Annotated in this window: 79 protein-coding genes and 1 pseudogene (1 of these 80 cut by a window edge); 43 read left to right on the forward strand and 37 right to left on the reverse strand. The window is 67.6% G+C overall.

Annotated elements, in window-relative coordinates; translation table 11 throughout:
• Window positions 1-615, reverse strand: partial view of an AraC family transcriptional regulator gene (locus AC1RWI_RS05880; RefSeq protein WP_043357270.1) — the 5' portion only. The gene continues 186 nt to the left of window position 1, outside the view; 615 of the gene's 801 nt are visible here — the first part of the coding sequence; its start codon is at window positions 613-615; its stop codon lies off the left edge, out of view.
• Window positions 616-750: 135 nt separating this feature from the next.
• On the opposite strand from AC1RWI_RS05880, the gene AC1RWI_RS05885 reads away from it, so the two are divergent.
• The 4 genes from AC1RWI_RS05885 to AC1RWI_RS05900 all read left to right on the forward strand — a co-directional run bounded on the left by AC1RWI_RS05885 (window position 751) and on the right by AC1RWI_RS05900 (window position 6,494).
• Window positions 751-2,232, forward strand: coding sequence for an SLC13 family permease (locus AC1RWI_RS05885; RefSeq protein ID WP_492865150.1), 1,482 nt, complete (start codon window positions 751-753; stop codon window positions 2,230-2,232).
• Window positions 2,233-2,723: 491 nt separating this feature from the next.
• Entirely contained in the window at window positions 2,724-3,776 is a 1,053-nt protein-coding gene (locus AC1RWI_RS05890; RefSeq protein ID WP_236702134.1) for a VirK/YbjX family protein, read from the forward strand.
• Window positions 3,777-4,000: 224 nt separating this feature from the next.
• A complete protein-coding gene (locus tag AC1RWI_RS05895; RefSeq protein ID WP_492865152.1) occupies window positions 4,001-4,831 on the forward strand; it encodes a GntR family transcriptional regulator in 831 nt (276 codons plus the stop codon).
• A 124-nt stretch (window positions 4,832-4,955) separates the two neighbouring features.
• Window positions 4,956-6,494, forward strand: a complete 1,539-nt coding sequence (locus AC1RWI_RS05900; protein WP_492865247.1) for an acetolactate synthase large subunit — start codon at window positions 4,956-4,958, stop codon at window positions 6,492-6,494.
• Between the two features lie 483 nt (window positions 6,495-6,977).
• On the opposite strand, the gene AC1RWI_RS05905 is transcribed toward AC1RWI_RS05900, so the two are convergent.
• Entirely contained in the window at window positions 6,978-8,105 is a 1,128-nt protein-coding gene (locus AC1RWI_RS05905; RefSeq protein ID WP_492865154.1) for an acyl-CoA dehydrogenase family protein, read from the reverse strand.
• Window positions 8,106-8,130: 25 nt separating this feature from the next.
• Window positions 8,131-9,339, reverse strand: a complete 1,209-nt coding sequence (locus tag AC1RWI_RS05910) for an acyl-CoA dehydrogenase family protein (RefSeq protein WP_492865156.1) — start codon at window positions 9,337-9,339, stop codon at window positions 8,131-8,133.
• Window positions 9,340-9,618: 279 nt separating this feature from the next.
• Between AC1RWI_RS05910 and AC1RWI_RS05915 the strand changes: the two genes are divergently transcribed.
• The 3 genes from AC1RWI_RS05915 (at window position 9,619) to AC1RWI_RS05925 (ending at window position 13,332) form a co-directional block, all read left to right on the forward strand.
• A complete protein-coding gene (locus AC1RWI_RS05915) occupies window positions 9,619-10,599 on the forward strand; it encodes a tripartite tricarboxylate transporter substrate binding protein (RefSeq protein WP_043357257.1) in 981 nt (326 codons plus the stop codon).
• Window positions 10,600-10,699: 100 nt separating this feature from the next.
• Window positions 10,700-12,244 (forward strand): class I adenylate-forming enzyme family protein, encoded by a 1,545-nt coding sequence (locus AC1RWI_RS05920; RefSeq protein ID WP_492865158.1) that lies wholly within the window; start codon window positions 10,700-10,702, stop codon window positions 12,242-12,244.
• 125 nt (window positions 12,245-12,369) lie between these two features.
• Window positions 12,370-13,332 carry a Bug family tripartite tricarboxylate transporter substrate binding protein gene (locus tag AC1RWI_RS05925; RefSeq protein WP_492865160.1) on the forward strand — a complete coding sequence of 321 codons (963 nt, stop codon included), beginning with the start codon at window positions 12,370-12,372 and terminating at the stop codon, window positions 13,330-13,332.
• A 70-nt stretch (window positions 13,333-13,402) separates the two neighbouring features.
• On the opposite strand, the gene AC1RWI_RS05930 is transcribed toward AC1RWI_RS05925, so the two are convergent.
• From AC1RWI_RS05930 to AC1RWI_RS05960, 7 genes are all read right to left on the reverse strand, one after another.
• Window positions 13,403-13,918: a MaoC family dehydratase gene (locus AC1RWI_RS05930; protein WP_492865162.1), complete on the reverse strand. Its 516-nt coding sequence runs from the start codon at window positions 13,916-13,918 to the stop codon at window positions 13,403-13,405.
• A gap of 106 nt (window positions 13,919-14,024) precedes the next feature.
• On the reverse strand, window positions 14,025-14,999 hold the full coding sequence (locus tag AC1RWI_RS05935; RefSeq protein WP_492865164.1) for a tripartite tricarboxylate transporter substrate binding protein: 975 nt from the start codon (window positions 14,997-14,999) through the stop codon (window positions 14,025-14,027).
• Between the two features lie 85 nt (window positions 15,000-15,084).
• A complete protein-coding gene (locus AC1RWI_RS05940) occupies window positions 15,085-15,939 on the reverse strand; it encodes an HTD2 family dehydratase (protein ID WP_492865166.1) in 855 nt (284 codons plus the stop codon).
• Entirely contained in the window at window positions 15,936-16,814 is an 879-nt protein-coding gene (locus AC1RWI_RS05945; RefSeq protein WP_492865168.1) for an HpcH/HpaI aldolase/citrate lyase family protein, read from the reverse strand. The genes AC1RWI_RS05940 and AC1RWI_RS05945 overlap by 4 nt, the downstream gene beginning before the upstream one ends.
• 28 nt (window positions 16,815-16,842) lie before the next feature.
• Complete coding sequence (locus tag AC1RWI_RS05950) at window positions 16,843-18,225, reverse strand: MmgE/PrpD family protein (RefSeq protein WP_043357242.1); 1,383 nt, start codon at window positions 18,223-18,225, stop codon at window positions 16,843-16,845.
• A 145-nt stretch (window positions 18,226-18,370) separates the two neighbouring features.
• Complete coding sequence (locus AC1RWI_RS05955) at window positions 18,371-19,570, reverse strand: CaiB/BaiF CoA transferase family protein (protein WP_043357240.1); 1,200 nt, start codon at window positions 19,568-19,570, stop codon at window positions 18,371-18,373.
• A gap of 11 nt (window positions 19,571-19,581) precedes the next feature.
• Entirely contained in the window at window positions 19,582-20,751 is a 1,170-nt protein-coding gene (locus tag AC1RWI_RS05960; RefSeq protein ID WP_043357238.1) for an acyl-CoA dehydrogenase family protein, read from the reverse strand.
• 452 nt (window positions 20,752-21,203) lie between these two features.
• Between AC1RWI_RS05960 and AC1RWI_RS05965 the strand changes: the two genes are divergently transcribed.
• The 3 genes from AC1RWI_RS05965 to AC1RWI_RS05975 all read left to right on the forward strand — a co-directional run bounded on the left by AC1RWI_RS05965 (window position 21,204) and on the right by AC1RWI_RS05975 (window position 25,065).
• Entirely contained in the window at window positions 21,204-22,175 is a 972-nt protein-coding gene (locus AC1RWI_RS05965; protein WP_052495334.1) for a tripartite tricarboxylate transporter substrate-binding protein, read from the forward strand.
• Window positions 22,176-22,303: 128 nt separating this feature from the next.
• Entirely contained in the window at window positions 22,304-23,737 is a 1,434-nt protein-coding gene (locus AC1RWI_RS05970; protein WP_492865171.1) for a TldD/PmbA family protein, read from the forward strand.
• Window positions 23,737-25,065 (forward strand): TldD/PmbA family protein, encoded by a 1,329-nt coding sequence (locus AC1RWI_RS05975; protein ID WP_492865173.1) that lies wholly within the window; start codon window positions 23,737-23,739, stop codon window positions 25,063-25,065. The genes AC1RWI_RS05970 and AC1RWI_RS05975 overlap by 1 nt, the downstream gene beginning before the upstream one ends.
• Before the next feature lie 72 nt (window positions 25,066-25,137).
• Here AC1RWI_RS05975 and AC1RWI_RS05980 read toward each other — a convergent pair whose 3' ends face one another.
• The 3 genes from AC1RWI_RS05980 to AC1RWI_RS05990 all read right to left on the reverse strand — a co-directional run bounded on the left by AC1RWI_RS05980 (window position 25,138) and on the right by AC1RWI_RS05990 (window position 26,744).
• Entirely contained in the window at window positions 25,138-25,464 is a 327-nt protein-coding gene (locus tag AC1RWI_RS05980) for a type II toxin-antitoxin system RelE/ParE family toxin (RefSeq protein WP_492865175.1), read from the reverse strand.
• Entirely contained in the window at window positions 25,461-25,739 is a 279-nt protein-coding gene (locus AC1RWI_RS05985) for a type II toxin-antitoxin system Phd/YefM family antitoxin (RefSeq protein ID WP_043357233.1), read from the reverse strand. Before AC1RWI_RS05985 ends, AC1RWI_RS05980 begins: the two co-directional genes overlap by 4 nt.
• Before the next feature lie 102 nt (window positions 25,740-25,841).
• Complete coding sequence (locus AC1RWI_RS05990) at window positions 25,842-26,744, reverse strand: LysR family transcriptional regulator (RefSeq protein ID WP_043357232.1); 903 nt, start codon at window positions 26,742-26,744, stop codon at window positions 25,842-25,844.
• A 193-nt stretch (window positions 26,745-26,937) separates the two neighbouring features.
• On the opposite strand from AC1RWI_RS05990, the gene AC1RWI_RS05995 reads away from it, so the two are divergent.
• From AC1RWI_RS05995 to AC1RWI_RS06020, 6 genes are all read left to right on the forward strand, one after another.
• Window positions 26,938-27,930 (forward strand): Bug family tripartite tricarboxylate transporter substrate binding protein, encoded by a 993-nt coding sequence (locus AC1RWI_RS05995; RefSeq protein ID WP_492865178.1) that lies wholly within the window; start codon window positions 26,938-26,940, stop codon window positions 27,928-27,930.
• 61 nt (window positions 27,931-27,991) lie between these two features.
• The gene (locus AC1RWI_RS06000) at window positions 27,992-28,993 is read left to right on the forward strand and encodes a tripartite tricarboxylate transporter substrate binding protein (RefSeq protein ID WP_492865180.1); all 1,002 of its coding nucleotides are present in this window, start codon (window positions 27,992-27,994) and stop codon (window positions 28,991-28,993) included.
• A gap of 187 nt (window positions 28,994-29,180) precedes the next feature.
• Complete coding sequence (locus AC1RWI_RS06005) at window positions 29,181-30,095, forward strand: SDR family NAD(P)-dependent oxidoreductase (protein ID WP_043357229.1); 915 nt, start codon at window positions 29,181-29,183, stop codon at window positions 30,093-30,095.
• Between the two features lie 4 nt (window positions 30,096-30,099).
• Window positions 30,100-30,963 carry a MaoC/PaaZ C-terminal domain-containing protein gene (locus tag AC1RWI_RS06010; protein ID WP_492865182.1) on the forward strand — a complete coding sequence of 288 codons (864 nt, stop codon included), beginning with the start codon at window positions 30,100-30,102 and terminating at the stop codon, window positions 30,961-30,963.
• Window positions 30,960-32,204: a CaiB/BaiF CoA transferase family protein gene (locus AC1RWI_RS06015; RefSeq protein ID WP_492865184.1), complete on the forward strand. Its 1,245-nt coding sequence runs from the start codon at window positions 30,960-30,962 to the stop codon at window positions 32,202-32,204. Before AC1RWI_RS06010 ends, AC1RWI_RS06015 begins: the two co-directional genes overlap by 4 nt.
• Window positions 32,205-32,390: 186 nt before the next feature.
• Entirely contained in the window at window positions 32,391-33,065 is a 675-nt protein-coding gene (locus AC1RWI_RS06020; RefSeq protein WP_492865186.1) for a YidX family protein, read from the forward strand.
• A 158-nt stretch (window positions 33,066-33,223) separates the two neighbouring features.
• Here the strand turns inward: AC1RWI_RS06020 and AC1RWI_RS06025 are convergent, their stop codons facing one another.
• Window positions 33,224-33,538 carry a hypothetical protein gene (locus AC1RWI_RS06025; protein WP_492865188.1) on the reverse strand — a complete coding sequence of 105 codons (315 nt, stop codon included), beginning with the start codon at window positions 33,536-33,538 and terminating at the stop codon, window positions 33,224-33,226.
• Window positions 33,535-33,987, reverse strand: a complete 453-nt coding sequence (locus AC1RWI_RS06030) for a helix-turn-helix domain-containing protein (RefSeq protein ID WP_492865190.1) — start codon at window positions 33,985-33,987, stop codon at window positions 33,535-33,537. The genes AC1RWI_RS06025 and AC1RWI_RS06030 overlap by 4 nt, the downstream gene beginning before the upstream one ends.
• Before the next feature lie 387 nt (window positions 33,988-34,374).
• On the opposite strand from AC1RWI_RS06030, the gene AC1RWI_RS06035 reads away from it, so the two are divergent.
• Both AC1RWI_RS06035 and AC1RWI_RS06040 read left to right on the forward strand, forming a co-directional pair.
• Window positions 34,375-34,593: an HP1242/YdcH family protein gene (locus AC1RWI_RS06035; RefSeq protein ID WP_043357222.1), complete on the forward strand. Its 219-nt coding sequence runs from the start codon at window positions 34,375-34,377 to the stop codon at window positions 34,591-34,593.
• 36 nt (window positions 34,594-34,629) lie between these two features.
• Window positions 34,630-35,064, forward strand: a complete 435-nt coding sequence (locus AC1RWI_RS06040; protein ID WP_043357221.1) for a universal stress protein — start codon at window positions 34,630-34,632, stop codon at window positions 35,062-35,064.
• 146 nt (window positions 35,065-35,210) lie between these two features.
• On the opposite strand, the gene AC1RWI_RS06045 is transcribed toward AC1RWI_RS06040, so the two are convergent.
• Window positions 35,211-36,347, reverse strand: a complete 1,137-nt coding sequence (locus AC1RWI_RS06045) for an AraC family transcriptional regulator (RefSeq protein ID WP_043357220.1) — start codon at window positions 36,345-36,347, stop codon at window positions 35,211-35,213.
• Between the two features lie 315 nt (window positions 36,348-36,662).
• Between AC1RWI_RS06045 and AC1RWI_RS06050 the strand changes: the two genes are divergently transcribed.
• The 9 genes from AC1RWI_RS06050 (at window position 36,663) to AC1RWI_RS06090 (ending at window position 49,090) form a co-directional block, all read left to right on the forward strand.
• Window positions 36,663-37,667, forward strand: coding sequence for a Bug family tripartite tricarboxylate transporter substrate binding protein (locus AC1RWI_RS06050; protein WP_043357219.1), 1,005 nt, complete (start codon window positions 36,663-36,665; stop codon window positions 37,665-37,667).
• A 55-nt stretch (window positions 37,668-37,722) separates the two neighbouring features.
• A complete protein-coding gene (locus AC1RWI_RS06055; protein ID WP_492865193.1) occupies window positions 37,723-38,715 on the forward strand; it encodes a Bug family tripartite tricarboxylate transporter substrate binding protein in 993 nt (330 codons plus the stop codon).
• A 190-nt stretch (window positions 38,716-38,905) separates the two neighbouring features.
• A complete protein-coding gene (locus AC1RWI_RS06060; RefSeq protein ID WP_043357216.1) occupies window positions 38,906-40,648 on the forward strand; it encodes a long-chain fatty acid--CoA ligase in 1,743 nt (580 codons plus the stop codon).
• 48 nt (window positions 40,649-40,696) lie between these two features.
• On the forward strand, window positions 40,697-41,683 hold the full coding sequence (locus AC1RWI_RS06065) for a Bug family tripartite tricarboxylate transporter substrate binding protein (protein WP_492865195.1): 987 nt from the start codon (window positions 40,697-40,699) through the stop codon (window positions 41,681-41,683).
• 60 nt (window positions 41,684-41,743) lie between these two features.
• Complete coding sequence (locus tag AC1RWI_RS06070) at window positions 41,744-42,523, forward strand: enoyl-CoA hydratase/isomerase family protein (RefSeq protein WP_492865197.1); 780 nt, start codon at window positions 41,744-41,746, stop codon at window positions 42,521-42,523.
• 91 nt (window positions 42,524-42,614) lie between these two features.
• Window positions 42,615-43,802, forward strand: coding sequence for an acyl-CoA dehydrogenase family protein (locus tag AC1RWI_RS06075; RefSeq protein WP_492865199.1), 1,188 nt, complete (start codon window positions 42,615-42,617; stop codon window positions 43,800-43,802).
• Window positions 43,803-44,234: 432 nt separating this feature from the next.
• Window positions 44,235-46,157 carry a PrkA family serine protein kinase gene (locus tag AC1RWI_RS06080; protein ID WP_043357211.1) on the forward strand — a complete coding sequence of 641 codons (1,923 nt, stop codon included), beginning with the start codon at window positions 44,235-44,237 and terminating at the stop codon, window positions 46,155-46,157.
• 37 nt (window positions 46,158-46,194) lie between these two features.
• Complete coding sequence (locus AC1RWI_RS06085; RefSeq protein WP_043357209.1) at window positions 46,195-47,472, forward strand: YeaH/YhbH family protein; 1,278 nt, start codon at window positions 46,195-46,197, stop codon at window positions 47,470-47,472.
• Window positions 47,473-47,563: 91 nt separating this feature from the next.
• On the forward strand, window positions 47,564-49,090 hold the full coding sequence (locus tag AC1RWI_RS06090; protein WP_043357207.1) for a SpoVR family protein: 1,527 nt from the start codon (window positions 47,564-47,566) through the stop codon (window positions 49,088-49,090).
• 15 nt (window positions 49,091-49,105) lie between these two features.
• Here the strand turns inward: AC1RWI_RS06090 and AC1RWI_RS06095 are convergent, their stop codons facing one another.
• On the reverse strand, window positions 49,106-50,485 hold the full coding sequence (locus AC1RWI_RS06095) for a protoporphyrinogen/coproporphyrinogen oxidase (RefSeq protein ID WP_492865201.1): 1,380 nt from the start codon (window positions 50,483-50,485) through the stop codon (window positions 49,106-49,108).
• Between the two features lie 204 nt (window positions 50,486-50,689).
• On the opposite strand from AC1RWI_RS06095, the gene AC1RWI_RS06100 reads away from it, so the two are divergent.
• Complete coding sequence (locus tag AC1RWI_RS06100) at window positions 50,690-51,364, forward strand: TetR/AcrR family transcriptional regulator (RefSeq protein WP_043357204.1); 675 nt, start codon at window positions 50,690-50,692, stop codon at window positions 51,362-51,364.
• 30 nt (window positions 51,365-51,394) lie between these two features.
• Here AC1RWI_RS06100 and AC1RWI_RS06105 read toward each other — a convergent pair whose 3' ends face one another.
• From AC1RWI_RS06105 to AC1RWI_RS06120, 4 genes are all read right to left on the reverse strand, one after another.
• Window positions 51,395-52,396, reverse strand: a complete 1,002-nt coding sequence (locus AC1RWI_RS06105; protein ID WP_492865204.1) for an acyl-CoA dehydrogenase family protein — start codon at window positions 52,394-52,396, stop codon at window positions 51,395-51,397.
• Window positions 52,397-52,409: 13 nt separating this feature from the next.
• Window positions 52,410-53,570, reverse strand: a complete 1,161-nt coding sequence (locus AC1RWI_RS06110) for an acyl-CoA dehydrogenase family protein (protein ID WP_043357201.1) — start codon at window positions 53,568-53,570, stop codon at window positions 52,410-52,412.
• Window positions 53,571-53,589: 19 nt separating this feature from the next.
• Window positions 53,590-54,051: a MaoC family dehydratase gene (locus AC1RWI_RS06115; protein ID WP_043357200.1), complete on the reverse strand. Its 462-nt coding sequence runs from the start codon at window positions 54,049-54,051 to the stop codon at window positions 53,590-53,592.
• Between the two features lie 69 nt (window positions 54,052-54,120).
• Window positions 54,121-55,329 carry a CaiB/BaiF CoA transferase family protein gene (locus AC1RWI_RS06120; RefSeq protein WP_492865207.1) on the reverse strand — a complete coding sequence of 403 codons (1,209 nt, stop codon included), beginning with the start codon at window positions 55,327-55,329 and terminating at the stop codon, window positions 54,121-54,123.
• A 156-nt stretch (window positions 55,330-55,485) separates the two neighbouring features.
• Here AC1RWI_RS06120 and AC1RWI_RS06125 point away from each other — a divergent pair, with 156 nt between their 5' ends.
• Window positions 55,486-56,376: a LysR substrate-binding domain-containing protein gene (locus AC1RWI_RS06125; protein WP_043357197.1), complete on the forward strand. Its 891-nt coding sequence runs from the start codon at window positions 55,486-55,488 to the stop codon at window positions 56,374-56,376.
• Window positions 56,377-56,385: 9 nt separating this feature from the next.
• Here the strand turns inward: AC1RWI_RS06125 and AC1RWI_RS06130 are convergent, their stop codons facing one another.
• A complete protein-coding gene (locus AC1RWI_RS06130; protein WP_043357196.1) occupies window positions 56,386-57,546 on the reverse strand; it encodes a helix-turn-helix transcriptional regulator in 1,161 nt (386 codons plus the stop codon).
• 321 nt (window positions 57,547-57,867) lie between these two features.
• Window positions 57,868-60,192: a mechanosensitive ion channel family protein gene (locus tag AC1RWI_RS06135; RefSeq protein WP_082055244.1), complete on the reverse strand. Its 2,325-nt coding sequence runs from the start codon at window positions 60,190-60,192 to the stop codon at window positions 57,868-57,870.
• A gap of 330 nt (window positions 60,193-60,522) precedes the next feature.
• On the opposite strand from AC1RWI_RS06135, the gene AC1RWI_RS06140 reads away from it, so the two are divergent.
• The 6 genes from AC1RWI_RS06140 (at window position 60,523) to AC1RWI_RS06165 (ending at window position 65,553) form a co-directional block, all read left to right on the forward strand.
• A complete protein-coding gene (locus AC1RWI_RS06140; protein ID WP_492865210.1) occupies window positions 60,523-60,948 on the forward strand; it encodes a signal protein in 426 nt (141 codons plus the stop codon).
• A 31-nt stretch (window positions 60,949-60,979) separates the two neighbouring features.
• Window positions 60,980-61,225 (forward strand): GlsB/YeaQ/YmgE family stress response membrane protein, encoded by a 246-nt coding sequence (locus AC1RWI_RS06145; RefSeq protein ID WP_492865212.1) that lies wholly within the window; start codon window positions 60,980-60,982, stop codon window positions 61,223-61,225.
• A gap of 329 nt (window positions 61,226-61,554) precedes the next feature.
• Complete coding sequence (locus tag AC1RWI_RS06150) at window positions 61,555-62,337, forward strand: SDR family NAD(P)-dependent oxidoreductase (RefSeq protein ID WP_043357193.1); 783 nt, start codon at window positions 61,555-61,557, stop codon at window positions 62,335-62,337.
• Between the two features lie 65 nt (window positions 62,338-62,402).
• Window positions 62,403-63,980 (forward strand): fatty acid--CoA ligase, encoded by a 1,578-nt coding sequence (locus AC1RWI_RS06155; protein WP_492865249.1) that lies wholly within the window; start codon window positions 62,403-62,405, stop codon window positions 63,978-63,980.
• 436 nt (window positions 63,981-64,416) lie between these two features.
• Window positions 64,417-65,127: a helix-turn-helix transcriptional regulator gene (locus AC1RWI_RS06160; protein ID WP_492865214.1), complete on the forward strand. Its 711-nt coding sequence runs from the start codon at window positions 64,417-64,419 to the stop codon at window positions 65,125-65,127.
• A gap of 27 nt (window positions 65,128-65,154) precedes the next feature.
• Window positions 65,155-65,553 carry a DUF7696 family protein gene (locus AC1RWI_RS06165; RefSeq protein ID WP_492865216.1) on the forward strand — a complete coding sequence of 133 codons (399 nt, stop codon included), beginning with the start codon at window positions 65,155-65,157 and terminating at the stop codon, window positions 65,551-65,553.
• A 6-nt stretch (window positions 65,554-65,559) separates the two neighbouring features.
• Here the strand turns inward: AC1RWI_RS06165 and AC1RWI_RS06170 are convergent, their stop codons facing one another.
• Both AC1RWI_RS06170 and AC1RWI_RS06175 read right to left on the reverse strand, forming a co-directional pair.
• Complete coding sequence (locus AC1RWI_RS06170) at window positions 65,560-66,795, reverse strand: acyl-CoA dehydrogenase family protein (protein WP_492865219.1); 1,236 nt, start codon at window positions 66,793-66,795, stop codon at window positions 65,560-65,562.
• A 47-nt stretch (window positions 66,796-66,842) separates the two neighbouring features.
• On the reverse strand, window positions 66,843-67,988 hold the full coding sequence (locus tag AC1RWI_RS06175) for an acyl-CoA dehydrogenase family protein (protein ID WP_492865221.1): 1,146 nt from the start codon (window positions 67,986-67,988) through the stop codon (window positions 66,843-66,845).
• Between the two features lie 292 nt (window positions 67,989-68,280).
• Here AC1RWI_RS06175 and AC1RWI_RS06180 point away from each other — a divergent pair, with 292 nt between their 5' ends.
• Both AC1RWI_RS06180 and AC1RWI_RS06185 read left to right on the forward strand, forming a co-directional pair.
• On the forward strand, window positions 68,281-69,825 hold the full coding sequence (locus AC1RWI_RS06180) for an AMP-binding protein (protein WP_043357183.1): 1,545 nt from the start codon (window positions 68,281-68,283) through the stop codon (window positions 69,823-69,825).
• A gap of 205 nt (window positions 69,826-70,030) precedes the next feature.
• Entirely contained in the window at window positions 70,031-72,802 is a 2,772-nt protein-coding gene (locus AC1RWI_RS06185; protein ID WP_492865223.1) for a winged helix-turn-helix domain-containing protein, read from the forward strand.
• Window positions 72,803-72,995: 193 nt separating this feature from the next.
• On the opposite strand, the pseudogene AC1RWI_RS06190 reads toward AC1RWI_RS06185, so the two are convergent.
• The 9 genes and pseudogenes from AC1RWI_RS06190 to AC1RWI_RS06230 form a co-directional block, all read right to left on the reverse strand.
• Window positions 72,996-74,560, reverse strand: a pseudogene (locus AC1RWI_RS06190) (APC family permease).
• 102 nt (window positions 74,561-74,662) lie between these two features.
• Window positions 74,663-75,589: a dihydrodipicolinate synthase family protein gene (locus AC1RWI_RS06195; RefSeq protein ID WP_043357176.1), complete on the reverse strand. Its 927-nt coding sequence runs from the start codon at window positions 75,587-75,589 to the stop codon at window positions 74,663-74,665.
• Between the two features lie 205 nt (window positions 75,590-75,794).
• The gene (locus AC1RWI_RS06200) at window positions 75,795-76,670 is read right to left on the reverse strand and encodes an AraC family transcriptional regulator (protein WP_144410054.1); all 876 of its coding nucleotides are present in this window, start codon (window positions 76,668-76,670) and stop codon (window positions 75,795-75,797) included.
• 140 nt (window positions 76,671-76,810) lie between these two features.
• Window positions 76,811-78,112 carry an NAD(P)/FAD-dependent oxidoreductase gene (locus AC1RWI_RS06205; RefSeq protein ID WP_052495204.1) on the reverse strand — a complete coding sequence of 434 codons (1,302 nt, stop codon included), beginning with the start codon at window positions 78,110-78,112 and terminating at the stop codon, window positions 76,811-76,813.
• On the reverse strand, window positions 78,109-78,372 hold the full coding sequence (locus tag AC1RWI_RS06210; protein WP_201777379.1) for a 2Fe-2S iron-sulfur cluster-binding protein: 264 nt from the start codon (window positions 78,370-78,372) through the stop codon (window positions 78,109-78,111). Before AC1RWI_RS06210 ends, AC1RWI_RS06205 begins: the two co-directional genes overlap by 4 nt.
• A complete protein-coding gene (locus tag AC1RWI_RS06215; RefSeq protein WP_492865226.1) occupies window positions 78,350-79,519 on the reverse strand; it encodes an NAD(P)/FAD-dependent oxidoreductase in 1,170 nt (389 codons plus the stop codon). Before AC1RWI_RS06215 ends, AC1RWI_RS06210 begins: the two co-directional genes overlap by 23 nt.
• On the reverse strand, window positions 79,516-80,550 hold the full coding sequence (locus AC1RWI_RS06220; RefSeq protein ID WP_492865228.1) for a 4-hydroxyproline epimerase: 1,035 nt from the start codon (window positions 80,548-80,550) through the stop codon (window positions 79,516-79,518). The genes AC1RWI_RS06215 and AC1RWI_RS06220 overlap by 4 nt, the downstream gene beginning before the upstream one ends.
• A 152-nt stretch (window positions 80,551-80,702) precedes the next feature.
• Window positions 80,703-81,374, reverse strand: coding sequence for a nitroreductase (locus tag AC1RWI_RS06225; protein ID WP_492865230.1), 672 nt, complete (start codon window positions 81,372-81,374; stop codon window positions 80,703-80,705).
• Window positions 81,375-81,391: 17 nt separating this feature from the next.
• Window positions 81,392-82,279 (reverse strand): crotonase/enoyl-CoA hydratase family protein, encoded by an 888-nt coding sequence (locus tag AC1RWI_RS06230; RefSeq protein ID WP_492865232.1) that lies wholly within the window; start codon window positions 82,277-82,279, stop codon window positions 81,392-81,394.
• Window positions 82,280-82,464: 185 nt separating this feature from the next.
• Here AC1RWI_RS06230 and AC1RWI_RS06235 point away from each other — a divergent pair, with 185 nt between their 5' ends.
• From AC1RWI_RS06235 to AC1RWI_RS06245, 3 genes are all read left to right on the forward strand, one after another.
• A complete protein-coding gene (locus AC1RWI_RS06235; protein ID WP_043357169.1) occupies window positions 82,465-83,439 on the forward strand; it encodes an NAD(P)H-dependent flavin oxidoreductase in 975 nt (324 codons plus the stop codon).
• 12 nt (window positions 83,440-83,451) lie between these two features.
• Complete coding sequence (locus tag AC1RWI_RS06240; protein WP_043357166.1) at window positions 83,452-83,916, forward strand: PaaI family thioesterase; 465 nt, start codon at window positions 83,452-83,454, stop codon at window positions 83,914-83,916.
• Between the two features lie 173 nt (window positions 83,917-84,089).
• Window positions 84,090-85,268, forward strand: coding sequence for an acetyl-CoA C-acetyltransferase (locus tag AC1RWI_RS06245; RefSeq protein WP_043357164.1), 1,179 nt, complete (start codon window positions 84,090-84,092; stop codon window positions 85,266-85,268).
• An 86-nt stretch (window positions 85,269-85,354) separates the two neighbouring features.
• On the opposite strand, the gene AC1RWI_RS06250 is transcribed toward AC1RWI_RS06245, so the two are convergent.
• From AC1RWI_RS06250 to AC1RWI_RS06260, 3 genes are all read right to left on the reverse strand, one after another.
• Window positions 85,355-86,041 (reverse strand): histidine phosphatase family protein, encoded by a 687-nt coding sequence (locus AC1RWI_RS06250; protein ID WP_043357162.1) that lies wholly within the window; start codon window positions 86,039-86,041, stop codon window positions 85,355-85,357.
• A 215-nt stretch (window positions 86,042-86,256) separates the two neighbouring features.
• On the reverse strand, window positions 86,257-87,255 hold the full coding sequence (locus AC1RWI_RS06255) for a Bug family tripartite tricarboxylate transporter substrate binding protein (RefSeq protein WP_043357160.1): 999 nt from the start codon (window positions 87,253-87,255) through the stop codon (window positions 86,257-86,259).
• Between the two features lie 151 nt (window positions 87,256-87,406).
• Window positions 87,407-88,099, reverse strand: coding sequence for a TetR/AcrR family transcriptional regulator (locus AC1RWI_RS06260; protein WP_043357158.1), 693 nt, complete (start codon window positions 88,097-88,099; stop codon window positions 87,407-87,409).
• 156 nt (window positions 88,100-88,255) lie between these two features.
• Between AC1RWI_RS06260 and AC1RWI_RS06265 the strand changes: the two genes are divergently transcribed.
• From AC1RWI_RS06265 to AC1RWI_RS06275, 3 genes are all read left to right on the forward strand, one after another.
• Entirely contained in the window at window positions 88,256-89,062 is an 807-nt protein-coding gene (locus AC1RWI_RS06265) for an IclR family transcriptional regulator (protein WP_492865236.1), read from the forward strand.
• Between the two features lie 114 nt (window positions 89,063-89,176).
• Window positions 89,177-91,333 (forward strand): acetate--CoA ligase family protein, encoded by a 2,157-nt coding sequence (locus AC1RWI_RS06270; RefSeq protein ID WP_492865238.1) that lies wholly within the window; start codon window positions 89,177-89,179, stop codon window positions 91,331-91,333.
• Between the two features lie 98 nt (window positions 91,334-91,431).
• The gene (locus tag AC1RWI_RS06275) at window positions 91,432-92,451 is read left to right on the forward strand and encodes a Bug family tripartite tricarboxylate transporter substrate binding protein (RefSeq protein ID WP_492865240.1); all 1,020 of its coding nucleotides are present in this window, start codon (window positions 91,432-91,434) and stop codon (window positions 92,449-92,451) included.
• Window positions 92,452-92,498 lie beyond the last annotated feature (47 nt).

A 92,498-nucleotide genomic window follows, 5' to 3' on the forward strand; every position in this document is an offset into this window, starting at 1 on the left:
CCAGGCGGCAAAGCTGGTGTGCAGCTCGGTGCGGAACAGCCGCGCCAGGGTGCGCTCGCTGGCGCCCGTCAGCTCGGCCCATTGGGCCAGGCTCAGCGCCGACCCTGGCTGCTCCATCAAGGCATCGCACAACGCTTTAAGGCGGCGGTCGGTGGGCAAGGCCAGCCCCGGCCAAAGCGTGGGCGCGGTGCGCAACTCCTCGATCAGCAGGGCCGCGCTTAGCTGGCGCCGTGGCGCGGACAGGCTGGCCGCGTCGGCCAGCGCCACCATCAGGTTGCGCATCAACGCCGACACTTCCACGACCGCGCAGGCGGTGAGCGACAGCGGCGCCGCCTGCGGCAGCACATAGCAGGCGTGCAGCGCTGCGTCGCCCAGCGTGACCACCTCGTGTTCCACATCCGGCGGAATCCACACCGCGCGCATGGTCGGGACCACCCAGGTGGTGCCTGCCGCGGTCACCCGCATGCTGCCGCGCAGGGGGCACGAGATCTGCCCCCACGCATGCCGATGGCGGCGAATGATGGCGTTGGGCGGCGGCAGGCGCAGATGCACGATGACCGGCTGCTCGGCGGTGGGCTGGGTCAGCGGGACGGGCTGGTAGGTGGTGCGTGGCATCTGGCTCGGCGCGGCTTTGGCGCAGGGTTTCGGGTGTGGCTGGTATTCGTAAGAAATTGCCCGAGAAGTGTAACCCGGCCAGATTGGCGCGTCCTACGATGGCGCTCATCGCATGGCACCACGGAGTTCCCTCGCATGAGCAATACCAGTCAGCCCGGCTTGCCGCCCCCGGCCAGCCTTCCCGGCAATCCCGCCGCTTCCAAGGCGCAATCCGCCGCAGGCCCCGCGAGCGCGGGCAAGCTGTCGGACAGCGCGCGCGCCGCTATTGTCATCGCCCTGTGCGTGGCGGTGGTATGGCTGGTGGGCCGCGCCACCGGCGCGCCCGGCGGCCTGGTGCTGGCGGCGGCGCTGGTGGCGTCCACCGTTTGCTGTTGGGCGCTGGGCGCGTTGCCCGAGCCGGCTACGACGTTGCTGTTCTTCCTGTGTGCCGTCGTGCTGCACGTGGCGCCGGCGCCCGTGGTGTTCTCGGGCTTTGCTTCTACCGCGTGGTGGCTCATGTTCGGCGGCGCGGTAACCGGCGTGGCCTTGCGCCAGACCGGGCTGGCGCAGCGCCTGGCGGCCATCATCTTCCGGGGCCGGGTGGGCAGCTATCGCCAGGTGATCGGCACCGTGGCGGTGAGCGCCGTGGGGCTGGCATTCCTGATGCCGTCGACCACCGGGCGCGTGCTGCTGCTGATGCCGATCGTGCTGGCGCTGGCCGACCGGCTTGGCTTCGCACCGGGTTCCAACGGCCGCATCGGCATGGTGCTGACCGTGGCAGCCGCCAGCTATATGCCGCCCACCACCATCCTGCCGGCCAATATCCCCAACAGCGTGTTGCTCGGCGCGGCCAGCTCCCTATATGGCGTCAACCTGAGCTATGGCAGCTATATCCTGCTGCATTTCCCCATCCTCGGCTTGCTCAAGACCGTGATACTGGTCTGGCTGGTTTGCCGGCTGTTCCCCGAGCGTGGGCCGATCGCGGCACTCCCGCGCGAGCAAGCGAGCGCGCCGAGCCGGCAGGAAAAGCTGCTGGCCGTGATCCTGGTGCTGGCCGTGGCAGGGTTTGCCACCGATACGCTGCACGGCGTCTCGTCGGCCTGGATCTCGCTGGCGGCATGCATCGTCTGCCTGTTGCCGGGCGTGGGCCTGGTTTCCTCGCGCATGCTGGCCGAGCAGGTGCACCTCACGCCTCTGATCTATGTGGCCGGCTTTCTCGGCCTGGGCGCCGTGGTGGAGTCCACCGGGCTGGGGACCGCCATCAGCACGGCACTGCTGCGCTGGTTGCCCCTTGCGCCGGGGCATACCGCCGCCAATGTGGCCGCGCTTGGCGCGGTCGGGGCGAGCCTGGGCCTCATGACGACGCTGCCCGGCTTGCCTGCCGTGCTGACACCGCTGGCCAAACAACTGGCGCAGGCCACGGGTTTGTCGCTGGAAGCCGTGCTGATGCTGCAGGTTCCCGTGTTCTCCACGGTGTTCTTCCCTTACCAGTCGCCACCCATCGTGATCGCCATGCAGCTCGGTGGCGTGGGGCTGCGCGACGGAACCCGCATGTGCCTGGCGCTGGCCGCGCTGACCTTGCTGGTGCTGCTGCCGCTGGATTACTTCTGGTGGCGCTCGCTGGGCTACCTGCCTTGAGCGCGCTGCCAGGGAGCTTGCGTCAACTCACGCATGATCTCGGCCTTAGACCTCTACCTCTGGCTAACGCCAGCCCCGGGTAGGCGGCCAGGGCCGGCCTGCACTTCGCTGCGGAACCACAACCCGCAGGCGCGCGGCGTTGCTCCTGAGTCACCCCGGGGACAGAGAGCGCATCCTGCGCTCATTTGTCGCGGGGCGGCGCCCTGTTCTATTGACACTCCTCCGTGCCCGCCAGTTTTTTTTCGCGTTCCAGGGGCAATGACTGCATTTAATGTCAACCGGACGTATTACTATTCGTTACGAAATATTACGGAGCGGAAACACTCGGCCCGCTGGCCCCCCACGCCGCCGGCCGCGCTCCGTGATCCAGGCAATGCCTGGCCGTCTACCCTGCCACCATCATGGCGGGCGCGGCGGTGTTGAATCGTTAGCGCAGCACCACAAGACCGGGTACCGGCTTTGCTGCATCGGGAACAGGGGAGCATCAAGTGGTGCAAGGACCAATCTCGAGCCTTCAATGGCTGTCGGGGCTGAATGCCAGGGGATTTTTTCACGATCTCGGGCCTTTTTTCTATTTTCGCTATCTGGCGGCGCTTACTGCGTTGTCGGCGTTTTGCCACCCGCCGGGTGGCAAGAAGTGGGTTTTCAAGCGTCTCAAGCTAATCTGCCGGTCCGCATTCCGCTTTGCCGCGGTGCGCAGCTGGTTGCAGGCGGTCGACTCCTGCGCGCTGATGCAGCGCGTGGCCATGGCCAAGCCCTCGCTGCTCGAGCGCCCGTATCGCCCGCTTGGCGCATTCGGGCTGAGCTTTCGCGAGCGCATGCGTACGGTGCTGGATCACTACCGTGCGATGAGCACGCTGGTGCCGCCGGCGCTGAGCGAACGCGTCTACGTGGGCGGTGGGCTCGAATGGGCGATGGGCGATGGCCGCTATAGGCTGCGCCTGGCCGATTCCGGGCCGAACCCCAAGGAAGGCGAACTGGCCTTTTATTGGCTGGACACGGCCAGCGGCGTGTGCCTGAGCCAGCTCAGCTTCTACCTGGCGCAGCGCAAGGACGGCACGGAGATCTTCGTCGGGGGCCTGCAAGGCCCCATGGGCGAGAGCAGCCGCGACCTGATCCGCGAATCCACCAAGGCATGCGAAGGCCTGCGTCCCAAGGATGCGGTCATGGAAGCGCTGCTCGGCTTTGCCGCCGTGCTCGGGGTGCAGCGCATCGTGGGCGTCAGCAAGAAAAATCACGTGGGCCGCCAGCGCCATACCCCGCGCGAGATCCGCTGCGACTACGAGGGCTTCTGGATGGAGTCCGCGGGCCAGCCAATGCCTTGCGGCAATGTCGAGGTGCCGGTCAACCAGCCGCGCCGCGATGTGATGGAGCTGCCGTCCAAGAAGCGCTCGGCGTACCGGCGCAAGCTGGCGCAGGTAGAGGCCATCCACGCGGCCGTGCATGGCTGGTTCGCGGCGCCCGCCGTGCCGCAGGCAACCACCCCGGCGCCCACCCTGACGCAGGTCATTGCGCCGGGCAGCGCGCAGCCGCTTGCAGCGTGAGGCAGGGCGGTGACAAGCCGCGATGGACACACACAGAAAAGCGCGGGCTTCGGCCTGCGTTTTTTTTGCGCAGTGACGGGACTACAGTAAACCCTAGTAGTCTAGGTTTATAGACCTTATTAAAGTAAGCCACTTCCGTCAGCCACCTACGTAAGCCACTTCCGGCCGGCGCTAACACGCTGGCGCCCATGGCTTTCGCAGTCGCTGCGTTGCTCCCGCTATTGATGCCGAATCCAGCTTTCACCGCCTTGCCTGCCTCCAGCGACCTCTTGTCCCGCAGCCGCCAGCCGGTCTACCTCCAGCTCGCCACGATCTTCCGCCGCCATATCGAGAGTGGCGAATGGCGCCAAGGCGAGCGCATTCCGTCGCTCGAGCAGCTTTGCCGCGAGTTCGGCGTGGCGCGCATGACCATGCATCACGCGCTCTCCCTGCTTGACGAAGAAGGCCTGCTGACCCGCGAGCGCGGGCGCGGCACGTTCGTCAAGGCAAGCTGCCGCGAGCGCCGCGCGATGAGGCTGCCGGTGAGCTGGGACCAGGTGGTGGCCGTCGGCGAGCAGCTTGACACCGAGGCGCTGTCCGAGTCCGACGGCACCGTCACCTTGCCGGACGAACTGGGCATGCCTTGCGCCGCCACGCGTGCGCCGGGCTATCACTTCCTGCGCCGCCTGCACCGGATCGAGCAGCGCCCGTTTGCGCTGGGCGAGGTCTTTATCGAGGCCAGCGTGTTTGCGCGGGAGCCCGAAGCGTTCCGCCACGGCGCTTCGGTGCCGGTGCTCGACCGTTTCCCCCAGTTGAAGGTCACTGCCGCCAGGCAGCGCCTGTCGATCATTGCGGCGGGCGCGGAATCGGCCGCCAGGCTGGCCTTGCCCGTTGGCGCGCCGGTGGCCGAGTTGCGGCGCTATGCGTGCGTGGACGGCGTGATCGTCTATTACGCGCGCATCGAATTCCCGAGTGAGTTCGTCTGCCTGGATTTCGACCTGCTCGCGACCGGCGCGGGCGCCGCCCCCGTTTATGTCCCACCGCGCCCGGCCGCCACGCCAGCGGCGCAGTCCTGATGCTTGTCCACCAATCCATTCCCTGATCCATTCCCCAATCCGCCAACCGGAAATGAACGAGATGCCGAATACCGACCGCAACCAAGGTAGCCACGCAACCCAGGGCAACAACGGGCAGAGCGAGATGAACGGCGCCGAGAGCCTGGTCAAGACGCTGCTGGCTTGCGGCGTGGACACCTGCTTTGCCAATCCCGGCACCAGCGAAATGCACTTCGTGGCCGCGCTCGACCGCATTCCCGGCATGCGTTGCGTGCTCGGCCTGTTCGAGGGCGTGGTGACCGGCGCGGCCGATGGCTACGCGCGCATGGCCGACAAGCCGGCCGCCACGCTGCTGCACTGCGGCCCGGGCCTGGCCAATGGCCTGGCCAACCTGCATAACGCGCGCCGCGCGCAGACACCGGTGATCAACATCGTGGGCGACCAGGCCACCTATCACCGTCCGTTCGACGCGCCGCTGACGGCCGATACCGAAGGCTGGGCGCGCCCCGTCTCGGTCTGGACCCGTACCGCCACGGATGCCGCATCGGTCGGCGCCGATGCCGCCACGGCCGTGCAGGCCGCGTGCGCCGCCCCCGGTGGGGTCGCCAGCCTGATCCTGCCCTCGGATGTCTGCTGGGATGCCGGCGGCAAGGTAGGCGTGCCGCTGGCGCCGTTGCCGGTGCCCAAGGTCTCGCCCGACGCCGTCCAGCAAGCTGCACGCCTGCTGCGCTCGGGCCAGCCCACGCTGATCGTGCTGGCCGGCACCGCGCTGCGCGAGGTGCCGCTGGCCGATGCGCACCGCATCGCCGCTGCCACCGATGCGCGCCTGATCACGCCGATGTCCAACGCCCGCGTGTCGCGCGGCCGAGGTCGTTTCAACGTGGATCGCGTGCCCTATTCCGGCGACGTGGCGCGGGACAAGCTGGCGGGCATCCGCAACGTCATCCTGGTGGGCGCGCCGCCGCCAGTGACGTTCTTCGCCTATCCGGGCAAGTCGCCGCGCCCCTATCCGGAAGACGCTGAGATCCATGTGCTGGCACGTCCGGAACAAGATCTGGCCGAAGCGCTGGCGCGTCTTGCCGACGAGCTTGGCGCCCCCTCGGTGTCGGTGCCGGCTTCGGTCGCGCCGCGTGGAATCGCCAAGGGCGAGGTGACCTCCGAGGCGGTCGCGCAAACGCTGACGGCGCTGCTGCCGGAGCAGGCCATCGTGGTGGAAGAGAGCGTGAGCTTTGGGCGTGCGTTTTATCCGGGGACCGTGCATGCCGCGCCGCATGACTGGCTGCAACTGACTGGCGGTGCTATCGGCGATGGGCTGCCGCTGGCCACTGGCGCCGCGGTTGCCGCGCCAGGGCGCCGGGTGGTTGCGCTGCAGGCCGATGGCTCGGGGATGTACACGCTGCAATCGCTGTGGACGATGGCGCGCGAGAAGCTTGATGTCACCGTGGTGATTCTGGCTAATCGCAAGTACGCGATCTTGCTGGGCGAGCTGGCTGGGGTCGGGGCCAATCCGGGCAAGACTGCGCTTGATATGCTGGATATCGGCAATCCGGATCTTGACTGGGTGCAGCTGGCCAATGGGATGGGGGTGGAGGCTGCGCGGGCTGAGGATATGGAGCGGTTTGCTGAGTTGTTTGGGATGGCTAATGGTCGGCGGGGGCCGTTTGTTATTGAGTTGGTGATTTGAGGTGGGGGGGGTAGGTTAGTGGTCCCAACTGCAGCTGCAACTGCAACTGCAACTGCTTAACGTCAAGGGCAACTTCAACTGCAGTTTCACCACCCCTGCGGGGCGGCGACCTACTTTCTTGTCTTGCCAAGAAAGTAGGCAAAGAAGGCGCGCCGGATGGGGCGACTACCCCCCGGGATCCCACGAAAAGAGCGGCCGGGACCCAAACTCGCATCGCCTTAAGGCGATACTCAGACATGGGTCCCTCTTTTCCGCTCTTTTCGCCGAATCCCGAGGCGCCCCATACGGCCTTGGCACACCTTCACGGCTCGCTTCGCATCGCGCTTGGGTGTTTCCCGCCTGACTGGCGGGAGACACGGCTACACCGAATCGAGGTTCTGACTCTCCCGCTGGTTGGCGCCCCTCTCCCACTTGTGTGAGAGGGGCCGGGGGAGAGGGCGGGCGCTCGCAGTGTCGCGCTCGCTCGTATGCCCGGCCCGGGCTTTACGCGGCCATCACCTCGCCATACCGCTGCACATGGAAATCGCTGTCGCCCAGCAACGGGTCGATCATCGTCAGCCGCTTGAAGTAATCCCCAACCTCCAGTTCGTCCGTCATGCCCATGCCGCCGTGCAGCTGCACGGCTTGCTGGCCGACGAGGCGGCCGGCCTTGGCGACCGTGACCTTGGCGGCGCTGAGCATGCGGCGGCGTTGGGCGGGGTCGGTTTCGTCCAGGGCTTGCGCTGCCACGTAGGCCATCGACAACGCCAGTTCCTTTTGCACGAGCATATCGGCCATGCGGTGCTGCAGCGCCTGGAACACCGCTAGTGGCTTGCCGAACTGCTGCCGCGTGCGCAGGTACTCGGCGGTGATCTCGATCAGTTTTTCCATGGCGCCGGCGGCTTCGGCGCATAGCGCGGCAATGCCGTGGTCGATGCCGTGGAGCAGGGCGGGCAGGCCGTCGGCTGCGTTTCCGATCATGGTGCCGGCGTCCACGGTGACGTTCTGCAGGGCGAGGTCGGCGGCGCGCAGGCTGTCCATGGTGGGATAGCCGCGCACGGTGAGGCCGGCGGCATTGCCGGGTACCAGGAACAGGGCCAGCTCGTTACTGTCGGCGACGCGCGCGGTGAGCAGGAAGGCGTCGGCGGCTTCGCCGTGCCAGGCCAGGCTCTTGTGGCCGTTCAGGACGTAGCCGTCGCCCTTGCGCTCGGCGCTGGCGCTTGCGGTCTCGGGGCGGTAGCGCGTGGTGGGTTCCAGGTAGGCGAGGGTGACCACGCGTTCGCCGGCGGCGATGGCGGGCAGCCAATCGTTTTTCTGGGCGTCGCTGCCGTAGGCGCTGAGCACGGCGGTGGCCATCACCGCGGTGGGCGTGACCGGTTCCAGCACCAGGCCACGGCCCAGTTCGCGCTGCACCACCAGCTGGCTGGCGGCGCTTTCGCCGAAGCCGCCGTATTCGCCGGGCACGGTCAGGCCGAGCACGCCCATTTCGGCTAGCTGCGCCCAGGTGGCGCGGTTGAGGCTGCCGCCGCCGCGGGCGCTCTTGCGGCGTTTATCGAAGGTGTATTCGGTATCGATGAAGCGGCGCAGGCTGTCCGCCAGCATCTGCTGTTCTTCGCTGTAGTTGAAGTCCATGACTGTGCTTGTTCCGTCTGTGCTCTCAGAAACCGAGGATCATCTTGGAGATGATGTTCTTCTGTACTTCGGTAGTGCCGCCGTAGATCGATGTCTTGCGCATGTCGAAATACGTGGACGCGGCGGGCGCGGCCCAGGCCGGGGCGTGCAGCGGTGCGTCGGCGGGCGGCGCTTCGCCGGCTTCGAGCCAGCGCGGGGAGTATGGCCAGGCACTGGGGCCGGCCACTTCCATCTGCAGCATGGCGAGGTCCTGCTGGATCTCGGAGCCACGGATCTTGACGATGGAGGCTTCCGGGCCGGGGCCGCGGCCGGCGTCTTGCGTGGCTACGCGCAGCAGCAGCATTTCCAGCGCCATGATGTCCATCTCGATGCGCGCGATCTTGTCGCGCATGCGCACGTCGTCGATCAGCGGGCGGCCCGCGCCGTCGGTGGCTTGCGCGGCGTAGTGCTTGAGCTGGCGCAGCTCGCGGTTGCAGTGGCCGATGCCGGCAATGCCGGTGCGCTCGTGGCCGAGCAGGTACTTGGCATAGGTCCAGCCGCGGTTTTCTTCTCCCAGCAGGTTGCCCGCTGGCACTTCCACATCCTCGAACCACACCTCGTTGACGTCGTGGCCGCCGTCCAGCGTGACGATGGGGCGCACGGTCACGCCCGGCGTCTTCATGTCGATCAGCAGCATCGAGATGCCTTCCTGCGGCTTGGACTCGCTGTCGGTGCGCACCAGGCAGAAGATCCAGTTGGCGAAGTGCGCCATCGTCGTCCAGGTCTTCTGGCCGTTGACGATATAGCGGTCGCCCTGGCGCACAGCGCGCGTCTTGAGCGAGGCCAGGTCGGAGCCGGAGCCGGGCTCGGAGTAGCCCTGGCACCAGAAGTCCTCCACCGTGGGGATGCGCGGCAGGAAGCGTTCCTTGTGCTCCTGGCTGGCGTACTTCATCAGCACCGGGCCGATCATGGTCAGGCCGAAGGGCAGCAGGCGCGGCGCGCCCGCACGGAATGCCTCGATCTCGAAGATCAGGCGCTGCAGCGCGTTCCAGCCCGTGCCGCCCCATTCCTTGGGCCAGGTCGGTGCGCCCCAGCCCCGCGCATGCAGGATACGGTGCCAGCGCACATAGTCATCCTTCTCCACGCGCTGGTGAGCCAGCACCTTGTCGCGGATATCCGCGGGCAGGCTGGCCTGCACGAAACTCCGAACTTCTTCGCGGAACGCTTGTTCCGCCGCGCTGAAACGCAGGTCCATCTGTTTGTCCCCTCGGTTGGGAAGGCGGGCCGCCACCGGCCGCCGTTTTGAGTCGTTGCCGGGATTTTATGGGTGGCGGGGCGTTCGGTTCTTCCGCAATGGCAAAGCCGTCCTTCCGCGCTTGCGAACCGATGGCCAGCGCAAGCCAGCCGCCTGCAAGCGCCCATGCCAAGCAGAACACGGCCTTAGCCAAATCCAAATGGCATGCGGCCGACGCCTGCCGCACACTGGCGCAGTGCCGTCGCAGCACAAGAACAATTCACGCCGAGGAGACAGGCGATGCACCGCTGGACCATACGTTGCACCCGATGGCTTGCCCTATGCGGCTGGCTGGCGGCCACGGCGAGCGCATTCGCCGCTTATCCCGACAAGCCCGTCCGGCTGGTGGTGCCTTTCCCGCCGGGCGGCGCCACCGACCTGCTCGCGCGTGAAGTCAGCCATGCACTTTCCGTGCGGCTCGGCCAGTCGGTAGTGATCGAGAACCGGCCCGGCGCGGGCGGCAACATCGCCGCCGTGGCGGTGGCGCGCGCGCCGGCCGATGGCTATACCTTGCTGTTCGGCACCTTTGGCTCGCTGGCCGTCAACAAGAGCCTGTACGACAAGCCGGGCTACGACCCGCTCAAGGATTTCGCGCCGGTGGCCTCCGTGGCCTACCTGCCCAACGTGCTGGTGGTCCATCCCTCCGTCCCGGCCCGCAACGTGGCCGAGCTGCTGGCGCTTGCACGGCGCGAGCCCGGCAAGCTGACCTACGGCTCCTTTGGCAACGGCTCGTCGTCGCACCTGGCCGGCGAGCTCTTCACCCACATGGCGGGCGTGCGCATCGACCACGTGCCGTACAAGGGCAGCGCCCCGGCCATGACGGACCTGATCGGCGGGCGCCTGACCATGATGTTCGACAGCATCTCCACCGCCTTGCCATACGTGCGGGATGGCCGCGTGCGCGCGCTGGCGGTGACCACCGCCAAGCCGTCCGAGCAGCTGCCCGGCGTGCCGACGCTGGCCGCTGCCGGTGTGCCCGGCTATGAACTCACCGCGTGGTTCGGCGTAGTGGCGCCGGCCAATACCCCGGCCGCCATTGTCGATCGCCTCAATGCCGAGATCGTGGCGTCGCTCGCGCAGCCCGAGCTGGCGGCGCGGCTGGCCAGCCAGGGCACGGTGCCCTTTCCTTCGACGCCGGCGCAGTTCGGCACCTATATGCGCACCCAGTACCAGAAGTGGGACGGCCTGATCAAGTCAGCGAACATCCATCTGGATCAGTGAGTTCGCCGTTTCAGCCATTCCCAGTCATTCCAAGCCATTCCAAGCCATTCCCAGGCGTCGCAACAGCCAGTCCGGTTCCAACCTAATCATCACTTGCACCATGTCCTCTTTCCGCCCCGAGTTCATCCACGACATCCCCCGGCACTGGGCCGAGCAATCGCCCCATGCGCCTTGCCTGCATGAGGCCAGCGGGGTGCTTAGCTACGGCACGCTGTGGCAGCGCATCACCGCCACGCGCGACTGGCTTGCCGCGCAGGGCGTGGGGCAGGGCGACCGCGTGATGGTGGTGGGCGAGAACTGCGCCGAGATGGTGGTGATGCTGTTTGCATGCAGTGCGCTGCACGCGTGGCCGATCCAGGTCAACGCACGGCTCTCGCCGCGCGAGATCGATGGCATCCGCGAGCATGCGCAGCCGTTGTTGACGTTCTTTACCGGTCATGTCTCCGATGTGGCGGCGGCGCATGCCAGGCGGCTCGGCGCACAGCCCACCGATTGCGTGGCGCTCGATCCCGGCCTCGCCAGCCTGCGTGCCGCGGAGGCGCCGCCGCGCGTGAGCGCCGCCGAGGCGCGAGACGTGGCCACGCTGATCTATACCTCCGGCACCACCGGCGCGCCCAAGGGCGTGATGGTGCCGCACGCCGGCCTGACCATCTTCGCGCGGATCTCGGCGACCTCGCGCCATCTCGGTCCCGACGACATTGCCTACGGCGCGCTGCCGCTGTCGCATATCTTCGGCATTGCCACCGTGCTGATGGCCACGCTGTACGCGGGCGCCAGCCTGGTGATGCGCCCGCGCTTCGATGCGGCGGACGTGTTCGCCGCGCTGGAGTCCCCCGGCGTCACCATGCTGCAAGGCGTGCCCACCATGTTTACGCGCATCATGGCGGTGGCGCGGGAGTCGTCGCTGGAGAGCGGCGCCGCTGCGTTTCCCCGCCTGCGTTATCTCTATACCGGCGGCGCGCCGCTGGACCCGACCCTCAAGCGCGACACCGAGGCATGGTTCGGCCAGCCGCTGCATCACGGCTACGGCATCACCGAATATGCCGGTTCGCTGTTCATCACCCGCATGGACGCGCCACGCGCCGATTGCTCCGCCGGCTACATCGTCGAAGGCGTGGAGATCAACATCACCAACGAACAGGGCGAGCCGATGCCCGCGGGCGAACGCGGCCAGATCCGCGTGCGCGGACCAGGCGTGATGCGCGGCTATTTCCGCAACGCGGAGCAGACCGCCGAGGCGCTGCTGCCGGGCGGCTGGCTCAACACGGGAGATCTCGGCTTGCTTGGTGAAGACGGCGCACTGTTTATCGTGGGCCGCTCCAAGGACCTGATCATCCGCTCGGGGTTCAACGTCTACCCGATCGAGGTGGAATCCGTCATCAACGCCTTCCCCGGCGTGCGCCAGTCCGCCGTGGTCGGGCGCGCTGCCGCCGATGGCAACGAAGAAGTCGTGGCCTTTATCGAAACGCAGCCGGGCGCGAAGCTGGACACCGCTGCCCTGGAGGCCTACCTGCGGGAGAGCCTGGCGCCGTACAAGCGGCCCGCGCAGATTCGCGTGATCGAGACCATTCCCACCACCGCCAGCGGCAAGCTCTTGAAGCAGCCGCTGCGCGCCATGCTGGACGGCACTGCCGTAGCGGCATGACCCCCGGCGGCGGCTGATTCCATGAACTCGCCGCCGCCAGCGCTTCGCCGCGGGTCGAAGCGCTCTCGCCGCCAGCGCGCCCGCACGCCGGGGCACTGGCAAGACGCACAATCAGGAGGAGACAGATGAAACGATGGATGATGGCCGGCATGCTGCTGGCCTTGGCGCAAGGCGCCGCAATGGCGGACAACTATCCGGCGCGCCCGGTGAAGCTGATCGTGGGCTATGCCCCGGGCGGCCCGGTCGATACCGCCGCGCGCATCTACGCCGACTACCTGGGCCGCACGCTCAAGCAGCCGGTGGTGGTGGACAACCGCGCCGGCGCCAGCGGCGCCATTGCCGCGGACCTGACGGCAAAGGCAACGCCGGACGGCTACACGCTGTATTTCGTGGCCAGCCCCACCATGACCATGACGCCGCTGATCCAGAAGTCGGTGAACTTCAATCCCACCAAGGATTTCACCTATATCGGCCTGATCACCGATTACACCAACGTGTTGCTGATCAACAAGGATTTCCCCGCCAAGGATGTCACCGAGCTGGTCGAGTACGCGCGCAAGCATCCGGAAGGCGTCAGCTTCGGCTCGGCCGGCGTGGGCGCGTCCAACCATTTGTCCGCCGAGCTGCTCGCGCAGATGGGCGGGGTGAAGATGCTGCACGTACCCTACAAGGGCAACTCGCCGGCGATGGCCGATGTGATCGGTGGCAAGGTGACCTTCATGTTCGACATCACCGGCACTGCCATCGGCCATATCCAGGGGGGCAAGGTGCGCGCGCTGGCGGTGACGTCGAAGACGCGCAACGCGGCGCTGCCGACCGTGCCGACCATGATCGAGTCCGGCATGAAGAACTATGACCTGACCGGCTGGTACGCGCTGATCGGCCCGCAGAAACTGCCCGCCGATGTGGTGGACAAGCTGGTCAAGGCGCAGAAGTCGATCGGCGACGATCCTGCCTTCAAGCAGCGCATGACGCAGGGCGGCTACGATCTCGATATCACTGGCCCGAAACCGCTGGGCGAGCGCATTCAGCGCGAATTGAAGCTGTGGGGCGGGGTGGTGAAGACGGCGAATATCCAGGTGGATTGAGGCCGGATGGCTCCCCCTCTCCAATTTGTGAGAGAGGGGGCGCGGCTTATGCGTTTGCGCGCAGCGCCGTTCAGGCGCCCGGTGCGCGCCTGCGCAGCAGGTAACGCTGCAAGCCGTCGAGCACCAGCACGCCGTGCTGGTTATGCACCGTCGAGCGCAAGGTCAGCACGCCGGTGGTGCGGTTCGGCGCGAGTTCGCTGACTTCCAGCGTGCTGTACAGCGTATCGCCCACGTAGACCGGATGCAGGAAACGGCTGCTCTGGTCGAGAAACCCCTTCAGCGATTCCTCCACCATATGCGGAAACAGGCCGGCGCCCGCCGCCGTCTGGATCAGCACCTGGTAGCCGTGCGCCAGCATGTGCGGCATGCCGTGGGCGCGGCAGTACTCTGCGTCGTAATGCACCGGGTGGTTGTCGCCGCTGGCCAGCTGGAAGGCGGCGAACAGTGCCTCGGTCATGGTGCGCGAGGGCGGCACGAAGCGCTCACCGGGCACAAAATCTTCGAAATAACGTTGTTCGCACATGCGGTGGCCGCGCGGGTCGAAGCGGGTCGCTTCGGGGTTCGCTGTGGATGGCTGGATGGTCATCGGTGGGTGTGGGGGTTGGTGGCGCGAGGCAGCGCGCCGGCAGAACAAACCACGCTGCGTCATGGCCTGGCGCAGCGCGGGTGCAGGGCCAATCCGGTCAATCCGGTCAATCCGGCTTGATGCCCAGCCGCTCCACCAGCGCCTTCTCCTGCGTGATCTGCTGCAGGGCAAAGCGGGTGTAGCCGGCGCTGTCCAGGTACATCAGGTCCTGGTCCTGCTGCTTGAGCGCGGCCAGATGCTGGGGATCTTCCGCGGCGCGCCGCAGCGCAGCCTCCAGGATGCTGACCACCTTGGGGTCCATGCCCTTTGGCCCGGCCACGCCGTAGGGCGAGTTCGAGACGATGTCATAGCCGAGCTCGCGCAGCGTGGGCGCGTCGGGCCAGCGCGGCGAGCGCTGCGCCGTCCACAGATTCAGCCAGCGCAACTTGCCCGCATCGACCAGCGTGCCGGCCGCGCTGCCGGCGGCGCAGAGCTGCACATGGTTGCCCATCAGCGAGTTCAGGCAGTCGGCATCGCCCTTGAAGGGCACGTGGTTGACGGTGAGGTTCTCCCTGGTCACCAGCTCGATCATGGTGATGTGCGGCGAGCTGTACTGGCCCGGCGAGCCGTAGCTTACGGTGCCCGGCCGGGCGCGCGCGTCGCGCAGGAAATCGCTCCAGGTCTTCCACGGGGAATTGGCCGGCACCACTACGCCAAAGGTATAGCCAGTGATGCGCGAGAGGTAGGTGAAGTCACGTGCCGGGTCAAAGGCGGTCTTCTGGATGAAGGGCTGGCGGAACACGGTGACCGGCATCATCGACAGCGTGTAGCCATCGGGTTTCGCTTGCCGCAGGGCAAGCGCGCCCATGGTGCCGGCCACGCCCGGCTTGTTGTCCACCACCACGGTTTGCCCAAGGGACCTCTGCAAGGCCACGGCAAACTGACGGACTACCACGTCGGTGGTGCCGCCCGGCGCATAGGGCACGATCAGCGTGACCGGGCGGGTGGGATAGGTGGGAGCGGACTGCGCCTGGACAAGCGTGGCGCAGCCTAGAACGATAGCGGCGCCAGCTACGCGCCATGGATTGCGGACTGCATGCATCGGAAGTCTCCTCTTGTTGTCGTTCCCTTCGTTCCCGATGTTGTCGTTGTGATCGTCGTGATCGTCGTTGCTGTCCTTGCGCGGGTCAGTTCTCAACCACGGCCCATGCGTCCATCGCCTGGCCCCCGGCATCATCGCCGGTCCACAAGATGATCTTGCCTGGCGTGCTGGCATCGGCCGCGCCGCCCACTGTCACCGTGTCGTGATCGAATATCGGGGCCAGCCCGCGGAACCCGAAACGGCGTACCGTGGCGCCGGGCATCTCGCGCGCCAGCAGGTCCAGCGTGAGCATCGCCTGCAGCGGGCCGTGCACGACCAGGCCGGGGTAGCCTTCCACGTCGCGCACGTAGTCGTGGTCGTAGTGGATGCGGTGGCCATTGAAGGTGAGCGCGGAGAAACGGAACAGCATCACAGGGTCGGCGCGCAATTGGCGCTGCCATTGCGCCTGGTGCGCCAGGCGCGCACGCGCGGGCAGTGGCTGCCCCGGCTCCGGCATGGCGCGATAGACCAGGTCGTGGCGCTCGGTCAGCACGACCTCGCCCTTGACGGTGAGCACATGCTCCACGGTGACAAACCACAGTTCTCCACTGCGCCCGCTCTTGTGCTCGACATTGCGGATGGTGGATGTGCGCGTCACCGTATCCCCCACGCGCAGCGGCTTGTGGAAATCCAGTTCGCCGCCGGCCCACATGCGGCGCGGCAGCGGCACCGGCGGCATGAAGCCGCCCAGCGCCGGGTGGCCGTCCTGGCCAAGCTCGCGCTGGGGCGCGCGCGGCAGGAAGTAGAGCCAATGCCACAGCGGCGGCAGCGGGCCGCGCGCCAGCGCGTCGCCGTCGAGGTCGAGCGTGGCCGCGAGGCCGATCACGGGTTCCGGGGCGAGCGTCTCGGTGCGGCTTTCACTGCGGCCGATCCAGGTGCGCAGGGTTTCGAGTTGGGTCATGGCTGGGCGATTGCGGGTTCGGCGCCGGTTGGCGCGGCCAGCGCGAGCATGCGCCGGGCTTGTTCGATGACGGGGCGGTCGACCATCTTGCCGTCGACCTGCACGGCGTGGCTGCCGCTGGCGGTGGCGTCCAGCACGCGCTGCGCCCAGTCCAGCTGCTCGGCCGTGGGCAGGAAGCCCGCGCGCACCGCGGCAAGCTGGGCCGGATGAATGCACAGCTTGGCGGCAAAGCCGAGGGCGCGCGCGTGCGCGACATCGTCGGCCAGCACGGCTTCGTCCTTGAGCGCGGTGGTGACGCCATCCACGGGCGGCGGCAGGCCGGCCACGCGTGAAGCCAGCACAATGCGCGAGCGCGCCATCAGCAACGCTTCGCGGGTATGGGCGCAACCCAGGTCCACGGCGAAGTCCAGCGAGCCAAAGGCCAGCCGCGACACGCCTTGCGCGGTGGCGACCGCATCGATGCCGTGCAGGCCGCACGCGCTCTCGATGATCGCTACCAGGCGGCCCTGCGGGTTGGCCTGCGCCAGCGCCAGGGCGATCTCGCCAAGCGCGGCCGGGTCTTCTGCCTTGGGCACCAGCAAGCCGGCCAGCGGCGCGCCGGGCGGCAGGGCGCGCAGCCATGCCATGTCGGCGGCAAAGGCCGGCGAGCTGGCGTCGTTGATGCGCACATAGGCCCGCGTCTGCGTGCCGCGTTCCAGCAGCCACGCGGCAATGGCCGTGCGCGCGGCCGGCTTGGCGTGCGGATGCACGGCGTCCTCGAGATCGAGGATCAGCGCATCGGGCGCGGCGGCTGCGGCTTTGTCGAAGCGTTCGGGCCGGTCGCCCGGCACGAACAGATAGGTAATGGCGGTGGTGGCGGTGGTGACGTCGGACATGAAGCGAGTCTCGGTAAGATTGGCCGCGTTATTTCGCGACGGGCAGCCAGTCGTTGACGCTCGCCTGCTTCTCCAGCGCCCACACGCGGGCAATGATGGCGCGCATCTCGGCCTCGCTTGCGCCGTGGCGAAACGCGCCCAGCTGCAGCGCCTTGGCCTCGAGCTCCGGGCGCGACAGCGTATTGCCCGGATCGCCCTTGGGCACGTCCACGCGGCCCGCCAGCGTGCGGCCGTCGGTGGTCCTGACCGTGACGCGGCCGATCCACTGGCGCGGATACGCGGCATTGATCTCGTCGTCCAGCTCCATCTCCACCTTGTCGCGCAAGGCGGCCACCTTCGCGTCTTGCAGCGCGTGGTCCTCGAATTCGCCCAGGCCGGCGTGCGCATGCACGGCGACCAGGCCCAGCACGGTGCCCATGGAGAACTTGGCCTGGTGGATGGTCTTGGGATCGGTCACGGGGCCGAGCACATCGATGGCGCCCTGGTGCACGTGCGCGGTCACGCTGGCGATCTGGTCCGCGCTGATCTTCTCGCGCAGCATCAGGTCCTTGAGCGCATCAGCCGCCGGGTGCGTGTGACGGCACGAGGCGAAGAACTTGAACGAGGTCTCGGCGGTGGCCCAGCGCTTGCCCAGGCCGTCGGTCAGGGCGGCGGGGTTGGCGTCGCTGGACATGCCGGCGGCCATGCCCTGCGGGCCTTCGAGGATGCGCTTCGCGCCGGTAAAGCCAGCGCGTGCGATCCAGGCGGACATCAGGCCGTCGGCAGCTGCCTTGGCGGTGTGCAGTTGCTTGGAGTCCGCGGCGTCGCGCAGGAATTCCCACAGGCCCGCGGCCTGCGTGCCGGCCGAGCCGAGCGCCTGGTTGATGCCCTCAGCGTCCATGCCATACAGCTTGGCGACAGCGGCCGCTGCCGCCAGCGTGCCGACGGTGCCGGTGGTGTGGAACACGCGATAGTGCGAGCGGCCCATGAATTCGCCGATGCGGATGCCCGCCTCGTAACCGGCGATGGACGCCAGCAGTACTTCGGCGCCGCTCTTGCCTTCGGCCTGCGCGGCAGCGATCACGGCGGGGAACACCACGGCGGCGGGGTGCAGCACCGAGCCGTTATGCACGTCGTCCTGCTCCACCACGTGCGAGGAAGCGCCGTTGATCAGCGCGGCAAAGTACGGCGAGGTGCGGCGGCGATCGACCAGGACTTCCGCGGGACCCTGCTGCGGGCCCATGGCGGCGGCGAACTCCTGCAGCTTGCGCACGGCGGGCGCATCCTTGCCGGCAATGGCGGAGGCAATCCAGTCGAGGAACAGGTCCTTGGTGCGCTCCACCACGTCGGCGGGCACGTCGGCCAGCGTGAAGCGGGCCAGGAATTCGCACAGCTGGCGGGTGGGGTAGGTGTGGTCAGTGGCTTGGCTCATGCCGGCTCCGGGCGGTGTTCTGGGGTGGTGGTCTGTCTTTCTGTTCCTGCCCCTCTCCCGCAAGCGGGAGAGGGGAGCCACGTCTGCGCGACATTGTGCGCAGGCGCTACGCCTGCGCGTTGGCGTCATGGCTTCGCGCGGTCGTTCAAATCGTCTTGCTGTGCGTCATCCTGGCAATCTCGTCCGCGCCGTAGCCCAGCTCCGCCAGGATGGCCGCGCTATGCGCACCCAGCGCCGGGACGTCGCCCATCACCGGTTCCACGCCCGACAGGTTGGCCGGCGGCAGCAACGCCCCGATGGGGCCGCCGGGGCTGGCCACTTCGCGCCAGCGTCCGCGTGCAGCCAGTTGCGGGTGGTTCCACACGGCCTCGATATCGTTCATGGGCGCGTTGGCGATCTGCGCGTCGTCCAGCAGCGCTTCGACCTGCGTCACCGTCATCGGCGCGAAACGCGCTTCGATCAGCGCGGTCAGCTCGGTGCGGTTCTTGACGCGCCCCGAGTTGGAGGCGAAGCGCTCGTCCTTGAGCAGCTCTGGCTGCGCCAGCACCTTGTTGCAGAAGGCCTGCCATTCACGCTCGTTCTGCAGCCCGAAGATCACGCTGCCGCCGTCGCCGGTACGGTGCACGCCATACGGCGCGATGGCCGGGTGCGACGCGCCGAATCGCGCTGGCGCGTTGCCGCCGTAGTGGCCGAAGTACAGCGCGTAGTTCATCCACTCGGTCAGCGCCTCCAGCATGGTCACCTCCACGCGCAGGCCCTGGCCGGTGCGGCCGCGCTGCAGCAGCGCGGATAGGATGCCGCTATAGGCATACATGCCGGCCGCGATGTCGGCGATGGAGATCCCCGCGCGCGATGGCTCATCCGCGCTGCCGGTGATGCCGATCAGGCCTGCGGCCGCCTGGATCAGCAGGTCGTACGCCTTCTTGTCGCGATAGGGGCCGGCGTCTCCGTAGCCAGAAATATCGCAGACGATCAGCTTGCCGTAGCGCGGGTGCAGCGTGTCGAAATCCAGCCCCATGCGTGCAGCCGCGCCGGGCGCGAGGTTCTGCACCAGCACGTCCGCATCGGCCAGCAGGCGGTGCAGCACGGCTTGCGCCTCGTCCTGCTTGAGATCGAGCGTCAGGCTCTCCTTGCCGCGGTTGAGCCAGACGAAGTGCGAAGCCTGGCCATGGACGGTCTCATCGTAGCCACGCGCGAAATCGCCCACGCCGGGGCGTTCCACCTTGACCACGCGGGCGCCGAGGTCGGCCAGCTGGCGGGTTGCGAACGGCGCGGCCACGGCGTGTTCGAGGGAGACGACGCGGATGCCATCGAGCGGGCGGATACCCTGGTGCGAAGCAAGCATGGGGGCAGCCCTCAGAATGAACGCGGCAGCTCGAGCACATGCTCGGCCACATACGACAGGATCAGGTTGGTGGAGATCGGCGCGACCTGGTACAGGCGCGTCTCGCGGAACTTGCGCTCGATGTCGTATTCGGCGGCAAAGCCGAAGCCGCCGTGCGTCTGCAGGCAGACGTTGGCCGCTTCCCACGACGCATCGGCCGCGAGCAGCTTGGAGATGTTGGCTTCCTTGCCGCAGGGCTTGCCGGCATCGAACAGCGCGGCGGCCTTGTAGCGCATCAGGCTGGCCGCTTCCACGTTCACATAGGCACGCGCGATGGGGAACTGGATGCCCTGGTTCTGGCCGATCGGGCGGTCGAACACGATGCGCTCGCGCGCATAGCTGCTGGCGCGCTCGATGAACCAGTAGCCATCGCCCACGCACTCGGAGGCGATCAGGATGCGCTCGGCGTTCAGGCCGTCCAGGATGTACTTGAGGCCCTTGCCTTCCTCGCCGATCAGGTTCTCGGCGGGGATTTCCAGGTTGTCGAAGAACAGTTCGTTGGTCTCGTGGTTGACCATGTTGCGGATCGGCCGCACCGTCAGGCCCTTGCCGATGGCCTCGCGCAGGTCCACCACGAACACCGACAATCCCTCCGACTTGCGCTTGACCTGGTCAAGCGGCGTGGTGCGTGCCAGCAGCAGCATCAGGTCCGAGTGCTGCACGCGCGAGATCCACACCTTCTGGCCGTTGATGACGTAGCGGTCGCCCTTCTTCACCGCCGTGGTCTTGAGCTTGGTGGTATCGGTGCCGGTGGTGGGCTCGGTCACCGCCATCGACTGCATGCGCAGCTCGCCCGAGGCAATGCCCGGCAGCCAGCGCTGCTTCTGCTCGGCCGAGCCGTGGCGCAGCAGGCAGCCCATCACATACATCTGGCCGTGGCAGGCCCCGGAATTGCCGCCGGTACGGTTGATCTCTTCCATGATGACGGAGGCTGCCGTCAGCGGCAGGCCCGAGCCGCCGTATTCCTCGGGGATCAGGGCGGACAGCCAGCCGGCCTTGGTCAGCGCCTGCACGAACTCTTCGGGGAAGGCGTTCTGCTCTTCCACGCGTTGCCAGTAGGCGGAATCGAAGCCGGTGCACAGGGCACGCACGGCTTCGCGGATGTCGGGATACGGCTGGTCGTGCGATTGGTCTGCGAACATGAAAAGGGGCCCCGGTATGGACGTTATATGGACTTGATGGGATTTAGCTTGCGGCCATTATTCCCGAGGGCCTGCCGTGCGGTAATTCGGATTTGCGAAAGAGCGGCTTAGCGCCCCCGGAAGCAGGCCGGGCGGGCACGGCGCCGGGTGTGCGCGGCGCCGCACGGACTTGACGGCGCCCTGAGGCTTCTGGCCGGCTTTGCCCACCCTTAGGGAAATCCGTATTGCATATACGTCGCTTTATGGCCACGCTTGCCGGAAACGATAACGCGATCACGCCACGCAGCCGCACAGGCCGCACAGGCCGCACAGGCGGGCGCCAGCTGGCATAACCCGGTCAATCCACCACGATGGAGACAAAAGACATGGCAGGCAGCAAGCAGCAGCGGCACAGGCAGGCCGGCAGCGAATACGCGGCGCAGGCGAAGCGGGCCCAGGCGCCATGGCGCTGGATGGCGCTCGCCGCGCTGGGCGTGGCGGCAGCACTCACCGCGCCCGCCCCGGCGCGCGCCGCCGATGCCTACCCCACCAGGCCGATCACCATGGTGGTTCCCTTTGCCGCGGGCGGCCCCACCGACGTGGTGGCGCGCACCATGGCCGCAGCCATGTCCAAGACCCTGGGCCAGAGCGTGGTGGTGGAAAACCGGCTCGGCGCCGGCGGCACCGTCTCCGCCGCCTACGTGGCCAAGGCCGCGCCGGACGGCTACACCATCCTGATCCACCACAACGGCATGGCCACCGCGCCGGCGCTGTACAGCAAGCTCCCCTACAAGCCGCTGACGGATTTCAGCTTTGTCGGCCAGGTCGCCGACGTGCCCATGACCCTGCTCGGCCGTCATGACTTGCCAGCCAGGACATTGCCTGAGCTGATCGCCTACATTCGCCAGAACCAGGGCAAGGTCAACCTGGCCAATGCCGGGCTGGGCGCGGTCTCGCAGCTGTGCGGCATGCTGTTCCAGAAGGCCATCGGCGTGGAGCTCACTGCCATTCCCTACCAGGGCACCGCGCCCGCGATGACAGCCCTGCTGGGCAGCCAGGTGGATATCCTGTGCGACCAGACCACCCAGACCTTGCCGCATATCAAGGCCGACAAGGTCAAGCTCTACGGCGTCACCACCAGCACGCGCATCAAGGCCTTGCCTGACACCGCCACGCTGGCCGAGAGTGGGCTCAAGGGCTTCGAGGTCAAGGTCTGGCATGGCATCTATGCCCCGCATGGCACGCCGCCTGCGGTCATCGACCGGCTCAACGGCGCCTTGCGCACCGCCTTGAAGGATCCGGCGGTGGCGGCGCGGCTGGCGGACCTGGGCGCCGAGATCGTGCCGCAGGACAAGCAGACGCCGGAAGGGCTGCGCACCTGGCTGCAGTCGGAGATCGAGAAATGGTCGCCGATCATCAAGGCAGCAGGGGTGAAGGCGGATTGAGCGCAGGGCGCGGGATCGCCGCGGCGCAAAGATAGTAAGATTTCCGGATCCATGCGCCAGCGCTGGCCCATCGGCTGAAGCTGATCGCGCCAGCGCTGGCTCTTTCACTACGGATCCGGGAGGCCTCTTTGTTCGATCGCGCCAGACAGCACTTCGCCGCGCTAACCACCCGCGCCGGGTTTCACTCGCTGCGCCTCGTGCGCCAGACCGGCGAGCATTGCATGATGCGGCGCGGCGTCGCCGAGCCGCCGTCCTTCATGCAGGACATGGGCGCCATGCTCAGCGTGCGCCTGGATGGCGTGGAGGCCTACGCCGCCACCAGCGATCTCAGCATGGCCGGCTTGCAGCGCGCGCTCGACAGCGCCGAGGCACTCGCCCGGCGGATCGCCGGGCGTGGCCTGGTCGACCTGCGTGGGCTGGAGCCGCCGCAAGGCCAGGCCCGCTACGAATCCCCTGGCTTGCATGGCGCGTTTCCCGGGCTGGCCGAGCGCTTCGCCTTGCTGGCGGCGGTGTCCGCCAGCGTGCCCGCCGATCCGCGGCTGGTGAACTGGCTGGTTTATCTCGATCACCAGCGCCATGAGCAGCTCTACCTGAATAGCGCAGGCGCCGAACAATGGCAGGCGCTGCGCTTTGTCTATCCCGGCATCAGCGTGACCGCCTTCGACGGCAGCGACAGCCAGACCCGCAGCTTCGGCGGCTTCGGCAGCGGCCAGCAGGGCGGGGCGGAGGTCATCGCGCGGCTCGGCTTCGCTGACGCCGCAGCGCGGGTGGCGGACGAAGCCTTGCAGCTGCTGCTGGCGCCTAATGCGCCGAGCGGCCCGACCGACTTGTTGCTGATGCCGGACCAGATGATGCTGCAGATCCACGAATCCATCGGCCATCCGCTGGAACTGGATCGCATCCTCGGCGATGAACGCAATTACGCAGGCACCAGCTTTATCGGGCTGGAGGACTTCGGCCGCTACCAGTACGGCTCGGACCTGCTCAATATCAGCTTCGACCCGGGCATTCCTGAGGAACTGGCCAGCTACGGCCACGATGACGAAGGCCAGCCCGCGCAGAAGGCATTCTTGATCCGCGATGGCCTGCTGCTGCGCCCGCTGGGCGGCGCGCTGTCGCAATGGCGCAGCGGGCTGCCGGGCGTGGCAAACAGCCGGGCCTGCAACTGGAACCGCCCGCCCATCGATCGCATGGCCAACCTCAACCTGGAGCCGGGCGACCGCACCATGGCGCAACTTGTCGGCGGCATCGAACGCGGCATCCTGATGTCGTCCAACCGTTCGTGGTCCATCGACGATGCGCGCAACAAATTCCAGTTCGGCTGCGAATGGGGGCGCCTGATCGAGGACGGCGAGCTCAGGGGCGTGGTCAAGAACCCGAACTATCGCGGCGTTTCCGCGAATTTCTGGCGCAGCCTGGCCGCCGTTGGCGATGCCAGTACCTTCGAGGTGCACGGCACGCCTTACTGCGGCAAGGGTGAGCCCAACCAGGTGGTGCGCGTCGGCCACGCTTCGCCGGCCTGCGTGTTCAAGCAAGTGGAAGTCTTTGGAGGTGCCGCGTGATGACGGATGCGCAGTCGTTGTTTGCGGCGCTGGCCGAGGATGTGCGCAAGGCGCTGGGAGAGGGCGAAGCCTTCACGCTGTGGTACAGCGCGGAGGCGTCCGAGTTCATCCGCTTCAACCGCGCGAGGGTGCGCCAGGCCGGACAGGTGCGGCAGGCCACGGCCCGGCTCCAGCTGATCCGCGACGAGCGCCACGCCAATATCGGCGTCGCGCTGTCGGGCGATCCCGCAACCGATCAGCAGCGCCTCGCCGACGGCTTGCTGCAGTTGCGCGAGGCCATCGGCCAGTTGCAGCCGGACCCCTACCTGATGCTGGAGCGCGCGCCCTGGCAGCGCACGCTGGCCGATGCGGCCGCACCGCCGGACACCGCCGAAGTGCTCGCGCAGATAGAAGAGGCCGCGCATGGGCTCGACCTGGTCGGCATTTATGCCGCCGGCCCGCTCTACCGTGGCTTCGCCAGCAGCTTCGGCGCTTTCGGCTGGCATGCCGCGCAGGGCTTCCATTTTGACTGGAGCCTGTTTCACGAGAGCGGCCAGGCCGTGAAGGCCGACTACGCGGGCTCGCGCTGGGACGCTGCCGAGTTCGCCAGCCGCTTTGCCCAGGCGCGCCGGCAACTGGAGCACCTGGGCAAGCCGCAGCGCGTGCTGCCGCCCGGCGACTACCGGGCCTACCTGGCCCCCGCCGCCCTCGACGAAGTGCTCGGCATGTGTTCCTGGGGCGGCTTCTCGGCCCGTGCGCTGGCGCAGAAGGAAAGCCCGCTGCAGCGGCTGTACGATGGCGGCGCCCGGCTTAGCCACTTGCTTGACCTGGACGAACGCGCAAGCGGCACGCTGGCTCCGGCCTTCGGCCCGGAAGGCATTCCACGCAGCGACGTGACGCTCGTGCAGGCGGGGCTGCCTGCGGGCCGCCTGGTCTACCCCCGCAGTGCGCGCGAGTACGATCTCGCGGCCAATTCCGCAAGTGCCGGTGAGGCGCCACAGTCCCTTGCCATGGCGGCTGGCAAGCTTGCGCAGGACGACGTGCTCGCGGCGCTCGGCACGGGCCTCTATATAGGTAACCTCTGGTATCTCAACTGGTCCGATGCGCCAGCAGCCCGCATGACCGGCATGACGCGCTTCGCCACCTTCTGGGTGGAAGATGGCCGCATCCAGGCGCCGCTTGGCACGATGCGCTTTGACGATAGCATCTACAGCTTCCTGGGCGAGCACCTTGAGGCGCTGACCAGCGAGCGGCAGTTGCGCGTGTCGAGCAATACCTATGGCGAGCGGCAGACCGATTCGGCGCTGTTGCCAGGTGCGCTGACCGGAAAACTAACGTTGACGCTCTGAGCGAATGAGGAGCCAGCGCACTGGCTCCTCAGCGTTGCCCAAACTGCATTCCCGAACACAAAAAGGGCTGAGTCACCATGGCCTGGTAAGTCGCCGGCTCAGGAATTCCTCGAAGTCCTGGACTTGCCCGCAAATGATGTGGATATAGACGGTGTCGGTGTCGGGGGCGACCCTGTAGATGATTCGCTGCTGATGTGTCAGATGTTGCCTGAAGCCATCCGCGAAGCCTGCCAGCTCGTCGGGGCGAGTACCGGATGCAGGAAACTCGGCAATGTGCGCCACCTTCTCCTGAATCTGCTTTTTGACGGCCAGCCAGGTTCCCTCGGGTTTGAATCTGACCAGATAGCGCCTGAGGTCGATCAAGTCTTGCTTGGCGGATTCAAGAAAGACCACCTTCATGCGCCGTCTTTTTTATCCAGCTGATCCAGTTCAGCAAAGACGTCTGCCGCCATTGTCACCTTGCCCTGCGCGATCTCTTTCTCGCCGAGCGCCAGGATCTTCAATAGCGCGATGGTCTGCCGCTGCGCTTCATAGCTGGCAATGTCTTGCACGACGAGTTTAGCCTCGCCATTCTGGGTAATGATCAAAGGCTCGCGCGTCTCGCTGAGCTCCGTGACGATACGGGCCGCGTCGCTTTTCAGAAAGCTGATCGGCTTGATGTTCGAGAGTTTCACGGGGCGGCCTTTCGAGAGTTACCGAAAAACCGAATATAGACCGAATTCGGTCTGGCGTCCATTTCGCGGAATGACCACCCGCAGCCTGGCCGGGATTCGCGCTCAAACCGGTTCCCGCGCCGCATCCGTCAGATACTGGATCAACGTCTCGGCAAACTGCGGCAACTCCCGCCCCGGCCGGCGCACCAGGCGCAGATCGCGCTTGGCCCATTCATCCTCGAGCGGAATAAACCGCAGCACCTTGCGGCTGGCATAACGCCGCGCGCAGCTATTGGGCACGATGGCAATGCCCGCGCCTGCCTCCACCATCCGGCACACGGCGTCGAAGCTGCCCAGCTGGATGCGCAGGCTGATGCGCTTGCCCATGCCGCTGGCGATGCGGTCCAGGAAGGACTGGATGGCGCTGAACTGGTTCAGGCCCACGAAGCGGCAGGTATCCAGCAGGTCGGCAAAGTGCAGGCTGGTGAATTGCGGCAGCGGGTGGTTGACCGGCGCGATCACGATCAATTCGTCGCTGCAGAGCTGCATGACCTCCAGGTCATTGGTGGCGACCTCGCCAGCGACGATGCCAAGATCCGCGGCGCCGGCGCTGATGGCCGAGACGATGGCCTGCGAGAGTTGTTCCTCCAGCTCGATATCCACATCCGGGTTCTCCGCCAGGAAGCGCGACAGCGCGGTGGCGAGGAAGGAATTGGTGGCGGTCGTGTTGGCCAGCAGGCGCACGCGTCCTTTGACGCCTTTGGCGTAAGGGCGCAGGTCGGAGTGCAGGCACTCCAGTTCGCGGAACACTTCGCGCGCGTGGCGCAAGAGGGCGTCGCCGGCGGGCGTCAGGCGCACGCCCTTGACCTGGCGGATCAGCAACTGGGTCTGGAAGGCCTCTTCCAGTTGCTTGATGCGGGTGCTGGCGGCGGGCAGGGAGAGGAAGCTGCGCTCGGCGGCGCGGGTCAGGTTTTCGGTCTCGCCGACGTTGAGGAACAGGCGCAGGTCGGTCAGGTCGTAATGCATGTGTTTCGCTGGGCCAAAGGCCTCTTTTGTCAATCGTGAATAGCAATGTCCCCGCCGTCAATTTATCGTATTCGGCGTGGCAAGAGAACCATAAAGGCGGGCTCGTCCGTATTGCGCGGGCGGTTACCGGCTTACCTTGCGCAAAGGCGGCGCGAAACCCGAGCCGCCGCGCAGCCACCCAGGAGGACGACACATGACAGTTCGGCGCTACAGCGCAAGCAGGCTGGCGGGCGTGGCCACCATGCTGGGCGTGGCTACCTTGGCCACCATGGGCGGCGCCGCCGCAGCCGGCTATCCGGACAAGCCGGTGCGCCTGATCGTGCCCGCGGCGGCGGGAGGCACCACCGATATCGCCTCGCGGCTGGTCGGCAAGCGCCTCTCCGAGCTGCTGGGCCAGCCCGTGGTGGTGGAAAACCGTGCCGGCGCGGCCGGCATCGTTGGCGTGCAGGCACTGCGCCAGGCCGCGCCGGACGGCTACACGCTGATGATGGGCAATATCGGCCCCAATGCCATCAACTACGGCCTGTACAAGCAACTTCCCTACCGTGCCGAGGACTTCGCGCCGATCACCATGGTGGTCTCGGTGCCCAATGTGCTGGTGGTCAACGCCAAGGTGCCTGCCCGCAATGTGGCGGAACTGGTCGCGCTGGCCAGGTCCCAGCCGGGCAAGCTCTCGTTTGCCTCGTCGGGGACCGGGCAATCGGTGCACCTGTCCGGCGAGCTGTTCAAGAAGCGCACCGGCATCGACATCATCCATGTGCCCTACAAGGGTGCCGCGCCGGCCGTGGCCGACCTGGTCGCCGGGCAGGTGACGATGATGGTGGACAACCTGCCCAGCTCGCTGCCGCATATCCAGTCCGGCAAGCTGCGCGCGCTGGCGGTGACCAGCGCCACGCGCGTGGCCGAGTTGCCCGACGTGCCCACCATGAAGGAAGCCGGGCTCGACGACTTCCAGGTGACCGCATGGTTCGGCCTGGTGGCGCCGGCGGGCACGCCGGCGGCAGTGGTCTCGCGCCTGCAAAAGACGGTGGCCGGCATCCTGGCCGAGCCTGAAGTGAAAACGCGCCTGGCCGATCTCGGCGGCGTGCCGGGCGGCGACACGCCCGAGCATTTCGCCAGGTTCATCGACGCGGAGCGCGTGCGCTGGGCCAAGGTGGTGAAGGACACCGGCATTCCACAGCAATGAGGGCGGGCCCGCGGCACGTCACGCGACACCACCACACCACGACACAACGAGAGGGCAAGGCATGCAAGCACTGAAAGCGCGCCACCGCAGGTCATGGCTACAGGCCGTGCTGATCGCCCCGCTCGCGGTGGGGCTGCTGGGCGCGAGCGCTTCGGCGCTGGCCGAAACCTGGCCCAACAAGCCGATCCAGTTGCTGATTCCCTATCCGCCGGGCGGCAGCGCCGACCTGCTGGCGCGCCCCGTGGCGGCCAAGCTGCAGGAGCGGCTGGGCCAGCCCGTGGTGCTCGACTACCGGCCGGGCGCCGGCGGCACCATTGCCTCGCAGCAGCTTGCGCGCGCCAGGCCGGACGGCAACACGCTGATCATGGTGCTGGCCGCGCACGCCATCAATGCCAGCCTCTATCCCAAGCTGCCGTATGACACCCGCAAGGATTTCGCGCCGGTGTCGCTGGTGGCCAACCTGCCGCTGATCCTGGCCGGCAGCCCCTCGCTGAAGGCCAGGACCGTGCCTGAGCTGATCGCCGCGGCCAAGGCCGCGCCGGGGCAGCTCACTTTTGCCTCAGCGGGCAATGGCAACACGGGCCACCTGGCCGGCGAGCTGTTCGACAGCCTGGCCGGCGTCAAGATGACCCACGTGCCGTACAAGGGCAGCGCGCAGGTGGTCAACGCCATGCTGGCCGGCGAGGTGCAGCTGACCTTCGACAGCATTTCCACCTCGATGCCGCATATCCGCAGCGGCCGGCTCAAGGCGCTCGCCGTGACCAGCGCCGGGCGCGCCACGCTGGCGCCGGACGTGCCCACGCTGTCCGAGGCCGGCGTGCCCGGCTTCGACATCAATGGCTGGTACGCGGTGCTGGCGCCGGCTAGCACGCCGAGCGCCATTGTCGAGCGGCTTAGCAAGGAAATCGCGGCTGTGTTGACCCAGCCCGAGCTGCGCGCGAACCTGGCATCCAACGGCTATGAGCCGGTGGGTTCCACGCCGGCGGCGCTGGGCGCGCATATCGATGCCGAGATCACGCGCTGGAGCAAGGTCGTGAAGGACTCGGGCGCACGCCTGGAATAAGAGGCTGTTTCAAAATGAAGCGAAGCGGTTCTGGCTAGGCGCGCGGCCTCAGACAGTACAAGTGGTACGGCAAGGCCGCGCAACGACGCCAGAAACTTTTTGAAATGGCCTCCAAGAGATCAACCCATATCCGGCCTGGCGCGTGCCAGGCCGCCGAGCAAGCAAACGTGTAGACAGGAGTATGAACATGAGTGGAGTGATGGCAGGCAAGGTAGCGCTGGTGACCGGCGCGGGTGGCGGCATCGGGCGCGGCGTAGCGCTGGAACTGGCCAAGGCCGGCGCCAAGGTGGTGGTCAACGACATCGGCGTATCGCTCACCGGCGAAGGCGGCGATGCCGGCCCCGCGCAGCGCGTAGTCGACGAGATCGTCGCCGCCGGCGGCATCGCGGTAGCCAACACCGACAGCGTATCGAGCTGGCAGGGCGCCAATGCGATCGTGCAATGCGCGATCGACAACTTCGGCCGCATCGATGCCGTGGTCAACAACGCCGGCAACCTGCGCGACCGCATGTTCTTCAAGATGAACGAGGAGGAATGGCGCTCGGTGATCGACGTCCACCTCAACGGCACGTTCTTTGTCAGCCGCGCCGCCGCCAACCACTTCAAGGACCAGGAGAGCGGCGCCTACGTGCACATGACCTCCACCTCCGGCCTGATCGGCAACCTGGGCCAGGCCAACTACTCGGCTGCCAAGCTTGGCATTGCCGCGCTGTCGAAGTCGATCGCCCTGGACATGGCCCGCTTCAACGTGCGCTCGAACTGCATCGCGCCGTTCGCCTGGAGCCGCATGACCAGCTCCATCCCCTCCGAGACCCCGGAAGAAAAGGCGCGCGTCGCCAAGTTGCAAAAGATGGAAGCCAACAAGGTCGCGCCGATGGCCGCCTTCCTCGCCAGCGATGCCGCGCATGAAGTCAACGCGCAGATTTTTGCCGTGCGCGCCAACGAGATCATGCTGATGAGCCAGCCGCGCCCGGTGCGCTCGGTCCACATGAGCGAAGGCTGGACGCCGGAATCCATTGCCGAGATCGCCATCCCCGCCATGCGCAACAGCTTCTTCAAGCTCGAGCGCTCGCCCGACGTGATCAGCTGGGACCCGATCTGACGCCATGCCGCTCGACTACAACCGCATCAAGAACTGGGACTTTCCGCAGGTCACGCAGACCTACGGCGAGAAGGATTCCATCCTCTACGCGCTGGGTCTTGGCCTGGGCGAGCAGCCCACCGATCCGCGCCAGCTGCGCTACGTCTATGAAGCGCAACTCAAGGCCTTTCCGACGCAGGCCGTGGTGCTGGCCTATCCCGGCTTCTGGATGCAGGACCCGGCGAGCGGCATCGACTGGGTGCGCATCGTCCACGGCGAGCAGCGACTGCGCCTGCACCGTCCGCTGCCGGTGTCCGGCACCGTGCGTGCGCGTGCGCGGGTGACCCATGTCATCGACAAGGGGGCCGACAAGGGCGCGCTCGTGATCGTGGAGCGCACGCTGGTGGACGCGGCCACCGGTGCCGAACTGGCCACCGTGAACCACACCACCTTCTGCCGCGCCGATGGCGGCTTTGGCCAGGGCGATACCGCGCCCGAAGCACTGCCGGCGGCGCCGGCCCGCGCGCCGGATGCGGTTCGCAGCCTGGCGATCATGCCGCAGGCCGCGTTGTTGTACCGCCTCAATGCCGACCCCAATCCGCTGCATGCCGATCCGGAGGTGGCGCGCGCGGCGGGCTTCGACGCGCCCATCCTGCACGGCCTGTGCACCTATGGCGTGGCGGCGCGTGCGCTGGTCGATACCTTTGCCAACGGCGATGGCGATCAGCTGCTCGAACTCAATGTGCGTTTTTCCCGCCCGGTATTTCCCGGCGAAACCCTCGAAGTGCGCATGTGGCGCGAAGGCGGCGCCCGCGTGCTGTTCGACGCCCGCGTGCCCGCGCGCGACGTGACCGTGCTCAGCAACGGCGTAGCGGAGTTCCGTACATGACAACAACGGCAACAACCATGAAGAGCGCGCTCGACGGCGTACGCGTGCTGGACCTTTCGCGCATCCTGGCCGGCCCGTGGTGCGCGCAAAACCTGGCCGACCTCGGCGCCGAGGTCATCAAGGTGGAGCGTCCCGGCGTGGGCGACGACACCCGCTCCTGGGGCCCGCCGTGGCTGCCCGACGGCGCAGGCAATCCTTCCCGCGATGCCACCTACTACGCCGGCGCCAACCGTGGCAAGCGCTCGGTCACGCTGGATATCGCCAGCCCGCAAGGCCAGGCCATCGTGCGTGATCTGGCGGCGAAATCGCAGATCGTGCTGGAGAACTACAAGGTTGGAGACCTGAAGCGCTATGGGCTTGACTACGACAGCCTCAAGGCCATCAACCCCGCGCTGGTCTACTGCTCCATCACCGGCTACGGCCAGGAAGGCCCGAGCGCGCACAAGCCTGGCTACGACTTCATCTTCCAGGGCATCGGCGGCTTGATGAGCATCACCGGCGAACGCGATGACCTGCCCGGCGGCGGCCCGCAGAAGGTCGGCGTGGCCGTGGTCGACATGCTCACCGGCATGTACGCCACCGTCGCTGTGCTGGCGGCGCTGCGCCATGCCGAGCGTACCGGCGAAGGCCAGTGCATCGACATGGCGCTGCTCGATGCGGTGGTAGCGGTGGGCGCCACGCCTATCCTCGCGCAGAAGGTCACCGGCAAGACGCCCCAGCGCTTTGGCAATGCCCACGCCAATATGGTGCCGTACCACGTCTTTGCCACGGCGGACGGCTACATGATCGTGGCCGCAGGCAACGACGGGCAATGGCAAGGGTACTGCCGGGGCGTGGCGCGTCCGGACCTTGCCACGGACGAACGCTTCACCACCGGCACCGGCCGCATCGTCAATCGCGATGTGCTGGTGCCGCTGCTGGAGGCCCATATGCGCACGGGCACGACCGCGCATTGGGTGCAGGCGCTGGAGCGCGAGGGCATTCCTTGTGGGCCCATCAATGACTACGCCCAGGTGCTCGAAGACCCGCAGGTCAGGTACCGTGAACTGCAGGTGGATATGGTGCGCAGCGATGGCGGGGTTTGTCCCACGGTGAAGAGCCCGCTGCGGCTTTCGGCCACGCCGGTGCGCTACGACGCGGCGCCGCCGCGGTTGGGGGAGCACACCGACGCGGTGCTTTCGGGCGTGCTGGGCCTGTCGGCAGCGCGGATCGCGGCCCTGCGTGAACAAGGCTTGATCTGAGGCCGGTTCCGGCGGTATGCGTTACCCAGGTGCAGCAGCCGGGGCGCGTACCATCGGTCTGCGGACGGCGGCGCAAAATGCGAAATCTCCCAATGCTGACGTACTCCGGTTCCCATAGAATCGCGCTCGGCGTGGACTTGCCTCCACGCATGCAGCCCGCGTCCCCGCGGGAGCCCGGCGGGCGGCTTGGCCCGCCGCCAAAGTCAAGGAGCACGAGTGCATCGGAGATCGTTTCTGGCCGCCGGAACCCTGGCCGCGCTGGCCCTGGGCGGCTGTGCCACCACAGCGCTGTACGACGAGATAGAGAAAAAGGAATACGGAGACTACAAGGAGATCATCAGCGAGATCCTGGTATCGCAGGACGGCAAGTCCATCGTCATCCTCGGCGACAAGTACCACTACATCTTCGACGCGAATGCGGATCTGCTGAAGGCAATATCGTCCGATATCCATCCCAGGCTGAAGGCGCGCTTCCGTCGCTTCGAGGTTAACCGGGACGGCAATATCACGGGCAATCTCGACCTGATGCTCGATGGCGCGGCGACGGAGGACGAGCGGAAGAAGGCCGGCGAGCTCGGATTCAAGGCCGCCACTCGCAGCGAGAACCCGTCTCTGAGCCGTGCCTACCGGCTTGCTGGCAAGCGCTATTCGGCGGCGAAGTTCGCGATGCCGGGGCAGGCCAAGCAGCTGAACCAGGCATACGCGATCGACGTACGCGAGGAGAAACCCATTGGCGCAAAGGCGGCGCTAGCCGTGTTCACGCCTGTCACCGTCGCGGCGGACGGGGTGATGTACCTGCTCGCCATCCCTCTGCTGCCCTTGGCGGTTGGCATTGTCGTGGCGTCCTCGGCCCGGCGCTGAGGACGATACGTCGGGCATGGGGCGACCCGCTTGCCCCGAGCGAGCGTCCGCCCTGGCCCGGCTCCCACGCATTGGAGCGGGGTGGCAGCAAACTCTGGAGAACTGCAGGGGTATTTGCAAGGTTCCACCCCACACCGCCGCCTGGCGCCAGCCAGCCGTCAGGACCCGAACAGCATCAGGCCTATCTTGACCGCCGAGACCGCGATAGCCAGCAGCAGCCCGCAAATCAGCTGCTGGCTGTCTCGTGGCTCCCACGACAGTGCGGCGGCTACAAACGCCTTGCGCTGGTATCGCGCCTTGTCGGAGACGACCCCGAGGTCATTCGGGATGCCCTTGGCGATCATTGCGCCCTTGAGGCGCCGGGTCATGCGCGCGGCGGGGCGCCAGATCAGGACGACACTGAGCAAGGTCATGCCTTCGATGACGATCTCCGTCCAGTGCGCGAAAAAATTCGCCATCGCCTGCGCAATCAAAAGACACTCCACAGCCGTACCCTGCTCATATCCGGCGCCGCGTTCGCTTCATCGGCGGACTCGTCCACGGGCTCTACCAGTTCAAGGGGCAGTTTGGCTTCGCGCGGCTTGAGCATCAATACGACCTCCATGTCGAGGGCGTGAGCGTAATTGACGATCGTTTCCATCGAAGGTCCGAGCGAACCGCCGCCGTTCTCGATCCGGCTGATCTCGGATTGCAGCATGCCGCTGTCGGCGGATTGCTGCGCCTGTGTTTTGCCGCGCTTCTGGCGCGCGGCGCGCAGGATGCTTCCCACCCGGCCAGCCATCGCAAACCGCGTATCGGGATCGTCGTCGAGCTTCTGCATTTCCGCCAGATAGGCTCGGCGCGTTTCAGGCTTGTCGAGAGCCCGCTTGCGAAACGTCTCGAACGAATCGGGGTTCAAAACGTTCTTGCCATCCTTGGCCATGATGTGCTCCTTTGCTTCCAGGTACGTTCCTTCGCATGGCGCTCTCCCCGGTCGGCGTTCGTGTCGACGGCGAGCACGACCAGCTCGCAGGGGAGGTCAGTAACCCGTCCATTTCCTTGTCGGCCTTGGGGTGAAAGCTCGGCATGAAAAAAGGGCAAGGCACCTCCGCATTATTGGTTATTTCCGATAATCTGCAAACTCCCGTAGAGTCGCGCGCATCTTTCTGCCCATGGATCGAGGCTGGGTTTTCTTTTAGATCGAACAAGCGGTGCCCCGCGCTGGGTTCCCAGCCTACCGGACATGATCCATATCAAGTCTCGCGTGCCTGCTTACCGGCACAATGTCCTTGAACTCCCCAGCCTTTCAACCCAACCCAAGGTGAGGCCAATGTTTCCTGAATTCCGCGATCAGATATCCATCCTCAAGACCCAGGACGCCCACTTTGCGCGGCTGTTCACCCGCCACAACGAACTGGACCATGAGATCAAGAACATGGAGGCGGGCACGGTTCCCGCAGATGGCACCGCCATCGAGATCCTCAAGAAGGAAAAGCTGCTCCTGAAGGACCAGCTCTACGTCATCCTGCGCAAGGTCTCGGCTTCCTGAAGCCAATTTCAAATCCGCCAATCGAAAGGCCATCCCATGTTCAAACACATCCTGCTCCCCATCGACGGCTCGGAACTTTCGAGCAAGGCATTCCCGGCAGCCATCGAGTTCGCGCGGACGACCGGCGCCAAGCTGACTCCGTATATGTGCCTTGAGGAGTATCCGTTCCTGATGTCCAGCGACGCCGGCCACGAGAAGAAATCGGTCTTCGAGCATCGCATCGAAGCGGCGGCGCGCGAGGAACTGGCGAAGGTGGAGGCCGCCGCGGCGCTGGCCGGCGTGCCGTGCATGGGAGCCACGTCCACCGCGGCGGCGCCTTATCGCGGCATCATCGGCATGGCGAAGGAACTCGGCTGCGACGTGATCTTCATGGCGTCGCACGGGCGGCGCGGCATCAGCGGCCTGCTGCTGGGCAGCGAGACCCAGAAGGTGCTGACGCATAGCGATATTCCTGTGGTGGTGTTTCGCTGAGCATGCCAGGGGATTTTTGATTCTTGATTTGTTGCGCCGCGGTAGCGGCGCAATCTCCCTGCGTCACACGGATCCCGCCGACCCGAGCGCTCACCGGCGACTCGACGGGGTCTTCAACTTCCGCTTCGTCCGCCGCGTCCAGGCACTCAGGCCGCGGACTCCATCATCTGCCGCTGCCGGTACTCCCCGGGCGCCACTCCCGTCCATTTCTTGAACGCGCGATGGAATGTGCTGGGTTCTGAAAACCCCACGCGCAGCGCCACCTGCTGCAGTGCAAGGTCCGTGTGTTCCAGCAAGGCGATGGCCGCGTCGCGGCGCAGGCTGTCCTTGATGCTCTGGTAGCCGCGGCCTTCGTCGCGCAGGCGGCGGCGCAGGGTTTGCGGCGTCAGGCGCAGGGCCCCGGCCATTTGTTCCAGTGAGGGCAGTTCGTCGTCGAGGTGGCAGCGCAGATGACGCCGGATGCGCTCGGCGAGGCAAGAGTCGTCGCGGTAGCGGGTGAGCAGGTTGCGCGGCGTGTCGTTCAGGAAGGCTTGCAGGCTGCTGGCGTCCTGGACCACGGGCAGGCGCAGCCAGCTCGCGTCGAAGTGCAGGGCAGTGTGCGGCTGGCCATAGCGGACCTGGGTGTTGAAGACCCGTTCGGTGTCGGTGAGCCGCGCTGGCCCGCGCGCTGGTTCCGGCGCGCGCGCGGCCAGGTCGACGCCAGCGAGGGGAATGCGCTGCGCCACCAGCCAGTTGGCCACCCCGTAAGCCTGGAAGGCGAAAGTGGATTGCGCGTACTGGCGGCACGCCGTGGCGGGCGCGCGCGGCAGCAGGAGCAGGGTGGCGCGGCCGTCGCGCTGTTGCAGCCGAGGCACGAAATCGACCAGGTGCAGGCGATATAGGTTCAACCCGGCGCGCATGGCGTCTTCCAGCGTGGCGCAGTGGATCAACGCATGGCAGGCCTGGGCGAACACCCCCGGCGCCACCGGCCGGCTAAGCAAGCCCCAGAACTCATCGCGCGTGACGCGCCGCATCGAGCGCATCAGCGCGGCAAACTGGTCCTCGCTCACGCGCGCGTTGGGCGACTGCAGCAACGCGGGCGAAATGGCGGCGCGGCGCAGCAGGGCGTCGATGTCGCAGCCAAGGCGGCGTGCGCCTTGCACGATCTGGTGCAGCTGCAGCACGGAAATGGTGTGGCGCGTGGGCGGCTGGGCGACATCGGCGCCCGGCGCGCCTGGCGGGAGGGAACTGAGCGGCACCGTCATCGATGGCGGCGCGGATGCCCTGAGTGCGGCGATTTGCATTGTCTCCTCGTTCTCAACGGACTCCGTGGTCCCGGTCCGGATCCACCCTGGGCTGCGTCTCGCTGCAGTGCAGCGCAACGGGCGGGCTTGCCGGACCACTGCCGGGTCTGTGCCGGTTCTGTGCGCCAGTGAACCCGATGCTGCACCCCGGCACAATCCGGATTTACCAAAGGCAGGCTTTTCCCTGAACGATTCGGCCAATCATTTTGGGCCGAAAGGTCATTGTCCACGCAGTGCACCATCGCGCAATCTCATCCCTTGCCGGCCTGCGCATCCGCGGGGCGCGGCGTGGCGGTTCACGAGGGGAGAAGCAGGATGCAGATAGGACGTCGCAGGACCCTGTTACGGCTTGGCGCGGCCTCGTTGGCCGCTGGCGGCAGCATCTCCGGCATCGCCAGCGCGCTCGCGCAAGGCGCCGTGCCCACCGGATACCCCGCCAAGCCGGTGCGGCTGGTGGTGCCGTATCCGGCGGGCGGCGCCACCGACGTGCTCGCCCGCGCCATTGCGGCGCCGCTTGGCCAGCAGTGGCAGCGCACGGTGGTGGTGGAAAACCGCCCGGGCGCCAGCGGCATGATCGGCGCCGATGCAGTGGCCAAGGCGCCTGCGGATGGCTACACCTTGCTGCTCACGCTGACCAGCGTGGTGCAGGTGCCCAGCCAGTATGCAAAGCCGCCTTTCGACCCGATGCGCGACCTGGTCGCGCTGTCGGAACTGGCGACTTCGCACCTCGTGGTGGCCGCCAGTTCGTCCATGCCGGGCAGCCTCGCCGAGGTGGTGCAAATGGCAAAGGGCAAACCGAAAGGGTATTCCTACGGCACCTACGGCACCGGCAGCGGCGCACACCTCTATATGGAAGTGTTTACCGGCGCCGCCGGGCTGGACATGATCCACGTCCCCTACAAAGGCGAGGCGCCGCTGCTCAACGACTTGCTGGGCGGCCAGGTGTCGGTGGGCACCATCTCCGTGATGGGCATCAAGCCGCATGTGCGCACCGGCCGCCTGCGTGCGCTGGCGGTGGTGGGCAACACCCGGGCGCCCATGCTGCCTGAGGTGCCGACCTTCCAGGAGCTGGGCTACAGCGGCCTGGACGGGCCTGGCTGGTTCGGCCTGTTTGCCCCGGCCGGCACGCCGCGGCCGATCGTGGACAAGGTTTCGGCCGACGTGAACGCCATCCTGGCCACGCCAGATATCCGGCAGCGCATGACCGACCTTGGCGTGATCGTCAAAGGCACCCGGCCGATGGAGTTCGCCGAGGTGGCGCGCGCCGACCAGGCTTACTGGAACGGCGTGATCCGCAAACTCAATATCCGGCTCGACTGAGCCTGCAGCATTTCCCAACTCTCTCGTGCCCGTTCGGGCCGATTCAGGAGCAGCGATGCAGCACACGCGCCGCAAGGCATTGCAGCAGATCGGAGCCGGCGCCCTCGCCGCCGGCGGCCTGGGCCTGGGGCTGAGCCCGGCGCGCGCCGCCGCCTTCCCGGCCAAGCCCGTGCGGCTGGTGGTGCCCTACCCCGCGGGCGGCGCCACCGATGTGCTGGCACGCGCGATTGCCGAGCCGCTCGGCAAGATATGGCAGCGCCCCATCTTGGTGGAAAACCGCCCGGGCGCCAGCGGCATGATCGGCGCCGACGCCGTGGCCAAGGCCGATGCCGACGGCCATACCGCGCTGCTTACCATCACCACGCTGGTCCAGGCCCCCAGCCTCTATGCCAAGGCGCCGTTCGACCCGGTGCGCGATTTCGCCCCGGTGTCCAACCTTGGCACCACCAGCCTGGTGTTCGCGGTGCACAACTCGGTGCCCGCCACGACGCTGGCCGAATTCATCGCGCTGGTGAGGTCCAGGCCAAGGCAGTTCAACTATGGCTCCTACGGCACCGGCTCAAGCGGTCATCTCTACTGCGAAGTGTTCAACGAAGCGGCGGGGCTGGACATGACCCACGTGTCGTACAAGGGCGAGGCGCCGGAGCTGAACGACCTGCTCGGCGGGCAGATCCCCGCGGCGATCATCTCGGTGATGGGCGCGCGCCCGCACATGGCAACCGGCCGCCTGCGCGCGCTGGCGGTGACCGGCCCCGCGCGTGCGCCGCAATTGCCAGACGTGCCGACCTTTCGCGAGTCTGGCATCGCGGGCATGGATTCGATGGGCTGGTTCGGGCTGTTGCTGCCGGCCGCCGCGCCGCGCCCGGTGGTAGAGAAGTTCTCCGCGGACGTCAACCGCGTGCTGGCCATGCCAGCCGTGCGCGCGCGCATGAACGACATGGGCGTGGTGCTTGCCGGCAGCACGCCCGATGCCTTCGCCGAGACCATGCGCAGCGATTACGCGCGCTGGGGCAAGGTCATCCGCACCCGCAACATCCGCCTTGACTAAGAGGCCATTTCAAAATGATTCTGGCGTCGTTGCGCGGCCTTGCCGTACCACTTGTACTGTCTGCGGCCGCGCGCCTAGCCAGAACCGCTTCGCTTCATTTTGAAACAGCCTCTAACGCCGTCCCGATGCACGCCGCCTTGATGCGCGCGGGGCTGGTGGCGGCCTGCAATTTTCCCACTTTGTGTTTTTTATGAATCAAGCTGCTTCTGCTACCCACGCCCCGGCCTACCGTTCTCCCCACTGGCCTGCGGGCATGCCCGCCGAGGTGTGCGTGCCGCGCACCAGCCTGGCCTACAACGTCGAGGTCGCCGCCCGGCGCTATCCGGACAAGACCGCGATCCAGTATTTCCATACGGCCATCTCCTACGCCGGCCTGCATGCGCAGATCGAGCGCATGGCCGGCTACCTGCAGCAGGCATGCGGCGTGGCGCCGGGCGACCGCGTGGTGCTGTTCAGCCAGAACTGCCCGCAGTTCATCGTGGCCTACTACGCCATCCTGCGTGCCGAGGCGGTGGTCGTGCCAGCCAACCCGATGTGGCTGACCGGGGAGCTCGAACACGTGGCCGCGGACAGCGGCGCGGTGGCGGCTTTCGTCGCGGCGGAGCTTTATCCGCAGATCGCGCCGCTGCATGGCGCCAGCCTGGCGCATGTCATCGTGCATCAGTACGGGGACATGCTCGAGCCGGCTGGCGGCACCGGCGGCGTGCCCGCCTGGCTTTGCGAGCGCGCCCCGCTGCCCGCCGGCGCACCCGCAGGCGCCACGCTGGCGACCTGGACGCAGGCCGACGCCGCGGGCCATGCCCCGCGCGCGCATGAGGCCGGATACGACACGCTGTGCATGCTGGCCTACACCTCGGGCACCACTGGCCATCCCAAGGGCTGCATGCATACGCACGGCACACTGATGAGCGCGGCGGTGGGCTCGCAGCTGTGGCGCAGCGCCAGCCCGCAGAGCGTGTGCTTGTCGGTCGCGCCGATGTTCCATCTGCTGGGCATGCAGAACGGCATCCACGCGCCGCTTTACCTGGGTGCCACCATCGTGCTGCTGCCGCGCTGGGATCGCGCGGCAGCAGCAGACCTGATCGAGCGCTACCAGGTTTCCACCTGGGCCGCGCCGCCCGCCATGCTGGTGGATTTCTTCGCGCAGCCGGGCATCGGCGAGCGCAACCTCTCCAGCCTTGCCTACCTGGGCGGCGGCGGGGCCGCCATGCCGGACGCCGTGGCCACCATGCTGCAGGAGCGCTTTGGCCTGCCTTACGTCGAGGCGTACGGCCTGACCGAGACCGCCGCCTTCCTGCTGTCCAATCCGCGCCACCGGCCCAAGCGCGAATGCCTGGGCATCGCCACGTTCGGCGTGGACGCGCGCGTGATCGACCCGCACACGCTGGCCGAGCTGCCGCAGGGCGAGCTGGGCGAGATCGTGACCCATGGCGCGCAGGTGATGCGCGGCTACTGGCGCAACCCGCAGGCCGACGCGGAATCGTTCATCGAGATCGATGGCAAGCGCTTCCTGCGCACCGGCGACCTCGGCTTCATGGACGAGGAAGGCTATTTCTTCATGCGCGACCGGCTCAAACGCATGATCAACGCGTCCGGCTTCAAGGTCTGGCCGGCGGAGGTGGAGAACCTGCTCTACGGGCATCCCGCCATCCACGAAGCCTGCGTGATCGCCGCGCGCGACGCGCGCCGCGGCGAGACCGTCAAGGCCGTGGTGGCGCTCAAGCCGGGGGCGCGCGGCACGCCCGAGGCCAGCGCCGAGCAGATCATGGCGTGGTGCCGCGAGCGGCTGGCGGCTTACAAGGTGCCGCGCATTGTCAGCTTTGTCGATGCCTTGCCCAAATCGGCCACCGGCAAGATCCAGTGGCGGGCATTGCAGGAGCTGGAGCAGGACCAAGGCGGGGATCAACCGGCCGCTGCTGGCAGCGTGGCCTGAACAAGAACAGCGAGAACAGCGAGAACAACGAGAACGATGGGAGACATCATGAAGACATCGAGACGAAACTGGCTGGGCCAGGCGGCCGCGCTGGGCGGTGGTGGGTTGCTGGGCGCATGGCAGTGGCCCGCTCAGGCGCAGGGCACCTATCCGGCACGCCCCATCCGCATGGTGGTGCCGTATCCCGCCGGCGGCGGCACCGATACCATCGCGCGCATGATCGGCCAGCGCCTGACCGAGGCCTGGGGCCAGCCGGTGGTGGTGGACAACAAGCCCGGCGCCAGCGGCATGCTCGGCAACGACATCGTGGCCAAGGCGCCGCCCGACGGCTACGCGATGCTGCTCGGCATCACCGCCATGATCCAGTCGCCCAGCCTGTACAAGCGCATCCCGTACGACGTGGCCCGCGACTTCGCGCCGGTTTCACTACTGGCCAGGTCCTCCGACCTGTTCGTGGTGCCCAACCGGGTGCCGGCGACCACGCTCGCCGAGTTCGTGGCCCTGGCCAAGGCCGGCAAGCTCAGCTACGGCTCCTATGGCAACGGCACCTCCTCGCATCTGCATGGCGAGCTGCTCAAGATGCAGGCGCACATGGACCTTGCACACATTCCTTACAAAGGCGCCGCGCCGCTGATGAGCGACGTGCTGGGCGGGCAGGTGGATTCGGCCTTTGTCGACGTGACCTCGGCCAACAGCTATCTAAATAGCGGCAAGTTCAAGATCCTCGCCATCACGGGCACCCAGCGCTACAAATCGATTCCGTCGGTACCGACTTTCGCGCAGGCGGGCTACACCGGGTTTGAGCCGAGCGGCTGGTTCTCGATGTTCCTGCCCGCCAATACGCCGCACGACGTGGTTACCCGGCTCTCCACCGAGATCGCCCGCATCGTGCGGCTCCCGGACATCTCGCAAAAGCTGGTGGCGATGGGGCTGCAGCCGGTGGGCTCGTCCCCGGAGGAACTGGCCGCGGTGATCGCGACCGACACGCCCAAGTGGGCACGCATCGTCCGCGACGCCAACATCCAGCTCGACTGAGGCGCAGATCTTATGACGGCTACGCCATTTATTCACCGAGGCAACCCAGAGGAGTTCGCCATGGAGACCATCCGCTACGCCGTCGCCGACGGCGTTGCCACCCTCACGCTCGACTTCCCGAAGCGCAAGAACGCCCTGAACGGCACCATGCGCCGCGAGATCGGCGAGGTCGTGCACCAGTTGCGCCAGGACACCAGCGTGCGCGCGCTGATCCTCACCGGCGCGGGCTCGGATTTCTGTTCCGGCGGCGACATCAGCTCGATGCAGGGCGAAATCAGCGCTGAGCAGGGCCGCCAGCGCCTGGCGGCCATCCATCCGTGGCTGGAAGACCTGATCCACCTCGACCGTCCCGTGATCGCGGCGGTAGACGGCGCGGCCTATGGCGCCGGCTTCAGTCTGGCTCTCGTGGCCGACATCATCCTGGCCACGCCGCGCGCGCGCTTTGGCCTGCCTTTCCTGCGCCTGGGCCTGGTCCCGGATTGCGGGGTGTTCTACACGCTGCCGCGCATGATCGGCCTGCAGCGCGCCAAGGCGCTGATGTTCTCGATGCGTGAACTGAGCGCCGCGGCGGCGCTGGAGCAAGGCATCGTGATGGAAATCGTGCCGCCCGAGGCGCTGCAGGCGCGCGCGCTGGCGCTTGCCTCGGCCTTCACCGAGGCCTCGCCGGTGGCGGTTGCGCTGACCAAGAAGGCGCTCAATGCCTCGCTGAACCAGGACCTGCACAGCATGCTGGAGATGGAGGCGGACGGCCAGGGTATCGCTTTCGCCACCGCGTACCGCCAGGAGGCCGCAACGCGCTTCCTGGAAAAACAGCCGCCGCGCTATCGCTGGCCCGACTGAACAACCACACAACCATACAACAACAAGCGCGTGATGCTGCAACGCAACACAGGCAGCACCGGCATCACCGGCAACCATCAAGGAGAACGACATGGGAAATTCCGACAAGAACATGGCGATGGCCGCCCGCAGGGTGTCCTGGATGAGCGAAGACCTGGTCATGTTCCAGGACACCGTACGCCGCTTCGTGGAGCGCGAGCTGGTGCCGAACGAGGCGCGCTGGGCCGAGCGCGGCTACATCGACCGCGAAGTCTGGAACCGCGCCGGCGAGGTTGGCCTGCTGTGCGCCAGCATTCCCGAGGAGTACGGCGGCGGCGGCGGGAACTTTGCCCACGAGGCTGTGATCTGTAACGAAATGGCACGCGCCATCGCCACCAGCCTGGGCAATGGCGTGCACAGCGGCATCGTGGCCCATTACTTGCTCAACTACGGTACCGAGGCGCAGAAGCGCAAATGGCTTCCGCAGATGGCTTCAGGCGCCATGGTGGCCGCCATCGCCATGTCGGAGCCCGGTGCGGGCTCGGATCTCAAGTCGGTACGCACCCGAGCGGTGCGTGAGAAGACCCAGAACGGAGACATCTATCGCATCAACGGTGCAAAAACCTTCATCACCAATGGCTACCATGCCGATCTCGTTTGCGTGGTGGCCAAGACCGATCCCGATGCCGGCACGAAAGGGGTCTCGCTCATCATGGTCGAGACCCGGGACCAGCCCGGCTTCAGGCGCGGCCGCATTCTGGAAAAAATCGGGCAGAAAGGCCAGGACACCGCCGAGTTGTTCTTCGACGACGTGTGCGTGCCGGTGGAGAACCTGCTGGGCGACGAGGAGGGCAAGGGTTTCTATCAACTGATGCAGCAACTGCCGCAGGAGCGCATGATCATCGCGCTTGGTGCGGTAGCGAGCATGCAGCGTGCGATCGAGCTCACCACCGATTACGTGCGCGAGCGGCAGGTGTTTGGAAAACCGCTGATCGATATGCAGAACACGCGCTTCAAGCTGGCGGAGTGCAAGACCGAGGCAACCATCGCCGCCACGTTCGTCGATGATTGCATGGTGCGCTTGCTGAAGGGCGAACTCGATGCGCCCACCGCGGCCATGGCCAAGTGGTGGTGCTCGCAGAAGAACTGCGAAATCATCGACGAATGCCTGCAGCTGCATGGCGGGTACGGCTATATGCTCGAATACCCGATCGCGCGCATGTACGCGAACGCGCGGGTCAGCAAGATCTATGGCGGCTCCAACGAGATCATGAAGGAGCTGGTGGCACGCACGCTGTGACGTCGTGCGCGGGGCCATGCGATTGGCCGCTCATGCCAACGTCGTAGTGCGTTGGAAGTAGGCCGGCCGCAAAGCCCCGCGCCGCGCGGGTTGCGAGGGGAAGAGGGCGTTTCCCGTTACAAAAGCAGCTGTGCACGGAATAACGGAAAGGTGTAATGTGTGTCACAAGACATGGTTCAAATGCCCGTCGCGAGTGGGGCCTGGAGTGTTGGTACGGTGAGCCGAGCTGATCCGTTGCGCCGTTGCAAACGCAGTTGAAAAGTTCGTCAACCGACTCTCAGCCTTCGCCGTTATTTGACTATGATGAAGTAAAGATTTCGCAACATGGCAGCACCGCCAAGCCGGGGTGGCGGAGCCGCAAAGGCTGCCGCGAGATCTTAGGTTGTAGTAGATCTACCTTCGCCTCGGACGGGACTCTGACGGGAGTGAGGTATGGACATTTTCGGCCACTACGCCACACGCTTCGAAGCTCGCAAGGAAGAGGAATACAGCATCCAGGAGTATCTGGATATCTGCAAGAAGGATCCTTCGGCCTATGCGACCGCGGCCGAGCGCATGCTCGCCGCCATTGGTCAGCCGGAACTGGTGGACACCCACCACGACCCTCGGCTGTCCCGCCTGTTCTTCAACAAGGTCATCAGGATTTATCCGGCCTTCCGCGAGTTCTACGGCATGGAAGACACGATCGAGCAGATCGTCGCCTTCTTCAAGCACGCCGCGCAGGGACTCGAGGAGCGCAAGCAGATCCTCTACCTGCTCGGGCCCCCCGGAGGCGGCAAGTCCTCGCTGGCGGAAAAACTCAAGGCGCTGATGGAGCAGGTTCCCATCTACGCATTGAAGGGCTCACCCATCCATGAATCTCCGCTCGGGCTGTTCGCACCCGAGGAAGACGGCAAGATCCTGGAAGAGGACTACGGCATCCCGGTGCGCTATCTCAACACCATTGCCTCGCCCTGGGCGGTCAAGCGCCTGCACGAGTTCAACGGCGACATCACGCGCTTCCGCGTGGTCAAGCTGCGTCCTTCGGTGCTGTCGCAGATTGCGATCTCCAAGACGGAGCCGGGCGACGAGAACAACCAGGACATTTCGTCGCTGGTGGGCAAGGTCGATATCCGCAAGCTGGAGGATTTCCCGCAGGACGACCCGGATGCCTACTCGTACTCCGGCGGGCTGTGCCTGGCCAACCGCGGGCTGCTCGAGTTCGTGGAAATGTTCAAGGCGCCGATCAAGGTCCTGCACCCGTTGCTGACCGCCACCCAGGAGGGCAACTACAAGGGCACTGAAGGCTTCGGCGCGATCCCCTTCGACGGGGTCATCCTGGCGCACTCGAACGAAGCCGAGTGGACAACCTTCAAGGCCGACAAGAACAACGAGGCTTTCCTCGACCGGATCTACATCGTCAAGGTGCCATACTGCCTGCGTGTGTCTGAGGAGGTGAAGATCTACGACAAGCTGTTGCGCAGCAGTTCGCTATCGGCCGCGCCGTGCGCGCCCAACACCTTGAAGATGATGGGGCAGTTCGCCGTGCTCACCCGCATCAAGGAGCCGGAGAATTCAAACATCTTCTCCAAGATGCGGGTCTATGACGGCGAGAGCCTGAAGGATGTCGACCCCAAGGCCAAGTCGTACCAGGAGTACCGCGATTACGCCGGCATCGACGAAGGCATGAACGGCTTGTCCACGCGCTTCGCCTTCAAGGTCTTGTCCAAGGTCTTCAACTTCGACAATACCGAGGTAGCCGCCAATCCGGTGCACCTGCTCTATGTGCTCGAGCAACAGATCGAGCGCGAGCAGTTCCCGCCGGAGCAGGAAGCCAAGCTGCGGTCGTACATCAAGGAGTATCTGACCGCACCGTTCGTGGAGTTCATCGGCAAGGAGATCCAGACCGCTTACCTGGAGTCGTATTCCGAATACGGCCAGAACATCTTCGATCGCTACGTGGTGTTTGCCGACCTGTGGATCCAGGACCAGGAATATCGCGACCCGAATACCGGCGAGATTCTCGATCGCAACGCGTTGAACGACGAGCTTGAGAAAGTCGAGAAGCCCGCGGGGATATCCAACCCCAAGGACTTCCGCAACGAGATCGTCAACTTCGTGCTGCGCGCGCGGGCCAACAACGCGGGCAAGAACCCCGCGTGGACCAGCTACGAGAAGTTGCGCATGGTGATTGAGAAGCGCATGTTCTCCACCACCGAAGACCTGTTGCCCGTGATCTCGTTCAACGCCAAATCCTCTCGCGAGGATCAGGACAAGCACGCGAACTTTGTCAACCGCATGGTTGAGAAGGGATACACCGCGAAGCAGGTCCGCTTACTTGTGGAGTGGTATTTGCGCGTAAGAAAATCATCGTAACGGCGCCTGAACGAGGCCTCTAGACGAGGGCAAGCATATGGCCACGGTCATCGATCGGCGCGAGAACGGCGGCAACAAGAGTGCCGTCAACCAGCAACGCTTCATCAAACGCTACCGCGAACAGATACGCCAGGCGGTAGCGAAGGCGGTGTCCGGCCGGAAGATCATGGACATCGAGCAAAGCGGGCAGGTGTCCATTCCGGTCAAGGACATCTCCGAGCCCGCCTTTCACCACGGCCAGGGCGGCCGGCGGGAGTGGATCCACCCGGGCAACAAGAAATTCGTCCGGGGGGACAGCTTCGACCGCCAGCAGCAAGGCGGCGGTGGAGGCGGCTCCAAGGCGAGCGATTCGGGTGAAGGCGAGGACGATTTCGTCTTCAGCCTGTCGCGCGAGGATTTCCTCAATTTCTTCTTCGAGGACATGGCGCTGCCGGACATGGCCAAGCGCCACCTTGCCAAGATCGCCGAGGTCCGCAAGGTCCGGGCTGGCTTCTCGATCGACGGCACCCCGTCCAACCTGTCCATCCTGCGCACGATGCGAAGCTCGCTCGGGCGGCGCATTGCCTTGTCCAGTCCTTACCAGAAAAAGCTCGCGGTGCTGGAGCAGGAGTATGGCGAGGTGCTGGAGCAGGACGGGCCTTACTCGGCACGGGCGCTGGAGCTGATGAAGGAAATGCGTCACCTGCGCGCCTGCGTGGAGCGCGTGCCCTTTATCGAAAAGCTCGACCTGCGCTACAACAACCGCGTGCTGAAAAAGCGCCCGCAGGCACAGGCGGTGATGTTCTGCCTGATGGATGTGTCCGGGTCCATGGATGAGAGCCGCAAGGATCTCGCCAAGCGCTTTTTCATGCTCTTGTACCTCTTTCTCAAGCGCAACTACGATCGCATCGACGTGGTGTTCATTCGTCATCACACGGTGGCGAAGGAAGTGAACGAGGAAGATTTCTTCCATTCGCGCGAATCCGGTGGTACGGTCGTATCGAGCGCGCTCAAGCTGATGGTCGAGGTCATTCACGACCGCTATCCCGCCAGCCAGTGGAATATCTACTGTGCCCAGGCCTCGGACGGCGACAACTGGGCGGGCGATTCGGAGTTGTGCGGGCGCTTGCTGCGCGAGTCCATCCTGCCGCTGGTGCAGTACTACGCCTATGTGGAAGTGGCCTCGGAGGAGCCGCAGAACCTGTGGGAAGAGTATCTGGCGGTCAAGGACCGGCATGAGAACTTCGCCATGCAGCGCATCATCGGGGCGGACGAGATCTACCCTGTACTGCATGACCTGTTCCAGAAGAAGGCGGCATGGCCATCCAGCCGCTGAGGTCGGCCTGGTTTTTTTGCAGGTGTTTTCCGCTCTCCCGCTATGCGGGAGAGCGGCGCAACCCTAGCTTCACCCGCAACGGGGGTCGTAAATGGCATATCTCTCTACCGGCTCGGAGTGGACCTTTGAGCTGATCCAGCGTTATGACCGCGAAATCGCACGCATTGCCGGCGACTTCGGTCTGGACACCTATCCCAACCAGGTCGAGATCATTACCGCGGAGCAGATGCTCGATGCCTATGCGTCGTCCGGCCTGCCGGTGGGCTACAGCCATTGGTCGTACGGCAAGCATTTCCTCGCGTCCGAGCGCAGCTACCAGCGCGGGCACATGGGCCTGGCCTACGAGATCGTCATCAACTCGAATCCCTGCATCGCGTACCTGATGGAGGAGAACACCATGCCCATGCAGGCGCTGACCATCGCGCACGCCTGCTACGGCCACAACTCCTTCTTCAAGGGCAACTACCTGTTCCGCACCTGGACCAACGCCGATGCCATCATCGACTACCTGCTGTTTGCCAAGAACTACGTAGCCGAATGCGAGCAGCGCTATGGGGAGCAGGAAGTCGAGGCGCTGCTCGATTCCTGCCACGCGCTGCAGAACTACGGGGTGGACCGCTACAAGCGGCCCAAGAAGCTCTCCATTGCCGAGGAGCAGGCGCGCCAGACCGAGCGGGAGAACTATCTGCAGACGCAGGTCAACGACCTGTGGCGCACCTTGCCCAAGCACCGCGCACACGCGCTGGAAGACGATGAAGGGTTCGAGCGCGACGCCGCCTTCCCGCCGGAGCCGCAGGAAAACCTGCTCTACTTCATCGAGAAGAACGCACCCAAGCTGGCGCCGTGGCAGCGCGAGATCGTGCGCATCGTGCGCAAGATCGCGCAGTACTTCTACCCGCAGCGCCAGACCAAGGTCATGAACGAAGGCTGGGCCACGTTCTGGCACTACACCATCCTGCACCAGCTTTACGAAGAAGGCCTGGTCAATGACGCCTTCATGATGGAGCTGCTGCAGGCGCACACCAATGTGATTTACCAGCCGCCGTACAACAGCCCCTACTACAGCGGCCTCAACCCGTACACCGTGGGCTTCCTGATGTTCCAGGACCTGCGCCGCATGTGCGAGAACCCGACTGAGGAAGACTACCGCTGGGCGCCGGAGTTCGCCGGCAGCGATTGGCGCAAGACGCTCGACTTCGCCATGCGCAACTTCAAGGACGAGAGCTTCCTGCTGCAGTTCCTGTCGCCGCGCGTGATCCGCGAGCTCAAGCTGTTCTCCGTGCTCGACGATGATCGCGAAGGCAAACTGCGCGTGACCGCCATCCATGACGATGAGGGCTACCGCAACATCCGCCAGTTGCTGGCCAACCAGTACGACCTGTCGAACATGGAGCCCAACATCCAGATCACCAATGTGGATGTGGGCGGAGACCGCTCCCTGACCTTGCGCCACCTGCAGAACGACCGCCGCCCGCTGGCGCAGAACTTTGACGAGGTGATCCGCCACGTCACGCGGCTGTGGGGCTTTACGGTGCGCCTGGAAGTGGCCTATGAAGATGGCCGGCGCGAATCCAAGTACGAATGCAAGCCGGAACGCCGGCATCGCAAGGCGGCTTGAGCGCGCATGGCGGCGTCAGCCGGCGCGGGCGGTGGATGACACCGCCCGCATGATGGCCTGCGCAGCCCACAAGCCGGTGGCCGCGGCAGCATCCGTGAAGGGCGCATTCACGTAATCCCCCGCCAGGAAGACCCGTTGCCGCGATGCCGGCGCACGGCTGCGGTACGCCAGCACGTCGGCGGCACGGCCGACCGGCACCGTGGGCATCGCCTGCGCCCAGCGCGTGACCAGGCAGTCCTGCAATTGCCGCGAGATGCCCGGCAGGTAATGTTCGACCTCGGGCAGCACGTCGGAGAGGATTTGCGCATCGCTCGCGCCCAGCCGGTCCGCGGCGGCGCGGTCTTCCAGCATGACCTGGACGACTTGCCCATGTCCGGCGGTGGGACGCGCCGGCGGGTGCTTGCCAGCGTCCAGCGCCAGCGCGGCCACGTAACGGCGCTCGGCTCGCGGCACCAATACGCCGTAGACGCCCGCCAAAGCCGCCGGCACATGAAACCCCGGCCGTGTGAGCAAGGACAGGTTGATGGTGCGGCTGTAGGGCGTCGCCAGCAGGCGGCGCTCCAGCGCATCCCCGTCCGTCCAGGCCTGCCGGGCAAAGGGTGCCGGCAGGGCGCACACCACGTAGTCGGCCGTGGCTTCGAAGCCCGCGCCGCTCACCACCACGCGCGTGTCCTGCTGGCGGATCGAGGCGACCCGCCGCCCGGTCTCCACCGGCAATGTGCGCGCCAGCGCGCGCGGCAGGCTTTGCATGCCGCCGGCCAGCGAAGTGTTGGCACAGCGGCGCCAGCCGAAGCCGCTGGCCAGCAGCATGAGCGCGGCGGAGGACGATTCGGGCGTGAGGAAATAGAACCCCTGCAGCAGCGGCTCCGTGACATAGGCGAGCGCCTCGCGGCAACCGCGCTGGCCAAGCCATTCGCTGGCGGTGTCCGCATCGTAGCGCGCCCATTGGCCAAGGTCGTCGAGCGGCAGCGTGCGCAGCGCGCGGCCTTCGCGGCCCAGCGCCAGTCCCAGGCCCAGCCAGGCCGGCAATCCGAGCAGGCCGCTGCGCAGCGGGTCCAGCAGGCTCTGCGCGCGCACGCGGCGCGGCCGGCCCTGGCGTACCACCGCGTTGAGGTCGCTGGCGGCCTGCAGTCCGCCGTCCGGGCCGCCGTCCAGGCCGAGCCGCCGCGCCAGCGCCGGCAGCACCGTGTAGCCGCTCGACAGGAATTGTGCGCCGCACTCGATGCCATGCGGCCCGAGGGTTGCGCTGCGCATGCGGCCGCCGACATCCCCGTCGGCCTCGAAGACGCGCACCCGCGCGCCGGCGCGGGCGAGCGCATCGGCCGCGCACAGCCCGGCAATGCCGGCGCCGGCCACGATCACATCGGGGGCGCGGTGCGGGCCGGGTGAATGCACCGGCAGCGCCGATGCGGGAGGAACAGGAGGAACAGGAGGAACAGGAGGAACAGGAGGAACGGGGGGAGCAGGCAAAACGGGTGAAGGCAAGGAAGTGGCATGCATGGTCTGGGACTTGTCCGGTTAGCCCGTGCTCGGGGCACCGTGCGACAATCTATCGGCTCGCCGCGTTGCAGCCAATTCGCTTTCTCCTCAGATTCCATCATGTCCGCCGCCACCGAACCGCCGAAGCGCCGCCAGCCCTCGCAGCAGCGCGCGCAGCATACCGTCCAAGCCATCCTGCAAGCCGCGGCGCAGCTGTTCGCCGAACACGAGATGCGTGCCCAGCCTGAGCCCACCACTGAGCAGATCGCTGCGCTGGCAGGGGTTTCGGTTGGCTCGCTTTACCAGTACTTTGCCGACCGCGCGGCAATTGGCCGCACCTTGATCGAGCATCAGCGCGAGGCGGCGTTGGTGGCCCTGGAAACAATGCTGGCCGAGCGCCTGGCCGCCATGCCGGCAGCGGCAGGCCTGGCGGAGCCGCAAGCCGCGCGCGCTGCGCTGCGGGCTTATGTGCAGGCCTATGTGCTCAGCTTTGGCGGCTATGACGCGCATAGCCGCGCGCTGGCCCGCCTGGCCTGGCGCCATGATCGCGACGAGGATGCCGTGGCGGCGCTGCGCCTGGCCAGCGAACGGATCGGCGCGCAGTTGCAGGCGCTGGGCGTGAGCGCGCTGCGCTTGCCCGCTCCGGCGCAGATGTTCGCGCTCACACGGGCCTTGTTCGGGGTGGTGCGCTCGGCCGCACTGGAGCGCTCGCCCTTGCTCGGCAGCCAGGCCCTGGAGGACGAACTGGTCCGCCTGTGCTGGAGCCTGCTGCAGGGCGACCCCGACGCCGGCTGATCCTGGCCGGCCCCGGCCCCGCCCGGGGGCTCAGGCCGCGTCGGTGCTCCAGCTTCGGGTCAGATCGACCACGCCCGTTCCAGGTTGGCCGCACACCGCCTCGCCCACCACCCTTGCCCAGTAAGCCTGCGACCCGTCCGCCAGCTGCCAGGCATGCAGGCGGCGGGTGTAGATCTGCAGGTCGTACTCCTCGGTGATGCCGATGGCGCCATGCACGGCATGCGCGATGGCCGCCACTGGCGTGACCGCTTCGCTGGCGTTGAGCTTGCCGATGGCCGCGCGCAGCGGGTTCGGGAGCCAGCCGCCGGCGGCGCAGGCGATCTGCGCGGCCATGCGCGCGGCGGTGACATGTTCCGCCATCACGCTGATCTGGTGCTGGATGGCCTGAAACTTGCCGATGGCGCGGCCGAACTGCTGGCGGTCGTTGGCATATTGCAGTGTCATGTCGAACACATGCGACATGGCGCCGGCCAGCTGCGCAGCGTGCAGGCAGGCCCCGATCTGGCGCAGCGTGCCCGCGGGCAGCGTGAACAGTGGCAATCCGTCCGATGCGGGGCGCGGCAGGACCACGGCCAGATCCGCATGGGCGCCGGTCGCGCGCACTTGCGCCCGGTCGCGTGGCAGCAGCATGCACTGTGTACCTTCCTGCACCAGGAACCAGGCCGCCTGCGCGCCGCCTGCGACGAGGACCGCATCCGTGGCGCCCGCTTCCATATCGAAGGTCGCCAGCGCGATGGGCCCGGCCGGGACCGCCAGCCCGGCGGCGTGCAGCAGCGCGCGCGCGAACAAGGTCTGGCCCAGCGGCAAAGGCAGCGCGCGGCGGCCCAGCGCGAACAGCACCGGCGCCAGTTCGTCCAGCGGCAAGCCCGCCCCACCGGCCGCCTCGGGCAACAGGCAATCGGCAAAGCCGCTGTCTTGCAGTGACTGCCACAGGGGCAGGTGGTCTTCGCCGCGTTCGATGGCGCGGATGACAGCGGGCGTGCAGCAGTCGCGCAGCACGCTGTCGAGCGCGTCCGAGTAAGCGTTATGCATAGGGAACTCCGGTTCAGCGCAGGCCAAGGCCCCGGGCAATCATGCCGCGCAGGATCTCGCGCGTGCCGCCACGCAGCGAATAGGACGGGGCGACCTGGCTGACGTAGGCCAGCGTGCGGTACAGGCCGGGATCGGCGGCGAGGTGCGGGTCGTCGCCCAGCGCGGCCTGCGCCAGCGCCGGAATGGATTGCTCGAACTCCGTGCCCAGGTCCTTGACCAGCGCGGCCTCCACCACCGGGCTCTCGCCTGCGGCAAGCCGGGCGGTCACCGCCAGCGACATGGCCCGCAGCACCGCCAGCCGGCCAGCCAGCCGGCCGATGGTAACGGTGTCGCGCCGCGCAGCCGGCGCGCGCCGCAGCGCCGCAATCCAGGTATCGAGCAGCACCACGCTGGAGTACAGCCGCTCCGGCCCGCTGCGCTCGAAGGCCAGCTCCGCGTTGACCTGCTCCCAGCCGCTGCCTTCGCGGCCTACCAGCGCCGCTGCAGGCAGCATCACGTCCTCGAAGCTGACTTCGGAGAAGTGCGCGTCGCCGGCCAGGTCGCGGATCGGGCGCACGGTCACGCCCGGCGCCGACAGGTCGATGATGACCTGCGACAAGCCGCGCTGACGGTCCTCGCCCGCGCCGGAGGTGCGCACCAGCGCCAGCATGTAGTGGCAGCGATCGGCGTTGGTCGTCCAGATCTTGCGGCCGTTCAAGCGCCAGCCGCCGTCCGGCTGCGGCGTGGCGCGGGTCGCGACGCTGGCCAGGTCGGAGCCGGAGTTGGGCTCGCTCATGCCGATGCAGAAGAAGGCCTCGCCCTTGCAGATGCGCGGAAGATAGAAGGCCTTCTGCGCGTCGCTGCCGTAGCGCAGGATCAGCGGCCCGCTCTGGCGGTCGGCGATCCAGTGGGCCGAGACCGGCGCACCGCAGGCCAGCAACTCCTCGACCAGCACGAAGCGCGAGAACGGATCGAGCCCGGCGCCGCCATATTGCGCGGGCAAGGTGATGCCCACCCAGCCGCGCCGCGCCAGCGCGCGGCTGAAATCGGCGTTGAAGCCCATCCATGAGCGGGCGCGGACCTCGGGCGCAAGGGCCGGCAGGTGTTCGGCCAGGAATGCCTTCACCTCGCGCCGGAAGGCGGCGGCGGCCGGCGGCAAGGCAGTCAGCTGGAACGTGCTGGGCAGTGAAGTCAAGACAGGGGTCTCCGTGTGGCTAGCGGCCGGCCAGCAAGCGCCGGGCGGAATAAGTCATGACACGCTCATGGCGCTGGTTGAAGACTTCGATGTCCGAATCCACCACGGCGCGGCCATTGCGCGAAGTGGGGCGGATGCCGGTCACCGTGACCGTGGCCCAGATGGTGTCGCCCACCATCACCGGGGCATGGATCTTCTGCGTCAGCTCCAGCATGGCCAGCCCCGTGCCCTGGATCATGGTCTGCAGGATGAAGCCTTCGATCATGGCGTAGGTCAGCGCGGCGGGCACGGGCCGGCCATGGATGGCGCCGCCTTCATGGCCCGCCTCGATGAAGATCGCCTCCAGCATGCCGGTGACCGAAATGAAGTTGATCAGGTCGGTCTCGGTCACGGTGCGGCGGAAGGTCTGGAAGGCCTGGCCCTCCTTGATGTCTTGCCAATAAAAGCCCTGGCCGAGGCGGGGGAGTTGGGTATGGGGCACGGCGTCTCCTGTTGAGGGCCGCCATCGGCGGCCGGCTTCCTTTATGTTAGGAGCGGGAATGCGGCAGGGTTAGGCATTAGTGGCCGGCGCGGCACAATAGGCTGCGCCGGTGCGGCCCAGCTCATCGATCTGCTCACCGCTCAGGCCCGCCTCGCCAAGCAGGCCGCGGGTGTGCTGACCCAGGCGTGGCGGCAGCGCGCTCGCCGCGCGCTCGCCGTCAAAGCGCACCGGCGCGCCGGCAAAGCGCAGCGTGCCCATGGCCGCATCGTCCAGCGTATCGAAGAAGCCGGTGGCGCGCAGGTGCGGGTCATCCACCAGTTCCGCGAGCTGGTTGACCCGCGCCACCGGGATCTGCAGCGTTTCGCATAGCGCCAGCCAGGCGCTGGTGGTGCGCGTGCGCACGATCTCGCCGGTCAGCTCGTAGAGGGTTTCGATATGCTGCGTGCGCGCGGCGATGCCGGCAAAGCGCGGGTCGGCGGCCAGGTCGGGCCGGCCCGCGGCGGTGAAGAAGTCGCGCCAGTGGGCGTCGGTGTACGGCATCATGCAGACGTGGCCGTCGGCGCTCTGGTAGGGCCGGCGCAGCGGCGCCAGCACGCGCGGATAGCCGGTGGGCCCGCGCGGCGGCTCGAAGTGCTGGCCATAGAGATGCTCGACCAGGTTGAAGGCCACCATCGATTCGAACATCGGCACTTCCACCAGCGCGCCCTTGCCGCCCTGGCGCTCGCGCCCGGCAATGGCGGCCGAGATCGACAGCGCCGCCACCAGCCCGCTGGTCTTGTCGGCCGCGATGGTGGGGAAGTAGCGCATGGTGCCGGTCTGCGCGGCCATCAACGCGGCATTGCCGGACAGGCCCTGGATGATGTCATCGTAGGCCGGGCGGCCGCCATAGGGGCCATCCTCGGCAAAACCCAGCAGGCTCACGTAGACCAGGCGCGGGTGGCGCGCCATCACGTCGGCGGGGTCCAGCCCGAGGCCGGCCAGCTTCTGCGGGCGCATGCTGTGCATGAACACATCGGCGCTGGCCACGAGGCGCTCCAGGGCGGCCTGCGCCGCGGGCAGCTTGAGGTTGAGCACCACGCTTTTCTTGCTGCGGTTCACGCCCAGGAAGATGGCCGACATGCCATCCTCGGCGGCCGGGCCGGTGCGCCGCGTGGAGTCGCCCTCGGGGGGCTCCACCTTGATGACTTCGGCGCCGAGATCGGCCAGCCACTGGCTGGCGTAAGGGCCCATCACGACCGTGGACAGGTCGATGACGCGGATGCCTGAGAGGGGCAACATGCCTGGGTGTCTCCTGTCTGTTCTTGTGCCTGGCTGGCGCGGGGCGGGCTGCCCGGGCGCGCGCCGGATGCCACAGGGTAGATCAGGCGGGTCGCTAGCGTCTAATATTAGATTTTTAGGATTCGATATCTTCCAGATATCAATGTGGACATCAGCGTGGACCTTCGTCAACTTCAGCAGTTCGTCGCCCTGGCCGAAACCGGCAACTTCCACCGCGCGGCCGAGCGCCTGCACATGGCGCAGCCGCCGCTATCCATCTCGATCCGCAAGCTCGAAGACGCGCTTGGCACGCCGCTGTTCGTGCGTACCTCGCGCGGGGTACGGCTGACCCAAGCTGGCGAAGCCGCGCTGCATGACGCGCGGCGCGCGCTGTTCCATGCCGGCCAGGCTCGCGCGGCGGCACTGGCGGCGGCGCACGGCGAGCGCGGCGCACTGCGCGTGGGCTTTGTGGGCTCGGCAACCTACGCCCTGCTGCCCAAGCTGATCCCGGCGTTTCGGGCCGCGCACCCGGGGATCGAGCTGATCCTGCATGAATCCACTTCGGCGTCGATCCTGGACCGGCTGGAGCGCCATCAGCTCGATGCCGGGCTGGTGCGTTTTCCCATCTTGCACAGCGGCGGCTACACGCTGATGCCGCTGGAGAACGACGAGTTCGTGGCGGCGGTGCCGGCCGATAGCCGCTTTGCCGAGCGCGATGCGATTGCGCTCAAGGCGCTCGCCGGGGAACCCTTCATCATGCATCCCAGCGCCGAGGTGCCCAACCTGCAGGCCATCGCCATGCTGCTGTGCCAGCAAGCCGGGTTCGTGCCGCGTGTGACGCAAGAGGCGGTGCAGGTGCAGACCATCGTCAGCCTGGTGGAAAGCGGCCTGGGGGTGGCGCTGGTGCCCAGCGTGGCGGCGCGCTATATCAACCGGCGCGTGCGTTTCCTGCGGCTGGCCAGCCCACGGCCGGCGGCGCGCATCGGCATCGCGCTGGCCACATCCACGGATAGCGATGACCGGCAGGTGCAGCGCTTGCTGGAGGTGGCCAGCACCGTGGTTGCCTAGGCCCGCGGATCAGGCGGGCGCGCAGCTGCCACGCGCCGCGCCGGCGCGCTCCAGCGCCACGCCCGGCAGCAGGTGCAGCAGGCGCACCAGCTCGCTCTGGCGATGGGTGCCGGTCTTGCGCAGGATGTCGCGAATATGCACGCGCACCGTGTGCGGCGAGACGAATTCGTGCTCGGCGATCTCGGCCAGGGTTTCGCCGGCGGCAAGGCGGATGGCAATCAGGCTTTCCTTGCGCGACAGGCCGAACAGCGACGTCAGCACCGAACTGTCGAGCACCGAGCGCGATTCCGAGTTGCCCATCAGCACCATCGCAAACGGCAGTTGCCACGGGCCCTCCACCGGCTGGCGGGCCACCAGCGGCAGCACGATGACAGGTACCGGCTGGCCGCCCGACGTGATGTGCATCCACGACCCGGCCGCCGCCTCGCCACCACGGGATTGCATGGCGCGGTCGAGCAGCCTTTGCAGGGTGGCGTGCAGGGTCTGGTCGTGGGTCTTGAGCACGCCGTTTTCCAGCGTGAGCTGGCTGTCGGCCTGCACCAGCGCCTCGGCCCAGATATTGGCGTAGCGCACGCGCATATCGGCTTGCAGCACCATCACGCCGAAGTCGAGCGTATCCAGCCCGGCCAGGCCAAGGGCCGCCAAGCCGCTCAACTCGAAGTTGCGCTGTTGCATGCGCGCGGCGCGGGCCCAGTGCGGCAGCACGCGCGCGAGCCGCTTGCTGCGGTGGTTCAAGTCCTGCGCCCCGTCGAACCCGGTGTCCGGGCGGCCGCCCCGGTCCGTGCCGCCCATCACCACGCAGACCTCGGCGGTATCGAGCAGGCGCACGCCATGCTCCAGGTCGGCGCCATGCGCTGGCGCGCGCCAAGGCGCGCCGTCCTGCAGGTCACCATGGTGATCGCCCGCGAGCGCGCGCCTGGGCAGGCTCGCCAGCGCATGCAGGCCCTCCGGCACGTAGGTGCCCTGCGCCGGGAAGCAGCCATGCGGGGTGACGCCGAGGCGCGCTTGCCCCGACAGCTTGTCCCAGACCAGGTAATGCGGGCTTTCGATGTCGGTATAGCGGGAGAAGAGATCCAGCGCGGCTGGCATGGCGGTGACGTCAAGCGCTGACTCGTAGATCGAATCGATCAGACGATGGAAGTCTTCATCCGCCGACGGATGTTCGCCCATAGTGTTTTCCCCGGTGGCTCTCGCCTGATCCTGCTTTGCTCTTTTTATTGGCCCGCTGGTAGCGGTACGGCTGGCTCGCTGTGGCCGGCTCCGAAGTGGCAGGTGCCACCGGACGGGGTCAGGCGCCCGGTATGCCGGGTCTGTCAGCGCTGCGCGTTACCGTGTGGCGGCATTATGCGCATGCGAGCATAACTTCGCAAACGGGGAATGTCGCCTGGGCAATTATTACAAATTATTACGGCGCCGACATGCCTGCGAAACGGGCCATGGCGGCGCAAAGCGTACCCGTTTCTGCGTGCGCTTTGGGCGCTGCATGGTGACTCAGCCTGGCCCGGGCGCACCCTTTGAAAGCGCGGCGCCGGCGCCGGCTGCCAGCTCCGTAGCCTGCGCGTCCTGCGCCGGGGGGAGCCCCGGGCTGCCCTCGACCAGCACCGTCACCCGCTGCGTGGCCATGCTGATGCCATGCTGGTCGAACTTGCGCTTGAGCCGCACGTTGAACGCGCGCGTGATTTCCGCCTGGGTCAGCGGGCGGGTCCTGAACTGGGCCAGCACCACCGAGCCGTTGGGGTCGAAGCGATCGAGGCCCAGGATGTCGAGCCCGGAAAGCAGGTTGCGCGCGTAGCGGAAATCGCGCGCAACCTCGGCGCCGGTCTCGCGGATCAGCTCGATGGCCTGGTCGAGGTCGCTACCGTACGCCACGCCGATGTTGAACACGGCAAAGGCATAGCCGCGCGACATGTTCTTGATGGCCTTGATCTGGCTGTAGGGCAGGATATGAAGCGCGCCTTTGCCGTCGCGCAGCTTGACGGTGCGGATGGTCATGGCCTCCACCGTGCCGATATGGTCGGGCAGTTCCACCGAATCGCCGATGGCGATCGAGTCCTCCACCACGATGAACAGGCCGGTGATCAGGTCCTGCACCAGGCTTTGCGCGCCAAAGCCGATGGCCAGGCCGACCACGCCGGCGCCGGCGAGCAGCGGCGTCACGTTGACGCCGAGGTTGGCCAGCACCACGATCAGCGTGACGACCAGCAGCGCGACGAACAATGCATTGCGCACCAGCGGCAGGATGGTCCTGGCTCGCAGGCTGGGCTCCTGCCCGCGGCCGTGTGCGGGCGTCAGCGTCTGGGTGATGGCCGTATCGACCAGCAGCCACAGCAGCCACGACAGCAGCACGGTGCTGGTCACGCTGAACACGGCCTCGCCGATGCGCTTGCCGAGCGCGGTGGATTCAATCACCGAGAGCAGCGACACCCCCCAGATCCGTCCGGCCAGCTCGAAGTAGGCGAACCAGATCACCACCCGCACCAGCGCTACCGCGAAGCGCCCGAAGCGCGCCAGGTAGGCCGAGCGCTGGCGGTCGCGAAAGCGCGGCGGGCGGTGCGTGGCCTTGGGCGAGCGGCCGGTGACCAGCGTCAGCAGCAGCGCGGCCACGAACAGCGCTACCGAGGCCACGGTGCGCTGCAGGAAGATGTCCGCGTAGCCGGTGGCCAGCAGCGTGCCTGCCACGGAGGCCACCACCACCGCCAGCACCGGCAGGTGCCAGCTCGCGCCTACCAGGCGCAACAGGTCCATGATCGCGGGATGCTCCTGGCGGAAAGCCAGCGGCCGGTTGCTGATGATCTGGCCGATCTGCCGGCGAAAGCGCAGCGTGAAGGCGCCGATCAGCAGCGCCGCGGCGATGTTGGCCACGGTGGAGATCAGTGCTGACAGGTTGGCGCCGAGCGAGGCGATCACGCGCGCGTCGGTCGTGGCGTCGCCCAGCGCCGCTAGCGCGCCGGTGGCGAACAGCAGCCTGCGGGAGTGCAGCAGCAGGTCGCGCACCGCGTGGGCGCGGTGCGCCGAGGTAAACAGCGCGAAGATGACCTGGCACACCGCGCCCATCACGGCGCCGGCCACCACCGAATAGGCAATCACCATGCCGGCCATGCTGGCGGGCGAGCGTTCGAACACACCGCTCGAGAGCAGCATCGCCAGGGCGAAGGCGACCACCCACGGCGCCACCCTGCGCAGCATGTAAAGCCCGACGTCCATCCAGGACGGCACCGCGGGCAGCTCATGGCGCACCGCTGGCTGCAGGCGCCGGTTGCGCACGCGTCTCACCGCCTCCCGCAGCAGCCATCCAGCGAAGAACCAGGCCGCGAGCACGGTGGAGAACTCCCGTGCCGATTGCCAGGGCGAGCGCGTCCCGTTCAGGGTCAGCGCGGCCAGCCACTCGTCGCCCGCGAAATCGATGCGCCAGCGCCAGTAGTGCCACGGCCCCTTGTCCTTGCCCAGCGACGCATCGAGATGGTCGACCGCCTCGGCCAGCGCCCCGAGCAGGCCGGGTTGTGGCGCCGACGCCGCACTGGCCCCGCCGATGCCCTTGCGCAGCGCTTGCAACTGTTCGACCAGGGCCTTGCGGTCCTTGTCGCTTTGCAGCGTGGTGATGACCTGGTCAAGCGACTGCGCGAGGGGCTCGCTGGCAGCGGGCTGCGAGGCCGGCGCGGACTCGGCCTTGACGATCGCCGCCAGCGAGGCCAGTCCGGCCGGCGCCGCCAGTGCAGGCTGCGTCGCCAGCATGGCCAGCACCAGCCAGATCAGCAGCAGTGCGCCTGGCCGGCATGCGGCCGGTATTGTGAATCGGGACCTGATCACGAGCGTCATCTCATGCGGGTGGGGATAGAGAGTACGGGACAACCCCGGGGGATGCCTGACACTGTAGCGCATTGCGGATACCGCACACGCCGTGGATTCGCGCGGCGCCGCAATCGGCGTTGCCGCTCGCGCAGGGCACCTTGCAGGGCATGTCGCATGGCGCCAGCAGCGGGCGGCGTGCAGCAGGCGTACCATGGCACAAGCCCGTGCTGGCAGGTTGTGGTCAACGGAGTGACGGTGCGGGCCGTTGAGTGAGGTATTGCGTGTCGGTCGGGTTGCGGCTGTATGCAGCCCTGTCGTTTCGTTGTCCCAATGGCATTGTTACCGCAGGAGCCTGTCATGAATGCTATGAAAGCCATGAACGCTGTTACCGCTGTTACCGCTGTTACCGCTTTGTCCGCCTCGCCCGCCTCGTTGGGCCGGCGCATCGGCTTGCCCATGCTGCTGGCCGCAGCCCTCATCATCTCGGTCCCGCACCTGGCGCGCGCTCAAACCACGCCAGCCGCTCCCGCCGCTGCCGCGCCGATGGCCAAGCCTGCCGCGCCTGCGCCGTCCGCCTCCATGCCGATGGCCAAGCCAGCCGCGCCCGCCGCCGCCGCGGCTCCGGGTGGCGGCCCTGGGCAGGTATGGGCCAACAAGTCTTCCAAGGTCTATCACTGCCCTGGCACGAAGTACTACGGCAAGACCAAGAACGGCGCTTATATGAGTGAAGCCGACGCCACCGCGCAAGGTTTCCACGCGGATCACGGCAAGGCATGCAAGTGAGCCGCGGGAAGCGCCGCCGGGAGGGCATGACATGCACCTGATCTGGATCATCCTCATCGGCTTTCTCGCCGGCCTGGTGGCGCGCATGCTCACGCCCGGGCGCGGGCCAAGCGGTTTTTTCCTGACCGCCGGCCTGGGCATCGTCGGCTCGCTCGCAGCGACCTTCCTTGGGCAGGCGCTGGGCTGGTACCGCCCGGGCCAGTCCGCCGGCTTTGTCGGCGCCGTGCTGGGCGCTGTGATCCTGCTGGCGCTGTATCACCTGGCAACGCGGCGCTAGACCGGCCGCGGATTCTTCAAGTGGCCAATGCTGCTGCCCGCGGGCAGCAGCATTCGCGCCGCGCGCAGGCGTGCTCACGCTCTCAGGCGCTTGATGTGCTTCATGTGCTTTCATGCATTCGTCGCTTCGGACGATGCGTTGCGCGCCGTCATCGCTGAATCTCCATACCACGCTGGCAAGCCCGTTTATCCGGCTCGCCGGGCTCAGGCATTCCGCCCAGGCGTAGCGCTGCGCGCCGACGGGGAACGCGGAATGCGGGGAATGGTCCAGCACGGATTCAACACGCATCATCCACACATCAACACACATCAAGACAACGCGGAGACAAGATGGAACTCAATGCATCGGTAACGGCAGTGATCACGGGCGGCGCATCGGGCCTGGGCGAAGCCACCGCGCGGGCGCTGGCGGCGCACGGCGTGCGCGTCGCCCTGTTCGACATGAACGCGGAAAAAGGCGAGGCCGTGGCGCGCGAGCTCGGTGGCGTGTTCTGCCAGGTCAACGTGACGTCGGAAGCCGAGGTTGAAGCCGGCTTCGCCAAGGCACGTGCAGCGCTCGGGCAGGAACGCATCCTGGTGAATTGCGCTGGCACTGGCAACGCCATCAAGACCGCATCGCGCGCCAAGGAAGCGCCGGACCAGATTCGCTTCTTCGCCTCGGACGCGTTCGAGCGCATCATCCAGATCAACCTGATCGGCTCCTTCCGCTGCCTGGCGCGCTCGGCCGCCGGCATGCTCACGCTGGATGCGCGCGACGGCGATCGCGGCGTCATCATCAATACCGCCTCGGTGGCGGCGCAAGACGGGCAGATGGGCCAGGCGGCGTACTCCGCGTCCAAGGCCGGCGTGGTCGGCATGACCCTGCCGATTGCGCGCGACCTGTCTGGCGAAGGCATTCGCGTCAACACCATCATGCCCGGCATCTTCAACACGCCGCTCCTGCAAGGCGCGCAGGAACACGTCAAGGCTGCGCTGGCCGCCTCGGTGCCGTTCCCCAAGCGGCTCGGCGCGCCGGAAGAATTTGCCTCGCTCGCGCTGGAGATGTGCCGCAACAGCTATTTCAATGGCGAAGCGGTGCGGCTCGATGGCGCCATCCGCATGGCCCCGCGCTGATCCGGCAGTTCACAACAATAAAAAAGGACGCGCGCATGCAGCAGGACCGAGAGAAGGAGACGCTGATGGATTTCAGTTACCTGACCACACTGCCGCATGCGCTGCGCCACTTCGCGCAGCGGCGGCCCGACGCGGTGGCCTATGCCTTCGAAGGCAGGCTGACCACGTATCTGGCGCTGGACCGCCAGAGCGATCGTGTCGCCCAGGCGCTGGCGGCAGCAGGGGTCGGGCCCGGCGAGCGCATCGGCTATATCGGCAAGAACTGCGATCACTACTTCGAGCTGCTGCTGGGGGCAGCCAAGATGGGCGCCGTGATGGCGCCCGCGAGCTGGCGCCTGGCGCCGCCGGAGGTGGGCTATATCGTTGGCCACTCCGATGCCGCGCTGCTGTTCGTGGGACCGGAATCGGCAGACCTGGTGCGCAAGCTGCTGCCCACGCTGCCGCTGGTGCGCGAGGTGATCGCCATGGAAGGCGGCCAGCCGGACTGGCCCGCCTACGTGGCCTGGCGCGACGCGCAGGCGCCCACGCCACCGGCGCACCAGCCCGCCGCGCACGACGTGGTGCTGCAGCTTTATACGTCGGGCACCACCGGCCGCCCCAAGGGCGCCATGCTGACCCACCGCAACCTGACCGCCGGCACCGAGGCCAGCGAGCGCGAAGATATCTCGTGGTCGCGCTGGACGGACGATGATGTCTCGCTGGTGGCCATGCCGGTGGCGCACATTGGTGGCTCGGGCTGGGGCTTGCGCAGCTTGCTCGCGGGGGCCAAGGGCGTGGTGGCGCGCGATTTCGATCCCGGCGCGGTGCTGGACTTCTTTGAGCGCGAGCGCGTCAGCAAGCTGTTCCTGGTGCCCGCGGCGATGCAGTTCGTGCTGCGCGATCCGCGCGCACGAAGCATCGATTACTCCCGCCTGAAGACCTTGCTCTACGGCGCGGCGCCGATTCCGGCCGCCTTGCTGCGCGAGGGCATCGAAGTCTTCGGTTGCGGGTTTGCGCAGCAGTACGGCATGACCGAGACCACCGGCACGGTGGTGGCGCTGCCGCCGGAAGATCACACCACCGACGACGTGCCGCGCATGCGGGCCGCCGGCAAGCCGCTGCCCGGCGTGGAAGTGGTGGTGGTGGACTGGGAAGGCCGGCGCCTGCCGCCGGGCGAAGTCGGCGAGCTGATGATCCGCTCGCCGCAGAACATGGCCGGCTACTGGAAGCAGCCCGACGAGACCGCGCGCACCATCGACGCTGACGGCTGGCTGCGTACCGGCGACGCCGGATTTCTCGATGCCGAGGGCTATGTCTACATCCACGACCGGGTCAAGGACATGATCATCAGCGGCGGCGAGAACGTATATCCCGCCGAGGTCGAGAGCGCGATCTATGGCCACCCGCAGGTGGCAGATGTGGCCGTGATCGGTGTGCCCGACGAAAAATGGGGCGAGGCGGTCAAGGCCATCGTCGTGCCCCGTCCCGGGCAGGCGCCGGATCGCGACAGCATTGTGGCGTGGGCGCGCGAGCGGCTGGCCGGCTACAAGATCCCCAAGAGCATCGAGTTTGCCGATGCGCTGCCGCGCAACCCGTCCGGAAAGCTGCTGCGCAGGAAGCTGCGCGAGCCGTATTGGGAGGGGTACAACCGGCGCGTCAACTGAGGCTGGCGCACAGGAACGTAAAACACTCGGTACGCTGCGCTCTCCCATTTCATGGGAGAGCGCAGCGAGTCAGTGATCATCAGGACACATTCTCCCTGAATGTCTCCGCCTGCCCCACGGAACACGTTACGTAACGCGTAACACGCAGCCGGCCCGCCGCTCGCGCATTCGCGCCTGGCAAGGGGCACCGCCAGGCCCCGCCTGCCTGGCACGCCCTCCCGCCAGCCGTTATGGCGCCTGCCTTCCCGGCCGGCGCCACCCCTGCCGCAATCCCCCTCGCATCCGCCGCGCACAACGCCTTGCCGCTGGCACACGGCTTGCGGTATTGCCTGTGACAACGTTGCCGCGAACACCAGCCAAGCCGGATGGGCACGTCGTTGCCAAAGGGGGAGCAGATGGAACCGGAACGCAGCAGCTCGCACGCAGGCACGCCGTCATGAATGCGCTCCTGCTTGAAGACAACCCGCTCTTGCGGCTCGGCCTGCTGCGCATGCTGGGTGGCGTCGAGGGCCTGGGCCACGTGATCTGCGTGGATCCGGCCGATCTCGCCATGCTGCAGGGGCAGATGAACGACATCGGGCTGGTGATCCTCGGCTTGCCGCCAGCGCAGGATCGCGCGCACGCATTGCTGGAGACCGCACGCACCGTGCTATCGGCGCAGTACCTGCTGCTGCTGGTCGATGGCACGCTACCGCCTGTGTTGCCGCCGGACCTGGCATGGGGAATCTGCAGGTGGCTGCCCAAGGCGTCATCGCTGGCGGCGATCGAGGCGGCGATCCGGCTGGTGCTGGCCGATGACGCGCGCTGGCGCCAGCCGGCCCCGCACCCCTCGGCGCCTTTGCAGGCACTGGCGACGCAAGGCGAGCGCATCGACCTGCTGCGCGAGGAGGCGCGCATGTTGAAGCTCACGCCGCGCCAGTACGAGGTGCTGGTCCTGCTGTCGCACGGCTATGCGCTCAAGACCGTGAGCCGCCTGCTCAATATCTCGGTGGCGACCGTGAAGAGCCATGTCGCGCTGCTGTACCAGCGCCTGCAGGTCAGCAACAAGAGCGAAGCCATCCATGCCGCGCGCCAGCGCGGCGCCAGGTTCCAGACGCTCGGCAGTCACGGCAGCAATGATCGTGGCGCGGCCCGCGTCTGGCCCTAACCCCAGTTTCCCGTTCAGGAGAGCACCATGCGCAATCACACCGTCAGGGACGCGGAAATCGCCGCCGCCATCGACGCCACCCTGCTGCGCCGCCGGCAGCAGTTTGACGGCCAGCCAGCCGCATGGCATGTGCTGTGCGAAGCGGCGCACGTCGCCACGCTGGGCGATCCGGCGCGCCGGGCCTTCATCGCGCGCGTGGCGGCCAGCCGTGGCGCCGACATTGCCCTGCGCCTGCTGCTCAAGGCGGAATCGATCCGGGCCACGGTGACCGCGGCGCTGGAAGCCGGCGAAGAGGTCGACGCCGGCCAGCCGGCCGTGCCCTTTGTCGAGTGCGCGGGCTGCGAGGATTGCAGGGATGTCGAAGGGCCGGCAGCCGGCATGGCCGCCTTGCAGGAACGCAGCCCGGCGGGCGGGCTGCTGCACTGACGTGGCTTACAGCCCAAGCACCAGCTTGGCGATGATGTTGCGCTGGATCTCGTTGGAGCCGGCGTAGATCGATGCCTTGCGGTAGTTGAAATAGCGCGGCGCCAGCGGCGCGGCATAGTCGGGGCCCACCTTTGGCCCCGTGGCGCGTCCCTGCAATTCGCCCCAGCCGTCCTGCACGAAGGGCAGCGCGTATGGGCCGGCGGCTTCGACCGCCAGCTCGCTGATGGCCTGGATGGTCTCAGTGCCCACCAGCTTGAGCATGCTGGAGGCGGCGCCGATCGAGGTGCCCGAGCTCACGTTGGAAAACAGCCGCAGCTCGCTCGCCTCCAGCGCGGCCGCGCGCATGTGCAGCTCGGCCAGCTTGCGGCGAAAACCCGGGTCGTCGAGCAAGCGAGCGCCATCTTCGCCGGGCTCTTTCTCCGCGATGCGCGCCACCTTGGCCAGTTGCTGGCGCAACATCGGGCCGTAGCTGCCGCCGCGCTCGAACTCAAGCAGGTACTTGGCGTAGGTCCAGCCCAGGCCCTCCTCGCCGATACGGTTTTCCACCGGCACGCGCACATCTTCAAAGAAGACCTGGTTGACTTCCTGCTGTCCCTCGATCGGGCCATCCAGCGTGGGCAGCGGCGCCACCGTGATGCCGGGCGTGCGCATGTCCACCAGCACGAAGGAGATGCCGTCCTGGCGGCGCGCGTCGCGGCTGGTGCGCACCAGGCAGAACATCCAGTCGGCCCACTGCGCGTGCGTGGTCCAGATCTTGGAGCCGTTGAGGATGTAGTGCTCGCCGCGCGCGTCGTTCCCGCGCTCGGCGCGCATCTGCAGCGAGGCCAGGTCGGAGCCGGAGTTGGGTTCCGAGTAGCCCTGGCACCACCAGATGTCGGAGCGCAGGATGGGCGGCAGGAAGCGCGCCTTTTGCGCCGGAGTGCCGTATTTCATGATCACCGGCGCCACCATCTTCAGGCCCATCGGCGACACCGTCGGGCAGCCGGCGGCAGCCGTCTCTGCCTGGAACAGGTAGCGCTGCGCCGGGGACCAGCCCGGGCCGCCATATTCCTCGGGCCAGTTGGGCGCGGCCCAGCCGCGCTCGAACAGCTTCTTCTGCCAGCGCACCTGGCCTTCCTTGTCGAGGTAGCCATTCTTGGTGCGTGCCATCAGGGCCTTGAGGCCGGGGTCGAAGGCTTCCTTGATCCAGGCACGGACCTCGTCGCGGAACTGCAGCTCTTGCGGGGAGAAATCGAGATTCATCGATGGGCCTCGGGATGTTCGTCAGTGCGGGGCAGGAATGCGCAGGCTCACGCGGCAACCGGGTACAGCAGGTCGGCGTAACGGCGCAGGTGGTGTTCGGCGGAGCCAAACTGCAGGTCGATCGCGGTGACGCGCTTGAAGTAGTGGCCAACCGCCAGCTCCTCCGTTACGCCCATGCCGCCATGGATCTGCACCGCGGCCTGGCCGACGAACCTGCCGGCCTGCCCGGCCTGCGCCTTGGCGGCGCTGGCTGCCAGCGCGCGCTGCGTGGGCTGCGCGCCAGCCTGCATGGCGGCGACTTGCGTCAGCGCCACGGTTTGCTCCAGTTGCACATACATGTCGGCCATGCGGTGCTGCAGCACTTGGAAGGTGGCAATCGGTACGCCAAACTGCTTGCGCTGGCGCGCGTAGTCGACCGTGTCGCCGAGCATGCGGCTCATGGCGCCGCCGGCTTCAGCGCACAGCGCTACCGCAGCCTCGTCGCTCAGGCGCTCGATCAGCGTCAGCGCCTCGCCCTCGGCGCCCAGCAAGCCACCATCCGGCACGAAGACGTTGTCCAGGCGTATGTCGGCGGCCCGGGAGCCATCCACGGTGGGGTATTCCTGCAGCGTCACGCCGGGCGCGTCGCGCGCGATCCAGAACAGGCTGATGCCGTCCCGGTCGCGCCGGCTGCCGCCGGTGCGCGCGCTGACCACCAGGTGCGTGGCCCACGGCGCGGCCACCACCACGGCCTTGTGGCCGTCAAGGCGCCAGCCGCCTTGCGCGCGGGCGGCGCTGGCCTGTACATCGTGCAGGCAGTAGCGGCTGCGCGGCTCGGCGTGCGCCCAGGCCACGGTGGCCTCGCCGCCGATGATGGCAGGCAGCCAGTTGGCGGCCAGCGTCTCGCTGCCATGCAGCAAGGCCCCGCCGCCGAGCACAACGGTAGACAGGTAGGGTTCGACCACCAGGTGGCGGCCGAACTGCTCCATCACGATCGTGTGTTCGACGGCATTGCCGCCGAGCCCGCCAAAGCGTTCCGGGAACGCGGCGCCCAGCAGCCCCAGCTCCTGCGCCAGGGCCTGCCAGCAGGACGCCCGCCAGCCAGCGGGCGAGCGGATTGCCGCCTGGCGGGCTTCGAAGCTGTAGTGGTCGGCCAGGTAGCGCGCGAGCGTGTCGCGCAACATCGATTGTTCTTCGCTGAATTGGAAATCCACGGTGGTTCCTTGGCGCGGTTGCTGGGGCACTTGCCATTATGTGAAGAGGCCGCCGGTTCGCATCGTCGGATGCGACGAATCGCCCCCGCGCGCGGCGCGCGGCACGGGCGGCCACAGCGGCGTTTGCGGCATTGCACCAAGGCGCGTTCGTCGCATCCGACGATGCCCGCCCGGGGTGCCTGTCCCGACAATGTGCCGCACGCAATGCCATCCCTGCCGGTTCCGCGATACCGAAGTTTCCAACGCACCCAGTCACCCAGTTCGGCCACACCCACTTCCAGGAGGGTCAGTCATGCACCCGCATGTTCATGCGCAGCGCACCCCGGACAAGCCGGCCATCATCATGGCCGGCGGCACCGTCGTCACTTACCGCGAGCTCGACGAGCGCTCCAACCAGGCGGCGCGGCTGTTCCGCGACCACGGGCTGCAGCCGGGCGACCGCGTGGCCTTCCTGCTGGAGAACCACCCGCGCCTGTTCGAGCTGTGCTGGGGCGCGCAACGCTCGGGGTTGATCTACGTGTGCATCAGCACGCGCCTGAACGTGGACGACGCCGCGCATATCGTGGCCGACAGCGGCGCCAGGATGCTGGTCACCTCGCATGCGCAGGCTGCCGTGGCGCAGGGCGTGGCGGCCAAGGTGCCAGGCCTGGTCGCGCGCCTGATGATGGATGGCGCGGTGCCGGGCTTTGCCGCCTACGAGACGGCGCTGGCCCGGTACCCCGGGTGGCGCATCGAGGACGAATGCGCGGGCACCGACATGCTGTACTCCTCCGGCACCACCGGCCGCCCCAAGGGTGTCTTCACGCCGCCGGCCAACCAGCAGATCGACGTGCCTGGCACCATGGTGCTGATGTGCCAGTCCCTCTACCAGTTCGGGACGGACACGCGCTACCTCTCGCCGGCTCCCCTCTACCACGCCGCGCCGCTGCGCTACAACATGGCGGTGCAGCAGCTCGGCGGCACCTCGGTGGTGATGGAGCATTTCGACGCGGAAGCATTCCTGCGCCTGCTGGCACTGCACCGCATCACGCATACCCAGGTCGTGCCGACCATGTTCTCGCGCATGCTCAAGCTGCCCGAGGATGTGCGCCTGCGCCACGACGTGTCCTCGCTGCGCTTTGCCGTGCATGCCGCCGCGCCCTGCCCGGTGGCCGTCAAGGAGCAGATGATCGACTGGTGGGGGCCGATCATCTGGGAGTACTACGCCGGCACGGAGGGCAACGGCTCCACCGCCGTGGGTTCGGCCGACTGGCTCACCCATAAAGGCACGGTGGGCCGTGCCTCCATTGGCCAGCTGCGCATCTGCGACGACAGCGGCGCGCTGCTGCCGCCGGGCGAGCCCGGCACCATCTACTTCGCCGAGGGGCGCAGCTTCGTCTACCACAACGATCCCGACAAGACCGCGCAGTCGCGCCACCCGGTGCACGCCGGCTGGACCACGCTGGGCGACGTCGGCTACGTGGACGAGGAGGGCTTTCTCTACCTGACCGACCGCAAGGCCAACATGATCATCTCGGGCGGGGTCAACATCTATCCGCAGGAGGCCGAGAACCTGCTGATGACCCATCCCGAGGTCATGGACGTGGCAGTGATCGGGGTGCCAAACGAGGACTTTGGCGAGGAGGTCAAGGCGGTGGTGCAGCCACTCGACATGGCGCGCGCCAGCCCGGCCCTGGCCGACGAGCTGCTGGCCTTCTGCCGCACCCATCTGTCGGCCATTAAGTGCCCTCGCTCGGTGGACTTTGCCGCCGAGCTGCCGCGCCTGCCCACCGGCAAGCTGCTCAAGCGGCTGCTGCGCGAACGCTACTGGGCGGGGCGGGAGAACAAGCTGGTATAGCTTGCCTGTGTGGCCGGCATGGGGGGCGGCAAGCGGTATTGGGGCTTGCATCGGGGCCGCGTCGCGTGCCGGGCGGGCGTTTACGCCATAATCAGCCGTTCGATCCCTGGCGCATGTGGCGCCAGCAGCCGGCAAGCATAAGCCGGCGCCGATCGCGTGGCATCCACAGCTCGTGGATGCCGCCGCCAACAGGAAGACACGGCGAATGGCAACAATCGAGGAGACCAGCGCGGGCCAACGGGGCGCCGCCCGCGCCGCCACGCTGGTGGCGAAGCTGCGCCCGCCCATGCTGACCCCGTTCCAGGTGGAGCGCCGCGCCATTTGCGACGCGGTGTGCGCTGCCGGCTTCGTCAAGCTGGTGCTGGTGCGCGCGCCGGCCGGGTTCGGCAAGACTACCGCCATGCTGCAATGCCGGGCGCGGCTGGACGCCGAAGGCGTGGCCACCGCCTGGCTCACGCTGGACCGCGCGGACAATGACGCCACGCGTTTTCTCGGCTCGCTCGAAGCCGCCTTCGCGCTGGTGCTGCGCAAGGGCGGCGCGCCGCTCGCCGCGGCCCAGCCTGCGCCGCAGTCGGCAGGCGAGCACGCGCTTGCGCTGATCGACCGCATGGCGGCCCACGACCGCCCCTTCACGCTGTTCCTGGATGACTTCGAGGCCTTGCAGAACCCCGCCGTGGCCGGCCTGGTCTGGCAGGTGGTGGAGCATTTGCCACCCGGCGCCCGCCTGGTGGTGGGCACGCGCTGGGTGCCGGAGTCGGGGCTGGCGCGACTGCGCGCGCGCGGCGAGCTGCTGGAGATCGAGCCGGCCCAGCTGCGCTTCACCGCCGACGAGACCGATTCCTTCCTGCGCCGCGCACGCGGCCTGGCGTTGCAGCCCGCGGCCATCTCCACGCTGCACCGGCGCACCGAGGGTTGGGCGACGGCGTTGTGGCTGGCGTCGGTGGCGCTGGAGCGGCGTGGCCAGCCGGACGCCTTCATCGCCGGCTTTTCCGGCTCGAACGCCGCGATTGCCGACTACCTGGTGGAGGACGTCTACCTGCACCTGCCCGATGCGGTGCGTGCATTCCTGTTGCGCACCTCCATCCTTGACCAGCTCAGCGGGCCGTTGTGCGATGCCGTGAGCGGCACCGCCGACAGCGAGGAGATCCTCGCCTGGCTGGAGCGTGCCAACCTGTTCCTGATGCCGCTGGATGGCGAGCGCCACGGCGGCGCGGAGCCGCCTGCTCAGACCCATCAGCCCAATGTGCGCTGGTACCGCTATCACAGCCTGTTCTCCAGCTTCCTGCGTGCGCAGCTGCAGCAGGCCATGCCGCACGAAGTGCCGGCCTTGCAGATGGCCGCCTCGCGCTGGTACGAGCAGCAGGGCCGGCCGGTGCCGGCCATCGAGCATGCGCTGGCGGCCGGCGCGGTGGACCACGCGCTGCCGCTGCTGGCGGGCAAGGTGGACGAGTTGCTGGCGCAGGGCCGCATGCGCCTGCTGACGCGCTGGCTGGACGCGGTGCCGGCCGACGCACTGGCCGCGTGGCCCAAGCTGCAGATCGCCCATGTGTGGGCGCTGTCGTTTACGCGCGGCCCGGCCGACGCCATTGCGCTGCTGCAGACCATCCCGCTGGCCGGCGCCGAGGGCGACCTGCTGGCGCATGTGCGCGCGCTGCGCCATATGCTGCTGAACATGATGGACCGCTTCGACGAGGCGCGTGCCTGCAGCCGCGACGATCCGCTGCCGCTGCCCATGGGCTATCCGTTCCCGGACTCCATCCTGGCCACCTCGATGGCGCGCATGGCCGCCGTTACCGGCGACTACCGCGAGGCGCGGCGCCTGCTGGGCGTGGCCCGGCAGGTCGTGCGCGGCTCCGACAGCAACTTCAACAAGATCTTCTCGGAATCGGTGGAGGGGCTGATCGACCTGCGCCAGGGCCGCCTGCAGCAGGCGCTGGCGCGGTTTCGCATTGCCGCCAGCACGATGCTGCCGAACCGCTACGGCCCTACCAACGGCAACGCCATGGCCGGCATCCTGCTGGCCGATGCGCTCTACGAGATCAACGAGCGCGAGCGCGCGGAGCGCCTGCTCACCGTGTACGTGCCGCTTGCGCGCGACCTCGGCCTGCCCGACCAGATCATCACCGGCCATACCGTACTGGCCCGCATTGCCTACGACCGCGGCGACGTGGACGGCGCGCACGAATGGCTGGCCGCCCTCGAGCACCTTGGCCATCATCGCGGCCTGCCACGGCTGGTGCTGGGCGCCATGCTCGAGCGTGCCCGCCTGGCGCTGCTGCAAGGCAATCAGCATGCCGCCGAGCAAGCGCTGCAGCACGCAGCCGACCCGGCGCTGTGGCGCGCGCGTCCCGGCCTGAGCGCGGTCAGCTCGTTCGCCAACGACCTGGAAGACGTGGTCATGGGGCGCCTGCGGCTGGCGCTGTTTACCGAGCCCTGCGTGCGCACGCGCGAGGCCATCGAGACGGAACTCGCCGCCACCGAGCGCGCGCAGCTGATGCGCAGGGCGCTCAAGCTGCGCATCCTGCTGGCGCTGGCTTGCCAGCGCAGCGGCGACGCGCCCCAGGCGTTGCAGGCGATGGGCGAAGCGCTGCGCTTCGGCGCGGCGGAAGGCTTCATCCGCATCTTCGCCGACGAGAGCACTGACGTGCGCCGGCTGGTGGCCGAGGCCTGCGTGCGCCAGGGCAGCGCGCTGCCCGCAGGGTATGTGGAGCGCCTGCTGCAAGCCTGCGGCGGCGCGCCGGAGCCAGTGGACCCGGCCGCGATGCAGGCGCGCCATGGGCTGCTGGAACCGCTCACGCCCAAGGAGCAGAAGGTGCTGCAACTGCTGGCCGAGGGCTTCTCCAATGTGGCGATGGCGGATCGGCTCTTTGTCTCGGAGACCACCGTGCGCACCCACCTGCGCAATATCAGCGCCAAGCTGCGGGCCAGCAATCGCACGCAGGCGGTTGCCATCGCGCGGCAACTGGGATTGCTGTAGCGGCCCTCAGGCGCATTCATTTCAAGGTGACGAAGATTCGGGGTTCCGCTTCGCACTGTGTGCCCAGAAAGCGCGCGGACTTCGCGCAGGCAGCGGCGCTCGGTGGCGCTGCTGCGCGCCTGCCTGTGGCGTGGTGGCGTGGTGGGGCGCCGGGATCGTTCATCGGGGCTCCGGGTCCAGATTGAGGCAATGGCTATTCGTCATCGTCACCGCCGAGATCCAGCAGCGCGGCAGGTATGCCGGTGCGGGCTCCCCAGCCATAGATGCCCAGCGCGATGAGCGCCACCAGGCCTGTGTCCCACGGATGGCTGATCGCGCCGATGCCGCCAAAAGTGCCAAGGTATGACGCCACGATGATCAGCAGGTAGAAGGCGATCAGCCACAGCGACGACTTCACCTGTTGCGCCAGGCTCAGGCGATGGGTGGGTACCGCGCGCCTGCATAGCAGGTAGACCACGAACATGGCGATCTGCAGTCCCAGCAGCCAGGACACCGTGCCCCAGCCGGACCAGTACACGATCAGCGCGGCGATGATGAACGAGAGCGGGCCGAGCACGGCTAGCCACCTGACCCGGAACGGCCGGTGCAGGCTGGGTGCGTTGCGGCGCAATGCGGCTACCGTGACGGGCGCGACCGCATAGCTCAGCACCAGTGCGGCCGACACCACGTTGATCATGGCCTCCCACGAGGGAAAGGGCAGGGTCCAGAACACCGACAGCGCGAAGGTCAGCCACAAGGCCGGCCGCGGAATCCCCGAGGCCGCATCGATTCGGGAGAACGACTTGAAGAAGGTGCCGCCGCGCGCCCAGCCATAGACCACGCGGGGCGTGGCGTTCTGCCGGTACCGCTGGGCGAGATCACCGCGTCGGAGACCACCAGGAACGCCAGCCAGCCCACGCCGAGCGCCAGCGCGATATCGCGGTAAGGCAGCGCGAACGCCTGGCCGACGCCGCGCCAGCCATCCGACAGCGTCTCGGTCGGCACGCCGCCGAGAAAGGCGATCTGCAGCAGCACGTAGATCAGGGTGGACAGCAAGACCGACAGGATCAGCGCGATGGGAATGGTGCGCTGTGGCGAGCGGACTTCGCTGGCCACCGAGATGATCGGCGTCAGCCCGAGGTACGCAAAGATGATGCCCCCGGCGGAGACCGCGGCCTGGATGCCGGACAGCCCGAACGGTGCGAAGCCATGCACCTGCAGGTTGGCGGGCTTGAAATGCGTGAACAGCACCACGATGACCAGCAGTGGCACCACGAACTTGAATACGCTGACGATGTTGTTGGCGCGCGCGAAGGTCTTGACGCTGTAGTAGTTGAGCACGAAGAACAGGCACAGCATCGCGAACTGCAGCGCCCAGCCGGGCAGGGTCGGATTGCTCGATCCCGGCTGGCTCAGGAAGGGGAACCAGGCCGCCGCATACTGGCGTGCGGCCACGACTTCGATGGCGATCAGGCTGGAGAAGGCGATCAGCGTGATCAGGCCCATCAGGTAGCCCATCAGCTCGCCATGGGAAAAGACCGGGTAGCGGATGATGCCGCCCGCGCGCGGCAGTGCCGCGCCCAGCTCGCAGTAGACGATGCCGAGCAGCAGCACGGCAAATCCGCCCAGCAGCCAGGAGATGATGCCGGCGGGTCCGGCGATGGCGGACACGTGGCTGGCGGCGAATAGCCATCCGGATCCGAAGATCGCGCCCAGGCCGATAAAGGTGAGATCGGTCAGCGAGAGCTGCCGCTTGAACTTGCCTTGCACTGGAGACATGGGGACTCCTTGGTCATCGGGGGATGGTCGTCCGGACGATGTGCCCGCCCGTGCGCGATGGCGAGCGGGTGGATGGCGGCCGCGCGGGCCGGCGGCGCGGTCTCAGGCCCGCAGGCCGACGTCCGGCAGCGCCGGGCGTGTGGCCATGGCCTGCGCGACCACCGTCATCACCTGTGCCAGTGCTTCGCCCTGCAGCGGCATGCGCGGCGGCCGCGTGACCGCGCTCCCACGCCCGGTGAGTTCCTCGCACAGCTTGATGCACTGGACCAGGTCCGGGCGCGCGTCCAGGTGCAGCAGCGGCATGAACCAGCGGTATAGCGCCAGCGCTTCGTCGAAGCGCCGTTGGCGGGCCAGGCGGAACAGCGTCTCGCCTTCCTTCGGGAAGGCGTTGGACATGCCCGAGATCCAGCCATCGGCCCCCACGGCAATGCTCTCCAGCACCACGTCGTCCAGCCCGGCGAACAGCACGAAGCGGTCGCCCACGGCGTTGCGCAGGTCGATGAAGCGGCGCGTATCGCCGGAGGAGTCCTTGAAGCAGACGATGTTCTCGCAATCGGCGAGCGAGACCAGGATGTCCGGCGTGATGTCGCTGCGGTAGACCGGCGGGTTGTTGTAGAGCATGACCGGCAGGTCCGTGGCGGTGGCGATGTCGCGGAAGTGCGCGGCGGCTTCGTGCGGCTTGGCGGAGTAGACCAGCGCCGGCATCACCATCACGCCGTCGACGCCGGCGCGCGCCGCTTCGGTCACCATGTCCCGGGCGAAGGCGGTGGTGAATTCGGCAATGCCCGCGATGACCGGGACGCGGCCCCTGGCGGCGTCTTTCGCCGCTTCGATGACGGCAAGTTTTTCCCTGGCGGACATCGATGTGTTCTCGCCCACCGTGCCGCACACCACCAGGCCGCAGACCCCGTCGGCGACCAGGTTGCACATCACCTTGTGGGTGGCTTCGATATCCAGCGAGTAATCGGCCTTGAATTGCGTGCTGACGGCGGGGAACACACCGCTCCAATGGATGGCGTTGCGGCTCATATCGTCTCCTTTCGTGTACGTGGGGCGTGCCGGCATGGCATCACCTGGCCACCAGCCTTCAGGTTCGCAGTTGCGCGCCGTCGGGGCTTGAGACTTTCCGTAAAGAAGGTGGACGAAATCGGCACAATGCGAGCCTCGCTCCAGGCGCGGCCGCGCGAGTGGGTTCGACGCGCGCGGCCTTTTTGCGTGATTGCGTGATTGCGCCTCAATCGTGCGCGCCTGGCCTGCCGGCTGGCGGCCTGAATTGCCGCGGCGTCAGCCCGGTCAGGGCCTTGAACTGCCGGCTGAAGGCGCTGTGATCGGTATAGCCGCACTCGAGCGCGATGTCGGTGATCGGCATATCGGTGGACAGTAGTTCGGACGCGCGCTCCAGCCTCGCCTTGTGGATCATCTGGCGCGGCGTCAGGTGGAAGATGCGCTTGCAGTAGCGCTCGAGCTGCGCCGCCGACAGGCCGGCCAGCCCCGTCAGTTCGGATAGCAGGATGGGGCGCATGTAGTGCTCGCGGATATAGGTGTCCACCGCCGCCAGCCGCTGGTAGGCCGGATGCGTATCCCTGGCGAAGCGCAGGTCGTGGGAGATGCCGGCCATGCCGATGATGGCGCCGCCGCGATCCAGCAAGGGGCGCTTGCAGGTCATGCACCAGCCTGCGTCGCGCGCGGGATAGAGATGCAACTCGAGCTGCTGCGCAATGGCGCAGCCGGTATCCAGGACGCGCCGGTCTTGCTCCGTGTAGCGCTGGCCGAGATGAGCGGGAAAGACCTCGGCCGACGTCTTGCCAAGCAGGGGCTCGATGCGCTTGAAGCCGCAGCGGGCGGCCAGCGTGAGGTTGGCGACCAGATAGCGCGCCTGGCGGTCCTTGATGAAGAACACCACGTTGGGAATGGCGTTCAGCAACGGCGTGATCAGCGATATGGCATCGAGCAGGGTAGCCATGTCGCGCGGGCGCTGCTTCGCTATGCCCGCGCAGATGCCGGCGAGGTGCGTGATGTTGTCGGCTTCGTCCTGGCTTGCCGTTGCTGGCGAGGGCTGCCGGGGCAGGAAGGCGGGGGCGCAGAGGGAGAGGGAGAGCGATGTCGGCATACTGTCTCCTGAGGACTTTTTAGTTCGTCGGATTTCCGGGTGCGTCGATTCACGGATTGACCGTTGGTCTTCTCCCCTCTCCCACTTGTGGGAGAGGGAGTAACGGCCGTCGTCATTTCAAGCGGCGTTGGCGCAGCCTGTCAGCTTCGCCCGTTCTCGTCCAGCATCAAGGTGCCGATCCGGGCGGGAGACAGCGGCGGGCGCGGTGTGGACTGCGCCCAGCCGAACAGGAGCCGCCCGGCCGTGACGCAGACACGTCCCTGGCAGGCACCCATGCCGCAGCGGCTCTGCATCCTGGCCTGCCAGGCATCCGGATGCGCACGGATGGCCGATAGCGGCACGTCCTCGCAGCGGCACAGCGGCGTGTCGGCGCGGGCCAGCGTCCCAAGCACAGGGTCGAGCGCGAAAGCGGTCCGCACGCGTTGCGCGAACGCGTGCCAGCGCGCGCGCTTCGCCGTCAGCGCGCTGGCCCGCTCGTCGGCGCCCGCGGCCGCGTAGCCGGCGATCCTGCCTTCGATCAGGGCCAGCTCGCTGCCGCCGATACCCGTGCATTCGCCCGCCGCATAGACGTGAGGCAGGCCGGTGCGCTGGAGCGCATCGACGGCAATCGCATCCGATACGGCGTCGAGCGCGCAGCCCAGCAGCACGGCCAGCCCGGTATTCGGCACCAGCCCGAAGCCGCACGCCAGCCGGTCGCAGGCAAGCGCCACGGTACGCCCGCCCTGGCGGATGCGCACTGCTTGCAGGCGCTCCTCACCCAGTGCCTCCAGCACATGGGAGCTCGCCCGATAGTGGCCATCGAGCAGCGCCACCGCCTGTGCCGCCTTGGACGGCCAGCGCCACAGCGCGCCGGCAAAACGCGTCAGGCGTGACAGCGGCGCCTGTTCGGCAATGCGTGCAACGTGCGCGCCGTGCCGGCGTGCCGTGGCGGCCGCCGCCAGCAGCAGCGGCCCGCTGCCGGCTATGACGATGCGCTCGCCCCTGACCGGCGTGCCCGCCTTGACCAGAGCCTGTAACCCGCCCGCCCCGGTCACGCCGGGCAGGGTCCAGCCGGGAAAAGGCAGCAGCAGTTCGCGCGCACCGGTGCACAGGATCAGGTTGCGGAATTGCAGGTGCATGGCGCTCTCGTCGTTCTCGACCAGCAGCGTGCGGGACGCTGGCGCCGCGATGACGCGCGTCGAGGCGAACAGCGCGATGCGGTCTTGCGCGGCGATGGCGTGGCGCAGGCTGCGCGCCTGCCATGGCAGCCGCCCGCCCGGCCCGTCGCGCCAGATCTGCCCGCCGGGCGCCGGGTTGTCATCGATCAGTGCGACGCTGCAGCCGCTCGCGGCCGCCGCGCGCGCCGCCGCCATGCCCGCGGGCCCGGCGCCGACGATCAGCACGTCGTAGCGGCGCTGGCAAGAGGCCGGTGCCTGGCCGATGCCGGATTGCTGCGGGCTCATGGCGTGCGCTCCAGCACCATGCCCTCCCGGCACGTGATCTGGCACGCCAGCCGGCGCCGGGCGTCGATGGTCATGCGGCATTCCTGGCAAATGCCCATGCCGCAAAACGGCGCGCGCGGCCCGCCGCCGCAGGCGCGGCGGGTGAATGGCCGGTCGCTATAGGCCACGGCCGCCGCCACGGAGATACCCGCCGGCACCCGCAGCGCACTGCCATCCAGGAGGACGTTCACAGTCGGGTTACCGGCTCGGTTGCGTTTCATGCTTGTTCTCCCTGCCGGGGCCAGGAGCGGTCTGCGTGGCTGCGGCGAAGCGGCTGAAGGAAAAAGGCGCCGGATCGACCGGGGCCCGGTGGCCCAGCAGCAGCGCCGCCAGCAGGCGCGCGCTGGCGGGCGCGGTGGTCACGCCCAGGCCCTCGTGGCCCACCGCCAGCCACAGGCCCGGCTGTCCGGGGTGGGCGCCGACGATGGGCAGCCCGTCGGGCGTGGCGGCGCGAAAGCCGGTCCAGCAGCGGATCGCGTTCATGTCGGCGAGGGCGGGCAGGTAGGCGGTGGCGCGCCGGAGCATGCGGGCCATCACCTGGGTGTCCACCGCGGCATCGAGGCTGTCAAACTGGCGCGACGAGCCGATCAGCAACTGGCCCGTTGGGCGCGGTTGCACATTGAAGGCGACCGAGATCCCGTCGCTGTGGTGCGCGCTCGCGGCATAGCCGAGTTCGACCAGCTGATGGTTCACGCAGGCCGGGTAGCGGTCGGTAATGACGAGATGCCCCTTCCTGGCGCGGATCGGCAGCGCTGGCAGCAGTTGCGTGGCCTGGATGCCGTTGGCGACGACGACCGCGGCGGCGGTGAGCCGCCTGCCGTCTTCCAGGGTGACATGGTTTGCCTCCACCGCGCTCACCGTGGCGTGCAGGAGGCTTATCCGCGACGCCCTCTGCGCGAGCAGCCATGATGCCACGGCCGGGGCGTAGACGATGGCGTCACCCGCGACCTTGAGCGCTCCCGCCAGGCCCGGCCGCAGCATGGGCTCGTGGCGCGCCAGTTCGCCGCCATCCAGCATGGCGCACGGGATGCCCTGCGCCCGCAGCGCGTCCTGGCGCTGGCGGGCCAGCGCCATTTCCGCGGCATCGCCGGCCACCCACAGCGTGCCGCACTGGCGATAGGCGCAGCCAGGCGGCATGTCGCGGGCGAGCTCCCGCCAGAGCCTGAGCGAGCAGGCGCACAGGTCGCGTTCTGGCGCGGTGTCGTCCATCATCACCAGATGGCCCATGCCGGCATGGGTGGCGCCGCCGGCGCGGCTGTCCAGCACGCAGACATCCAGCCCGTGCCCGGCCAGTTCGAAGGCGCAGGCCGCGCCGACGATCCCGGCGCCGATGACGATGACATCGCCGCAAGCCTGCGCGGGCCTCATGTGCCGATACCCCGGGCGCCGATACCCCAGGCGCCGATGCCCCAGGCGAAGGGATCGTCGTGCGCGATCAGCAGCGTGGCCTCGGCATACACATGGGCGTGGCCATGCACGGTCGGGATGATGTGGCCCGGTTCATTGGCGGGTGCATAGTGCGCCACGAAGCGGCTGCCGGTCACGCTGGCCTGGCGCCAGGGTGTGCCGGGCGCGAGCTTGCCGTCCGCGGCCAGGCAGGCGAGCTTGGCGCTGGTGCCGGTGCCACAGGGAGAGCGGTCGTAGGCCTTGCCCGGGCACAGCACGAAGTTGCGGCTGTCGGCGTCATCGGCGCCGTCGGGCGTGCAGAACAGTTCGATATGGTCGACCGGCGCGCCGTGCGGCGCCGCGATGCCCGCCCGTTCGAGTGCCTGCCGCACGGCCCACGCGAACGCGGTCAGTGCATCGAGGTTGTCGCGCTCGATGCGCTGGCCATGGGATTCGGTCAGGAAGAACCAGTTGCCGCCCCAGGCGATGTCGCCGGTGACGGGGCCGTGGCCCGGCACGTCGACGGCTACCGCATGCCGGTAGCGCCAGGCGGGCACATTGCGCACGCCGACCGAACCGTCTTCATGCAACGTGGCCTCCACCGTGCCCACCGGCGTATCGATCCGGTGCCGCCCCGGCGCGATGCGCCCGAGATGTGCCAGCGAGGCCACCAGCCCGATGGTGCCGTGGCCGCACATGCCCAGGTAGCCGCTGTTGTTGAAGAAGATCACGCCCGCGCAGGCATCGGCGGAAACCGGCGGGCACAGCAGCGCGCCTACCATCACGTCGCTGCCGCGCGGCTCCAGCACGGTGGCGGCGCGCCAACGGTCGTGCTCGCGCGTGAGCCGGTCCAGCCGCGCGGCCATGCTGGCGCGGCCGAGATCGGGGAAGCCGTCGATGACCAGCCGGGTGGGTTCGCCGCCGGTGTGGGAGTCGATCACCCTGATCCGGCGGGGAGCGGGCGGTGAAGACGCCGTGGGGCGTGCAGGGGAAGGCAGGGCGTGCGCAGGCATGGCGGGAATGCCCAGGGGGCCAGGAGTGGATGACCCCTACAGCGTGGCATGACCGCTCCCTGCCGGCTTGTCGCCTTTCCCCAGCGGCGACGACGAAATCGGCATAGTGGCAAGCCGCTGCCCACCGCTGCCCACCGCTTGCCGCAGGGGCCTCAGATGCCGATGAACTCCGTGAACTCTCCCAGCGGTGCGCGCGTGGCGCGCAACTGGTTGACCGCCGCCGCCGGATCCTCGTAGCCGATCGCCATGCCGGTAAACAGCATGCGTTCGGCGGGCAGGCAGAGAAAGCCCGCAATGGTTTCCGGATACATCGCCCAGCATTCTTGCGCGCAGCTGTCCAGTCCATGCTCGCGCAGCAGCAGCATCACCGTTTGCAGGTACATGCCCAGGTCCGACCATTGCGGCGGGCCCATGCGGCGGTCCACCGTGCAGAACAACGCCAGCGGCGCGCCGAAGAACGTGAAGTTATTGGCAAACTGGGCAAGGCGCGCCGGCTTGTTCTCGCGCGGGATGCCCAGGCAGCGATAGAGGTCCTCGCCTACCTGGAAGCGCCGTTCGCGATAAGGCGAGACCAGCTCGCGCGGGTAGACGTCGTACTCGGTCCCTTCGCCGCGGGGCGCGCCGGCGACGCGTTCGCGCATGGTGGCCTTGAGCCGCGCCAGCGGCTCGCCGCCCACCACGTGCAGGTGCCACGGCTGCAGGTTGCCGCCCGATGGCGCGCGCGCGGCCTGCTCCAGCACGTCGCGGATGATCTCCGGCGGCACCGGCGTGGGAAGAAAGCCGCGCACCGATTTGCGGCTCTGGACTGCCATGCTGACTTTCACGCAGTTCTCCTTGGGGATCAGATAAAGGGCGGCTCGTTGCCCCAGTCGAAGAAGTCCGGCATGTCCTGCGACACGCGCTCGGGGAAGCTGGCCGGGCGCTTTTCCAGGAAGGCGCTGACGCCCTCCTTGACGTCGGCCGACTGGCCGCGCGACTGGATCGCGCGGCTGTCCAGGCGGTGCGCCTCCATCGGGTGGCTGGCCCCGGCCATGCGCCAGATCAGCTGGCGCGAGATGGCGACGGATACCGGCGCGGCATTGTCGGCGATCTCACGGGCCAGCGCCTGCGCGGCCGGCAACAGGTCCTCGGGCGCGTGCAGCGAGCGCACCAGCCCGCGCTCCAGCGCCTCCTGCGCCGAGAACACGCGGCCGGTGTAGCACCATTCCAGCGCGGTGGAAATGCCCACCACGCGCGACAGGAACCACGACGATGCCGCCTCGGGCGTGATGCCGCGGCGCGCGAACACGAAGCCGAACTTGGCATCGGTCGAGGCCAGGCGGATGTCCATCGGCAACTGCATGGTCACGCCGATGCCCACCGCCGGCCCGTTGACCGCCGCGATGACCGGCTTGAGGCTGCGGAAGATGCGCAGCGCCACGCGTCCGCCGCCATCGCGGTGGGCGGCTTCCTGGCTGGCGCCGTAGCGCTTCTCGTAATCGAAGGTGGAGCCGCCGGAGGACAGGTCGGCGCCGGCGCAGAAGGCGCGCCCGGAGCCGGTGACGATCACCGCGCGGACGTCGTCGTCGGCGTCGGTGGCGTCAAAGGCGTCGATGAGGTCCTGCATCATGCGCGGGGTGAAGGCGTTGAGCTTTTCCGGGCGGTGCAGGGTGATGGTGGCGACGCCCTTGTCGACGGCGTATTGCAGGGTCTCGAAGCTGGGGGGGACGGCTGGGTTCGGGGTGCTCATGGCTGGCCTTGGCTCTCTCGAAATGGGTGTGGGTAAGGTAGTGCAGAATCGGGCGCCTGCAATCGTCGAATCCGACGAGGTAGGGACGGCAGCGCCGCCGTAGACTGGCGCCAGGACGCCTGGCGGCCTGAGCCAGGCAGAAGACCGAGCATGGAACACAAAGACCAGAAGCCAGAAGGAACATCATGAAGACGCGCATCACCGAATTGCTGGGCACCCGCTACCCTATCATCCAGGGCGGCATGCAGTGGGTTGGCTACGCCGAGATGGCCGCCGCGGTCTCCAACGCCGGCGGGCTTGGCGTGCTCACCGCGCTGACCCAGCCCACCCCGGAAGCGCTGGCCGCGGAGATCCGGCGCACCCGCGAGCTGACCGACCAGCCCTTTGGCGTCAACCTGACGCTGCTACCCTCCATCAACCCGCCGCCGTACGCCCGCTACCTCGATGTGATCATCGAAAGCGGCATCAAGGTGCTGGAGACGGCGGGCAACAATCCCAAGGAGCATATCGCGCGCGCCAAGGCGGCCGGCATCAAGGTGATCCACAAGTGCGTGGCGATCCGCCATGCGATGTCGGCCGAGCGCCTGGGCGTGGACGCGGTGTCCATCGACGGTTTCGAGTGCGCGGGCCACCCGGGCGAGGACGACGTCCCGGGCATGGTGCTGATCCCGCTGGCCGCGCGCCGGCTGGGCATTCCGGTGATTGCCTCGGGTGGCATTGCCGACGGGCGCGGCATGGCGGCGGCACTGGTGCTGGGCGCGGAGGGCATCAACATGGGCACGCGCTTTTGCGCCACGCGCGAGGCGCCGATCCACCACAACGTCAAGCAGGCCCTGGTGGACGCCAGCGAGCGCGACACCAACCTGATCTTCCGCACGCTGCACAATACCGCGCGCGTGCTCAAGAACGCCATCTCCGATGAGGTCGTCACCATCGAGCGCCAGCCGGGCGGCGCCCAGTTCGAGGACGTCAAGCACCTGGTGGCGGGCGTACGCGGCAAGGCCGCGCTCGCCGCCGGCGAGACCGACGGCGGAATCATCAGCGCCGGCCAGTGCGTGGGCCTGATCGACGACATCCCGACCTGCGCCGAGCTGATCGAGCGCATGGTGGCCGAATGCCGCGAGCAGCTCGGGGTGGCCTCGCGCTACTTCGCGGCATAAGGCGGCGCAGCCATGGCCCAAGCCAGTCAACTTTCCGATGCCGGCCCGGGCGTGGGGCAATCCGATGTGGCCGAGGCGCCGCCGCCGGGCTTTGTCGCATTGCGCGGCGCCAAGGGCTTCCTCGAGAACTTCGGACAGATCTACGTGGACCGGGCGCGGCGCGTAGTGGCCATCCGCATCGGGCCGCATCACCTCAACCCGCTTGGCATACCGCACGGCGGCATGCTGGCCACGCTGGCCGACACCGCCATTGGCATGATGATGGCGCTGGAGACTGAGCGCAAGCAGCCGGCGGTGACGGTCAACCTCAGCATGGACTACTTCGATGCCGCGCGGGTGGGCGACTGGGTGGAGGCGCACGTCGAGTTCGACAAGCTGGGCTCCCGGCTGCGCTTCGGCGGTTGCCGCCTGATGGCCGGGGAGCGTTGCCTGCTGCGCGCCACCGCCATCTTCTCGGTGCTCACGCCGCGCGCGTGATGCGCCGCCGCCGCTTGGCGCGTCGGCTGCGCCGCGCAATCGTCGCTTCCGACGACGCCGGGCGCCCCGCTGCTGCGCCAGAATCCGCAACAGGATAACGAGGCTTGGCCGTGCCCTTCCCGGGACACGGCCATTACGGGCGGGTTCGCCCCGGAACGACAAGAGGAGACGACATGGCAGAGGCATACATCGTAGCGGCCGCGCGCACCGCGGGCGGGCGCAAGGGCGGCAAGCTGGCAGGCTGGCATCCGGCGGATCTCGCCGCGCAGGTGCTGAATGCGCTGGTTGCGCGCAGCGGCGCCGATCCGGCACTGATCGACGACGTGATCATGGGCTGCGTCGGCCAGGCCGGCGAGCAGGCCGGCAACGTGGCGCGCAACGCCGTGCTGGCCTCGAAGCTGCCGCAAAGCGTGCCCGGCACCTCGGTCGACCGCCAGTGCGGCTCGTCGCAACAAGCCCTGCACTTCGCCGCGCAGGCGGTGATGTCCGGCACCATGGACATCGTGATCGCCGCCGGCGTGGAAAGCATGACCCGCGTGCCGATGGGCTTGCCCTCCACGCTGCCCTTCAAGAACGGCTTCGGCAGCTCGATGAGTCCGGCCATGCAGGAACGCTATCCCGGTGTGAAGTTCAGCCAGTTCACCGGCGCCGAGATGATGTCACGCAAGTACGGCCTCACGCGGGACGACCTGGACCGCTACGCGCTGGAAAGCCACCGCCGCGCCATCGCCGCCACGCAGGCCGGCCGCTTCAAGGACGAGATCGTGCCCGTGGCCGTGCGCGCCGCGGACGGCAGCGCCAACGGCGAGCTGCATACGGTGGACGAAGGCATCCGCTTTGAAGCCAGCCTGGAATCCATCTCCAGCGTCAAGCTGATCGAGGAAGGCGGCACCGTCACCGCCGCCAGCGCCAGCCAGATCTGCGACGGCGCGGCGGGGCTGATGGTGGTCAACGAAGCCGGCCTGAAGAAGCTGGGCGTCAAGCCGCTGGCACGCATTCACCATATGTCGGTGCTGGGCCATGATCCGGTGATCATGCTGGAAGCGCCGTTGCCGGCCACGCTGCGGGCGCTGGACAAGGCCGGCATGAAGATCGGCGATATCGACCTGTTCGAGATCAATGAAGCGTTTGCGCCGGTGCCGCTGGCCTGGTTGCAGACCACGGGCGCCGATCCGGCGCGCATGAATGTGAATGGCGGGGCGATTGCGCTGGGGCATCCGCTTGGTGGATCGGGGGCTAAGCTGATGACCACGCTGGTGCATGCGCTGCATGCGCAGGGGAAGCGGTATGGGTTGCAGACGATGTGCGAGGGTGGGGGGATGGCGAATGTGACTATTGTCGAGCGGCTGTAGGGTTGTAGGGCTGTGGTTCCTGGGGGGGCTTCGCTGCTTTTCGCGGTCCCCCCAGCAGCAACAACAGGCCTGTCCCCCCCGGGACCTCAAGCAAACGTAATGGCATCCCGCCGGTCAAGCCGATCCAGATGCGGCAGACTATTAAAACTGAGCAATCGCTGCATCCCGCGCCCGGAAATAATCTCGCAAAACGCCGTATTCCGAAACTGCAGATTCAACTCGATCGCAGTCTGCGCCGGCGCACCCAGCAAATCCGCGGTAGCCCGTCCGATCGCCCCGCCGGAACTGACAACCAACACCGCGTCCTCCCGCGAAGCCCCTTGCGTGGCATGCAGCAAGCTATCGCGGATCCGCCCGCCAAACTCCGCCCATGATTCCGGCATGCCCACCAGTTGATCCAGCGTCCAGGCCTGATACGCCGCGCGGAATGTGCGCCAGTAGTCGTTGTAGTCAGCGTTCTGGTGCGCGCGATGATCCGCCCCGCCGGTATGGCTGCGGTACAGCGCTTCGCCATCGTATTCGTTGAGGCCGAGGTGGGTTTCGATGTTCGTCTGGACCGGCACATCGCCGGCCCCCATGCCGGCCAGGATCTCCAGGGCGGTGTCCTGCTGGCGCACCAGCGAACCAGCAACCACCCGCTTGAACGCGACGCCGCGCTCGCGGAAGTACTCGCCCAGCCAGCGGGCCTGTTGCCGGCCGGTGTCGGAGAGGCAGTCGTAGTTGGCGGCGCCGAACGAGGCTTGACCGTGCCGTACCAGGAAGAGCGTTGCCATGCGTGATGTCGGCGCCGGTGGGCACCCGGGAAGCGGTAAAACGGGAATCGGCACGCGAACGCGGGAGCGCCGCGCGGGGTGCAGCCATTGTATGAGTGCCGGCCGCGGCGGCCAAGCTAAGCCGCGCCGGATTCATAGCGGTCATTGCCGCGCTGCATTATCCCGCTGCACAGCGGCAGGGTCAGTCCAAGCCATAGTCCAGCCTTAGTCCAGCCTTAGTCCAGCGTCACCCCGGTGTCCGCGGTCAGCTTGAGCACGCCCGGCAGGTAGGCCTTGTAGGCAGCCACTGCGTCGGCCGGCAGGTTGCCGATCGGCTCCGCGCCCATGTCCTCGATGCGCTGGCTGATCTGCGGCGTCTTCACCAGGGCGCTCACCTCGCGGCCCAGGCGCTCGACGATGTCGCCGGGCGTGCGTGCCGGGACCAGCAGCGTGATGGGGCCGGTCAGCTTGTACGGCTCGTCGGGATAGCCGGCTTCGGCAAAGGTTGGCACGTCGGGCAAGGCCTTGGCGCGCCGGGTGCCGGTGACGGCCAGCGCTCGCAGCTTGCCGCTGGCGAAGTGCTGCTTGAGCGAGGTCACCGAGCCAACTGTCATGTTGACCTGGCCGGCGAGCAGGTCGCTCACCATCGGGCCTTCGCCGCGATACGGCACGTGCAGGATATCGACGCCGTAGGTTTTGTCGAGGTAGGCCTGGATGGTGTGCGGCTGCGTGCCCGGGCCCCAGGAACCCATGCGCAGCTTGCCGGGTTCCTTCCTGGCATAAGCGATCAGTTCCGCCACGGTCTTCACCGGCAGCGTGCCGTTGACGGCCAGCACAGTGCGCGCCATGGCGATGTCGGACACCTGGCGCAGGTCGGTGCGCGGATCGTAGGGCAGCTTCTTGTAGAGGGCGAGATTGGCGGTGATGGGACCGGGGATGGTCAGCAGCAGCGTGTAGCCATCGGGCGCCGACTTGGCCACATAGTCGGTGCCGATGATGCCGCCGGCGCCGCCTTTGTTCTCCACTACCACGGTTTGTCCCAGCCGCTTGCCCAGGCCTTCGGCCAGCGTGCGCGAGAGCGTGTCGGTGAGGCCGCCGGCCGGGTAGGGCACGATCAGGTGCAGGGGCTTGGCGGGATAGCTGGCTTGCGCCTGGGCTGCCAGCGGCAGCAGTGCCGCGCACGCGCAGGCCAGCAGGACGGCCGCCTTCCCGCAGAACGGGCTGCGTATTGTCATGATTTGTCTCCTCGGGCTTTTATAGGATCCGGCGCGCGCTTCGGGCAGAATGCGCGCGCCGGTATCGGGTCAGGCTTGATTGCGGCGGGAAACCACGCGCGGGACCGCGCGTTGTGCAGTTGTGATGTTGTGATGTTGTGACGTTAAGGCGTCAGGCCGGCAGCGCCAGGTAGCCGGCCACCAGCCGGGTCATCTCGCCGGGCAGCCGTTCGTCGTCGAGCGGCAGCGGACCGGCGTCGTTGAGGATGGCATTGACCACGATGCTGAACACGGCTTGCATGGCAAAGCGCACGCGCATCTGCGCCTGCTCCGGCGGCACCGGCATGCGCGGCACCAGCAGCGCCACCATGCGTTCCACCACGTCTTGTCCGCTTTCGCGATGCGGCAGCCACTCTTCCGGGCGGACGGAGGCGTGCTTGAGCGATGCCTTGATCACGCCGCGGTTGGCGTGGCAGCCGAGCACCACGTAGCGCATGATTTTTTCCAGCATCACGTCGGTGGGCACGTCTTCCCAGCGTTCCACGCGCAGGTAGCGCGCCACGGAATCGCTGGTTTCCTGCATCACCAACGCGCGCAGGGATTCGAAGAACGCCTGCTTGTCGCGGAAGCGGCCGTAGAAGGCCCCGACCGACACTTCGCAGGCGGAGGCAATCTGGGCAACCGACACCGCGGAGAAATCCCGCTGTGCGAGCAGCTCGCGGCCGGCGTCCAGCAGAGCCTGCTCGGTCTCGCGCGCGCGGCGCTGGCGCGGTGGCTGCAGGATCGACGGGGTCGCTACTGTCGGGAATGCGGAAGTCCCCTTGGACGGCTTGGCGGGGGACGCGGCAGAGGACGAGAGGGGCATGTTGATTCCGTATGCGAATTCTGATTCGGTTTTATGAACCATATGGTTACCACGGCGTTTCGTCAAGAAACGGTCTACATTTCCAATATGTGGAAATACATTCCGTTCTTTGACACAGAAAATGACGCCGCCCACACTGCGGTGCAAGGAGACAAGATGAACACGCCGGTCGAACAATTCATAGCCGAGCGCAGGAAAGAGGACCCGTCCTTCGGTGGCTTGCTGGCCAAGGGCTTTGCCTTGCTGCGCTGCTTCATCGACGAGTCCCGTCCGCTTGGCAACGGCGAGCTCGCCGAGCGCCTGCAGATGCCGCGCGCCACGGTGTCGCGCATCTGCCGCACGCTGTTCGAGCTGGGCTACCTGGATTGGGACCCCAAGCTCGACAAGTATTTCGTCGGCGCCCAGGTGCTGGCCCTGGGTTATCCCTACCTGGCCGGGCTGCCGGTGCGTCATGTGGCACGCCCGCTGATGCAGGCGCTGGCGGATCGTATCGAAGGCGCCGTGTCGATGGGCGTGGCGCATCGGCTGGACGTGACCTACCTGCAGAGCTGCACGCATCACGAGGGCACGGCGGCGCGCCCCGGCGTGGGCGCGGTGCGCTCGGTGCTGAGCACGGCGATGGGCCGTGCCTTCCTGTGCACGCTTTCCAAGAGCGAGTTCGAGCAACTGATGCAGGCCGCGCGCCACGAGCGCGCCCAGGAGTACGCCGCCTGCTACGACACCATTTGCCACAACGTGGCGCATTACCCCAAGCGTGGCTTTGCCATCAATGAAGGCGACGCCGGCAGCGGCGTGCACGGCGTGGGCGTGTACTCGCGCATCGTCTACCTGAACCGCCCCCTGCTGTTCAACTGCGCGATCGCCGGCTCGCAAATGCGGCGCGGCATGCTGGAAAAGAAGATCGCGCCGCTGCTGATGGAGATGACCCGCACCATCGAATCCATGACGGGCCTGCGGCAATAGCCCGGCAGGCGGAGCAAGGCATGCGAAGCCACACGAAGCGGCACGAAGCCACACACAGCGCCGGCACAGGCGCAAAACTAGACAAGCCATTCAAGGCCATCCGGAGACAACGCCATGCCCGATCTAGATTTCCTGCTGAAACCGCGTTCGGTCGCGGTCATCGGCGCGTCCACGCAGCCCGAGAAGGTGGGCGGCATGCCGATTCGCCTGCTGCGCGAGCTCGGCTACGCCGGGCGCATTTTTCCCGTGCATCCCACCGCCAGCGAGATCCAGGGCTTGCCTGCCTGCGCGACGCTGGCCGCCATTGGCCAGCCCGTCGACCTGGCCATCGTGGCGGTGCCGGCGGTGGCGACGGAATCCGTGATGGCGCAACTGGCGCGAAATGGCACGCGCGCCGCGATCTTCTTCACCTCGGGCTTTGCCGAAGTGGGCGATGAGGGCCTGGCCATGCAAGTGGCGCTGGCCGAGAGCGCGCGCCGCCACGGCGTGGCCCTGCTCGGCCCCAATTGCCTGGGCGTGATGAACCTGCGCGAGCGCATGTTTGCCACGTTCTCGCCGATCCCGCTGACTGGCGTGCCGCCTGCGGGCGACGTGGGGCTGGTCAGCCAGAGCGGCGCGTTCGGCGCCTACGCCTTTGCGCTGGCGCGCGAGGCCGGGCTGGGCCTGAGCCATTGGGTGACCACTGGCAACGAGGCCGGCCTGCAGGTGGCCGATGTGATCGAGTGGATGGCGCAGGACAAAGATACCCGCGTGATCCTGGCTTATATGGAGGGCTGCCGCGATGGCGCGCGCTTGCGCCAGGCGCTGGCCGCCGCGCGTGCCGCCGGCAAGCCGGTGGTGATCACCAAGGTGGGCACCACCGAGGCAGGCGCGCGTTCGGCGCAGTCGCACACGGCCAGCCTGGCAGGAGAAGATGCGGTGTATCAGGCGGTGTTCGATGAGTACGGCGTGCATCGCGCCCATACGATCGAGGACTTCTTCCGCCTTGGCTACACGCTGTCACGCGGGCGCCGGCCGGCGCGCTGGCACAGCCCGAGCGGGTTGATGGCCGATGCGGTGGCGCCGGTGGCCATCGTCACCGTGTCCGGCGGCGTCGGCATCATGATGGCCGATCGCGCCGAAGAGCTTGGCATGCCCATGCCGCCCATGCCCGCGGCAGCCGCCAAGGCGCTGCGTGCGAGCATTCCCTTTGCCAGCACCGCCAACCCGATCGATGTGACGGGGCAGGTGGTGGCCCAGCCCGCCGTGCTGCTCGACGCGATGGCCGGGGTGGCCACCTGCGGCGAGTACGGCAGCGTGGTGGCCTTCCTTGCCGGTGGCGCCAACGCGCCGCGCTTGTGGGAAGAACTGCAGCGCACCATCGGCGCGCTGCATGAGGACAAGCGCGCCGCGCCGCTGCTGCTTTCCGGCGTGGTCGACGACGACAAGCGGGCATGGCTGGAAGCGCATGGCTGCCTGGTGTTCCGCGAACCGGCCCACGCCATCGAGGCCGTGGCCGCGCTGGCCCGCGCGGCAGCATGGGAAGCCGCCGCGAGCGTGCCGGTTGCCGAGGCCGCCGCGCCAGTCGGCGCGCTCCTGCGTGATGTGCCGGACGATGCCAGCGCGCTGTCCGAGTTCGACGCCATGCGACTGCTGGCGGACGCCGGCGTGCCGGTGGCCGTGCACGGACTCGCGCGCGACGCCGATGAAGCCGTGGCGCTGGCGCAGCGCATCGGCTACCCGGTGGCGGTAAAGCTGTGCTCGGCACAGGTGCTGCACAAGAGCGACGCAGGCGGCGTGGCGCTCAACCTGACGGACGACGCCGCGGTGCGCAAGGCCTTTGCCGCGATGCAGGCGGCGCTGGCCCGGGCCGATGCCAGCCTGCCCTTCGAGGGCGTGCTGGTGGCCCGCATGGTGCGCGGCTGGGGCGAGCTGATGGTGGGCGTGCGGCGCGACCCGGTGTTCGGGTTGGTGGTGCTGGCCGGCATCGGCGGCACCGCGGTGGAGATCTTCCGGCAGATGGCCTTTGGCCTGGCGCCGTTGTCGCCCGAGCGCGCCCGCGCCATGCTCGAGCGCAGCCGCGCGGCGGTACTGTTTGCCGGCCATCGCGGCAACCCGGTGCTGCCGCTGGCACAGGCTGCCGACTTGCTGGTGCGTGTGTCGAAGCTGGCCGCGGCACTGGGTCCCCGGCTCGACACGCTGGAGATCAACCCATTCATCATCGGTGCCGATGGCGCAGTGGCGGCGGACGCCGTGATCACCTTGCTGCCAGCGGGCGGATCGGGGGCATGACCGCGATGGCGTAGCAAGCAAGCTTGACCCTGCCGCGCAACCCGATACCGGCACAGACCGGACGCGCGGATGGGGAACCACAACTGGAGACAACCATCATGCATTTGCAAGCTGCAAGGACCGCGCGCGCGCCGGCGGCGGGCGCACTCGCCGCCGCGGTGATGACGGTGCTGACGGCGCTGGCCGCCACACCGGCGCACGCCGCACCACCGCAAGCCACGAAATATCCTGACAAGCCGATCCGCCTGGTGGTGCCCTTTCCGCCGGGCGGCGGCACCGACGTCATCGGGCGGCTGGTGGCCGCCAGGCTGTCGACCGCGCTGGGCGGCACCGTGCTGGTGGAAAACGTGGCGGGCGCCACCGGCACCATCGGCTCGGCCCAGGTGGCGCGCGCCGCGCCGGACGGCTACACACTGTTGCTCGGCATCTCCGCCACGCATGCCATCGCGCCGGCGATCTTCCCCCGGCTGCCCTACGATCCCGTGCGCGATTTTGTGCCGGTGGGCCGGCTGGCCTACGGCGGCAACGTGCTGGTGGCGGGCCCGGCGTTCACGGGCAAGGACCTGCCGGCGCTGATCGCAGCCGCCAGGCGTCCAGGCGCCGACCTCACCTATGGCTCCTGGGGCCCCGGCTCGGGCGGCCACCTGGCCGGCGAGAGCCTCAACGTCATCAGCGGCATCCATCTGCGCCACATTCCCTACAAAGGCGTGAGCCCGATGCTGACCGATGTGATGGGCGGCACGCTGCCGGTGGCCATGTCGGACCTGGCCGGCACCTTGCCGTTGATCCGCAGCGGCAAGGTCCGGGCGCTGGCGGTGACCGGCTCGGAGCGCTCGGTGGCGCTGCCCGATGTGCCCACCTTCGCCGAGTCCGGCGTGCCGTTTCGCATCGACAGCTGGTACGCGCTGTTCGCGCCGGCCCGCACGCCGGCTCCCATCCTCGATCGCCTTGAGCGCGCGGTCGACGCCATCATGGCCGAGCCCGCCATGCAGGCGCAGGCCGCCACGCTGGGCATGCGTTTCACCCCGCAGCCGCGCGCTGTCTTTGCCGCCCAGATGCAGGACGACGTCCGCGCCTGGGCCGCCCTTGTCAAGTCGAGCGGCGCCGCCCTCGAATAACCCGCCAGGAATAACCCGCCAGGAGCCAACGCACATGAACATGAACC

The sequence above is a fragment of the Cupriavidus sp. MPR-AND1C genome, from assembly GCF_058809705.1.

Bases quoted from the DNA above. Each gene is read 5' to 3' on its own strand.
- AC1RWI_RS05885 (WP_492865150.1), top strand. From the start codon at position 751: ATGAGCAATACCAGTCAGCCCGGCTTGCCGCCCCCGGCCAGCCTTCCC.
- AC1RWI_RS05895 (WP_492865152.1), top strand. From the start codon at position 4,001: ATGCCGAATCCAGCTTTCACCGCCTTGCCTGCCTCCAGCGACCTCTTG.
- AC1RWI_RS05900 (WP_492865247.1), top strand. From the start codon at position 4,956: ATGAACGGCGCCGAGAGCCTGGTCAAGACGCTGCTGGCTTGCGGCGTG.
- AC1RWI_RS05905 (WP_492865154.1), bottom strand. From the start codon at position 8,105: ATGGACTTCAACTACAGCGAAGAACAGCAGATGCTGGCGGACAGCCTG.
- AC1RWI_RS05910 (WP_492865156.1), bottom strand. From the start codon at position 9,339: ATGGACCTGCGTTTCAGCGCGGCGGAACAAGCGTTCCGCGAAGAAGTT.
- AC1RWI_RS05915 (WP_043357257.1), top strand. From the start codon at position 9,619: ATGCACCGCTGGACCATACGTTGCACCCGATGGCTTGCCCTATGCGGC.
- AC1RWI_RS05920 (WP_492865158.1), top strand. From the start codon at position 10,700: ATGTCCTCTTTCCGCCCCGAGTTCATCCACGACATCCCCCGGCACTGG.
- AC1RWI_RS05925 (WP_492865160.1), top strand. From the start codon at position 12,370: ATGAAACGATGGATGATGGCCGGCATGCTGCTGGCCTTGGCGCAAGGC.
- AC1RWI_RS05930 (WP_492865162.1), bottom strand. From the start codon at position 13,918: ATGACCATCCAGCCATCCACAGCGAACCCCGAAGCGACCCGCTTCGAC.
- AC1RWI_RS05935 (WP_492865164.1), bottom strand. From the start codon at position 14,999: ATGCATGCAGTCCGCAATCCATGGCGCGTAGCTGGCGCCGCTATCGTT.
- AC1RWI_RS05940 (WP_492865166.1), bottom strand. From the start codon at position 15,939: ATGACCCAACTCGAAACCCTGCGCACCTGGATCGGCCGCAGTGAAAGC.
- AC1RWI_RS05945 (WP_492865168.1), bottom strand. From the start codon at position 16,814: ATGTCCGACGTCACCACCGCCACCACCGCCATTACCTATCTGTTCGTG.
- AC1RWI_RS05950 (WP_043357242.1), bottom strand. From the start codon at position 18,225: ATGAGCCAAGCCACTGACCACACCTACCCCACCCGCCAGCTGTGCGAA.
- AC1RWI_RS05955 (WP_043357240.1), bottom strand. From the start codon at position 19,570: ATGCTTGCTTCGCACCAGGGTATCCGCCCGCTCGATGGCATCCGCGTC.
- AC1RWI_RS05960 (WP_043357238.1), bottom strand. From the start codon at position 20,751: ATGTTCGCAGACCAATCGCACGACCAGCCGTATCCCGACATCCGCGAA.
- AC1RWI_RS05965 (WP_052495334.1), top strand. From the start codon at position 21,204: ATGGCGCTCGCCGCGCTGGGCGTGGCGGCAGCACTCACCGCGCCCGCC.
- AC1RWI_RS05975 (WP_492865173.1), top strand. From the start codon at position 23,737: ATGACGGATGCGCAGTCGTTGTTTGCGGCGCTGGCCGAGGATGTGCGC.
- AC1RWI_RS05980 (WP_492865175.1), bottom strand. From the start codon at position 25,464: ATGAAGGTGGTCTTTCTTGAATCCGCCAAGCAAGACTTGATCGACCTC.
- AC1RWI_RS05990 (WP_043357232.1), bottom strand. From the start codon at position 26,744: ATGCATTACGACCTGACCGACCTGCGCCTGTTCCTCAACGTCGGCGAG.
- AC1RWI_RS05995 (WP_492865178.1), top strand. From the start codon at position 26,938: ATGACAGTTCGGCGCTACAGCGCAAGCAGGCTGGCGGGCGTGGCCACC.
- AC1RWI_RS06000 (WP_492865180.1), top strand. From the start codon at position 27,992: ATGCAAGCACTGAAAGCGCGCCACCGCAGGTCATGGCTACAGGCCGTG.
- AC1RWI_RS06005 (WP_043357229.1), top strand. From the start codon at position 29,181: ATGAGTGGAGTGATGGCAGGCAAGGTAGCGCTGGTGACCGGCGCGGGT.
- AC1RWI_RS06010 (WP_492865182.1), top strand. From the start codon at position 30,100: ATGCCGCTCGACTACAACCGCATCAAGAACTGGGACTTTCCGCAGGTC.
- AC1RWI_RS06015 (WP_492865184.1), top strand. From the start codon at position 30,960: ATGACAACAACGGCAACAACCATGAAGAGCGCGCTCGACGGCGTACGC.
- AC1RWI_RS06030 (WP_492865190.1), bottom strand. From the start codon at position 33,987: ATGGCCAAGGATGGCAAGAACGTTTTGAACCCCGATTCGTTCGAGACG.
- AC1RWI_RS06035 (WP_043357222.1), top strand. From the start codon at position 34,375: ATGTTTCCTGAATTCCGCGATCAGATATCCATCCTCAAGACCCAGGAC.
- AC1RWI_RS06040 (WP_043357221.1), top strand. From the start codon at position 34,630: ATGTTCAAACACATCCTGCTCCCCATCGACGGCTCGGAACTTTCGAGC.
- AC1RWI_RS06045 (WP_043357220.1), bottom strand. From the start codon at position 36,347: ATGCAAATCGCCGCACTCAGGGCATCCGCGCCGCCATCGATGACGGTG.
- AC1RWI_RS06050 (WP_043357219.1), top strand. From the start codon at position 36,663: ATGCAGATAGGACGTCGCAGGACCCTGTTACGGCTTGGCGCGGCCTCG.
- AC1RWI_RS06055 (WP_492865193.1), top strand. From the start codon at position 37,723: ATGCAGCACACGCGCCGCAAGGCATTGCAGCAGATCGGAGCCGGCGCC.
- AC1RWI_RS06060 (WP_043357216.1), top strand. From the start codon at position 38,906: ATGAATCAAGCTGCTTCTGCTACCCACGCCCCGGCCTACCGTTCTCCC.
- AC1RWI_RS06065 (WP_492865195.1), top strand. From the start codon at position 40,697: ATGAAGACATCGAGACGAAACTGGCTGGGCCAGGCGGCCGCGCTGGGC.
- AC1RWI_RS06070 (WP_492865197.1), top strand. From the start codon at position 41,744: ATGGAGACCATCCGCTACGCCGTCGCCGACGGCGTTGCCACCCTCACG.
- AC1RWI_RS06075 (WP_492865199.1), top strand. From the start codon at position 42,615: ATGGGAAATTCCGACAAGAACATGGCGATGGCCGCCCGCAGGGTGTCC.
- AC1RWI_RS06080 (WP_043357211.1), top strand. From the start codon at position 44,235: ATGGACATTTTCGGCCACTACGCCACACGCTTCGAAGCTCGCAAGGAA.
- AC1RWI_RS06085 (WP_043357209.1), top strand. From the start codon at position 46,195: ATGGCCACGGTCATCGATCGGCGCGAGAACGGCGGCAACAAGAGTGCC.
- AC1RWI_RS06090 (WP_043357207.1), top strand. From the start codon at position 47,564: ATGGCATATCTCTCTACCGGCTCGGAGTGGACCTTTGAGCTGATCCAG.
- AC1RWI_RS06100 (WP_043357204.1), top strand. From the start codon at position 50,690: ATGTCCGCCGCCACCGAACCGCCGAAGCGCCGCCAGCCCTCGCAGCAG.
- AC1RWI_RS06105 (WP_492865204.1), bottom strand. From the start codon at position 52,396: ATGCATAACGCTTACTCGGACGCGCTCGACAGCGTGCTGCGCGACTGC.
- AC1RWI_RS06120 (WP_492865207.1), bottom strand. From the start codon at position 55,329: ATGTTGCCCCTCTCAGGCATCCGCGTCATCGACCTGTCCACGGTCGTG.
- AC1RWI_RS06130 (WP_043357196.1), bottom strand. From the start codon at position 57,546: ATGGGCGAACATCCGTCGGCGGATGAAGACTTCCATCGTCTGATCGAT.
- AC1RWI_RS06135 (WP_082055244.1), bottom strand. From the start codon at position 60,192: ATGACGCTCGTGATCAGGTCCCGATTCACAATACCGGCCGCATGCCGG.
- AC1RWI_RS06140 (WP_492865210.1), top strand. From the start codon at position 60,523: ATGAATGCTATGAAAGCCATGAACGCTGTTACCGCTGTTACCGCTGTT.
- AC1RWI_RS06145 (WP_492865212.1), top strand. From the start codon at position 60,980: ATGCACCTGATCTGGATCATCCTCATCGGCTTTCTCGCCGGCCTGGTG.
- AC1RWI_RS06150 (WP_043357193.1), top strand. From the start codon at position 61,555: ATGGAACTCAATGCATCGGTAACGGCAGTGATCACGGGCGGCGCATCG.
- AC1RWI_RS06155 (WP_492865249.1), top strand. From the start codon at position 62,403: ATGGATTTCAGTTACCTGACCACACTGCCGCATGCGCTGCGCCACTTC.
- AC1RWI_RS06160 (WP_492865214.1), top strand. From the start codon at position 64,417: ATGAATGCGCTCCTGCTTGAAGACAACCCGCTCTTGCGGCTCGGCCTG.
- AC1RWI_RS06165 (WP_492865216.1), top strand. From the start codon at position 65,155: ATGCGCAATCACACCGTCAGGGACGCGGAAATCGCCGCCGCCATCGAC.
- AC1RWI_RS06170 (WP_492865219.1), bottom strand. From the start codon at position 66,795: ATGAATCTCGATTTCTCCCCGCAAGAGCTGCAGTTCCGCGACGAGGTC.
- AC1RWI_RS06180 (WP_043357183.1), top strand. From the start codon at position 68,281: ATGCACCCGCATGTTCATGCGCAGCGCACCCCGGACAAGCCGGCCATC.
- AC1RWI_RS06185 (WP_492865223.1), top strand. From the start codon at position 70,031: ATGGCAACAATCGAGGAGACCAGCGCGGGCCAACGGGGCGCCGCCCGC.
- AC1RWI_RS06195 (WP_043357176.1), bottom strand. From the start codon at position 75,589: ATGAGCCGCAACGCCATCCATTGGAGCGGTGTGTTCCCCGCCGTCAGC.
- AC1RWI_RS06200 (WP_144410054.1), bottom strand. From the start codon at position 76,670: ATGCCGACATCGCTCTCCCTCTCCCTCTGCGCCCCCGCCTTCCTGCCC.
- AC1RWI_RS06205 (WP_052495204.1), bottom strand. From the start codon at position 78,112: ATGAGCCCGCAGCAATCCGGCATCGGCCAGGCACCGGCCTCTTGCCAG.
- AC1RWI_RS06210 (WP_201777379.1), bottom strand. From the start codon at position 78,372: ATGAAACGCAACCGAGCCGGTAACCCGACTGTGAACGTCCTCCTGGAT.
- AC1RWI_RS06215 (WP_492865226.1), bottom strand. From the start codon at position 79,519: ATGAGGCCCGCGCAGGCTTGCGGCGATGTCATCGTCATCGGCGCCGGG.
- AC1RWI_RS06220 (WP_492865228.1), bottom strand. From the start codon at position 80,550: ATGCCTGCGCACGCCCTGCCTTCCCCTGCACGCCCCACGGCGTCTTCA.
- AC1RWI_RS06230 (WP_492865232.1), bottom strand. From the start codon at position 82,279: ATGAGCACCCCGAACCCAGCCGTCCCCCCCAGCTTCGAGACCCTGCAA.
- AC1RWI_RS06235 (WP_043357169.1), top strand. From the start codon at position 82,465: ATGAAGACGCGCATCACCGAATTGCTGGGCACCCGCTACCCTATCATC.
- AC1RWI_RS06240 (WP_043357166.1), top strand. From the start codon at position 83,452: ATGGCCCAAGCCAGTCAACTTTCCGATGCCGGCCCGGGCGTGGGGCAA.
- AC1RWI_RS06245 (WP_043357164.1), top strand. From the start codon at position 84,090: ATGGCAGAGGCATACATCGTAGCGGCCGCGCGCACCGCGGGCGGGCGC.
- AC1RWI_RS06250 (WP_043357162.1), bottom strand. From the start codon at position 86,041: ATGGCAACGCTCTTCCTGGTACGGCACGGTCAAGCCTCGTTCGGCGCC.
- AC1RWI_RS06255 (WP_043357160.1), bottom strand. From the start codon at position 87,255: ATGACAATACGCAGCCCGTTCTGCGGGAAGGCGGCCGTCCTGCTGGCC.
- AC1RWI_RS06260 (WP_043357158.1), bottom strand. From the start codon at position 88,099: ATGCCCCTCTCGTCCTCTGCCGCGTCCCCCGCCAAGCCGTCCAAGGGG.
- AC1RWI_RS06265 (WP_492865236.1), top strand. From the start codon at position 88,256: ATGAACACGCCGGTCGAACAATTCATAGCCGAGCGCAGGAAAGAGGAC.
- AC1RWI_RS06270 (WP_492865238.1), top strand. From the start codon at position 89,177: ATGCCCGATCTAGATTTCCTGCTGAAACCGCGTTCGGTCGCGGTCATC.
- AC1RWI_RS06275 (WP_492865240.1), top strand. From the start codon at position 91,432: ATGCATTTGCAAGCTGCAAGGACCGCGCGCGCGCCGGCGGCGGGCGCA.